A 115,343-nucleotide genomic window follows, 5' to 3' on the forward strand; every position below is an offset into this window, starting at 1 on the left:
GGCGCCCCGGCGGCGAAGCCTTGCGCGTGTCAGTTCGAAGCCCTCGACGGCGGCCGGGCCGAAGTTGGTCCACACCACGTTGGGAAGCTTGCCGAAGATGCCGTCCAGGTTGATGGTGTTGGGCTGGACCAGGCGGTGCGAGAGGAGGTGGAGGCGGAGGTAGGCGTCCGCGGTGTCCGCCGGGGCTTCATCGAGGTTGATCTGGACAAAGACCACCTTCTGCTCGGTGCCGCGGTCCTCGTCAGTGCCGTTCTCGGCGATCTGCACCAGGGTTTCATCCGCGTTGTCCACCGTGCGGAGGTTCTCCGCCGCAACACCCAGTGCCGGAGCGGGGAACCAGACGTCCAGGACGGTGGCGTCGCCGGTGGCAATGGTGGCTACGCCAAAACCGTAGGCGGAACGGTCATCAGCGTTGGAGGTCAGGGTTTCGGGCACGGCAGAGGAAGCGGTCTCAGTCATGTGCTCCAGTCTATCGAGGGCGGGGCATGGGGTTCGAACTAGACTGGCTTCGTGACTGCTGAAACCGCCCCAGACTCTTCCGTGTCCACCCTTGACCTCCGCCAGGACGTGGCGCTGCTGACCGCAGCGCTCATGGACATCAACAGCGTGTCCGGCAATGAAAAGCAGCTCGCGGACGCCGTCGAGTCCGCCTTGCTCGGGATTCCCCAGCTGGCCGTGGTGCGCGACGGCGACGCCATCATCGCCCGGACCGAACTTGGACTCGCTGAGCGTGTGATCCTTGCCGGCCACCTGGACACAGTGCCGCTTCCGCTCACCGAAGGATCCCGGGGCACCGTTCCCTCCAGCTGGGAATCGGGTGTTCCGGGCGAGGGCGTCCTGTATGGCCGCGGGGCCACGGACATGAAGGGCGGGGTGGCAGTCCAGCTCGCACTGGCGGCAGGATTGTTCGACGGCGGCGCGCAGCCCAAGCGGGACGTCACCTTCATCTTCTATGACCACGAGGAAGTGGAGGCCGTGAAGAGCGGACTGGGACGCCTGGTCCGCAACCACGGCGACCTGCTGAAGGGGGACTTCGCCATCCTGCTGGAACCGACGGACGGCACGGTGGAGGGCGGCTGCAACGGCACCAGCCGGTTCGAGGCAAGCACGGTGGGGGAGGCCGCCCACTCGGCCCGCGCCTGGATGGGCAGCAACGCCATCCACGCCGCGGCACCGATCCTTGCCCGCCTGGCGGCCTACGAACCCCGGACCATCAATGTCGACGGGCTCGATTACCGGGAAAGCCTCAACGCGGTGAAGATCAACGGCGGCACGGCCGGGAACGTCATCCCGGACCGCTGCGTCGTCGAGATCAATTACCGGTTCGCCCCGGACAAGACGCCGGACCAGGCCGAAGCCCACGTCCGGGAGCTGCTGGCGGGCTTCGACGTGGTCCGCACCGATGCCGCCGCCGGCGCGCGGCCCGGACTGCAGCACCCGGCTGCCGCCTCGTTCGTGGCCGCCGTGGGAGCCGAGCCCAAGCCCAAATACGGCTGGACCGACGTCGCCCGCTTCAGTGAGCTGGGCATCCCGGCGGTGAACTTCGGCCCGGGGGACGCGCTGCTGGCGCACAAGGACGACGAGCACGTCCACGCCGACGCCATCCGCAAGTGCCTGGCCGCCCTGGAGAGCTGGCTCGCTGCCTGACGGTCCACGAACAGGAAAGGTCCGGAACTCCCCACGGGAGCTCCGGACCTTTCCTGTTGTGGGCTCTTGGAAGCTACGGAGCCGCAGCTTCCAAAACATCGGGTTCGGCCTTCGCCATGCCCCCGGCTGCCTTCTTGGAGCCGCGGCGCTCGATCCACACGGCAAGCCGCGAGACCGAGATGTTGATGGCGATGTAAATGGCCGCCGCCACGAAGAAGATGGGGAACAGGTACTGCGTGCCAAGGAAGTCCGCCATGACCTGCACCGCGCGCAGCAGCTCGCCGTACGCCACGATGTAGCCCAGCGAGGTGTCCTTCAGCAGCACCACCATCTGCGCCACGAGGGACGGCATCATGCGGCGGATCGCCTGCGGCAGCTCGATCAGCATGCGGGACTTGTAGCTGGTGAGGCCGATGGCCAGGCCGGCTTCCCGTTGTCCCTTGGGCAGGGACTGGATGCCGGCGCGGATGATCTCGGCAAAGACCGCAGCGTTGTACAGCACCAGGCCGGCCACGACGGCGATGAACGCCGAGGTGCCGAACCCGAGCAGGATGAAGAGCATCATGAGGACCACGGGCATGCCGCGGAGGAATTCCAGGATGATCCTCATGGGAATCCGGATGAATGCGGCATCCGAAATGCGGAGCAGGCACAGCAGCAGGCCCAGCGGGAACGCGATGACTGCCGCCAGTGCGGCTGCGGAAAGCGTGGACCCCAGCCCTTTACCGAGCAGCTGCCACACGTCGCCGCGGGTGAAGATTTGCCAGCGGCGCGCCTCGAAGATGCCCTGCTGGGCGAGGATCGTAACCACCCAGGCCAGCAGGCCGAGAATCAGCAGGCCGCCGATGATGGAGGCAATGAGGGAAACCCGGCGCGCTTTGGGGCCGGGGACGTCGTAGAGAACCGAGCTCATCGGGCAATCGCCACCTTTCGTTCCACCGTGTTGGCGAGGATTCCCAGCGGAACGGTGAGGAGCAGATAGAAGAACGCCGTGCCCAGCAGGACGGTGATGACGGCGTCGCCGTTGGCGTTGGCCAGCTGGCGGCCGTAGCCGAACAGCTCCAGGACGAAGAAGGCGCCGGCCACCGAAGAATTCTTGACGAGCGCGATCAGGATGTTGATCAGCGGCGGGATCACCGTCCGCAGGGCCTGGGGGAGGATGATGAGCGAGAGCACCTGGCCGAACTTCATGCCGATGCTGCGCGCTGCCTCGGCCTGGCCGACAGGCACGCTGTTGACACCTGAGCGGACAGCTTCGGCGATGAACGCGGCGGTGTAGGTGCTGAGGGCGATGATCGCGGCGATCTCGAACTGTTCGAACTTGACTCCGATACGGGGGAGCACGACTGCTGCAAAGAAGAACGCGATGGTCAGCGGGGTGTTGCGGAGGACTTCCACGTAGACGGTGCTGAAACCGCGGAGTGCCGCAACCGGGGAGACGCGTGCCGCGGCCAGCAAAGTGCCAAGGATCAACGCGAAGATACCGGAGACGACGGAAAGGAAAAGAGTGCGGAGAAAACCCTCCCAGTACAGGGGCAGGTTTTCAAAGATGACGTCCATAAGATCCTTCGGCTGTAAGCGTGGACGGATTGAAGGCTGTGCTGCCGGGGCCGTTGAGGGGCCCCGGCAGCATGGCGGACGCTACTTAGTAACGGTTGATGGCCGGGAGGCTGGGCGCGGTCTTGATAACCGAACCTGCGGTGGCTTCCCACGCCTTCTTGTACGAGCCGTCCTTCCCGAAGGCTTCCAGCTGGTCGTTGATCCAGTTGCGGAACTCGGTATCACCCTTCTTCAGGCCGATGCCGTAAGGCTCCTTGGTGAAGGTTTCCTCTGAGGCGAGCTTGAAGGCATCCGGCTCCTTGTCAACGAAACCGGCGAGGATCACGTTGTCCGTGGTGACGGCTTCAACCTGCTTGTTGCGAAGCGGCTCCAGGCAGGCGGAGTAGGTGGCGGCCGGAACCAGTTCCGCGCCGTACTTGTCCACGATGGTGGCGGCCGGGGTGGAGCCCGTCACGGAGCAGACCTTCTTGCCCTTGACGTCCTCGGGCTTCTTGATGGAGTCGTTGTCCTTGTTCACCATGAGGGCCTGGCCGGCTTCGTAGTACGGGCCGGCGAAGTCGACAACCTGCTTGCGCTTGTCGCTGATGGTGTAGGTGGCAATGACCAGATCCACCTTGCCCTGCTCAATGAAGGGCTCGCGGTTGGCCGAAACGGTCTCGGACCATTCGATCTTGTCCGCGGCGATGCCCAGCTTGGCGGCGATCAGCTTGCCGATTTCAACGTCGAAACCGACGGGCTTGCCGTCCAGGCCAACCTGGCCGAACAGTGGCTGGTCGAACTTGGTGCCGATCTTGATGGTGCCGGCGGAGGACAGCTTTGCCATGGTGGTTCCGGCAGCGAACGACGGCTTCTCAACGGGGCTGGGGTTGCTGGAGCCACCCGAGTCTCCGCCGCCACAGGCGCTGAGGGACAGGGCGAGGGCAGCGGTGGCCGCCACGACGAAGGATTTCCGCCTGGACATAAATGCCTTCATGACATTCCTTTCATTGGTGGCCGTGGGTTTCCGGCCTGGATGCGAACTGACGTGTGATGGTTCGAATAACTCAGTGGGTGAGGAGCTTGGACAGGAAGTCCTTGGCGCGGTCGCTCTTCGGGTTGGTGAAGAATTCCTCCGGGGTGGCGTCCTCGACGATCTGGCCGTCCGCCATGAAGACCACGCGGTCGGCGGCCTTGCGGGCGAAGCCCATCTCGTGCGTGACCACAATCATGGTCATGCCTTCCTTGGCCAACTGGACCATGACGTCCAGGACCTCGTTGATCATTTCGGGGTCCAGTGCGGATGTGGGCTCATCGAACAGCATGACCTTCGGCTTCATTGCCAGGGCGCGGGCAATCGCCACACGCTGCTGCTGGCCGCCGGAGAGCTGGGCCGGCAGCTTGGGCGCCTGGTGGCCCACGCCCACCCGTTCGAGCAGGGCCATGGCGTCCTTTTCCGCGGCCGCCTTGGACACGCCCTTGACCTTGATGGGTCCCAGGGTCACGTTCTCGAGGATCGTCTTGTGGGCGAAGAGGTTGAAGGACTGGAAAACCATTCCGACGTCGGCACGGAGCTGCGCGAGCTCCTTGCCTTCCTCGGGGAGGACTTTCCCGTCGATGCTGATGGTTCCGCCCTCAATGGTTTCCAGGCGGTTGATGGCCCGGCAGAGGGTGGACTTACCGGATCCCGAGGGTCCGATGACCACAACAACCTCGCCCTTGCGGACCTGCAGGTTGATGTCCTTCAAAACGTGCAGCTGGCCGTAATGCTTGTTTACGGCGTTCAGGGAGACGAGGGCATCGCCGGGCACATGAGTAGTCATAGGAACGAATCTAGCGAAGAACCGTGCGTTATGACGCCAATCACCCCAAGTTCCTGCTGATCGTGATTCAAGAGATACCTGGAGTGGGAGGTTAGCCTAGGGGAATGAGTATCAACGCAGATCCGGCCAAGAATTCCCAGCCCCGCCGTAAGGGGCCCCTTGAGCTGCGGCGCAAGCAGGCGGCCGTGGAGATGTCGGACCAGCACCTGCTTGATACCAAGGGTCCGGGCCAGTTTGTCCACACCGATCCGTGGCGGGTCCTGCGGATCCAAAGTGAATTCGTCGAAGGTTTCGGTGCCCTGGCGGACATTGGAAAAGCGGTCAGCGTTTTCGGCTCGGCGCGGACCAAACCGGGCAGCCAGTACTACGAGATGGGTGTGGAGGTGGGCCGCAAGCTCGCCGAAGCCGGAGTCGCGGTAATTACCGGTGGCGGGCCGGGCTCCATGGAGGCGGCCAACCGGGGGACGGTGGAGGGCAACGGCGTATCGGTTGGCCTTGGCATCGAGTTGCCGTTCGAGCAGGGCCTGAACCAGTGGGTGGACCTGGGCATCAACTTCCGGTACTTCTTTGCCCGCAAGACGATGTTCGTCAAATACGCGCAGGGCTTCATTGTGCTCCCCGGCGGGCTGGGCACCCTGGATGAGCTGTTCGAGGCCATGGTCCTGGTCCAGACGCGCAAGGTGACCTCGTTTCCCATCGTGCTCCTCGGCGTCGAATTCTGGGGACCGATGATCGACTGGATCAGGGGCACCCTGGTGGCCGAAGGCATGGTCTCGGAAAAGGACCTGGACCTGATCCAGCTCGTGGACGATCCCGCGGAGGCAGTGGACCGGGTCCTGCATGCAGGCGTGACACCGTCCCTGAACGGGGAACAGCGGCCGGAGTAGCTGCAGGCCAAAGTCCGGGCCGCCGGTCTGGCACGATGGAACCGTGAGCTTCTTCCTCGTTTTCCTGGCCGTCGTGCTGGTGGCGGCCGTCCTTTGGGCCGGCCTGGGCCGGCGCGCCCGCAAGACCGGCGGGGCTGCGCTGCCCGCCCTTTTGGACGGGGGATTCGACGAGCCGCCCGCCAACCTGCCGCCCGTGCTGCTTCCGGAGCGTGCCGCTCCGGAAGACGTTGAGCAGATCCGCTTTTCGCTTGGCCTGCGCGGCTACCGGATGGACCAGGTGGACCAGGTCCTGGACGAGCTGCGGGACCAGTTGACCGCAAGGGACACCGAGCTGGCGGAGCTGCGTATCCGGCTGGCTGCCATGGAGCAGGCGGGGGAGCAGGCTTCCGACGGCGGACCCGCGGCACCCGGCGGGAGGGCACCTGAAGTGCCAGGCAGCGGGAACGCCGGGAGTGGGGAGGCCGACGAGGTTGCCGTGCCGGGACAGGGCGGCCTGTGAGCACGGTGGCCCCCCGCAACGCTCCGCCCTCTGCCGGCACCCTGGCCCGACGCCTGGCCTCAGCCGTCCGCAACTGGCCGTGGTGGCTCCAGGTCACCGGCCTGTATGCCGCCGCACGCCTCGTTTCGGCCTGCATCTTCATGGCCGCGGCGCTCCACCAGGGCGTCAACCCCTGGTTCCCGCCCAAGCCGGATTACTGGAACTTCATCAACATCTGGGACGCCCGCTGGTACGCCCAGGTCATCGCCAACGGCTACCCGTCAATCCTTCCCACGGATGCCGCCGGCAATGTGCAGGAAAATACGTGGGCTTTCTACCCGCTCTATCCTGCACTGGCCGGTGGACTTAGCCGCCTCACCGGCTTGAACCCTGCCGCCTCGCTGACCCTCATCGCCATGCTGGCCGGCTGGGCGGCCGCCCTGGTGGTCTACACGCTCTTCCGGCAGAAGGCCGCACACGTGCCGGCCATGTGGGGGGTAGCGTTCTTTTCGACTTTTCCCGTCTCCGCCGTGCTGCAGGTCCCGTATGCCGAGCCGCTGTCACTCCTGCTGCTGGCCGCGGCCCTGCTGCTGGTAGTACGCCGGCAGTACCTCTGGGCCATCCCCGTGGTGTTCCTGCTGTGCCTGTCCCGGCCGGTGGGCGTCCCCTTCGCCGCCATGGCGGGGCTGCTGCTGGTCTTCCGCGCCGCCGCGCACATCCGGAAGGGGCGGCAGCGCGGCGCGGATGAAGCAGCCCATTCCCTCCGGGACCTGGCGGCACTGACGGGGCTCACCGCCGTCGCAGGCGTTTCCGCGCTGGCCTGGCCCGCCGCCGCCTGGGCAGCGACGGGCGACCCGCAGGCCTATACCAAAACCGAGACGGTGTGGCGGGGCCAGGACCTGGTCCCGTTCCAGCCGTGGTTCGACACCGGCGTCGAACTCTTCGGCCCCGTGCTGGGCCTTCTGGCCCCCGTGGTTTTCGTGGCACTGTTCATTGCCATGCTGTTCCTTCCCCCGGTGGTGCGGCTCGGCGTCGAACTGCGGCTCTGGTGCGCCTGCTACATGGGTTACCTGCTGATGTTCCTCCATCCGCAAACCAGCACCTTCAGGATGCTGCTGCCGCTGTTTCCACTGGCCCTGGGGGCGGCGTTCCTGTCCCGTTCCAGGGCTTACCGGGGCACGGTGGTGGTGATGTTCCTGCTGCTTCAGATGGTCTGGATCGTCTGGCTCTGGGCCTGGGCGCAGCTTCCCGGCGGAGGGGATTATCCGCCCTGACAAATCAGGCTTCCGCGCAGGTCAGCCTGGAAATAACAGTTGCCGGAAAATGTCCATCGATTAGCTACGTACGGGTAATTCCGCGATAATGATAGGTAAGCAAGGACAAAAGCATTCAGAAAACGCGCAGCCTTGGCGGTGGCACCACCACCCCGCCATAGCGGCCTGATCGACATGCGGACACAGCCCGCCCGGGCTGATCAGTCCTGGGACAAAATGGAGGGGAATTCCTCATGGCGGCTATGAAACCACGCACCGGCGACGGCCCAATGGAAGTCACCAAGGAGGGCCGCAGCCTGATCATGCGCGTCCCGCTCGAAGGCGGCGGACGCCTGGTGGTCGAACTGAACGCTGCCGAGGCAGCCAACCTCAAGGAATGCCTGGTAGGCGTTACCGAATAGTCGTACCGGACAGGGTGCGCGGCCCGCGGGCTGCGCACCCTGTCCTTTTTTGGGAGACTTACTTCTTGACTGCCACCAGCAGGCCATCGCCGGTGGGGAGCATTGCCGACGCCAGCCTGTCGTCGTCGCGGATTGCCCTGCCCACCTGCCGCAGGACCACCGTGGTGGCCTCCCGGCCCGCCGGGTTGGCAACCTTGTCCTTGTCCAGCGCGTCATTGATGACCAGCAGCCCCGCGGGCTTCAGCAGCCGGATGGCCTGCTCCACATAGCCCGGAAGGCCCGGCTTGTCCGCGTCGATGAAGACGAGGTCGTAGGCGCCATCGGTCAGCCGTGGCAGGACGTCGCCCGCACGGCCGGAAATGGTGCGGGTGCGGTTGGCGGGACTGCCGGCCTCCGCAAACGCTTCGCGGGCGGCCCTCAGGTGCTCCACATCCACGTCGATGGTGGTCAGGACTGCGTGCGGTCCCAGGCCCCGCAGCAGGCAGACGCCGGAGACGCCGGCGCCGGTGCCGATCTCGACGGCGGTCTGGGCTTTGGAGGCGGCGGCCAGCACCGTCAGGACGGCCCCCACGCCGGGGCTGATGGCGCTTACTCCCAATTCAAATGAACGTTCCCGGGCCCGAAGCATAACCTCATCCTCAGCGGGCAGATCTTCTGCATAGGACCAGCTGCTGGATTTGTCGGCGCTCATGAATTATCGCTTTCTGGGCGTAAGGGGGGAATGTCTCCTCAAGCCTACTGTGTTCGGGCCGGCCGGCCGGGAAAGCGGCCGTTGCGCCGAAGGCTGAAGTTTGCCAATGGTCAGGAAATTCCCAGCCAAGTTTGACATGATTGATATCCGCTCATCCAAAAGGTGACCGGCGCCGAATCAGAGATGTCAACAGTATCCGGGCGTTAGCATTCCACGAGGGGAGTGGACGATGTCATCTTCAGTTGTGGCACCTGTCCCTGCAGTAAACAATCCCGATGATGAGTGGGTCCGTCCCACCTGGGAAGAAGTGGTCACCAACCATTCCGCAAAGGTGTACCGGCTGGCGTACCGCCTGACCGGAAACAAGTACGACGCCGAGGACCTCACCCAGGAGGTGTTTGTCCGCGTCTTCCGGTCGCTGGAGAACTTCAAGCCAGGAACACTCGACGGCTGGCTGCACCGCATCACCACCAACCTGTTCCTTGACCAGGCCCGGCGCAGGACCCGCATCCGTTTCGACGCCCTCGCGGAGGACGCCGAGTCCCGGCTGCCCGGCCGTGAGCCGGGGCCGGAGCAGAGCTTCGAGCTGAACAACCTGGACCTGGACGTACAGGCGGCGCTGGAGGAACTGCCGCCGGACTTCCGTGCCGCCGTGGTCCTGTGCGACCTCGAGGGGCTGTCCTACGACGAAGTCGCCGAGGCCCTGGGCGTGAAGCTGGGCACCGTCCGCTCACGCATCCACCGCGGCAGGACCATGCTCCGTGAAAAGCTGGCCCACCGCGACCCCCGCCCGCAGCAGTCCCGCCGCAAGCTTGCGATGCCACGCATCGCCGGCATCCTCTGAACGGCACATGAAGTCCCAGTTTCCTTTCGGCGGCAGGCATCAGCGCAGCGGCAGCCACCTTGAGGCCTGCCAGGAGTGTGCTGCGGCCGTGCGCCGGGAACGGCAGTACCTGGAGCGTCTGCGCGATGCTCCCATTCCGCCCGCCAGCCAGGACCTGACGGCGCGGCTGCTGACCCGCACCCACGAATTGGCAGCCCAGCCGCCCGCCCCTGCCCATCAGGGCGGGACCTCCCGTGTGGCCGCCCGGGCACTTGCATTCACCGCGGGCGGAACCATGGCAGCGGCCGGAGTGCTGGCCGTAGGGGCCTTCACGGCAGCGGGAGACCCTGCGGCAGGGGAACGGGCGGGGACCGAAGCAGCCTTTTCGCACGTCTCGTCCCAGACCCCTGCGGACGGCCGGACCTTGACCGCCGCGCAGCTGGCCACGTTGCGTTCGGAGGGGTGGGCCTGCCCCGAACTGCAGGCCATGGGATTCCATGTGGAAGCGGCCAGGGCGCTGGTGGTTGACGGGCAACCTGCAGTGGAGCTGCGGCTCACCGACGGTACCCATCACGCCACCGTCACGGAACAGCACCCGGTTGATCATCAACCGGCCGGCAACGCGACACCGGCTCCGGGCGCCCCGGCGGGGGAGGGCTCCGCCGGCCAAGGTGGTCCAATGCAGGTTTCGAGCACCTCTCCCTGGTCCGCCACCTACCGGGCAGCCGGCCTCACCATCACTTACCGCTCCGATCTGCCCCCCGAGCAGGCAGATGATGCCCTGCCCATGCTCAAGCAGTACGCCGATACCGCGGCGGAAGGGGTTGCCGCCGCCGTGCCCGACACCACGGTGACGCCGGCACCGGAGCCCCTGGAGTCGCGGCTGGAGCGCGGGATCAACAAGATAGCTGCCCTGTTCACCCAGTAATGCAGACTGTTTTCCCGTCCGCCGGACGGGAATCGTCACTCGCAGCCCGGAGAGGGTAATCTTCCTAAAGTGTTTGGAATCAACGGCCCGGAGTTCATCCTTCTGCTGATCATCGGCGTGCTGGTGATCGGCCCCCAGCGGCTGCCGGAATATACCCAGAAGCTGGCAAACCTGGTCAAGGAACTCCGCCGCATGGCTTCCGGGGCGCGTGAACAAATCAAGGAAGAAGTGGGCATCGACATTGACGATGTCGACTGGAAGAAGTACGACCCCCGCCAGTACGACCCCCGCCGCATCATCAAGGAAGCACTGCTCGACGACGACACCAAGCCCGTCAGCGCAAATGCTCCGGCCGCCGTGGCAGCAGTTTCCGGCGCCGCGGCCGTGGCGGATGCAGCCCCGCAGCGGCCTGAAAGAGTCGTGCAGAGGCTGGCCCCTGGCGATGCAGCCCCTTTCGACACCGAAGCCACCTAGGGTTTTCGCGCCCCGCCAGTTCCGGCCCGGTCAGCGCGGCTGCAGTCCCAGCTTCATCCCTGCAAGGCCACGGGGTTTTGCGGCCAACTGCCCTGCGATGCCGGCCAGCGCCACAGCGCCCGCCGAAGCAGGTTGGCCCAGCACGATCGGAACCCCCGAGTCCCCGCCTTCGCGCAGCTGGATGTCCAGGGGAATCTGGCCCAGCAACGGTACCTCCGCCCCGACCGTGGCGCTGAGGCGTTCGGTGAGGACCGCCCCGCCGCCGCTTCCAAACAGTTCCATCCGGCCGCCGTCGGGCATCTCCAGGTAGGACATGTTCTCGATGACGCCCGCGATCTTCTGACCCGTCTGGGTGGCGATGGCGCCAGCGCGTTCGGCAACGTCCGCCGCCGCCGCCTGGGGCGTGGTGACCACCAGGATTTCGGCCTTGGGCAGGAGTTGGGCCACGGAAATGGCGATGTCACCCGTACCCGGCGGGAGATCCAGGAACAGGGCGTCCAGGTCGCCGAAGTAGACGTCGGTGAGGAACTGTTCCAGGGCCCGGTGCAGCATGGGTCCCCGCCAGGCAACCGGCTGGTTGCCGGTGACGAACATGCCAATGGAGATCACCTTCACGCCGTACGCAACCGGGGGCAGGATCATGTCGTCCACCTGGGTGGGTTTCTGGGTGATGCCCATCAGCGCAGGGACGGAGAAGCCGTAGACGTCTGCATCCACGATGCCCACACGGAGGCCTTGGGCAGCCAGGGCCGTGGCCAGGTTGACGGTGACCGAGGACTTGCCCACTCCGCCCTTGCCGCTGGCCACGGCGTAGACCCTGGTAAGGGAATCGGGCTCATTGAAGGGGATTTTGCGCTGGCCGCCGGCGCCGCGCAGCTTCTCCTTGAGGGCATCGCGCTGGGCCTGGTCCATCACCTTGAGCTCGACGTCGACGGCGGTGACGCCGGGGACTGCGAAAAGGGCCTTTTGCGCATCGGCGGTGATGGTGTCCCGCAGCGGGCAGCCGGCAATGGTGAGCAGGACCGCCACGCTCACCTTGCCGTCGTCGGAAACCTGGACGGAGTCCACCATGCCCAGTTCGGTGATGGGGCGCCGGAGTTCGGGATCGATCACGGTGGCGAGGGCGCTGTTGACGGCCTGTGCCAGTGCCGGTTGGGTGGAGTCAGCGGGATCGATGGGGGCGCTCATGGGAGGAGCCTCGGCTTTCGTACGGATGCGGCGGCGGGCCTGCCGGTGGGCGGCCTGGCGGTCATTGGGCAGAGTGGCCCGGTTTCACCCGGGGGATCTGCTGGGTGCGCGGGCTGCGTTGCCGGTCCCGCTGTTCGCGCAGCTTGTCCTTGACCTTGTCCCGTGGGGATTCGTGCGAACCGGGGCCCGTGTCATCGTGGGTCCGTAGTTCCTCCTGGGCTTCCAGCAGGTCTTCAAGGAGTGAGCGCAGCTCGGCGCGGACGTAGTCGCGGGTGGCTACCTCGCGCAGGGCGATCCGCAGGGAGGCCAGTTCCCGGGTCAGGTACTCGGTGTCGGACAGGTTACGTTCGGCGCGCTGGCGGTCCTGCTGCACCGAGACGCGGTCGCGGTCATCCTGCCGGTTCTGCGCCAGCAGCAGCAGGGGCGCGGCGTAGGAAGCCTGCAGCGACAGCATCAGGGTCAGCAGGGTGAAGCCAAGGTCCCTTGAATCGAACTGCCACTCGACGGGCGCCCACGTGTTCCAGCCCAGCCAGAAAATACAGAACACCGTCATGTAGACCAGGAACTGCGGGGTGCCCATGAACCGGGCAAAGCCCTCGGTGGCGTGGCCGAATGCGTCCGGATCCGGGGAGAACTTGGGCAGGATCCGCTGCCGGGCGCTCAAGGGAGTATCGAGACTGCCTTTTGATTCCGCGTTGGCCAGGTTCCGCTGGCTGGGGTTCTTCGGGGCGCTGTTATCAGCCAATGCGGCCACCGAGCTTTCTTATCGGGGCTTCGCCATCATGGGCGCGCCAGTCGTCCGGCAACAAGTGATCCAATACGTCATCAACAGTCACCGCCCCCACAAGCCGGCCGGCGTCGTTGACCACCGGGAGGGAGTTGAGGTTGTAGGTGGCCAGGGTCCGTGCCACTTCGCTGATGTGGGCCTGGTCGGACAACGGCTCGAGGTTCTTGTCCACCAGGTTTCCCAGAGCCTCGAACGGCGGGAAGCGCAGCAGCTGCTGGATGTGCACCACACCCAGGAAGCGGCCGGTGGGGGTTTCCAGCGGCGGCCGGGCAATAAAGATCGACGACGCCAGCGCAGGGGAGAGCTCCTCCCGCCGGACGTGGGCCAGGGCTTCGGCAACCGTGGCTTCCGGCGGCAGGATGACCGGTACCGGAGTCATCAGGCCGCCGGCGGTGTCCTCGTCGTATTCAAGCAGGCGGCGGACGTCCTCCGCGCCTTCGGGTTCCATCAGCTGGAGGAGTTCCTCTGCCTGGGCGGAGGGGAGTTCGCCGAGGAGGTCGGCGGCGTCGTCGGGGTCCATCTCCTCGAGGACGTCGGCGGCGCGCTGGACATCCAGCGCGGAGAGGATTTCCACCTGGTCGTCCTCGGGAAGCTCCTGGAGGACGTCGGCCAGCCGTTCGTCCTGCAGTTCGCTGGCCACTTCGAACCGGCGCTTGTCGCTCATCTCCTGCAGTGCCTCGGCGAAGTCAGCGGGCTTGAGGTCCTCGTGGTTGGCCACGAACTGTGTGGCTGCCTGCGGCTCGGTGCGTGGCCCCTGCTGGGCGTCCGCCCAGTCAATGATCAGTGTTTCGTTGCGGCGCAGCCGGCTCAAGGGGGACAGTGAGTGGCCGCGCCGGACAAAGAGCTTGCTGACGAACCAGTCGCGGGACCGGTGCTGGTCGATGGCGATGTCCTCGATGGTGGCGTCCCCGCTGCCGTCACGGAGGGTGACCCTGCGGTCGAACATCTCCGCCACCACCAGCGTTTCGGCTCCGCGCTGTTCAAACCGGCGCAGGTTGACCAGGCCCGTGCAGATGATCTGGGTCTGGTCGATCGAGGTAATGCGCGTCATGGGCACGAAGACGCGCTTCTTTCCCGGTACTTCCACCACGATGCCCACCACGTGGGGGGCTCCCTGGGTTCCGCGGGACAGCACAACAACATCGCGCAGCCGGCCCAGCCGGTCGCCCAGCGGGTCGAAGACATCGAGGCCCAGGAGGCGCGCCACGAAGACGCGAGTAGGTGTTGTGCTCACCACTACAGGCTACCGAGTCTGCTCTCTTTTAGCTGAATTTACAGGCAGCACCCACCTTGATGGGCAAGAATGGGGTTATGTCGAACATTTTTGGTCCTCCCAGGGCCGGCGCCGCGAACGGACCGGACGATGCCCGGGCTGTTCCCACCGGCGACACCGTTGGCTCCTACACTTCCTACCTCGACGCCCAAAAAGCGGTTGACTACCTGGCGGACCAGCAGTTCCCGGTCCAGATGGTCTCCATCGTGGGCAATGAACTGAAGATGGTGGAGCGGGTCACCGGGCGTCTCAGCTACCCCCGGGTGGCGCTGTCGGGGGCGTTGAGCGGCATGTGGTTCGGCCTGTTCGTCGGCGTCATGCTGTCCTTCTTCGCACCCTCGCCCGGCTACTTCTCGATCATGACGTCGGTGCTGATGGGTGCGGCGTTCTTCATGCTCTTCGGCATTGTCACGTACGCCATGCAGCGCGGCAAGCGGGACTTCACGTCCACCAGCCAGGTGGTGGCAACGAGCTATGACGTGATCGTTGCGCCGGAGGCCGCCCACGAGGCGCGGCGCCTGCTGCAGCAGCTGCCCATGACGCGTTCGGACGCGGCAGCGGGCCAGTGGCCGTACACACAGCACGACTACTACAACCAGCCGTACCAGCACCAGCAGCAGCCGGGGCAGCAGCAGGGCCCTGCCCGTCCCGCCGGATGGAACGATCCCTACGGCCAGCGGTCCGCCGGCACAGCCGCCGAGGATGGATCAGCCCAGGACGGAAGTGGCTATGCAGGCGACGCCGGCCAGCAGCACAGTGGTCAGCAGCACAGTGGCCAGCAGCACGGCGGGCAGCAATACGACGGCGGCCAGCACCAGCCGGCGCAGCCGGCAAGCCCGGTCCGGGCCGTCCGCTACCCGGACCTGCCGGATGGCCGCCCGCAGTACGGCGTGCGCCTGCCGCAGGGTCCCGGCGCCGGACAGCCAGGGCCAGGACAGCCAGAGCCAGGACAGCCAGATCCCCGACAGCCTGCGCCAGGACAGAACGCGGAACACCAACCTGACGCCCGGCATGGCCAGGACGGGGACCAGCACCACGGCGACCACCGGGAGTAGGACGGCCGGAGCAGCCAAGGTCCAGGAAGCCTGAAAGCCAAGGAAACCTGAAAGCCAAGGAAACCTGGGAGCGCCAACGCAAAGAGCGGGACCGCCGGAACGAATCCGGCGGCCCCGCTCTTTGCTGTTTCCGGCCGGGGTCAGGCTTCTTCGGTCCGGTAGATGCCGGCCATCCAGTCCTCCACGTCTTCCGGTTTCCGCGGCAGGGCGGCACTGAGGTTCACGGGGCCGTCAGCGGTCATGAGGATGTCGTCCTCGATCCTGATGCCGATGCCGCGGTATTCCTCGGGAATCGCCAGGTCTTCCTTCTTGAAGTACAGGCCCGGTTCGATGGTGAAGACCATGCCTTCGGTGAGGATGCCGTCCAGGTAGAGTTCGCGTTTGGCCTGCGCGCAGTCGTGCACGTCCAGTCCCAGGTGGTGGCTGGTGCCGTGCGGCATCCACCGGCGGTGCTGCTGCCCCTCGGGGCTGATGGCCTCCTCCACGCTGACCGGCAGGATGTCCCATTCGGCCAGGCGTTCTGCCAGCACGGTGGTGGCGGCGGTGTGGATGTCACGGAACTTGGTTCCCGGCCGGGCAGCGGCGAACCCGGCGTCGGCAGCATCAAGGACTGCCTGGTAGACCTTGCGCTGGATGTCGCTGAAGGAGCCGCTGGCCGGAAGCGTCCGGGTGATGTCTGCAGTGTAGAGCGAGTCGGCCTCGACACCGGCGTCCAGGAGCAGGAGCTCGCCGGCGTGGATGCGTCCGGTGTTGCGGGTCCAGTGCAGCACGGTGGCGTTGTTGCCGGATGCTGCGATGGTGTCGTAACCCAGTTCGTTGCCCACTTCGCGGGCGCGGGCGAAGAAGGCTCCCTCCACCACCCGCTCGCCGCGGGCATGCGTCAGTGCCCGCGGAAGTGCCTTGACCACTTCTTCGAAGCCTTCGACGGTGGCCGCCACCGCAATCTTCATTTCCTCGATTTCCCACTCATCCTTGAGCAGGCGCAGTTCGGAAAGCGCCTCACTGAGCTTTTCGTCCAGGGCATCAAGGATGCCAAGGTCCAGGTTCTCAGGGTCCCTGGCCGTGTTGTACCGGGCCGTGTCCACCAGTGCGTCAATGTTCTCGTCCACTTTGCGGACCAGGCGGATGGAGATTCCGCCGATCTCCGGGGCGCCCACATCCTTGGTGATGGCCGTTTCCAGTTGGTCGATGTGCGCGGTGGCCAGTCCCAGGCGGGCCTCGAATTCCTCCAGGGTGGGGCGGGCCCCAATCCAGAACTCGCCGGAGCGGGAATCGGCGTAGAACTGTTCGGTGTCCCTGCCGGCCAGCGGCCGGAAGTACAGCGTCGCGCGGTGGTTCCCGCCGTCGTCGCCCGTTCCTTCTGCCACGGGTTCCAGGATCAGGACGGCATCCGGTTCGTGGTCCAGGCCCAGCCCGGTCAGGTGGGCGAAGCCGGAGTGCGGGCGGAAGCGGTAGTCGCAGTCGTTGGAACGGACTTTCAGGGGCCCCGCGGGGATGATCAGGCGTTCGCCGTTGAACAGGGCGGAGATCGCCTTGCGCCGGGCAGCGGCGTATCCGGCGACGGCGTCCCGCTGCGGAAGCTCCTGGCTGGACGGCGCCCAGTTGCTGGCCATGAAGGCCTTGAAAGCGTTGGAACTGGGCCGCTGCGAGCGGTTGTTGACGCGCTCCTCCAACGGCTGGGAAGCAGAGTTTTGGGTGTTTTCGGCATCGTTCACGGCACCATCGTCTCACCAGCATCCCGGCTAAGCGAACAGGACAGCCGGGTCCCGGGGCCGTGGTCCACTACGCTGGACCAGTGAGGATTGACCTGCATGCCCACTCCAATGTTTCCGACGGTACCGAAACGCCCGCCGATGTCATGGCGTCCGCCGCGCGTGCCGGCCTTGATGTGGTGGCCCTGACCGACCACGACTCCACGGCAGGCTGGGCGGAGGCGGCAGCGGCCGCAGCAACCTGCGGGGTGGCACTGGTACCGGGCATGGAGGTTTCATGCCGGACGGAGGAGGGCATCAGCGTCCACCTGCTGAGCTATCTGCATGATCCCACCCATCCCGGCCTCCTGGAGGAAATCACCAAGGCCAAGGATTCCCGCCTCACCAGGGCCGAACGGATGGTCACCATCCTGGCGGAGGACTACCCGCTGACGTGGGATGACGTGATCCACCACGTGGCACCCGGCGCCACCCTTGGACGGCCGCACATCGCAGACGCCCTCGTCGCGGCGGGCGTGGTGGAGGACCGTTCGGAAGCCTTCGCCTCCATCCTCACCTCCCGGTCCCGGTACTTCATCCCGCACTATGCTCCGGACCCGGCCACCGCCGTCGAACTTGTCCGCGCCGCCGGCGGCGTGCCCGTGTTCGCCCACCCTGTGGCGTCCGCACGGGGACGGATCGTGGGGGAGCGGACCTACCGCGACATGATCGACGCCGGGCTGGCCGGCCTGGAGATCGACCACCGGGACAACCCGGAAGAGGGCCGGGACTTCCTGCGCAGGCTCGCGGCCAAACACGGCCTGCTGATTACCGGTTCCTCCGATTACCACGGCACCGGCAAGCCCAACCTGCTCGGCGAAAACCTCACGGCACCCGACATGCTCGCGCGGATCGAGGCACTCGGCACGGGAGCCGCCGTCGTCCGGCCCTAGCTGGGCTGGAACGAGGCAACGGTGGCGTGCGCGCCCAGCCGCTTGGCCATGATGTCAATGGCGGGCTGATTCTGGTCCACGCACACGAACTTCCGGCCAAGCTTGGCGGCAACGGCCCCCAGCGTTCCGGAGCCGGCGAAGAAGTCCAGGCACCAGTCACCGGGCCGGCTCGAGGCGGCCACCACCCGCCTGACCAGGCCCTCCGGCTTCTGCGTGGGGTAACCGGTCTTCTCCTTGCCGGTGGGTGAGACGATGGTGTGCCACCAGACGTCGGTGGGCAGCTTTCCCAGCTCGCGCTTGGCAGGCGTTACCAATCCAGGCGCCATGTACGGCTCGCGGTCCACCTCGGCGCTGTCGAAGTGGTACTTCGCCGGGTTCTTGACGTACACCAGGATGTTGTCGTGCTTGGTGGGCCACCGGTTTTTGGCCCGCGCGCCGTAGTCGTAGGCCCAGATGATCTCGTTCAGGAAGCATTCGCGGCCAAAGATCGCATCAAGCATCACTTTGGCGTAGTGCACCTCGCGGTAGTCCAGGTGCAGGTAGAGGGTTCCGTCGTCGGCCAGCAGGCGCCATGCCTCCACCAGCCGGGGTTCCAGGAAGGACCAGTAGTCGCTGAACGCGTCATCGTAGCGGTGCAGGGCGCCCTTGATGGTGTCGTAGGAGCGGCCCTTGAAGCCCACGCGGTCCCCGCTGCCGCCGGCGTTAACCACCATCCTGGTTTCCTGGCGCAGCTGCGGCCTGCCCGTGTTGAAGGGCGGGTCCACGTAAATCAGTGTGAAGGCGCCGTCCGGCAGCGTGGGGAGGTACTCCGCGTTGTCAGCGTGTACCACCAGGCTGCCGCCGTCCGGCGCCCAAACAGTGTCAGTCATCGGGGCAGTTAGCCCTCTGACGTGCCAGGCTGCGTGCCCGTGTCGGCGCCTGCCACCACTTCGCCGTTGCGGCGGCGGGTGCGGGTCCGGGGCCTGCGGGTGCGTGAAGGCTGTTCGCCGCCCGTTGCGGGTGCGGCAGCCTCGGCCGCGGGAGCGGCGGCGGAGTCCGGCGTCCGACGGCGGCGCTCGCCGCTGCGCGCGGTGTCGCCGCCGCTGCGGCTTCCTTCGCTGCGGGAACCTTCGCGGCTGCCAGTGCGGCTTTCCCGCCCACGGCCGTCCCGTTCCCGGGACCGGCCGCCGTCGCGGCTGCCGCTGCGGCTGTTCTTCTTGCCGGTTTCGCCCAGGTCCTCAAGCACCTCGGCGTCGACGCCAGCCAGGGTCCGCTTGTCACGCGGCAGCCGGCCCTTGGTCCCCACGGGGATGTCGAGGTCCGCGAAGAGGTGCGGCGAGGAGGAGTAGGTTTCGACAGGTTCGGGCACGTTGAGGCCCAGCGCCTTGTTGATCAGCACCCAGCGGGGAACATCGTCCCAGTCCACGAACGTGACAGCGGTGCCCTTGTTGCCCGCGCGGCCGGTGCGGCCCACCCGGTGCAGGTAGATCTTTTCGTCTTCCACGCACTGGTAGTTGATCACGTGGGTGACGTCCTCGACGTCGATGCCGCGCGCCGCGACATCGGTGGCCACCAGGACGTCCACCTTGTTGTTGCGGAATGCCCGCAGTGCCTGTTCACGGGCGCCCTGCCCCAGGTCACCGTGGATGGCAGCGGCAGCGAAGCCGCGGTCCACCAGTTCCTCGGCCACCTTTGCGGCGGTGCGCTTGGTCTTGGTGAAGATGATGGTCCGTCCGCGGCCGCGGGCCTGCAGGATGCGTGCCACCACTTCGATCTTGTCCATGCTGTGCGCACGGTAGATCAGCTGGCGGATATCGCGCTTGGTAAGGCCCTCGTCCTCAGGGTCCGCGGCGCGGATGTGCGTGGGCTGGGTCATGTAGCGGCGGGCCATGGCGATGACCGGACCGGGCATGGTGGCGGAGAACAAGAGCGTCTGGCGAATTGCGGGAGTTGCCGCGATGAGGGTCTCGACATCCGGCAGGAAGCCAAGGTCCAGCATCTCGTCAGCTTCGTCCAGCACCACGATCTTGACGTTCTTCAGGCTCAGGTGCTTTTGCTTGAAAAGGTCGATCAGCCGGCCGGGGGTACCCACCACAACCTCGACGCCCTGCTTGAGGGCCTCCACCTGGGGCTCGTAGGCGCGGCCGCCGTAAATGGTGGCGATCCTCGCGTTGCGCTTCCGGGAAGCGGTCACCAGGTCACCGGCCACCTGCACCGCCAGTTCGCGGGTGGGGACGATGACCAGGGCCTGCGGGGCTCCCGGGACGGCCAGCTTGGCGTAGCCGGGGTCGTCCTGCCCGATGACCCGCTGCAGTGCGGGGATGCCGAAGCCCAGGGTCTTGCCGGTGCCCGTCTTGGCCTGGCCGATGATGTCGTGGCCGCCCAGCGCCACCGGAAGGGTCATGGCCTGGATGGGGAACGGGTGGGTGATTCCGGCGTCAGCCAGGGATTCCACGATGTCCTCGCGGACGTTGTAGTCGGCAAAGGACTTCTCCGCGATCTCGTGCGGGGTCTCGTCGGAGATGATGGTTTCTTCCGGCTCGATGGTTTCCGTGCCGGTCTCATCGCTCAGGAGCTGGTGGGTATGCAATTCACTCACGGGGGAGTTTCCTTATTCATTTGGGCAATGGCGCTGCCTGCTCAACGGGCCGGCCAGGACTGGCCGTTCCGGAGCACGCTCAGGCGCGCAAGCGATTCCAGTGGAAGCCGATCGCGGGCTATCTAATGCTGGCACTGGTGACCAACGGGCAAATCTCAAGATCGCGTAGGGGCGGGCTTGTTGGTTTCAAATCAAGGAAATCAACGACCGGGCATCCATTTCTACCCTCTCAGTCTAGCTGCAAGGTCGCAGAAACACGTTTCGGCCCGCCTGCCGCGGCCGCCGCCGCTTACGGGATGAGCTCGAAATGGATCTCGCGGGTGGTGATGTCCGAGGAAACCAGCCGGACCCGGACCTTGGTACCCGACTCCAGCTCGCCGGCACACCGGGCAGTGACCGCGGGCTCGGCAATCTGGATAATGCCCGAACTTCCGCTGCCGTTTCCGTTCTTCCCGTTGCCGTTTTTCACCGTCCCGGTCCCGTTTCCATTCCCGTTTCCGTTTTGCGGCCGGGAGCCGGAAATCACGATCGCATCGAACTCCTGCCCGATGTGGTTCAGCAGCAGCGCGGCCTCAACGGTGTCCAGGGCCAGTCGTTCCATCCTGGACGCGAGCTGGTCCGATCCGGCCATGATGCCCGGCAGGAGCGGCAGGGCTTCCCGCGCCCAGTCCGGAACATCCCCGCCATTGCTGAGGGCCTCGCAGATCACCAGCACAAAGCGGTCCACCAGGCGGCGGAGCGGCGCGGTGGTGTGGGCATAGGCCGCGCCGATGGCAGACTGCACGCCGTCCTCGGGGACCGTTCCGTCAAAGGCGGTATAGGAGGCGCCCCGGAACAGCATGCCGGCGGAATGCATGATGGCCAGCTGGCGGGGATCGGTGGGATCCAGGGAACGCAGGTATTCGCCGTAGCTGACTTCACCGTCCCAGGGCCTGCCCAGCACCTCGGTCTGCAGCCGGAAATGCTTCAGCGACCGTTCGTCCGGGGCGGGCATGGTGCGCAGGATTCCCACCTTGCCCTCCAGCATGAGCTGCGCGGCGGCCATCCCGGTCATCAGGGAAATCTGCGCGTTCCAGTCCTCCACGGGAAGCTGCGGTACGGCAGCAATGCGGTAGCCGCCGTCGGGCAGCTGGACAATTTCCTGCTCGGGCATGTTGAGGCTGGCCCCGCCGCGTTCCCGCTCCAGGGCCACCCGCTTCAGGCCCACCTCGCGGAGGAGCCGCAGCACCGGCGAGGCCGTCCCGGCGTCGAGGTCTTCCTGCGCACCCTTGTAGCTGAGCTTGTCGCGGCTGCGGACCCGCGCCCGCCTGACGCCCACCGACACAACCGTTGCGTCGCCGTCGAGCGTGAAGTCCCATACGAAAGCCGAACAATCCTGGCCCGGCAGCAGGCTTCCTGCCCCCTCGCTGATCACTTCCGGGTGCAGCGGAATCCGGCCGTCCGGAGCGTAGAACGTCTGGCCGCGGCGCCGGGTCTCGGCGTCCAGGGGACCTCCCGGCGCAACAAACGCCGGCACATCGGCGATCGCGTACATTACCCGGTAGCCGTTCCCGTCCGGTTCGATGAACACCGCCTGGTCCAGGTCCGTGGAGGAGGCCGGATCGATGGTCACGAACTGGACGGCGGTCAGGTCGTAGGACGGAAGCTTCAGCGCTGCCACAGCGGCCCGGGCATCCGCCACTGCCTCAGCCGGGTACGGTCCCGGCAGTTCAAGTTCGGTGCGCAGCAGGCCCAACGCCTCTTCCAGGGCGTTCCTGTGGTCATGGACGTTTGGAGCCAGCCGATGATGTGACACAAAAGTCAGCGTAGCTCCAAGTCCGCCGATATGGCATCAGGCGGCGGCGTCCAATGCGTCGAGGAGGGAGGCGGCAGCGGCGGCGGGATCGGAGGCCTCGGTGATGGCGCGCACCACCACGATCCTGCGCGCACCGGCTTCCGCCACCTGGTGGACGTTTCCGTGGTCAATGCCGCCAATGGCGAACCAGGGCACGGGGTCCGCCGCCTGCCGTGAGGCCTCGGCGGCATACTTCACCAGGTCAGTGCCCACGGCGGACCTGCCGGGTTTGGTGGGGGTTGCCCAGACCGGACCCACGCAGAAGTAGTCCAGCCCGGCTGGTCCGGCAGTTGCTGCCAGGGCGGCGTCCACCTGCCCGGTGGTGTGGCTGGAGAGCCCGATGGCGGCGTTGCCGTTGACCAGCGTGCGCGCCGCCGCCAGCGGCAGGTCCTTCTGGCCGATGTGGAACACCGGTGCCCCGGAGAGGACGGCGATGTCCGCACGGTCATTGACCGCCCACAGCTTTCCGTGCCGTACCGCGGATTCCTTCAGCACCGCCAGGAGGTCCAGTTCCTCGGCCGCCTCGATGGTCTTGTCGCGCAGCTGGATGATGTCCACGCCACCGGCGAACGCGGCGTCAACGAACTCCGCGAAGTCGCCGCGGTCCCGGCGCGCATCGGTGCAGAGGTACAGGCGGGCTGCCTTCAGGGCGTCGTTGTCCCGTGAATTGACGACTTCGGTGGCTGGAGCGTGGTGGCCGGCGGGAAAGGATGGGGTGGACACATTCATGCGTGCAAGCCTAGTTCCTCTAAACTGGGCTGGTACTGCGGGAGCCCGCGGCGGCTGTCACAAAGCGCCGGGCTGAGAGGGCGTCAGAGCCGACCGCTTGACCTGATCCGGTTAATGCCGGCGTAGGGAAGGAACCCACATGCGTACCCCCTTCACCCATCACCCCGGGTCCGCCCGCAGCTCCATTCCCTCCACCCTCCGGGCCGACGTTGCCGTCATCGGCGGGGGAGTGGTGGGGCACGGCATTGCCTGGGAGGCGCAGCGTTCCGGGCGCTCGGTGGTCCTCATTGATGACGCGCCCGGTACCGGCGCCAGCTGGGCGGCGGCCGGCATGCTGGCTCCCGTCAGCGAACTGCATTACCAGGAGGAAGAGCTCCTGGAACTGATGCTTGACGCATCATCGCGCTGGCCCGGGTTCGCCGCCGGGCTGGGCAGGGCAACGGGCGCGGATTCCGGATACCTGACGACGCCGACCCTCGCCGTGGGTGCCGACGCGGCCGACCGCCGGGCGCTGATGGACCTGCGCACAGTCCAGCAGGCCAACGGGCTGGCGGTGGAACCCCTGACCGTGCGGGAGGCCCGGAAGCGTGAGCCGCTGCTCAGCCCGGCCATTGCGTGCGCACTTGATACCCCGGCGGACCACCAGGTGGATCCCCGGCGCCTGGTGGCCGCCTTGCGGCTGGCCCTGGCCGGCGCGGCGCAGGAGCAGCCCCAGCTGGCGGTTGCCGGGGCAGTGGAAGGTTTTGCCGTGCCGGAGCGGGCAGCCGGGCTGCTGTGGGAGGGCGGAACGGTTTCCGGGGTCCGCCTGGCCGGCGGCGGCACGGTGCTGGCAACGGAGACCGTGGTGGCCAATGGCCTGCAGGCGGGGGCGCTTGACGGCCTGCCGGACGGCCTTGAGCTGCCGCTGCGGCCCGTGCACGGGGATATCCTGCGCCTTGCCGTTCCCCGCCACCTTCAGCCCTTGGTGACGTCAACGGTGCGCGGCCTGGTCCACGGCATCCCCGTGTACATCGTTCCCAGGCAGGACGGGACCGTGGTGATCGGAGCTACGCAGCGGGAGGACGCCCGCTCCGATGCCGTGAGTGCCGGCGGCGTCTACCAGCTGCTGCGGGATGCGCAGGCTCTGGTGCCCGCCGTCGCTGAACTCGAACTCCTGGAATGCACCGCCCGCGCCCGCCCCGGTACCCCTGACAACGCGCCGCTCCTGGGCCGGGTGCCGGCCGCTCCGGGCGCCGGGGGAGGACAGGCCGGGCACGTCCCCGGACTCATCATCGCCACCGGGTTCTTCCGGCACGGAGTCCTGCTCACTCCCGCCGCGGCGGCCATCTGCAGGGAACTGCTGGACGGCAGGGCCGATCCCCGCTGGGGTCCCTTCAGCCCGGACCGGTTTTCCAGGCCGGCAACGGCAGCAACAAGCCCCCACATCAAGGAGACTGCGTGAACATCACCCTTAACGGAAACCCGCACACGGTGGCCGACGGAGCTTCGATCACCACGCTGGTCAGCGAGGTCACCGGACGCCCGCTGGCGGACAACGGACAGGCGACCGACGGCGGGAAACTCGGCGTCGCCGTCGCGCACAATGCCCAGGTGGTGCCGCGCAGCCAATGGTTCGCCACCGCGCTCGCCGACGGCGACGACATCGAACTTGTTACAGCAGTACAGGGAGGCTGACGCCATGACCGAAACCAGCACCATCAACCCTGCAGGAAACGCCGGTGCCGGCGACGCCCTGGTGATCGACGGCGTCGCGCTGGGTTCCAGGCTCATCATGGGCACCGGGGGAGCGCCCAGCCTCGATGGCCTGGGCGCGGCGCTCCTTGCCTCCGGCACCGCACTGACCACCGTGGCCATGCGGCGCTACTCCACGGCTGAAACCGGCTCGCTGTTCCAGCTGCTGGTGGATCATGGAATCCGGGTCCTGCCCAATACGGCCGGCTGCTTCACGGCCAGGGACGCGGTCCTTACCGCGGAACTGGCCCGGGAGGCCCTGGAAACAGACTGGGTGAAACTGGAGGTCATCGCCGATGAACAAACCCTCCTGCCGGACGCCGTGGAACTGGTCGAGGCCACCGAGCAGCTGGTCAACCGCGGCTTCAAGGTCTTCGCCTACACCAACGACGATCCTGTGCTGGCCCTGCGGCTGGAGAACCTTGGAGCCACCGCCGTCATGCCGCTGGGTGCCCCGATCGGCACCGGCCTGGGGATCCTGAACCCGCACAACATTGAGCTCATCGTTTCCCGGGCCTCCGTGCCCGTGGTCCTGGATGCCGGCATCGGCACGGCATCCGACGCCTCCCTTGCCATGGAGCTGGGCTGCGACGCCGTGCTGCTGGCCACGGCCGTGACCCGCGCCCAGAACCCCACGCTCATGGGAGAAGCCTTCAAGCACGCGGTGATCGCGGGCAGGATGGCCCGGGCGGCCGGGCGCATCCCGCGCCGGGAGCATGCCCTCGCCTCATCCGCCATGGAAGGCCGGGCCGAGTTCCTCTAGGCATCGGCCATTCACTTAAAGGGCTGTGGCCACCACCCGCCTGGGTGGTGGCCACAGCCATATGCCTGGGAGCCTGCCAGCGACGGCTCAGCGCCGCAGGATCGCAGTGAGCCGTTCCGCATCATGGCGCGCCCGCGTACGGCCAAAATAGGCGACGGCGGCGATGGCGGCAGCAATGCCCAGAACGATGGGCAGGACCCAGGGAAGCCAGGTCAGCCCGGGCAGGTAGCCGAAACCGGCCGCCATCAGAATGATCCACACCAGCGCCGCAGCACCCGCGGCGACGCCGGCCGGAAGCGCCGCACCGTACTTGGCGTGCCGCTTGTCATTGGCCCAGACGACGAAGCCGCCGGCGACAGTGGCCAGCACCACGATGGACAGCGAAAGCATGGATCTCCTTGGAACCGGGGACTAGAACTGGCCGAAACCTACGCGCCGAACCTCTTCGGCACCGATTTCCACATAGGCCAGAGCGTTGCCCGGAACAATGATCAGGCGTCCTTTTTCATCCTTCAGGCGAAGTTCGTTGCCTCCGGTGATGGCTTCGCCAACAACCTTGGCCACAGTCTCCGCGTCCTGGTCCGATTCCAGCACGATCTCGCGGCCAACGTTTTGAACGCCGATCTTAATTTCCAAGGGGGCCTCCCAGCCTGTGAAGTTCGTCGATGATGTCTTATTTGTAGTCTAGGACTCTTTGGGGAAGCGAGAGATTCCGCGCCAAGCTAAACGGTAGATGAGGTCACTGGCCACGTTGAGGTCCAGGTTACCGTCCGTTTCCAGCCAGTACCGCGCGCTGACCTGCGCCATTCCGGCCAGTCCGCGGCCAAGGAGTTCGGCCTCGAGGTGGGGGAGCTTGGTGTCCTCGGCAATGACCCTGGCGATGGCGTCGGCGAAGGTCCGGTTGAAGGTTTCCAGCCTGGAGCTGACGTCGGGGTCGTTGATCAGGTCGGACTCGAACACCAGGCGGTGGGCCTGGTCGTCGCTGGCGATGAAATGGAAGTAGGCGCGCATGACGGCCTGGACCCGTTCATCGTTGTCCGTGGTGGAATTCAGGGCACCCAGCATCAACTCGGTCAGGGACGCAAGGTGGCTCTCGAGCAGTGCGAGGTAGAGTTCCCGCTTTGACGGAAAGTGCTGGTACAGCACCGGTTTGCTGACATGGGCGGTCTCTGCAATTTCATCCATGGCCGCGCCGTGGTAGCCGTTGGCCACGAACACCTCCTGGGCGGCGGCAAGCAGCTGTGCGCGGCGCTCATCCCGGGGCAGCCGGGCGGACCGATGGCCTGCGGGGCGGGAGGGAGTTTGCGGTTCGGCGGCGGGCGGGCGGTCAGCCCGTGCTTCAGGGACCACAGTTGTCCTTCTTTCCATTGCAGTTACCTTCACTTTACTGCGGGGTAATATGACCCGGCGGTATCCCGGGGCATACATTGAAGTATGGCTTCGTCTTTCACCGCAAATGTTTCAACCCATTCCCTGGATCCGCTGGTGGAACCGGCCGCCGGCCTCACCCCTGCCGAGGTTGAACGGTACTCCCGGCACCTGATCATTCCCGAGATCGGTGCCCTGGGCCAGCGGCGGCTCAAGAACGCCAAGGTGCTGGTGATCGGTGCCGGCGGCCTGGGCGCCCCGGCCCTGCTGTACCTGGCCGCGGCAGGCGTTGGAACCATTGGAATCGTCGACGACGACGTGGTGGACCTGAGCAACCTGCAGCGGCAGGTGATCCACGGCGTCAGCGACGTGGGCCGGCCCAAGATCGAGTCGGCACGCGATGCCATCGCGGAGCTGAATCCGCTGGTGGATGTCCGGCTGCACAACCTGCGCCTTGACGCGTCCAACGCCCTGGAGTTGTTCCGGGGGTACGACCTCATCCTTGACGGGGCCGACAACTTCGCCACCAGGTACCTGGTGAACGACGCCGCGGCCATCCTGGGCAAGCCCTACGTGTGGGGTTCCATCTTCCGGTTCGACGGCCAGGTCAGCGTGTTCTGGGAGAAGCACGGGCCCACCTACCGCGACCTGTATCCGGAGGCTCCCCCCGCGGGGTCCGTGCCGTCCTGCGGCGAGGGCGGTGTGTTCGGCATGCTCTGCGCTGCCGTGGGATCGCTCATGGTGACCGAGGCAGTGAAGCTGATCACCGGCGTCGGGCGTTCCCTGCTGGGCCGCGTGGCCCTCTTTGACGCCTTGGGCGGCAGCTGGCGGGAGATCCGGGTGTCGAAGGACCCCGCGGCGGAACCCATCACCGAACTCACTGACTACGAGGCTTTCTGCGGCATCGCTCCCGCCTCGCAGGCGGACACGGAACATACAGTCACCGCTACCCAGCTGGCCACCATGCTGGCGTCGCGGAAAGCCGGGCTCAAGGATTTCGAGCTGGTAGATGTCCGCGAAGCCGGGGAATACGACATCGTCCGGATCGACGGGGCCAAACTGATCCCGCAGGGACGGATCCTTGCCGGGGAGGCGTGGGACGAACTTCCGCAGGACCGGGACATCGTGTTCCACTGCAAGGCCGGCACCCGGTCCGCGAACGTGCTGGCAGCGGCACGGCAGGCCGGCTACCAGCGGGTCAGCCACCTTGACGGCGGGATCCTGGCCTGGGTGCGTGAGGTGGAACCCCAGAAGCCCGTCTACTGACGGGACGCTCCATCACTTCCCGCGCCCTTTTGGAGTACGCCCCATCACTTTCCAGAAGAAAGTGATGGGGCGTTGCCGTAAATAGTGCAGGTAGTGATGGGGCGTGGTCAGGCGGTTTCGCGGCCCTGGTGGTCCACCGGGCATTCGGCCTCGACGGCGGCAGGGGCGGCGGTGGCGGGCTGTTCGACAGTGATGCCGTACAGGGCCTCCAGCGCAGCAACGTAGTCGTCCTGTTGGCCGTTCGCAGCGAGTTCGCGGGCGCGGACCGTGGGTACGTGCAGCAGCTGCTTGACCATGCGGCGGAGGGCGAACTCGACTTCCTCGGCGGCGGCGGTGCAGCCGTGGCGGGCACGGACCTTTTCCATCTCCGCGTCCAGGACGTTCATGGTGTGGCGCCGCAGGGCAACGATGGCTGAATCGACGGAGCGGGCTTCACGCTCCTGCTCGAAGGCCTTGGCGGCACCCTTCACGATGCCGCTGGCCTGGGCCAGCGATTCCGCCTGTTCCTGCGGCGCGGCCAGGCGGACTGATTCCAGGGTGAGCAGTTCCACGCCGTCCAGCTCGCCGACGGCGGGGTCGAAGTCGTGGGTGAGGGCAAGGTCGATGGCGATCAGGGGCTGCGGCGAATCGGCGCGCACCTGGGCGAGCTCGTCGGCTTCGACCCGGGTGTCCGACCCACTGCACCCGATCATGACGTCCGCAGCCGCCACTGCGGACCGCAGCGAGTCCACGTCCAGGGCGGTCCCGCCGCGCGAGGCGACAAATCCTTCGGCCCGGCCGGACGAGGAGTAAACGGAGATGTCCGTGCAGCCGCGTTCACGCAGCAGTGCCATGGTGGCCCCGGCGTAGGCGCCGGTCCCGAACAGCACAACCTTCTTGGTTGTCCAGTCCGGGTTTTCGGAAAGATCGGTGGCAAGGTCCAGTGCCACCGAGACGATGGACAGGCCGCGGGAACCGAGCGCCGTCTGCGCGCCAACATCCTTGGCTGTCTTGGAGGCGGCCTGGAAAAGCCGGATGAGGCCGGCGCTGGCAGTGCCGTCGTGCTGGGCGGTAATCAGTGCCCGCCGCACCTGGCCGGCGATTTCGCGTTCACCCACGACGGCGGAGTCCAGTCCCGCGCTGACGGCGAACAGGTGCTGGGTCACCTCGGGTCCGGTGCGTGTGCTGAAGGAACGTGAGACGAGGGGTTCGGCCAGTCCGCTGGCCTCGCTGATCCGGGCCACGAGTGCCGCCCGGGCTGCTTCGACGTCGTTGGGGTTGGCAGCTTCGCCGTAGATTTCGTAGCGGTTGCAGGTGGCCAGCACCACTGCCCCTGCCACGGCGGGGGATTCGGTGAGCGCGGATGCGGCAATCCCGGAGGAACCGTTGCTCAACTGAGCAACGGTTTCAAGGTCGATGTCGGCGTGTGTAGCCACCAATGAGAAAAGAACCACAGCAGACCAATCATAGCTTTTTCGTTGCCTGGTAGAACAACCACCGGAAAGGATAACCGCCACATTCCACCGTGATCCGCGCCACCTCCCCCTGGCCCGCGTTGCCAGCGACAGGTTGTCGTTATCTTTTGCAGCTCTTTTTCGGCACAATCAAAAGCATGACTCCTAGCCCTGCCGTCTCCGCTGCCGGCGCCCTTGCCGCAGACCATCCACTGATGGACGGCCGCACAGCGGATTCACCGCTGATCACGGCCTACCGCGGAGGCAAGCCGTCCCGCCGTCCCGTCTGGTTCATGCGGCAGGCGGGCCGGTCGCTGCCGGAATACCTTAAGGTGCGCGAGGGCATCGCCATGCTGGACTCCTGCCTCCGGCCGGAGCTGGCCTCCGAAATCACGCTCCAGCCCGTACGCCGCCACGATGTGGACGCGGGCATCTTCTTCTCGGACATCGTCATCCCGCTGAAGCTCGCCGGCGTGGGCGTGGACATCGTTCCCGGGGTGGGCCCGGTCCTTGACATGCCGGTGCGTACGGCGGCCGACGTTGCCGCCCTGCCCCAGCTCACCTGGGAAGCCCTGGAACCCATCCGCGAAGCCGTCCGCCTGACCGTGGCCGAACTGGGCAAGACGCCGCTGATCGGGTTTGCCGGCGCACCGTTCACCCTGGCCGCCTACATGGTGGAAGGAAAACCCAGCCGTGACCACCTCGGCCCGCGGACCATGATGCATGCGGATCCGGAGACGTGGACCGCCCTGGCCAACTGGGCTGCCGATGCCTCGGGCATGTTCCTCCAGGCCCAGCTGGAGGCAGGCGCGTCCGCCGCCCAGCTCTTTGACTCCTGGGCGGGTTCGCTGGGACTGGCCGATTACACCAAGTACGTTGCACCGGCGTCGGCCCGCGCCCTGGACCATGTCCGCCACCTCGGGGCTCCGCTCATCCACTTCGGCACCGGCACCTCCGAACTTCTCGTTGCCATGCGCGACGTGGGTGTGGATGTGGTGGGCGTCGACTACCGGCTGCCGCTCGATGAGGCCAACCGCCGGCTGGGTGGAACCGTCCCGCTGCAGGGAAACATCGACCCCGCACTGCTGGCGGCTCCTTGGGACATCCTCGAGGCCCATGTCCGCGAGGTCATCGCCGCCGGCTCCGCCGCCCCCGGCCACGTCCTGAACCTGGGACACGGAGTGCCGCCCGAAACCGACCCGGACGTCCTGACCCGGGTGGTGGAGCTCATCCACTCCATCTCGCCGGAGTAGCCACATGGGCAGTTCTGCGGCGAGGCCCGGCACGGCACTGGTGGTGGGCGGCGGAATCTCCGGGCTGCTGTCCGCCCGGGAACTCGCCGCGGCCGGCCACGAGGTGACGGTCCTGGAGGCGGGCCCGGCGTGGGGCGGCTGCGTGGGCAGCCACACGGTAGCGGGCCTCACGCTGGACAGTGGCGCCGAGTCGTTCGCCACGCGGTCCGACGCCGTCGCGCGGCTGTGCGCAGAACTTGGCCTGGGCGCAAGGATCGTTCCGCCCCGCCCCGGAGGTGCGTGGGTGCAGCTTCCGGATGGTGCCCGCGAACTTCCCAGGACCGGCGTCCTGGGCATCCCCGCCAACCCCTGGGATCCTGAAGTCCGGCGCACCCTGGGTACCTTGGGCTCGCTGCGGGCCTCCCTGGACAGGCTGCTGCCCGCTTCCGTGGGCGCCGGTGCGGGCGTCACCAGCGTCTCCGCGCTGGTCAGGGCCCGGATGGGTTCGCGGGTGCTGGAGCGCCTGGTCTCGCCGGTGGTGGGCGGCGTCCACTCCGCAGATCCCGGGCTGCTCGACGTCGACATGGTGGCTCCAGGGCTGCGGGCAGGGTTGCGCCGGCACGGTTCCCTCGCTGCCGCGGTTTCGGCCCAGCGGCGCGGGGCCGGTGAGAATTCCGGGGCAGCCGGCGCCGGCACCCCACTCCAGCCCGGCCAAGCAGGAAAACCTGCCAAGGCCGGTTCCGCCGTCGCGGGCCTCGAAGGCGGCATGCACACCCTGGTGGAGGCACTGGTGGAAGATCTCAGGCGACGGGGCGTCGCCCTGCTGGCGAACACCGCTGCCACCTCTGTATCCCGCACCCCTGAAGGCTGGCTGGTGGAGGCCGACGGTGCAGCCTTCCGCACCGCCCTGCTGGTGGTGGCCGTGGATGGCCCGGCCGCCGTCGGACTGCTGGAACATGCCGTCCCGCTGATCGCAGGGAAGAAGCCTGCGTCCGGACCTGACGTCAAGCTGGTCACCATGGTCCTGGACAAACCGGACCTTGACCGGCGGCCCCGGGGGACAGGAATCCTGGTGGCCCCGCAAACGCCGGGCATCGAGGCAAAGGCGCTGACGCATGCAACGGGCAAATGGGACTGGCTGGCGGCTGCTGCCGGCCAGGGACGCCACGTGGTGCGCCTTTCCTACGGCTGGGTGGACGGCGCTTCGGTGCACCAGCCTGCCGGACCGGAAACCGATGACGAGCTCTTCGCAGCCGCCCTGCGGGACGCTTCCGCTCTCCTGGGCCTCCAGATCGCCGGCGGGGACGTGCGCGGATGGGACGTTGTCCGATGGCGCGGCTCGCTGCCGTTCGCAGCCGTGGGGCACCGCGCCCGGGCAGCAGAGATCCGCCAGGCCTGCACCGCCGCCGGTGGCCTGGCTGTCGTGGGCGGCTGGGTGGCCGGAAACGGCCTCGCCGCCGTCGTTGCCGACGCACGTGAGCAAATCGGCCAATTAACCGCCGCCTAGGCATCGGTGCTGGTCAGCCCGGCGCGTCGGGTTCTTGGCAGTATCCACCCGCACACCCCGCGGCCCTTCCCGGTTTTCAATCGGCCATCCGTTCTGGTTAGGGTCGATGACTATGGTTCAACACAGGTCCGAGCTTTCCATGTCCCGGACCGGTATCCATGGGGGACTCCGACGCGGTACTGCAGCCGCTGCGTTCGGAGCGGTACTGGTTCTTTCCACCGGCGTGCAGGCGTCCTTGGCTGACGACGCGGTTCCCCCTCCTCAAGACTCCCCAGCGCAGGCGTCCCCGGCCGGAACGGCCGCGGACGGTTCAACTGCCACCCCTCGTGGCAAGGTTCCGGCCATCCCTGCCGTGCCGGGAGCATTGCTGCCGGCCGTGAAGGCGTCGCTCGCACCCGGTTCGACGACGGCGACGGCACAGGCCACAGCGCAGGCTTCGATGACGGGACTGCCGCTACCGGACGTCCCGCTGCCCACAGTCTCCGGAACGCCTTTGGTGACCGGCGGCCCGACCACCTCGACTGCGGCGCCGGCCGGCGGAGCATCCTCCACGGCAACCCGACCAGGATCCGGCACCCAACCGGGGCCCACCTCAGCCACCGCGCCAGGGGTTGCCCCCGCGGCCGGTACCTCCCCGGCGGGGGGCGCCCCGGCCCCGACGCCTCCCTCGCCTGGAACAGAAGCGGCAGGCCAGGCGTCCGGTTCACAGGATGCCGTAGCAGCCCCCGGCGGGGCGGCAGGTACCGCCACCGGTGGAGAGGCCGGTGGAGATGCGGCCGGCCCGGCCGCGAGTGGGGGAGCGGTTGCGCCTTCTCCCACCCTGCCCACGTCGCTGCCCACCGCGCTGTCCATCAATGCACGCCAGTCCCAGCCCACCCGGGTTCCGCAGGCTGCCGCTGCACCCGCGGGCCCGGGCCGCGCCGTTTCCTCCACCGGCCCCCTGCCGGACATGCCGGATGCCATGGTGTGGCTGGGCGCCGGACTGGTTGGCGTGGGTGCCGCCGCCGGGTTGGTCTTCCTGCGCATGCGCCGCCCCTGAGGATGCGGCGCCGGAAGCCCTCCACGGCAGGCAAACGTGACTTTGCTCACTTCTACGAGTTGTAGAACTCTTCGGTTTCGCCTTGGGGGCAGCGAAGGGGCAAACTTGTAACCATGAGCCACACTTCTGCCGAATCTGTCACTAAAACCGAAGAATCAGCCGAGCAGTTCTTTACCCTCTGGACGGTATTCAAGCGGTCAGAGTCAGTGGTCCGCAGCGCCGATGCCGCCGCCGACTTCGAAGCGCTGCTGGAGCGGCTCGCCGCGGCCGGCGTCACGCACCGGGGCAGCTACGACGTCTCGGCCATGCGCGCCGACGCCGACGTCATGGTGTGGCTCCACGGCCCCAAGCCCGAGGCGCTGCAGCAGGCCATCCGCGACATCCGCCGCAGCCCCCTCTTCGCGGGCACGGAGATCGTGTGGTCCGCCATGGGCGTCCACCGCGAGGCGGAGTTCGCCAAGAACCACACGCCCGCCTACTCGCGGGGCGTCGCTCCGGCCGAGTGGCTGTGCGTCTACCCGTTCGTGCGCTCCTATGAGTGGTACATCCTGCCGGAGGCCGAGCGTGGCAAGATGCTCCGCGACCACGGCCTGCTGGGCAGGGACTTCCCCCAGGTCATCTCCAACACCGTCTCCTCCTTCGCCCTGGGGGACTGGGAATGGATCCTCGGCCTGGAAGCACCCGAACTGGTGGACCTCGTGGACCTGATGCGCCACCTGCGCGCCACGGAGGCCCGCAACCATGTCCGCGAGGAAGTTCCGTTCTACACCGGACGCCGGATCACCGCCGAAGAAGTAGCAGAGGTGCTCGCATGAACCCGCTCGACCCCACACTTGCCACCGCCGTGAACCCCGTCACCGAGGCCGGGCGCATGGCCCCCAAGAATTACGACGCCGTCCTGCTCGCCTCCTTCGGCGGTCCGGAAGGCCAGGAGGACGTCATCCCGTTCCTCCGCAATGTCACGCGCGGCCGGGGGATCCCGGACGAGCGGCTCGAGGAAGTCTCGCACCATTACCGCGCCAACGGCGGCGTTAGCCCCATCAACCAGCAGAACCGGGAACTCAAGGCAGCGCTGGAAGCCGAACTGGCTGCCCGCGGCATCGACCTGCCCGTGCTGTGGGGCAACCGGAACTGGGCGCCGTACATCCCCCAGACCCTGCAGGAAGCGTACGACGCCGGCCACCGCCGGGTGCTGATGCTCACCACGAGTGCCTACTCCTGCTACTCCAGCTGCCGCCAGTACCGCGAGGACATCGGCATGGCCCTGACGGAGACCGGCCTGGACGGCCGGCTGGAAGTGGACAAGGTCCGCCAGTACTTCGACCACCCCGGTTTCGTGGAGCCGTTCGTCGAGGGAACTGCCGCAGGACTGGCCGATGTCCGCGCCAAGCTTGCCGACGCCGGAAGCCCCGACGCGCCCGTCCATATCCTGTTTGCCACCCACTCCATCCCTACCCGGGATGCTGAGGCCGCGGGGCGGTCCGAGGGTGAGCCGCGTGAGTTCGAGGAAGGGTCCGCCTACGTGGCGCAGCACCTGGCCAACGCCGCGGCCGTCATCGGGCGGGTCCAGGATGAAACCGGCCTGACGGCACCGTGGTCCCTGGTGTACCAGTCCCGTTCGGGCGCCCCGCACGTGCCGTGGCTGGAACCGGACATCAATGACGCCATCGAGGAACTCGCCGGGCAGGGCGTCAAGGGCATCGTCATCGTCCCCCTGGGCTTTGTCAGCGACCACATGGAAGTTGTCTGGGACCTGGACACCGAGGCCATGGAAACGTGCGCAAACCTCGGCCTTGCGGCCACCCGCGTCCCCACCCCCGGTACCCACCGCACGTTCGTTAATGGACTTGTGGACCTCATCTGCGAGCGGACGGTGGCCAACAACATCAGCGACCGTCCCGCCCTGACGGATCTTGGCCCCTGGTACGACGTCTGCCGCCCGGGCTGCTGCGCCAACTTCCGCGGCGAAAAACCCACGATTGCAGGAGCCGACACCACCGTGGGCACGGGGCATGACCCTTATCCCTCGGGGGATGCCGGCGAGACGGCGCAGCCGTGACGGTCCGGATTGGAACCCGCGCCAGCAAACTGGCGCTCACCCAGACCCAGCAGACCGCGGACCAGCTCGCCGCCGTCGGGGGTTTCCCGGTGGAACTGGTGCACATCCGCACTGACGGTGACGTCCTCACCGGGTCGCTGTCCCAGATGGGCGGCACGGGCGTCTTTGTTGCGGCCCTGCGCGACGCGCTGCTGCGCAGTGAGTGCGACGTCGCCGTCCATTCGCTCAAGGACCTGCCCACCGGTGCGGCCGTAGGACTCAGCCTTGCCGCCACGCCGCGCCGGGTGGACGTCCGCGACGTCCTGTGCGCCCGCGATGGGTTCAAGCTGGCCGACCTGCCTGCCGGAGCCCGGGTCGGCACCGGGTCGCCCCGCCGCGCTGCACAGCTGCGGGCGGCCCGCGCCGACCTGGACATTGTCGACATCCGCGGCAACGTGGACACCCGCCTGGGCCGTGTTCCCGGCCTGCCAGGCAACTCCACTGACCAAGTGGTCCCCGGGAAATCCTGCGACCTGGACGCCGTGGTTCTTGCTGCCGCCGGCCTTGAGCGCATTGGCCGGCTGGACGCCGTCACCGAGTACCTCGAAACGGACGTGATGCTGCCCGCGGCCGGACAGGGATCACTGGCCATCGAGTGCCGTACTGCCGACGCGCCGCCCAAACCGGGATCGGATGAAGGATCCCGTGAGGTCCTGGCCCAAGCCCTCGCTGCCCTGGACGACCCCGACACCCGCCTTGCCGTGACGGCAGAGCGCGCCCTGCTGGCCCGGCTCGAAGCAGGCTGTGCAGCCCCGGTAGGCGCCTATGCCTACCGGAAGGGCAGCATGCTGCACCTGGAAGCCGTGGTGTGCGCCGTCGATGGCACCGCAACGGTCCGGGACAAGCGCGCCACGGACGGACTCACGGAAGTCGGGGCCACCCTGCTGGGCATCGAGCTGGCCGAAGCGCTGCTTGCCGCCGGAGCCGCCGACATCGCAGACCTGCAGGCGTCCTGACCCGGCGATGACGCAGCCTTCCCGCAGGTCCGGACCGCAGATTCCACCCAGCCAATCCCTGCTGGGCGGAGCCCGCGTCCTCGTCACGCGCAGCCCGGAGCGGTCCGGTGCCCTGGTGGAGGCCCTGGCCGGAGCCGGCGCGACGCCGGTGCTGCTGCCGCTCATCGACTTCGAACGGGCCCCGGACCAGCACGCGCTCGACGTCGCCTGCGACGCCCTGGCGGCAGGGGCCTTCGACTGGCTGGTGGTCAGCAGTGCCACTACCGTGCATGTCCTGATGGAAAAGGCCGCCGAGCGTGGCCTTGGCCTGGGCCAGTTGGTCCCCTCCGGTACCCGGATCGCCGCGATCGGCCCCGCCACGCGGAGGCTGCTGTCGGCGGGCGGGCTGGAACCCGCCCTCACCCCCGCCGGCGAACAGTCGGCCGCCGGCCTCCTCGCGGTATGGCCCGGCGGCGGCAGGATCCTGCTGCCGCAGGCGGACATCGCAGCCGGCACACTGGCAGAGGGCCTCGCTGCCGCAGGCAGCGCCGTCACCGCCGTAACGGCCTACCGCACCGTCGACTATCCGGCGGCAGCCGACCGCAGGCTCGCCGTGCAGCCGGAAGACGGCGACGCCGGCCAGCACCCGCCGTCGTACTCCCTCCTGACGCCCGAAACGGCCGCCGCGGACATCGCCGAAGGGCGCATAGCGGCCGTGATCGCCGCCTCGCCGAGCGCCGTACGCCGTATTTCCGCCCTTGGTCCCCTGGGCGGCTGCCGGCTGGTGGTGATCGGCCGTTCGACGGCGGACCAGGCTGCTGCCCTGGGCCTGGACGTGGCTGCGGTGGCGGCTGAGCCCACACCGGACGGGCTGGTGGCGGCCGTCGCGAAGGCCCTCAACCCGCCCTGACCGCCCCGCCCCGGTATGCCCCCTCAAGCTTCAAGAACAACGCGAAGGACAGGACCCATGACTTTCCCCAACCAACGCCCCCGCCGCCTGCGCACCACCCCCGCCATGCGCCGGCTGACCGCCGAAACCCGCCTCTCGCCGGCGGAACTCATCCTTCCGGCCTTCATCCGCGAGGGACTGACGGAACCCAACCCCATCACTTCCATGCCGGGGGTGGTCCAGCACACCACCGACACGCTCAAGCGGGCCGCGGCGGAGGCCGTTGAGCTCGGCCTGGGCGGCATCATGCTCTTCGGCATCCCGGAAACCCGTGACGCCGAAGGCTCGGCATCACTCGACCCGGAGGGAGTGCTGAACAAGGCCATCCGGGACGTCCGCGCCGAAGTGGGCGATGACCTGGTGGTCATGAGCGATGTGTGCCTGGACGAATTCACCGACCACGGCCACTGCGGAGTCCTCGACGCCGACGGGTACGTGGACAACGACCGCACCGTGGAGATCTACGCCAGGATGGCCGTTGCACAGGCGGAGGCCGGCGCGCACATGCTGGGCCCCTCCGGCATGATGGACGGCCAGATCGCCGCCATCCGGTCGGCCCTGGATCAAGCCGGATATGCCAACACCTCCGTCATCGCCTACGCCGCCAAGTACGCCTCGGCGTTCTACGGGCCGTTCCGCGAAGCGGTGGACTCACAGCTCAAGGGCGACCGGCGGACCTACCAAATGGATGCCGGCAACCGCACCGAAGCCCTCCGCGAGGTTGAACTGGACCTCGCCGAGGGCGCGGACATCATCATGGTCAAACCGGCCATGAGCTACCTGGACATCGTGGCCGACGTTGCCGCGATGAGTCCCGTCCCGGTGTCCGCCTACCAGATTTCCGGTGAATACGCCATGATCGAGGCCGCCGCCGCCAACGGCTGGATCGACCGCCGCGCAGCCATCACCGAGTCCGTCCTGGGCATCCGGCGGGCCGGGGCCCACATGGTCCTCACGTACTGGGCCGCCGAACTGGCCGGCTGGCTGAAGGAAGCCCGGTGACAGCCGGGCAGGCCGCGGAACCCACCGCGCCGGTGGGGGAGGACCGCATCCTCCTCGGCCTGAACACCTTCGGTGACGTTGGCGAGGCTCCGGACGGCAGCCAGCAGCCGCACGCCCAGGTCCTGCGCCAACTGCTGGAACAGGCGGAACTTGCCGACGCCGTCGGGCTCCATGCCTTTGGCGTGGGTGAGCACCACCGCAAGGACTACGCGGTGTCAGCGCCGGAAGTCTTCCTGGCCGCCGCTGCCGCCCGCACCACCCGCATCCGGCTGGGCCCCGCCGTAACGGTCCTGAGCTCGGATGACCCCATCCGTGTCTTCCAGCGCTTTTCCACTGTGGACGCCATTTCGAACGGCCGCGCCGAAGTGATGCTGGGGCGCGGATCCTTCATCGAATCCTTCCCCCTGTTCGGCCTGGACCTGGCCGACTATGAGGTCCTGTTCGAAGAGAAACTCGAGTTGTTCGACAAGGTCCGCGCGCAAAAGCCCGTGCACTGGGAAGGCCGCACCCGGCCCGCGCTGCACGGCCTGAGCGTCTATCCGCCCCTGGAGCACCACCTGCTGCCCACGTGGATCGGGGTGGGCGGAACACCAGAATCGGTGCTGCGCTGCGCCCAGTACGGCTATCCCATCATCTTTGCCATCATCGGCGGCCAGCCGCGCGGCTTCCGGCCGCTTGCCGACCTCTACCGGGAGGCGATGGCCAAGTACGGGCACCCCATGCAGCAGATGGCCACGCACTCGCCCGGGCACGTGGCCGACACCGATGAGCAGGCCCGGGAAGAACTGTTCCCGCACTGGCTGAAGCTGCGCAACAAGCTCGGCGCCGAACGCGGATGGGGACCGGCCGGCCGGGGAGAGTTCGATGCCCTGTGCTCCGCGGAAGGCGCCCTCTACGTCGGATCGCCGGAAACGGTGGCCCAAAAAATCGTCCGGCTCAAGCGGAACCTGGGTGTGGACCGCTTCGACTTGAAATACAGCAACGGACCGCTGCCGCACGCGGCCATGATGCGTTCAATCGAACTGATGGGCACCGCGGTGGCGCCCCGGGTGGCAGAGCTGCTCGCCGGCTGACTGCGCTTCCGGCTAACTGAGAGAATAGAAACCATGACTTCCAGCAATCCTCGCAACGAGGCACTCTTCGACCGCGCCCGCCAGCTGATGCCGGGCGGAGTCAATTCGCCGGTCCGGGCTTTCGGCTCCGTCGGCGGGACGCCGCGCTTCATGGTCTCCGCCAAGGGGCCCTACCTGACCGACGCCGACGGCAAGGAATACGTGGACCTGGTCTGCTCCTGGGGCCCGGCGCTGCTGGGGCACGCCCACCCGGCCGTGCTGGATGCCGTCCACGCCGCCGTCGACCGCGGCCTCTCCTTCGGCGCTTCCACCCCGGACGAAGCGAACCTGGCCGAAATCGTGAAGGAGCGCGTCCCCGCCGTCGAGCGCCTCCGCATGGTCTCCACCGGCACCGAAGCCACCATGACGGCGGTCCGGCTGGCCCGCGGGTTCACCGGCCGCAACCTCATCATCAAGTTCGCCGGCTGCTACCACGGCCACCTCGATGGACTCCTGGCCGCTGCAGGCTCCGGCGTGGCAACCCTCGCCCTGCCCGGTTCCGCCGGCGTCACGGAAGCCACCGCCGCCGAAACCCTGGTGCTGCCCTACAACGACCTCCAGGCCGTCAAGGAAGCCTTCGCCACGCACGGATCCAATATCGCGGCCGTCATCACCGAAGCGGCGCCCGCCAACATGGGTGTGGTCACCCCCGCCGAAGGGTTCAATGCAGGGCTTTCCCGGATCACCCGCGAGCATGGCGCGCTGCTCATCGTCGACGAGGTCCTGACCGGTTTCCGCACCGGCTACTCCGGCTACTGGGGCCTCACCGGAGGCGCGCCGGATGCCGAGGACCCCTGGACTCCGGACCTGCTCACCTTCGGCAAGGTCATCGGCGGCGGAATGCCGACGGCGGCACTGGGCGGACGTGCCGACGTCATGGACTACCTGGCCCCCACCGGCCCGGTCTACCAGGCCGGAACGCTTTCCGGGAACCCGGTGGCCATGGCGGCAGGGGTGGCAACCCTGACGCACGCCACGCGGGACGTTTATTCCTTCATCGACGTCCGGTCCCTCGAACTGTCCTCCGCGCTGTCCAACGCCCTGGATGCCGCCGGGGTAGACCACTCCATCCAGTTCGCCGGCAACCTGTTCTCGGTGGCCTTCGGAACCTCGGCCCACGGCGTCCACAACTACGCCGACGCCCAGGCCCAGGAGGCGTTCCGCTACGCGCCGTTCTTCCACTCCATGCTGGAGTCCGGCGTGTACCTGCCGCCGTCGGTCTTCGAGGCCTGGTTCCTCTCCGCCGCGCACGACGATGATGCCATGAACCGGATCTACGACGCCCTTCCCGCGGCAGCCAGGGCCGCAGCCGCCGCCCAGGGGTAGGAACAGCGAAAAGGCGCGTCCCGGCGTCGTGAACCTGCCGCCGGGACGAAAAATCCCCGCCTTCCGGACAAATCCCACTGCATGCGAGGGGAAAGTCCGGGAAGCGGGGATTTTCTGTCTGTGCGTGCCTTCGGCCCTAGAGGACGTCCGAGAGGAAGCCCTTGAGCCGGTCCGTCTTCGGGTCGGTGAAGAGCTGCTCCGGCGGACCGGACTCCACAACAACACCGGCGTCCATGAACGTTACGGCGTCGGACACGTTGCGGGAGAAGCCCATTTCGTGGGTTACCACCACCATGGTCATGCCGCCCTTGGCGAGGTCCGCCATCAGCGACAGCACGCCCTTGACCAGCTCCGGGTCCAGGGCAGAGGTTGCCTCGTCGAAGAACATGACCTCCGGCTTCATGGCCAGCGCACGGGCGATGGCCACGCGCTGCTGCTGGCCGCCGGAGAGGTTGGCCGGGCGGGAATCGGCCTTATGCCTCAGGCCCACCAGGTCCAGCTGCTCCAGTGCCTCACTGCGCGCCTCCTCCTTGGAGAGCTTGCGCAGCTTCCGCAGGGCCAGTGAAACGTTTTCCTCCACCGTCTTGTGCGGGAACAGGTTGAACTGCTGGAACACCATGCCGATCCGGCGCCGCAGCTCGTCCGGGTTGTCCTTCAGGACTGACCGCCCGTCCAGCAGGATGTCCCCCTGGTCCGGTTCGATCAGGCGGTTCATGACGCGCAACAGCGTGGACTTGCCCGAACCCGACGGTCCAATGACGGACGCCGTGGTGCCCTGGGGAACGTGCAGGTCGATGCCCCGCAGGACGTGGTTGCTGCCGAAGGAAAGGTGGATGTTCTTGGCGCTCAGTGTTCCCGACGCAAATTCGCTCATGCCTGGGCTCCCTTTCCAACGACCGCTGCGGCCTCGTCCGGTTCTTTCTTTTCGGGCCTGCCGGTGCGCAGCCGGGCATCGATCCAGTTCACGAAGTGGGTCAGCGGGATGGTCAGCGCCAGGTAGAAGACGGCTGCCGCCACGTAGGGCGACAGGTTGCCGGTGGTGGCCGCCGCATCCTTGCCGATCTGGAAGATCTCGCGCTCACTTGCCAGCAGTCCCAGGAGGAAGACAAGGGATGATTCCTTGATCAGCGCAATGAACTGGTTGACCAGGGCCGGAAGCACCCGCCGGATGCCCTGGGGCACCACTACAAGGCGCATGGACGCACCGTAGCCGAACCCCAGGGCGCGGGAAGCCTCGAGTTGTCCCTTGTCGACGCTCTGGATGCCGGAGCGGAAGATCTCGCCGATGTAGGCGCCGGACATCAGCGAAAGCGCCGCGACAGCCATCGGGTAGGGGCTCGTGGAACCCGTGAATTCGCGGACGATCGGCCCGAACCCGAAGCCGATGACCAGGATGGTCAGGACCGGCGGGAGGCCGCGCAGGATGTCCGTGTAGATCCGCGCGACCCAGCGCGCTGCTGCGTTCCGGGAGATCCCCATCAGGGCGAGCAGCATCCCCAGGGCTGTCCCGATGATGCCCGAGATGATGGCCAGCACGAGGGTATTCGGCAGGCCGACGGCGAACATCTTGGGGATGACTTCGCCCATCGCCTTCCAGTCAAGGAAGGTGTCAGCGAGTTGCTTGAGGATATCCATGGAACGCCCTGGTTACTTGGCGGCCGGGATCTGGACGGCCTTGCTGCCCGGCTTCCAGCCCTGCGGGGTCTGTTCAGCGGCGGTGGGGCGGTCCTTGTACCACTCGGACGTCAGCTTGGCCCAGGTACCGTCCGCGATGACCGCGTCCAGGCCGGAGTTCAGGGCGTCGATCAGGGGCTGGTTGTCCTTGTTGACGGCGTAGGCGGTGAAGTTCTGGGTGTTCACAACCTTCTCGGCGATCTTGGTGTTGTCGCCTTCCTTGACCTGACCGGTTGCCTGCTGGGAGGGTGCCACCCAGGCGTCAATCTGGCCGTTCTTCACGTTGCCGTACACGGTGTTGTAGTCCGGGAAACGGACCGGCTCCAGCTTGAGGGTGTTGGTGACGTAGTCGTCCTGGACGGTGCCCTGGACGACGCCGATCCGGACGCCTTCCTTGAGGTCGGCGAAGCCGTTGACCTTGGAGCCGTTCTTGGTCACCACAGCCATGTAGCCGAAGTCGTAGCCGTTGGTGAAGCCAACGGTCTTGCGGCGGGCGTCGGTGGTGGAGATCGAGGAGGATCCGACGTCGAACTGCTTGTTGGCCACCTGGGACAGCAGGGCCGAGAAGTCGGTGGAGGCGAACTCAACCTTGAGGCCCAGCTTGTCGGCAATGGCGCGCAGCAGCTCGTTGTCGTAGCCGGTGAACTTGCCCGAAGGGTCGATGAAGATGTTGGGCGGGGCGTCCGAGAGGGTTCCCACGCGCAGGGTGCCCTCGGTGATGAGGCCCAGCTTGGTCTTGTCGATCTTGTCCACCGGGGTGACGTTGGCGGTGGTGTACTTGTCCAGCGTCTGCTGGTCGCTGCCGGCGAGGGCATCGGTGGGGGTGCCGCTGGGCTGGGAAGACCCGCCGCCGCAGGCTGCGAGGGAAACCGCGAGGGCAAGTGCAACGGGAGCGGTAGTGAGCCACTTCATCGCTTTGATTTTCATCAGGTTGTCACTTTCATATGAGTCATAAGTCGACCGGGCCGCAAGGCAGCGCTGTGGCGCCTGGCACCTGCCCGGTGCTGGTCGAGCCGTCCCGGGCAGGGGTGACCGCAAAACTTTATTGTCTCACTAGCGTGAAGTGAGGGTCCTTGCCGAAGAAGCGCGAGCCCAATCTCGGTTCTGCCAAATGAAATTCTGCCCTTTATGAGGAAGTTGGAGCAGCTTGCGCGCGGTTACCCTCTTCCGGTGAAGGATGCAGGTGCAGAGACTCCCCGGTTTGTGAAGCAGCATGACTGTGACATGCCTCCCAGTTTGGAGTGGCGCGGCTGCGCCTAGAAGCCACCTGCGGTTGCATCCTGCGGCGGCAGCACCGGCCAGTCGCCCTCGATCACGGCGGCCGGCTTTGTCTTTCGGAGGTACCCCTGGAAGTCCGCCGCCTGGCTGACCGCCCAGTCCACCTGCAGTTGGTGCAGCTGGCTTGCCGGCATCACCAGCTTGGGGAACTTGCCCGCCATCGCATCGAGGACCCGCAGGGTGGCAAGCGCATCCGCGGCCGAAGTGTGGGCATTGTCCAGGACCACGCCGTACTCCTCGCACAATGCGGTGAGCGTGCGCTTGCCCTTGCGGAACCGGTCAACCTGCTTGTTCATGATGTAGGGGTCAAGGACCGGGAAGCGGCTGAGCTGGGGAATCCCATAGCGGGCGGATTCAGCGGCAAGGACCGTGAAATCGTAGCTCGCGTTGAACGCGATCACCGGGATGGCGGAATCGAAGAGCTCCTGGAGCACCGCGGCGACTTCACGGGTGACCTCGTGCGCCGGGCGGCCGTCCCGCCTGGCCTGTTCGGTGGTGATGCCGTGGACGTCACTTGCCTCGGTGGGGATTTCCACGCCGGGATCAGCCAGCCACTCGTGTTCCTTGATGATCTGGCCTTGGTGGTCCACCACGGTGATTGATGCGGTGACGATTCTTGCCGCCCGCGAATTGCGGCCGGTGGTTTCCAGGTCGAAGGCTGCGCGGGGAAGGGTGTTCCAGGAACTCATGCTTCAACGCTAAAGGGACCCACTGACAAATCCGTGGAACGCCACTGCGGCTAGATTGGATCAATGCGGAATGAGTACGTCCAAGCGGTCCTTGCCGTCGTAAGGCTGGTACCGCCAGGGTCCGCAGTGTCGTACGGGGATGTGGCCGAGCTCCTGGGTTCGGGCGGACCGCGCCAGATCGGTTCCGTCATGAGCCACCATGGCGGCGGCGTTCCCTGGTGGCGCGTCCTGAAGGCCAGCGGCCACGCGCCCGAGGGGCATGAGGCCGAGGCCCTCCTCCTTTACCTTGAAGAGGGCACCGCGCTCCTTGGCGACTTCAGTTCGTACCTCCGGACCGGGGAGGGCCGGTGGCGGGTTGACCTGGCGGCCGCCCGCTGGGCACCCACGGAGAGTGATTTTGACAGTATCGACGCAATTGCCGGGCAACTTGAGCGCAGCCTCCACAGATTGTCGGTGGCTGATGATGGAATGATTTTGTGACCGTAACAATTCCTTTGACCGGCCCCTGGGACCCGCACCGGCAGGCGCCGGGGGCAGGCCAGCCCCACACGGGGCAGGAGCAGGCTTTTCCCGACGCAGGGACCCCGGACAGCGGCAGTGGCCTGCCTGCTGTCCCTGCCCTCCGGTTGCTGCCCCCGCGACGGGTGCACGTGGAAGCCCTCCGGCTCACGCCGGACCAGCAGGCCGCAGTTGACGTGGCACAGGGTTCCGGGCCCGTCCTGGTCCCGGGCGCACCGGGCACGGGAAAAACCACCGTCCTGGTCGAGGCCGCCGTCCAGCGGGTCTTCCGTGACGGCGTCGACCCCGAGCGCATGCTGATTCTCGCGCCCACCCGCCTCGCTGCCGATTTCCTGCGCGACCGTTTTACCGCCCGGCTGGACAGGAGCCTCAGCACCACCCCCGCCAGGACGTGGGCCTCCTACGCCTTCGACCTGATCCGCCGTGCCAAGGCCGAGGGCGTCATCCCGCTTTCCAGGCCGCCACGGCTGCTGTCCGGCCCGGAACAGGACCTCATCATCAGGGAACTCCTCGAAGGCCACAGGCTTCCCGGCCTTGAACTGCCCTGGCCCGCCGATCTTGAGGGGGCACTGGAAACCCGCGGCTTCCGCCAGGAAGTGCGGCAGCTCTTTGACCGCATCATCGAATCCGGCCGCACGGCCGGGGACCTTGTCCGGTTGGCGGATGAATGCAACCGGCCCGATTGGAAAGCCGCAGCTGCGCTGTATGCCGAGTACCGCGACGTCCTTGACCTGCGGATGCCCGAGGCCTTCGATCCCGCCGGGATCATCACGGCCGCCCGGCAGATCTTCCAGGACGCCCCGGATTTCCTCGCCGCGGAACGTGACCGGCTGCAGGTTGTCCTGGTGGACGATATCCAGGAAGCAAACCCCGCTATCTTTGAGCTGCTGGCAGATATCGCCGCCGGCAAGGACTGCTACGTGACATCGTCCCCGGACACGGTGGTCCAGGGTTTCCGGGGAGCCCGTCCCGACCTGGTGGCGGAGCTGCCCCGGCTGCTGTCAACCCGGACGCCTGTCCTGGAGCGCCCGCTGTGGCACGCCCACGGCCTGGCGCCCAGCCTGGCCGAGGCGTGGCAAAACGTCGCGGGCCGCATTTCGCAGCGCGCAGGCGGCCAGCTGGCACGGCGCCTTGAACCGCCGGTGTGGCCTGGACAGGCCGAAGGCCCCGCGCGCCCCGGACCTGCCGTTCCCGGGAACGTCGAGGCCCATCTGGTCCCCACTCCGGTGCATGAGCTCCGGTATGTTGCACAGCGGATCCTGGACCAGCACATCAACCACAACCGCGGTCTCGCGGATATTGCAGTCATCGTCCGCAACGGCGGCCAGGTCAGCGAGTTGCAGCGTTATCTCTCCGGGCAGGGCATTCCGGTGCGGGTGCCTGTGGCCGAATCGGCGGTCCGGGACGAGGTGGCTGTCCGGCCCCTGCTGGATGCTTTCGCCATTGCGTTGGATCCCAAGCTGCTGACACCCGAGGCCGCAGTGTCACTTCTCACCTCCCGCATCGGTGGTGCCACCTCCATCGAACTGCGCAGGCTCCGGCAATCGCTGCGGCGCGAGGAACTCCTGGGCGGCGGGGGCCGCGCCAGCGATGTGCTGCTGGTCGAGGCACTGCTTGAGCCCGGCGCGCTGGGTGCACTGGGTATCGAGGGCCGCGCCGCCCGCCGGACTGCCCGGATGATCCAGGCCGGGCGGGAAGCCGCCCACCTGCCCGGTGCCAACGCCGAGTCGGTGCTGTGGGCGCTCTGGAACTCCACGGGGCTCTCATCGGTGTGGACGGCCACCGCTTTGTCGGGCGGCCCGCACGGGGCCCGGGCTGACCGCGACCTGGACGCCATGATGGCGCTGTTCCACACAGCGGAGCGCTACGTGGACCAGATGCCCGGCGCGGGCCCCGAACAGTTCCTGGAGTACCTCCTGAACCAGGAGCTTCCCATGGACACCCTCGCCGCCCGCGCCCAGGTGGATGATGCCGTGGAGTTGATGACCCCCGCCAGTGCCGCCGGGCGGGAATGGCCCGTCGTGATCGTTGCGGGGCTGCAGGAGGGGGTGTGGCCCAACACAAGGCTCCGCGGTGAACTGCTCGGCAGCACGCTGTATGCGGATGCCGTGGAACATGGTCCGGAGTATGCCCTCCAGCGGGACCCCTTGAGCCGCCTCCGGGACATCCGCTACGACGAACTCCGGAGTTTCTCCACGGCGGTGTCCAGGGCACGGGAGCTGCTGGTCTGTACGGCAGTCTCGTCGGAGGACTGCCAGCCGTCATCCTTCCTGGACTTCGTTGCGCCCCTGGACCCGGGGGAGGAGGGGCGGGCGTTCACCCAGGTGGAACGGCCCATGACGCTGCGCGCCCTGGTCGCCGAGCTCCGGCAACATGTCCAGTTGGAGGGGACAGCCCAGGCAGCGGAAGCCGCGAGGGTTCTGGCGCATCTCGCTGCGCAGGACCCTGCCGTGGCCGGAGCGCACCCGGACAGCTGGTGGGGACTTGCCCCTTTGACCTCCTCGGAGGCGGTGGTCCCGCCCGGCGGGACGGTGTCCGTTTCCCCCTCAAAGGTGGAGACCGTCCAAAAGTCGCCGTTGGACTGGTTCGTCCAGGCAGCCGGCGGGGAAGCAGCAACGGACTTCGCCCGGAGCCTGGGCACCCTGGTGCACGCGATCGCGCAGGACATGCCGGACGCGTCCGGATCAGAGTACGTTGCTGAACTCGTGCGGCGCTGGCCTGCGCTGGGTATGAAGGACAACTGGGAGGGAAAGCTGGACTTCCAGCGTGCTGAAGCCATGGTGCGCAAGCTTGCGCAGTACGTGCTTTCGATGAGGAGCGGAAACCGCAGCCTGCTGGGCGTGGAAAAGGACTTTGAAGTGGCCCTTGGTCAGGTGGCAGTGGACGATGCTCCGCCGCGTGAAGCGGTGCTCCGCGGCCAGGTGGACCGTTTGGAGATCGACGCCGAAGGGCGGCTGGTGGTGGTGGACCTCAAGACCGGGAAGCGGCAGCCAGGCAAGGACGATCTGTCCCGCCACCCACAGCTCGGCGCATACCAGGCGGCAGTACTGGCGGGCGGTTTCGATGCCGGCGCTGACGGGGACCGCCCCAGGTCCGGCGGGGCCGTGCTGGCACAGCTGGGGACTGGAGCCATCAATCCAGCCATCCAGCAGCAGGAACCACTCGACCCGCAGGAGAACTGGGCATTGGACATGGTGGAGGAGGCGGCCGCCGTGATGGCCGGCAAGGAGTTCGTTGCACGGCATGACCCTGCCAAGGGCAGCCATGGCGGCCATGGCTGCCGGCTCCCTGAGGTGTGCCCCCTGTGCGCGCGCGGAAGGCAGGTGACCGAATGAGTGGGGTGCCGGCAGCCGCGGAAGCCGCTCCGGCGGTGCGCTTCAGCCCCGAAGAACTGTCTGCGCTGCTCGGAGAAAGAAATACCCCAACGCCTGAGCAATCAGCGATCATCTCCTCGCCGCTTGCTCCGCGGCTGGTCATCGCGGGAGCCGGATCGGGAAAAACCGCCACCATGGCGGACCGGGTGGTCTGGCTCGTGGCCAACGGGTGGGTCACCCCTGAGGAGGTCCTGGGCGTGACCTTCACCCGGAAGGCGGCCGGCGAACTTGCCAGCCGGATCCGGTCAAAGCTCCTGGCCCTGCAGCGTCTTGCGGCGAAGGAGGCCGGGAAAGGCGTCTTTCCGGAGGCCCTGGGCAGCAGTGACGCCCTTGAGCCCAAAGTGTCCACCTACCATTCGTTCGCCAGCGGCATCGTCTCCGACTACGGGCTGCGGCTCGGGGTGGAGCGGGACGTGGTTCTGCTGGGCGGCGCGCAGGCCTGGCAGCTGGCCAGTGAGGTGGTTGAGGCCTACGACGGCGAATACGCCCACTTCCGGGCCGCCAAGTCCACATTGGTGAAGGCCGTCATTCAGCTGGCGGGGGAATGCGCGGAACACCTTCAGGAGCCTGAGGACGTCGAAGCGTGGCTCATGGCCCGCCTTTCGGAGTTTGATTCACTGCCCTACGTGGCCGGAAAGAAAAGGAACCCGCCCAAGGCGGCACTGGACCTGGGTGGAATGCTGCGGACCAGGGCAAGCGTCGCTGACATGGTGGGCCGCTACGCCGCAGCCAAACGGGCCCGCGGCGCACTCGATTTCGGCGACCTGGTGGCCCTCGCCGCCAAGGTGGCGCAGGAGGTCCCGCTGGCTGCCCAGATGGAGCGCCAGCGGTACAAAGTGGTCCTGCTCGACGAGTTCCAGGACACCTCATACGCGCAGTTGGTGCTGTTTTCCCGTCTGTTCGGCGGCGGCCACGCCGTGACAGCGGTCGGGGACCCCAACCAGTCAATCTATGGTTTCCGTGGCGCTTCCGCGGGCCAGTTGTTCCACTTCGTCCGCGAATTTCCCGTCCGGACCAGCGCACCGGACGAGGCACCGGGCTGGGCGCCTGCCCCCACCTCATACCTCACAACGGCCTGGCGGAACGGCCGGTCGATCCTGGCCGCAGCAAACGTCATGTCGCAATCCCTCGGCCGGTCAGCGGCCCACAAGGGACCTGCCGGGGACAGGGCAGCAGCTGCGGACGTGCCCCCGCTGCAGCCGAGCCCCCATGCCGTGGACGGAACGGTGGTGCTGGGCCGTTTCGCCAGCGACGTGGAGGAAGCTGCAGCCCTGGCTGACGATGTCCTGAAATACCGGGTGACAGACTTCGAACTGAAACCTGACGGTGTGCCCGAGCCGCCGGCCCTCGCCGTGCTGTGCCGCAGGCGCGCCCAGATGGAAACCGTCCGGCGGCAGTTCGAGGCCCGGGGGATCCCTTACGAAATCGTCGGTCTTGGCGGACTCCTGGACACCCCGGAGATTGTTGACCTGGTGGCCACCCTCCGCGTGCTTGCCGATCCGGGGCGGTCTGATGCCCTGATGCGGCTGCTCGCGGGTGCCCGATGGCGGATAGGTCCTGCCGACCTCATGGCCCTGCGCGATTGGTCGAGCCAGCTGGCAAGGAGGCGGGGGCGGGCTGCGCAGGAGTTCGACGCCGACACCCGGGACGGTGACAGCGATGAAGCAGGCGTCCCCGTCCTCGAGGGTGACCTTACCGACGGCGCCAGCCTGGTGGAGGCCCTGGACTTCCTGCCGCGTGACGGGTGGACGTCGCAGAATGGCCGCATCCTCAGCGCTGCGGCCCGCAGCAGGCTGGCCCGGCTGTCTGCCGAGTTGCGGCAACTGCGCGGATACCTCGGCGATGACCTCACCACGCTCCTGGGCGAGATGGAGAGGGCCATGCTGCTGGACATCGAAGTGGCAGCGCGCCCGGGGATCAGCATCCACCAGGCCCGCCGCAACCTCGATGCGTTCCAGGATGCCGCCGCCGGGTTCCTGCGCACCTCCCAGAGAGTGGATATCCTCGCTTTCCTGTCCTGGCTGGAGGCTGCTTCAGCGGAAGAAAACGGGTTGGAAGCGCCTGCCAGTGACGTGAACCGGGAGGCCGTGCAGCTGTTGACGGTCCACGCTTCCAAGGGCCTGGAATGGGATGTTGTGTTTGTCCCCGGGATGAATGCCGGCGCCTTCCCCAGCGACAGGGACTCCCGCTGGAGCAGCGGTTCCGCCGCGCTGCCCTGGCCGCTGCGCGGGGACCGGGCCGACCTTCCGCAGTGGGACCTCGACCAACCGGACCAGAAAGGCTGGCTGGACGCGGAGAAGGACTACAAGGCCGGGGTGCAGGCCCACGGCGAATCGGAGGAACGGCGGCTGGCGTACGTCGCCTACACCAGGGCCAAGCATGTCCTGTGGGTGTCCAGTGCCGCCTGGGTGGGCTCACGGGCGGGGCGGGCGGAGATGTCTCCATTCCTTGCGGAGCTGGAAGTCCTGGCGCAACCGGCTGACGGCGCGGGAAGTCGGGAGGCTGTGGTCCACCCGCTGTCGCTGGAGGAGGCAGCGCTGCCCCTGCAGAGTCCGTTGACACTGGAAACAGAAGAAGCAACCTGGCCGTACGACCCCCTTGAAGGGCCCGTGGACCCACGCAGCGGTGAGCGCCTTCGGTTGGCCCGCGGGCGAAGGACGGCCATGGAGTCGGCGGCCCAACGGGTGCTCGGGATCCTGTCCACCGGCGGGGGAGCGCTGGTGCCCGCGGAGCGGTCCGGGCCGCAGCCCGGCCTGACGGGAGCAGCGGCCGGCTGGGCACGCGAAGCCGCGTTGCTGCTGGAGCGCAGGGCCAGAAGATCCAGTGGGCAGGATGTGCACCTGCCTACCCACATCTCTGCTTCCACCCTGGTTGACCTCGGGGATGACCCTGAGGCGGTGCTGGGGCGCCTGCGCCGGCCGGTGCCCCGGGAACCGGGCATGTCGGCCCGGAAGGGCACCGCTTTCCATGCTTGGGTGGAGGAATATTTTGGCAGGGCCGGAATGCTGGACCTCGGCGAAGCGCCCGGTTCGGACGACCATATCGATGCTGCCTACGATTTGGATGAGATGGTGGCTACGTTCAAGGCTTCCCCTTGGGCTGAGCGGAACCCGGCCTTCGTCGAGGTCCCGGTGGAAACCAGGGTTGGGGAGGTTGTGGTGCGGGGCCGGGTGGACGCCGTATTCCGTGACGCCGATGGCCGCTGGGACCTGGTGGACTGGAAAACCGGCCGCCGGCCGTCCGCGGAGCAGCTGAAGACCCGTTCGATCCAGTTGGCGGTGTACCGGCTGGCGTGGGCACGCCTGAAGGATGTTCCCCTGGAGGACGTGCGGGCTGCATTCTTCTACGTGGCTGACAACGCTGTGGTGCGGCCGCACGATTTGGGATCGGCCGACGAGCTGGAAGGAATCGTTGCCGCTGCGCTTAGCCGGCCTTGAGTGGGACTGCCACGTGGCCAGGCCTGGCCAGGCTCAGCCCTGTTTGACGTTAATGACCGAGATGGCGGCGGTGGATGTATCGTCCGGACCCTTGGTTCCGGGGGTTTCGGCGCCCGTGGCCTCCGCGGAACCGGCTGCAGTGGGCTGCTCCGCCGGGATGGGGGCAACGTGCACTGCAGGTTGGATGGAGACTGCCGGCTCCGCTGGCGTAGTGGACCCGGCGGGGACCGGAACCACCGTAACGGCGGGAGTGACGGCGGAACTGCCGCTCCCGGAAGCCGCGCCTGTTCCGGATCCGGTGGCGGCTGCGGGAACGGATGCGCCTGCAGCGTCCGGGCTGTCCTTGACCGGAAGCGGCTCCACGCTGATCGGCTGGCCGCCGTACTCGGCGATGTCGCTGGCCAGGCTCTCCAGCATGTCTTCCGCCTCGGTGACCATGTCCTGGTCACCGGTGGCGAGGCCCTTGACCAGGTACTGAGCCAGGGCGAATTCGGCGGACAGGGCGGCCCGGCGCAGGAGGTGCTGGTCCGGCACGTCGCGTCGGCTGGATGTGTACGCCTTCAGCACGGCGTCAATGAAGTCCTGTTCATTGGAAGCCACCAGCCAGGCGAAGTCATCGGCCGGGTCCCCGATGCGCAGGTCGGTCCAACCTGTTACTGCGGTCACCCTGCCCGCCTCCACCAGCAGGTTGTCCTCATGCAGGTCGCCGTGGACCACACAGGGGTTGAACCGCCACAGGGACACATCCTCCATGGCGTGTTCCCAGCGGCGCAGCAGTGCGGCCGGGATCTTGCCGGTGGTGGCCGCCTGGTCCAGTTCGTTCAGCCGCCGCTGGCGGAACTCATTGGGGGTGTAGCTGGGCAGGTCGGCGTTGCTGACCAGTGAGCGGGGCAGGTCGTGGACCGCGGCCAAGGCGGAGCCGATCTCCCGGGCCAGGCCGGCAGGCCCCGACGTCAGCTCCTCGACGCTGCGTGTGGTGCCGGACAGGTGCGAGTAAACGAAGGTGGTCAGCGTTCCCAGCCGGACGCTGCCGGCCACCGTCGGCATCAGGAACGGCAGTTCGGCGCGCACGGCGGGAGCAAAAGCCCGGAGTACCAGGAATTCCGTTTCCAGCCGCGCGCTGGCTTCCGCGTGGCGCGGCGACCGGACCCGCCAGCGCTTTCCTTCGGAATCGAGGAGCAGGGCCGAATCGAAGTCCGCGGGGTCATCCGGCGCGGAGCTAACGGCCGTCGGGGTCAGTCCGGGGACTGCCGCGGTTGCTATTGCCGCCAGTTCAATCGGTTTTCTTCTCACCGTTCCACGGTAGATTGCCCGCCCTCCCAGACAGCGGTCCGGCCGCGGCGAGTCTTGAGATAGCTGCAAATAGGGGGCTTCCCTGCGGCGGGGCGGTACCTCCCGAAATGTGAAATGTCGGAAGCAGTCAGTACGGTGGAACCATGAGCCATGCGGAGTCTGTCATACCCGTCCACCAGGCGGCGCCGGAACGGCTGCCGGCGAACCATCTGGTGGATACCCTGCTCCCCGTAAGGCCGGCCTTGGTGGACCGCGGATCGGCCGCGCGCGCCAGGCCCGGCATGATCGATGATCTTCTGTCCGGCCCGGATGCGCTGGCCGCGGTCCTGTCGAGGCGCCAGGGGCTGGTGCAGGGCGGCGACATGATGCTGACCGGGGCCAGGGAACTCCTGGCACAGCTGAAAGCAGCAGGAGCCGCGCCGGAACTCGTGGTGTACCTGGGCTCGGCGCTGCCTGCCTCACACCTTCCGGCCGGGACCGAGCTGCTGCTGTTCGTCCTTCCTGAGCCCCCGGAACCCGGGACCGCCGGTATCCCCGCGGATGCTGAGTGGGCTGGATTCCGCGACGTCGCCGCAGGCTTGACGGCCACCTCCACAGCCTTGTTCGTGGAAGCCAGCGCCATCGCAAACTGGCACGCTGCCCACACGCATTGCCCGCGCTGCGGCACCCCCACGGAAGTGGTGGCCGGCGGCTGGGTGCGCCGGTGCCCGGCGGACAGTTCAGAACACTTCCCCCGCACGGACCCCGCCATCATCGTCACTGTCGTCGGCCCGGACGGCCGGCTGCTCCTGGGCGGCGGCGGCCCCGTGGACGCCCGGAACTACTCCACCCTCGCCGGGTTCGTTGAGCCTGGCGAATCCCTTGAAGAGGCCGTGGTGCGCGAGATCCAGGAGGAGGTGGGCGTGCGGGTCACCGCCTGCCAGTACCTCGGCTCCCAGTCGTGGCCGTTCCCCGCCTCCCTTATGCTTGGATTCACCGCCGTCACCGAGGACGCCCAGGCAACGCCCGACGGCGTGGAGGTCACCAGGGCCCGCTGGTTCAGCCGGGAGGAACTCCAGGAAGCGGTGCTCAGCGGGGAGATCACCATCTCCACCAGGCTCTCCATTGCCCGCTCGCTTATTGAGCACTGGTACGGCGGCCGGATCCAGGACCTCACTGGCTCCTAAGTTATTCCATCCACCAGACTCCAGCACGCGGTAGTCGAGAAACAAAGCAGCAGAAGTGACTACAGAGAATTTTGACGGAGCAGCCTCGCTGGAGGACCGGATCCTCGGCGGACTGGACGCCGAACAGCGTGAGGTGGCCAGCACCTTGAATGGCCCGTTGTGCGTCCTGGCCGGCGCGGGCACCGGAAAGACCCGTGCCATCACCCACCGCATCGCCTACGGCGTGCACTCGGGGGTTTACACTCCGCAGCGCCTGCTCGCCGTAACGTTCACGGCCCGGGCTGCGGCAGAGATGCGCAGCCGCCTGCGGGACCTTGGCGCCGGCAACGTGCAGGCCCGTACCTTCCACGCCGCTGCCCTGCGCCAGCTGCAGTTCTTCTGGCCCCAGGCGGTGGGTGGAACACTGCCCAACCTGCTGGACCACAAGGCCCAGATGCTGGCAGAGGCCGCCCGGCGGCTCAGGCTCAGCACGGACCGGGCCTCCATCCGCGACCTTGCCTCGGAAATCGAATGGGCCAAAGTGTCCATGCTGACACCGGCCAATTACCTGGAGAACGCCCAGGGGAGGGGCGCGCCCGGCGGGTTTGACCTCACCACGGTCGCCCGGGTCTTCCAGTCCTACGAGGACGTCAAGACGGACCGCAACGTGATCGACTTTGAGGACGTCCTGCTGATCACGGTGGGCATCCTGCAGGAGGACGAGAAGGTGGCCGCCACGGTCCGGGAACAGTACCGGCACTTTGTGGTGGACGAATATCAGGACGTCTCCCCGCTGCAGCAGCGGCTCCTGGACCTGTGGCTCGGCGGCCGTGACGAACTCTGCGTGGTGGGTGACGCAAGCCAGACCATCTATTCCTTTACCGGCGCATCGCCCCGGCACCTCCTGGACTTCAAGACCCGATACCCCCAGGCCAACGTGGTCAAGCTCATCAGGGACTACCGCTCCACCCCGCAGGTGGTGAAACTGGCCAATGACCTGCTGGCCGCCCGCCGCAGCGGCGGGCCCACCGCCGACGCCGCGTGGGCATCGCCCCTCCAGCTCGTGGCGCAGCGCCCCGCCGGGCCCGCGCCCCAGTTCACCGAGTGCACGGACGACGAAGCTGAAGCCGCCACGGTGGCGCAGAAGATCAAGGCACTGCTCGACGCCGGCACTCCAGCCAGCGAAGTGGCCATCCTTTTCCGTACCAACGGCCAGTCCGAGGCTTACGAGCAGGCGCTGGCCGCGGCAGGCATCGGCTACCAGCTGCGTGGCGGCGAGCGCTTCTTCGCCCGCAAGGAGGTAAGGGACGCGATCCTCCAGCTGCGTGCCGCCACCCGGGCGGTTTCCGAATCGGACACACCGGAACCCCTGGGTCAACTGGTCCGGGACATCGTCTCCTCCCTCGGCTACACCGACTCGGCACCGCACAGCGGGGGTGCCCTGCGCGAACGCTGGGAGTCCCTCGCGGCACTGGTGGCGCTCGCCGACGAACTGGTGCAGTCCCGCGGCCCCCAGTTTGGCCTGGCTGATTTCGTCAACGAACTCCAGGAGCGTTCCCTCGCCCAGCACGCGCCCACCGTGCAGGGCGTTACGCTCGCCTCGCTCCACGCGGCCAAGGGCCTGGAATGGGATGCCGTCTTCCTGGTGGGGCTCAGCGAAGGCCTGATGCCCATTTCCTTCGCCGATTCACCGGAATCGGTGGATGAGGAGCGCCGCCTCCTCTATGTCGGCATCACCCGCGCCCGTGAACACCTTTCCCTCTCGTGGAGCACCGCGAGGACCCCCGGGGGCCGCGCCAACCGGAAGCCGTCCCGGTTCCTCGACGGCCTGCGGCCGGACTCGGTGGCAAGCTCAAGCACCCGGGGGAAGGGCGCGCTTCCGCGCCGCAAGGCTGCCGCCCCCGCCGTGTGCCGGGTCTGCGGGAGCATGCTTGCTACCGGGGCGGAACGCAAGGTTGGCCGCTGCAACGCGTGTCCCCCCAGCTACGAGGAGCAGACCTTTGATGCGCTCCGCAACTGGCGCCGCGAGGTGGCCCAATCCGCGGACGTCCCGGCCTTCGTCGTCTTTACCGACGCCACCCTCACTGCCATCGCGGAGGCGAGGCCGGCGTCGCTGGAGGAACTTGCCGGCCTGGCCGGCGTTGGCCCATCCAAGCTGGAAAAGTACGGGGAGGACGTCCTCCGGGTCCTCGTCGAAAGCTCGGTCCTGTGAAACGCGGAGCCAGCGGCGGTGCCCGGCAGGCGTCAGTGCTGACCACCTCGAACGGTTCTCCGGTGGAGGTGCGGCGCTCTGCCCGGCGCACCCGCACGGTGGCGGCGTTCTGGGAAGACGGGACGGCGGTGGTTGCCATTCCGGCCCGCTTCACTGCGGCGCAGGAGCGCGAGTGGGTCCACAAAATGCTGGCCAAACTGCACAAGCAGGGGCAGCGGCAGGCGGCAGCCGGGCGGCGGCGTCCTGCCACAGATGAGGCCCTCGCAGCCCATGCGGCCACACTGTCCACGCAATACCTCGGTGGCCGGTCAGTGCCCACATCCGTCCGTTGGGTCAGCAACCAGAATTCCCGGTGGGGTTCGGCCACGCCGGCCGAGGGGACCATCCGCCTGTCTGACAAGCTGCGGCCCATGCCCCAGTGGGTCATCGACTACGTGCTGCTCCACGAGCTGGCCCACCTTCTGGTGGCCTCACACAACGCTGCCTTCTGGCAGCTGCTGGAGGCCTACCCCGAAACCCAGCGGGCCAAGGCCTTCCTCGAGGGTGTTTCCTTCGCCACGTCGCGGGGAATGGACAAAGATGCCGACCAGCCTGACGTCGGCCCGCTTGACGCTGACGTAGTCCAATAGCGGGCAAATCCGGCGAAAAGAAGTCTGGCGGGCCAGGAGGCCCTGGCCCGCCAGCAATGTCTCAGCCCTTGGGCTGGTCCGTTCCGCCGTCGTCGTCCTTGCTGCCGGTGTCCCCGGCGCCGCCCTGATCACCGGAGGTGTCGTCGAAACCGCCGTCCAGCAGTTTCTGCAGCGCGTCATCCACCTCGCTGTCGCTTGCCTCGGCAAGCTTGCGGCGGGAGCTGAAACCCTTCGGATCATCCAGGTCCTCGGCCGTGGGCAGCAGGTCGGGGTGGTGCCAGATGGCGTCACGGCCCTCGATCCCGCGTTCCTCCTTCAACGTGGCCCACAGGGTGGCCGCGTCCCGCAGCCTGCGCGGACGCAGCTCGAGTCCCACCAGTGAAGCGAAGGCGTGTTCGGCGGGACCGCCCGTTGCCCGCCGGCGCCGCACTGTTTCGCGCAGTGCCCCGGCGGACGGCAGGACCTTCTCCGTGGCGGCCGCGGTCAGTTCATCCACCCAGCCCTCCACAAGGGCCAGCGCGGTCTCGAGCTTTTCCAGTGCCTGTTCCTGGGCGGGAGTCCGCTGTGGCATGAACACGCCCTGCGACAGGGCCTCCTGGATGCCTTCCGGGTTGCTGGGGTCAAGGTCGCGGGCGAGTTCCTCGATGCGTGAGGTGTCGATATGGATGCCGCGGGCGTATGCCTCGATGGCGCCCAGCAGGTGTCCGCGCAGCCAGGGAACCTGTACGAACAGCCGGGCGTGCGCGGCTTCCCGCACGGCCAGGAACAGCCGGATGTCGTTCTCGGGCAGGGACAGGCCCTCGCCAAACGCGGCGACATTGGCCGGCAGGAGTGCCATCTCAAGGTCGGCCAGCGGGACGCCGATGTCGGTGGAGCTCACCACGTCCTTGGACAGGGCGCCGATGGCCTGCCCCAGCTGCATACCGAAGATGGCGCCGCCCATGTTCTGCAGCATCGAGGAGGCGCCGCCCATCATGGACTTCATTTCCTCGGGCATCTGCTCCGTCATGGCGGAGGAGAGCGCATTGGCGATGCTGTTGGCCACGGGTTCTGTCAGCCGCTTCCAGGTGCCCAGGGTGGCCTCCACCCATTCCGCGCGGGACCATGCCTTGCCGATCAGACCGGTGGCGGGCAGGTCGGTGACGGGGTCCAGCCACATCTCGGCGAGGCGGAGGGCTTCATCCACCTCCCGGGACTGCTGGGCAGTGACGGACGGGTCCGCGCTGCCGGCCGCAACCCGCCGGGCATTGTCATGGGCCAGTGTCCAGTTGACGGGCCCTTCGGACGGTGCGCTCATCATCGCCTGAACCTGGGAGAACATCTGGGCCAGCAGGTTGGGGTCGTCCGGCAGGCCGGCCGCCTTGGCCAGCTCGGCGGGATCGAAGTTTTCCATCCCCTTGCCGCCCATTAGGTTCTGCAGCATTTCGGTCAACGGATCCTTGGGGGTGTCGTCGCCGTTGGACGGATTGAGTGGGTTGGAGGTCATGGTCCCGCCGATCGATGGTGTGACTGTTGATCAACCTTCACGGTACCCCGGTGGGGGTCGGCTGTCTGCCGCCCGCCGCCGTCGTTCGCTCTAGGCAAAGCGCCCGGTCGCACCACCACCGCGTACTGTTGGTGGGGTGACTACAACCCGTGGCGGCCACCCTTCAGAGGACCACGTTCCCGATCTTCCCCCTTTCTCCAATCCCGGTCCGTTTGGTGCCGGCAGCCCGCCCGAAGGCTCCGGGGCCGGTGGCGGCCAGGCAGTTGAAGGCAGCGGCCCCGGCGCGTCCGACGGCGGCGGCACGGGCAGGCGGCTTTCCACCATGATGGTTGCCGGGCTGGCGGCGTTGGGGCTGGGAATTGCCGTGGGGACGCTTCCGGTGCCGTATGTCATTGAATCGCCCGGGCCCACCTACAACACGCTGGGGGAGAGCCAGGGACATCCGGTCATCAACGTCAGCGGCCGCGAAACGTATCCGGCTGCCGGGAGCCTCGACCTGACCACCGTGTACGTTGACGGTGGCCCCAACGGCCCGGTCAGCATCCTCAACGCATTCTCGGCATGGCTGGACAACTCCAAAGCCGTGTACCCGGTGGAGCTGATCTATCCCACGGGCACAACGAAGGAAGAGGCCCAGGAACAGAGTGCGGTGGCCATGGCCACGTCCCAGGAGAACGCGGTGGCCTCCGCCCTGAATGAACTCGGGATTCCCTTCAGCCAACAGCTCCAGGCCGCGGACCTGTCCAAGGATTCCGCGTCCGCCGGCAGGATCCAGCAAGGGGACATCCTCAAATCCATTAACGGCAGGGACATCACCGCCCTCAGTGTGATCCAGGATGAGCTGGCCTCGGGCAAGGGTGCCCCGGTATCGGTAACGGTGGAACGCGCCGGCCAGCCCGTCACCGTCCAGGTCACGCCCAAGGACAACGGCCAGGGCCGTTTCATCCTCGGTGTCATGTTGAAGTACCTCTTCAGCTTCCCCTTCCAGGTCCAGATCTCCCTGGACAAGGTGGGCGGGCCCAGTGCCGGGCTCATGTTCTCGCTGGGCATCATCGATACGGTTACGCCGGGGGACCTCACCGGCGGAAAACATATCGCGGGTACCGGGACCATCTCGCCTGACGGCAAGGTGGGACCCATCGGCGGCATCGGGCAAAAGATGCGGGGTGCGCGTTCGTCCGGTGCCACCCTTTTCCTGGCGCCCGCCGGCAACTGCAACGAAGTGGCCGGCCACGTTCCCGACGGCCTCCAGGTGGTCCGCGTAGAAAACCTCTCGGAAGCCCGGCATGCCGTGGAACTGGCCGGAAGCGGCCAGGACACATCCGCGCTCCCGGCCTGCGCCAGCAAATAGACTGGGCGCAACTAGACTCACAGGAACTAAGCTTTACCGCCACTCGTGGCACAGTTGACGGACGAAACCAGCCGTTTGACCGGTACCGTACGTCGCTCGCACGCTTCGAATATTTCGACGACCAGCTATGAGGTACCCAGTTTGTCCCGTCCCGCCAGCACCATGTCCACCGGCAGGCCCCCTTCACGACGCGGCGTGCTGACGCCCACCCTGATTATTGTCGCCCTGGTGGTAGTGGGCTTCATTTTCTTCGCCAACGTCTGGACCGACGTCCTCTGGTACCGGCAACTGGGCTTCATCGAAGTCTTCGTCACCGAGAACCTCGCCAAGATCGCCACCTTCGTGGCCGGCTTCGCCATCATGTTCGCGGCTGTATTCTTTTCGATCCGCATTGCCTACAACGCCCGGCCGGTCTACGCGCCGGACTCTGAAATCAGGGACAACCTCAACCGGTACCAGGCGCAGCTGGAGCCGGTCCGGCGCATCGTCATGGTGGGCCTGCCGGTCCTCTTCGGCCTGTTTGCGGGCAGCGCTGCGGCGAGCCAGTGGCAGAAGGTCCTGCTGTTCTTCAACCAGGTTGGCTTCGGCGAGGCCGATCCGCAGTTCAACATGGACATCAGCTTCTACCTGATGACCCTGCCGTTCCTCGGTTTTGTGACCGGGTTCCTGATCAGCGTGGTGGTGATTGCGGGCATCGCCGGCATCCTCACCCACTACCTGTACGGCAGCATCCGGCTGATGGAGCGCGGCGTGTTCACCAGCCGCGCGGCACAGATCCACATCGCCGTGACCGGCGCCGCCTTCCTGGTGCTCCTCGGCGTCAACTTCTGGCTGGACCGCTACTCTTCCGTCCAGAGCAACGGCGGCCGCTGGGCCGGCGCCCTCTACACGGATGTCAACGCCGTCATCCCCACCAAGGCCATCCTCGCCGTGGCTGCCGTGCTGGTGGCCATCCTGTTCATCGTGGCCGCCGTGATTGGCCGCTGGCGCCTTCCGGTGATCGGTACCGCCATGCTGATCATCACCTCCATCCTGGCCGGGGGCGTGTATCCCTGGGTGATCCAGCAGTTCCAGGTCCGCCCGTCCGAGCAGACGCTGGAAAGCAAATACATCCAGCGCAACATCGAGAACACGCGCAAGGCCTACGGCCTGGACGGCATCCAGGAAACCCGGTACGACGCCACCAACACGGCCAGTACCGGCGCGTTGGCGCCGGACGCCCAGACCACTGCCAACATCCGCCTTCTGGACCCGAACCTGATTTCGGACGCGTTTGCTCAGCTGGAGCAGTACCGCCCGTACTACCAGTTCCCCAAGGCCCTCAATGTGGACCGCTACGAGGTGGACGGCAAGATCCAGGACACCGTGATCGCCGTGCGGGAACTGAATCCCACGAACGTGGCAACCAACCAGCAGGGCTGGCTGAACCAGCATGTGGTGTACACCCACGGCTATGGGGTTGTGGCGGCCAAGGGCAACAAGTTCACGGTTGACGGCAAGCCTGAATTCCTCCAGTCCGGCATTCCGTCCACCGGCGTGTTGGGCAACGATACAACCTACGAGCCGCGGATCTACTTCGGCGAGTCCTCGCCCGAATACTCGATCGTCGGCGCACCCGACGGCGCCACTCCGCGCGAGCAGGACCGCCCTTCCGGCAAGGAAGGGGAGGGCGAAACCCAGTACACGTTCAAGGGGAACGGCGGGCCCAATGTTGGATCCTTCTTCAACAAGATCCTTTACGCCATCAAGTTCCAGTCCTCGGACCTGCTGCTTTCGGACGGCGTGAACCCGGCGTCGCAGATCCTGTATGACCGCAGCCCCCGCGAGCGTGTCCAGAAGGTGGCACCCTACCTGACCGTTGACGGCGGCGCTTACCCGGCCGTGGTGGACGGCCGGGTCAAATGGATCGTGGACGGCTACACCACCAGCCAGTACTACCCGTACTCGCAGCAGAAGCAGCTCTCGGATGCCACCACTGATTCGCAGACCAGCTCCGGCCGCGCCGTGGCCCTGCCCAACAGCACGGTGAACTACATCCGCAACTCGGTCAAGGCCACTGTGGATGCCTACGACGGCTCGGTCACCCTCTATGCCTGGGATGACACGGACCCGGTCCTCAAGGCCTGGCAGAAGGTCTTCCCCTCATCCCTGAAGCCGTACTCGGAGATGTCCGGCGCGGTGATGAGCCACGTCCGCTACCCGGAGGACCTCTTCAAGGTCCAGCGTGAGCTGCTGGGGCAGTACCACGTGACGGATCCCACCAGCTTCTACAAGAACAACGACGCATGGAGCGTACCTGCCGATCCCACGGTGGATACGGACGTGAAGCAGCCGCCGTTCTACATGTCGCTGCAGATGCCGGACCAGCAGAAGCCTGCGTTCCAGCTGACGTCCTCGTTCATCCCGCAGATCGTCAACGGCAATGCCCGCAACGTCCTGTACGGGTTCCTCGCCGCTGACTCGGATGCCGGGAACCAGGCCGGTGTGAAGGCCGACGGCTACGGCAAGCTCCGGCTGCTGCAGATCCCGCCGGAAACGCAGGTGCCCGGTCCGGGCCAGGCGCAGAACAAGTTCAACTCCGATCCCACTGTTTCGCAGGCACTGAACCTGCTGCGGCAGGGTGCGTCGGACGTGCTGAACGGCAACCTGCTCACCCTGCCCGTCGGCGGCGGCATCCTTTACGTCCAGCCTGTCTACCTCAAGTCCACCGGTGAGACGTCCTATCCCACCCTGCAACGCGTGCTGGTGGCCTTCGGGGACAAGGTGGGCTTCGCGCCAACGCTTGACGCGGCCCTCAAGCAGCTCTTCGGTGGTGACTCCGGTGCAGCAGCGGGTGACTCCGCCAACAACGGCCAGGTGCCGGCCGGCCCGGCAGCGCCTGCGACACCGGCCGCTGCGGACGCGAAGGCCCAGCTGAAGGCGGCCCTGGACGAGGCGAATGCGGCCATCCAGTCCGGCCAGTCGGCACTGGCGGCAGGCGACTTCGCTGCCTATGGCGAGGCGCAGAAGAAGGTGGCGGCCGCGCTGAAGAAGGCGATGGACGCCGAGGCCAAGATCCCGGTCACCGCTCCGGAGGCAAGCCCGGCCCCCGCTGCTTCCAGCTCACCCTCGGCAACGCCGTCCCCGTCAGCGGGCCGGTAGCAGGACGGGCACGGCAGCACGACGGCGGCGGCCCGGCATCCGAGCCCCATGGGGGCCGGTGCCGGGCCGGCGTAACGGACGTCACGCCGCTTCGATTTGGCCTGCGGTTCACCTCCCGGTAAAGTAGTTCTTGCGACGCGGGGTGGAGCAGTTCGGTAGCTCGCTGGGCTCATAACCCAGAGGTCACAGGTTCAAATCCTGTCCCCGCAACTGAGGAAAGGCCCGGACATTGGAAACAATGTCCGGGTCTTTTGCTTTCTCCGCTGGGGCCGCCGGGACCGTCGTCGAACCCCAAGGGGGCCTGGTGGATGTGTGGTCAGGCCGGCCGTGAAAGTAGGGTAGTGTTGATCAAGCGACGCGGGGTGGAGCAGTTCGGTAGCTCGCTGGGCTCATAACCCAGAGGTCACAGGTTCAAATCCTGTCCCCGCAACTTATGAAGGCCCCGACCGGGAGTTACGCCGGCCGGGGTCTTTCTTTTCCTTGGATGCGCACAGTTCCTAGTATTCTCTTTCGAAGGGTCCCGCGATCTGCGGGCTGCCCCAGTCATTCTTGAGAGGTATGTTGTTCGATGGCCACACCCACGAAGAAACCCGGCGCCGCGACGGGTAAGCGGTCCCGGCTCTACTGGGCGGTTCCTGCTGTCCTCGTGGCGCTGGTCCTGGTGGTTCTGGCGGCCAGGCTGGTCGTGGGACTGCCCGCCGTCGCGTCCTTTGTCACCGACTACCCGGGCCAGTCGGCACTGCCGGCCGGCGCCCCGGTGGGATTCCCCGCGTGGCTCGCCTGGCAGCACTTCCTCAACGCCTTCTTCCTGCTCCTGATCATCCGCACCGGATGGCAGGTGCGGACCACCACACGGCCCAGCGGGCACTGGACCCGGAACAACAAGGGCCTGATCCGCACCAGGAACGCGCCCACCAAGATCAGCCTTGAACTGTGGTTCCACCTGACGCTGGACGCCCTGTGGATCCTGAACGGGCTCGTCTTTGCCGTGCTGCTGTTCGCCACCGGGCAATGGATGCGCATCGTCCCCACCAGCTGGGACGTCATCCCCAACGCCCTGTCGGCCGCGCTGCAATACGCCTCGCTGGACTGGCCCACGGAAGACGGCTGGATCAACTACAACGCGCTGCAGCTCCTGGCTTACTTCGTGACGGTCTTCCTCGCCGCTCCGCTGGCGTTCATCACGGGCCTGCGGATGTCCTCCGCCTGGCCAAAGAAGGCTGCCGGCCTGGACAAGGCCTACCCGATCGAATGGGCCCGCGCCGTGCACTTCCCGGTGATGATCTACTTCGTGGCCTTCATCGTGGTCCACGTCTTCCTGGTGCTCACCACGGGTGCACTGCGGAACCTGAACCACATGTACGGGGTCCGGGACGACGACGGCTGGTTCGGCTTCTGGGTGTTCCTGGCCTCCGTGGCCGTCATGGCGGCCGCGTGGTTCCTGGCCCGCCCGGTCTTCCTGCGGCCCATCGCCTCCCTCATGGGCAAGGTCAGCCGCTAAGGCCACCCGGCACCCCACAGCCGGGGCGGCTCAGCCGTCCTTGAGCTGCTGGTAGGCAGCCAGCGCCCGTTCCCGGGACTGAGGAAGCTCCACAAGGGGTTCCGGGTAGTCCGGGACCCCGGTCTTCCAGGGCTCGTGGATGGACTTGTTGTCCAGGTCAGCGAGCTCCGGAACGAACTCGCGCAGGTACCGGCCGCCGGCGTCGAATTTCCTGCTTTGGGTGACGGGATTGAAGATCCGGTAGTACGGCGACGCGTCCGCGCCGGAACCGGCCACCCACTGCCAGTTGGCCGGATTGCTGGCGGCGTCGGCGTCCACCAGCGTGTCCCAGAACCATTGCTCTCCAATCCGCCAGTCGGCCAGCAGATTCTTCACTAGGAACGAGGCCGCGGCCATCCGCACCCGGTTGTGCATCCAGCCGGTCTGCCAGAGCTGCCGCATCCCGGCGTCCACCAGGGGGTAACCCGTGCGTCCCTGCTGCCAGGCCGCGAGCTCACTCCTGCCCGGCTGCTGCCAGGCGAACCGGTCGAATTCGGCCCGGTAGTTGCGGGTGGCCAGGTCCGGGTTGTTGTACAGCAGCTGCCAGCAGAATTCCCGCCAGCCAAGCTCCGAGCGGAAAATTCCGACGTCGGCCGGCACCTTATGCGGGAAACGTTGGCGGATCTCACGCCACACCCGGAACGGGCTGACTTCGCCGAAACGCAGGTGGGGTGACAGACGGCTGGTTCCCTCGATGCCGGGCAGGTTCCGTCCGGTTCCATATTCCTCGGCAGGGCCGTCCAGGAAGTCCGCCAGCCGGTGGCGCGCGCCTTCCTCGCCGGGAGTCCAGGTGGCGGAGAGGCCGCCGCTCCAGTCGGGGGAGGAGGGGAGCAGCCGCCAGCTGTCGAGGTCGTCGCCGGCCTGGAGACGGCCGCCTTGAGGGGGTCCCGGGATCCGGGCCGGAGGCTCCTGGGGGTCCCGGACCTCCTGGCCGGCAAGGCATGCCCGCCAGAAAGGAGTGAACACCTTGTAGGGGCCGCCGGAGCCGGTCTTGACCGTCCAGGGCTCGAACAGGAGGTTTGCCTGGAAGCTTGACGCCTCCAGGCCGTTCTCCCCGGCCCACTCCTTGACCGCGGCGTCGATGCTGCGCTCGGGTTGACCGTACCGCCGGTTCCAGAACAAGTGCGTTGCCCCGGCGTGCACAGCCACTTCCTTAATCACCCGCCCGGCCGGCCCCCGGCGAAGGAGCAGCCGCGAGCCGCGGGCCTCGAGGGAGGAAGCCAATCGTGCCAGTGAGTGGTGCAGCCACCACCGGGTTGCACCGCCCAGCGGCCGGATGCCCGCAGATTCTTCATCCAGGACGTACACCACTGTCACCGGCAGGCCCAGCGCGGCGGCGGAGTTGAGGGCGGGGTTGTCATCCAGGCGAAGGTCATCGCGCAGCCAGACCAGGGCGGTCTCTTCAGAGGAGGTCATGGCACCACGCTACACACTGCGGACATGGCGGTGGCCGGGACCACGGGGTCCCGGCCACCGCCTGGTTTCGACTGTGTGGTGCTGGCTGGCCTTAGAGCTTGTCGAAGTCCGCTTCCTCCACGGTTGCCTCGGACTCCGCGGCGTTGGCGGCGCCGAGGGCAGGTTTGGCGCCGCCGGCCTTCAAAGCGGCCAGCCGGGCCTCGATCTCCGTCTGCTCGCCAAGGTCCTCCAGCTGGTTGAACTGGGCATCCAGGCTGGACGCTGCCAGTTCCTCCTGGCCGCGGACCCTGGCCTCTTCGCGGCGGATCTTTTCTTCGAAGCGTCCCACTTCGCTGGTGGGGTCCATGATGTCGATGCTCTTGATGGCGTCGTGCACCTGGGACTGCGCCTCTGCCGTCTTGGACCTGGCCACCAGTTCGTTGCGCTTGCTGGTCAGCTGGTTGAGCTTGTTCTTCATCTGGTCCAGGCCGGTCTTCAGCTTGTCCACCACCTCGCGCTGGGAGGCGATGCTCGGCTCTGCGCCCTTGGCTTCGTTCTCGGCCGCCATCTGCCGCTGCAGGGCGACCTTTGCCAGGTTGTCGAACTTCTCGGCGTCGGCGACGTCGCCGGCGGCGCGGAACTCGTCAGCCTTGCGGGAGGCGGCCAGTGCCTTGTTCCCCCAGTCGCGGGCGTTCTTGACGTCTTCGTTGTAGTCGTCTTCCAGCATGCGGAGGTTGCCGATGGTTTGCGCCACGGCGGACTCGGCTTCGGCGATGTTGTTGGTGTAGTCGCGGACCATCTGGTCCAGCATCCGCTGCGGATCCTCGGCGTTGTCCAGCAAGGAGTTGATATTGGCCTTTGCCAGCTGCGCGATCCGGCCGAAAATGGACTGCTTAACCATGGTGTTTGCCTTTCGTCCTGCTCTGTGTTGACCACTGACGTCCGTGAACAGTGGTGTCGTGCTTCTGTCCGCCCGCCGGGTTCTCCAGCGTGTTCCGACGGAAGTGTTTAGAAACTGCCGGAGTCTCCGCCGCCGAAATCACCGCCGCCAAAGCCGCCGTCCCCGCCGAAGCCGCCGCCTCCACCGCCATCACCCCAGCCGCCGCCGCCGCCCCAGCCGCCGTGGCCACCGTTGAGGATTGAGTTGATCAGGATGCCGCCCAGGATGGCGCCGCCCAGTCCGCCGCCGCCTCCGCCGCCGAACATGCCGCCACGGCCGAAGCCCTGGTTGGCATAGCCGTCAAAATGCTCGACGTCGGCCTGGGCCAGCTGTGCGGCCTGTGCTGCCAGGGCGTGGGCCTGCTGCGCGTAGGTAAGCGCGGTGACGGGGTCGGTGCGGGCAATGGAGAGTGCGTAGTCGAGGTTCCGCTGCGACTCCGCAAGCCTGGTGCGTGCCTCGGTGCCCACCCCGCCGCGGCGCGCGGTGATGTAATCGGAGGTGGCACTGATCTGGGCCTGGGCGGACATGATGGTCTGCTGCAGCGACGCCTGTGCGCGGCGGGCCTGCTCCTGCTGGTCCCGGATCCCGGTCAGGGCCTGGTCCAGGGACTGGTGCGCGGTTTCCACCCTCTGCAGGGTGGCGATGGGGTCAATCTTTCCGCCCTGGATTTCGGTCTTCACCTGGGCAAGGGCGGCCTCCACCGCTGCCACTGGACCGGCCAGTTCGGCGTGGGTGCCGGACTGGATCATGGCCTTTGCCTGGGCCAGGTCCTGGGACGTATCCACCACCGCCGCTTCGAGGCCGTTGCGGGCCTGGTCGAGATTGGCGGCGACCTTGGCGATGGCATCCAGCAGGACGTTGGTCTGGTGCAGGCTTTCTTCGGCTGCGCGAACGGCCACTGCCGCCAGGCTGCTCTCGCCCTCGCCGAGCTTCTGCTGCGCGGTTTCGGAGGCGTTCTGGACGAACGCCAGCCGTTCCTTGGCCTGCACGATGTTGTCCGAGACCTGGGTCAGCGCACTGTCGGCGTACTTTGACCGCATGGCGGCAAGGGACTGCTCCGCGCTGGCGATCTTGGCGTCCGCTTCGCGGGCTCCGTTGTTGACCGCCGCAAGGGCCTGCGGTGCGTTCTTCTCCAGCTCACGCAGGGAGTCAAAGTCGGCCTTCTGCTCCTGCAGGGAGGCCAGGGCGGCTTCCGAGCGCCGGATGATCTCGCCCAGCCAGGTCCGCTGCTGCTCCTCGGTGTCCGGAATGTGGTCGTCCAGCTGCTGCTGAAGCTTGAAGGACTCCGTCATGTGGGCCTTCGCTTCCGCCAAAGCTTTGGTGAAGTTTCCGACGGCGGCATCACCGTACTGTGCCTGGGCAAAGCCGAGTTCCTGCTCGCTGGACTTGATGGCGTCATCCGCTTCGATGAGCAGGGATCCGCTCTTCCGGCGGAGTTCCTCCACGCTCAGTGACGCCAGCGGGTCCAGTTCTGCGCCCTGGGGGCCGTAGCTTCCACTGGACGCGTCCTTGCCGGCGGCCTTCTTTCGCCGGTTCCGGTAATACAGGTACGCGCCGCCGCCGGCCACCACCACGCCGGCACCCACCAGGATGCCCGCGCCGGCCCCGTCACCGGATGGCACATTGCCGCTGCCGCCGCCGGCAGCATCGCCGATGGCTGAGGCGGTATCTATGGCAGCCTGCGCGAAGTCGCGCTTGCCCGCCCCGAGGTTGGCGGCGACAGCGTTCTGGGTGATGTTGCTGCGCTTGGAGTAAATGGAACTGGCGGAATTGGGCGAGAAGTAGTACTTGCCCTGCTCGGTGGCGATGGCAAGAATGGCGTCTGCTTTGCCCATTCCCTTGGCCTGCGCCACCGCATTGCTCCAGGCTGCGGGATCAGTGGGGTTCTCGAACGACTTAACCGTGACCACGTACAGGTTGTACTTGTGGTCCTTCAGCAGCTTCTGGATGGCGTCCTGGACCTCGCCCTTCCGGCTGCCCAGGACGTTCGCGTCATCAACAATGTTGGTGCCGGAGGGGATGGTGACCGGGTTTTCGGCCCAGGCGGCGCCGGCGGGTACCGCCAGCAGCCCGGCAAGGCCGATCACGGCGAGGAAACGTTTGAACTTTGACCGCATGTGCAACCCTTCAGCACGCCTGACACCGATTCGGGACGAATCAGTCGTCGAATCCAACAGCGCCCCCACGCTTGGTGTGAAGCCGCAGGTCGCTGTGGCAATTCATCTTTGATTCTATGGTGCACCCCACAGCCAGTCCATGACGGCGAATATGCCCCCAGCGAAACGCCCCGCCCTCCAGAAGGACATGACCGGAACGTTCAGGAAGCTCTCAGCAAACATCCGAGCTTGTTCCAGCGGGACGGTCCATAGTTAATGGCAGACGAGGATGAAAGGAAGTCCCATGACTGAGAATCAAACCCCAGGACCGGTCCCGGAGGACAGCCACGCGGGCAACCGGAACCCGTGGCAGCGGCAGGGCCAGCAGCAGGACGCGCAGCAGCCCGGTGACCGGCAGGTGGCCACTCAGTATGGGAACGGGACCGCGGACCAGGAGCCCGGCGGCTACAGCGGTGCGGAGCAGCGCGACCACACCCAGGAGTTGCCCGGAGCTCCACGTCCGGTGTATCCGCAGCGCCAGCCGTTTTACGGCCAGTCCGGATACTACGGCCAGCAGCAGCACCACGATGGCCAGCCCGTTCACGGCGGGGGCCCCGGCACGCCGAACGGCAGCGCCGGCTACACCCCCAATCCCAAGGACGCGCCGCGCCGGAAGGCAACCTTTGGCGTCGGTACCCTCGTGGCCAGCATCCTCGCAGCAGGCCTTGTGGGAGGCGGCGTGGCTACGGTGGGTGCCGGCGAACTGTTTGGGAACACCGGGTCCAGCACTTCAACCGTCGGCAGCAACAGCCAGCCCGGTACGGTCATCGTCAACAACAAGGACGACGTCAACGCCATTACCGCGGCTGCCGTGAAGGCCTCGCCCAGCGTCGTCACCATCAGTGCCACCAGCGGCAGCTCAGGGGGCACGGGTTCGGGCATCGTCCTTGACGACCAAGGCCACATCCTGACCAACACCCACGTGGTGACCCTCGATGGCCAGACCGCCAATGCCACCCTCGAAATCCGGACCAGTGACGGAAAGGTCCTGCCGGCAAAGCTGGTGGGCACCGACCCCCTGTCCGACCTCGCCGTCATCAAGGTGGACGACACGTCAAGCCTGACCCCTGCCACCCTCGGTGATTCCTCCAAGCTGAACGTGGGTGATACGGCCATCGCCATCGGTTCCCCGCTGGGGCTGACCGGAACGGTCACGGACGGCATCGTGTCCACGCTCAACCGGACCATCAGCGTTGCATCGTCCGCAGCCCCGAAGGGCGGCGACAACAGCCAGGGCGGCGACCAGGGCTTCCAGTTCGCCCCTCCGGGCGGCGGCCAGAGCCAGCAAAGCGCGGGCGAGGGATCCATCGCCATCAACGTCATCCAGACTGATGCTGCCATCAACCCTGGCAACTCCGGCGGCGCCCTGGTGAACAGCAAGGGCGAGATCATCGGCGTCAACGTCGCCATTGCTTCCGCTGGCTCCGGGACGTCCACTTCCCAGAGCGGCAACATCGGCGTGGGGTTCAGCATCCCGATCAACAACGCCAAGCGCGTCGCCCAGGAAATCATCGACACCGGCAAGGCCTCGCACGGCCAGCTGGGTGTCAGCGTCAAGGCCAAGACGTCGGGTGCCTCCTCCGAATTCTCGGTGGGGGCCGACGTGGCAACCGTTGACCCCAACTCTGCCGCAGGAAAAGCCGGTATCAAGGTCGGTGACGTCATCACCAAGTTCAACGACCTCACCATCGGCGAACCGAACCAGCTGACCGCGGCCGTCCGCGAACAGCCGGCGGGCTCCACCGTGAAGATCACGGTCCAGCGCAGCGGCAAGGAACAGACATTCGACGTCACGCTGGGTGCCGCAGCCAGCTGAGGCCAGGCAGCAACATCGTGCAGCAATGACGACGGCGGCGTTCCCACCCAAGGGGGCGCCGCCGTCGTCATGCTGAGCCACGGTGAGGGCCTGACACAGGCGTTAACGGAAGAGGGCGCAGGGGCGCGCCGATATGGTTAGCTAGGAGCTACCCGCCTGCCGGGCATTCCGCGGCCATGACCCACCCGGCTGGCTGTCCACAAGCATGGAAGGCTGCTGTAAACACAGTGGAAGAGACATTGAAGATCGTAGTCCTGGTCAAACATGTACCGGACGCCCAGTTCGACCGTCATCTCAACGGTGAGGGCAACACGGTGGACCGCGACGAAAGCATTCTGTCCGAGCTTGACGAGTACGCCCTCGAGGCAGCGCTGCAGCTGGCCGAGGCGAGGGGCGGGAGCAAAGCGGGCAACCAGGTCATCGCCCTGAGCATGGGACCCTCCGGAGCCGTCAACGCCGTCAAGAAGTCGCTGCAGATGGGCGCCACCGAGGGCGTTCACCTGACGGACGACGCCCTGGCCGGCTCGGACGCCGCGGCCACGTCGCTTGCGCTCGCAGCGGCCGTCCGCCACCTGGGCGACGTGGACCTGGTCATCACCGGCATGGCCTCCACCGACGGTGAAACCTCGCTTGTCCCGGCGCAGCTGGCGGAGCGGCTCGGGCTGCCCCAGGTGACCTTTGCCTCCACGCTGGAGGTCGACGGCGGCCGGCTGACGGCCCGCCGCGACGCCGACACCTCCTCGGAGACCGTAGAGGCGCCGCTGCCCGCCGTCGTATCCGTGACGGACCAGATCAACGAGCCCCGGTACCCCAACTTCAAGGGAATCATCGCAGCCAAGCGCAAGAGCATCACCACACTGTCCCTGGCCGACATCGGTGTGGACCCCGCCCAGGTCGGCTTCGCCGGTTCCTGGACCAGCGTGGCCAGCGCGGAACAGCGGCCGCCCCGGACTGCAGGGACCATCATCACCGACGAGGGCGACGCCGGCATCAAGCTGGTTGACTTCCTGGCCGCCCAGAAGCTGCTCTAAGAGGGACATCGACATGGCAAAAGTACTCGTATTCATCGACAACCCCGGCGAATCGCTCAAGAAGAGCAGCCTTGAGCTGCTGACCCTGGCCCGTTCCCTGGGCGGGGGCGCCGTGGCGCTCAACGGAGACCTTTCCGACGGCGCCGCAGCCACCTTCGCCGAATACGGCGTGGAAAGCATCCTGCGCCCGTCTGCCCAGGACCTGGATGACTTCCTGGTGGCACCCAAGGCCGCCTACGTGGCCGCCGCGGCTGAAGCCAGCGGCGCCGGCATCGTGCTGCTGGACAACTCGCCCGAAGGCAAGGAGATCGCGGCGCGGGCGGCTATCCGGTTGAACGCCGGGGTCATTACTGACGTGGTGGCCGTGGACCCGGACGGCACTGCCCACAAGTCCGTCCTGGCCGGCTCGTACAACACGGACTGCAAAGCCACCACCCCGGTTTCCGTGCTGACCCTGAAGGCCAACAACGTCACCCCGGAACCTGCCCCTGCACCCACAACGCCCGAAACCGCGACGGTTGAGGTCCCCGCGGTGGCTGCAGCCGCCCGGATCACGGCCCGTGAGCAGAAGGTGGCCAGCGGCCGGCCCGACCTCACGGACGCACGGATCGTGGTTGCCGGCGGACGCGGCATGGACGGCGACTTCGGCCCGGTGGAAGAGCTGGCCGATGCCCTCGGTGCCGCCGTGGGCGCCTCCCGTGCCGCCACCGACGCGGGCTGGATCAGCCACGATGCCCAGGTGGGGCAGACCGGCAAGACAGTTTCCCCGCAGCTGTACATCTCCGCAGGCATCTCCGGCGCCATCCAGCAAAAAGCCGGAATGCAGACGTCCAAGGTCATCGTTGCCGTGAACAAGGATGCCGAGTCCCCGGTCTTCGAGATTGCGGATTTCGGCATCATCGGCGATGTGTTCGAAGTCCTCCCGCAGGCCACCGCCGAGATCAAGAAGCGAAAAGGCTGAATCGTTGACTGCCTCCCACGGGCAGGCAGGGAGCCCGTTCAACCCGGACATACACCGGGTTGGGCGGGTGCTCTGTTTTGCGGCCCACCCTGACGACATCGATTTTGGCGCAGCCGGCACCGTTGCCGCCTGGACGGCGGCCGGCGTGGAGGTCAGCTACTGCATCATGACCGACGGCGACGCCGGCGGCTTCGACCCGGCGCACCGCGCGGACATCATCGCCATGCGCGACGCCGAGCAGCGCCGTGCCGCGGAACTGGTGGGCGTCACCGACATCCACTACCTTCACCAGCGGGACGGGTACCTCGAGCCGTCGCACGAGGTGATGAAAGGGGTGGTGCGGCTGATCCGGGAACTCCGTCCCGACGTCGTCCTCGCCATGCATCCGGAACGGAACTGGCAGCGGATCCAAAAGAGCCATCCCGACCACCTCGCCGTGGGGGAAGCGGTAACACGTGCCGTGTATCCCGCGCTCGAGAACCCGTTCGCCTACCCGGAACTGGCCGAAGCCGGCCTGGCAGCCTACAAGCTGCCGTGGCTGTGGCTTTACGCCGGACCCGAGGAACGGGAGAACCACTTCGTGGACGTCACCGCCCAGGTGGACGCCAAGCTGGCCGCCATCCATGTCCACGTCAGCCAGCATCCTGACGTGGCTGCCATGGAAGCCGCCGTCCGGCAGGGTATGCGGCTCAATGCCGCACGGGCCGGGCTGCCGGAGGGGCACAGCGCGGAAGCCTTCCACGTGGTGGCAATCAACGGGCCCGGGACCATCGCAGGCTTTTGAGTTGGAAAGCGCCCCCGGTTCCTTCCTCAGGAAGGAACCGGGGGCGCTTTACTGTTTGACGGCTGATGCCGGGGCCGGGTCAGGCTCCCAGCGGGGCTGCCGCCACCGTGGGCAGGGTGGGGGCCTTGGACCCGCCCGCCGGCTCAACTGTGATTCCCAGTGAAGCGGCCGAGTGGATGCCCTGGACCACCGCAGGCTTGGACAGGGCCTGTTCGTCCATGAGGCCCTGCGACACCGGTGCGGAGCCGTCCTTGGGGATCAGCCACATCTGGTAGACCTTGCCCGCCGGGGGAGCGGGCACGCCGCTCATCTTCACTACGGCCGCGTCCTCCGACGCTGAAATCAGGAGGGTGGCCTTGCCGCCGCCCACCACGTTCACGGAAGCTTCGCGCAGGTCCCCGGCCCTGGCCACCTGGTTGACCGGATCGTTTTGGTCGGCAATGTAGGCGCCAACGCCCACGCCGCCCAGGGCAATGGCTGCTGCAGCTGCCACGCCGACCAGCCAGCGCCGGGCGCCGGAAGCGCCGCGCCGGTCCTCCCGGCGCTTGCGGGCCTGCGCCAGCTCATCGCGAGCTTCCGGCCCTGCAGGCTTGCCTTCAAATGGGGTTGGCGGGGTGCCTGCGGCCGGTACGGCTCCACCGGGCAGCCCCTCCTGCCCGGGGAATTGGGCAGGAAGCTGCGCAATGATCCGCTCGAAGAGGTCCGACGGGGGTTCTTCCTCCACCCGGAAAGTGCGCGCCAGCGCCTCGCGGGACTGCCGGACGCGGTCCAGGAAGGCCAGGCGCTCCGCTGCCGGGGCCGAGGAGATGTACTGGTCAATGGTGTCGCGTTCCTGCTCCGTGACCGCATCCAGGGCGTAGAGCTCGGCCAGGTCAACGGCGCGGCCTGACGCAAGGTCCATGGCGACAGCGTCGCCGAAGGAACCCGAACGTCCACTGCGCCCTTCGTCCATACCGCTCATCTCAACTCACCCCCAAACAGGTCTTCAATCGGATCAGTCCATCGCGGATGCGCGACTTGATGGTGGGCACGGCTGCGTTCAGCCGTTCGGCGACCTCCCGGTAGGTGAGGCCGCCGTAGTAGGCAAGGCGCACGGATTCCTGCTGTGTTTCGGTCAGCGTCCCCAGGCAGCGGACCACCGCCTCAGCCTCAAGCCGGCTGCCCACTTCGTCGGAAACACTGTCGTGGTCGATGTCCTGCGTGCTGGCCCCGTACCTGGCTTCCCTGTCGGTGGAAGACTGCGACGAGCGCACCTTGTCCACGGCCCGCCGGTGCGAGATGGTCATCAGCCAGGAAAGCGGGCTCCCTGCCTGCGGATCGAACTTCGCCGCGTTCTGCCAGACCTGCAGGAAGACTTCCTGGGTGGTGTCCTCGCTGAGTTCGGGATCGATCAGGACGCGCCGTGCCATGCCGAAGACCCTGCGGGACGTCAACTGGTAGAACTCGGCGAACGCCGCCTGGTCTCCGCGGGCGATGCCCGCGAGCAGGATTGACAGGCGTTGGCTGAGGTCTGCCGGCGGGTCAGTCACCGCGGCGGAGCCCTCGGAATTTGGCGCGTTGGGAGTTTCCATTAAGTCCAAGCATAAGTCTCCGGGCGGCGAATCCTGAGCACTGCCGTGCCGGTTGCGGCTTGCCTGCCTCGATCCTGACTCCAGTAGTGTCACCTGCCGCTCCTTGCTCCGCTCGAATGTCGTCAAGAGTCATTCGAGGCCGGAGGCGGGGCGGATGGGACGGGGGCTGAAGAATTTGCATGGCTCCTGGGAGGGGACGCCGGTCCGGAGGACTGCTACAGCCTGGCCCCCGCAAAACCTTGCTGGCGCCAGGCCTCATATACGGCAATCGAGGCGGCGTTTGCGAGGTTCAGGGAACGCAGGGCCGGCAGCATGGGCAGGCGCACGGTGGCCGTTACATGGGGATCGGTCTTCAGTTCCGCCGGCAGTCCCACGGATTCCCGGCCGAACATCAGTACATCACCGGGACGGTAGGTGATGTCCGTGTAGCTGGTGGTGCCGTCAGAGGTGAAGGCGTAAACGTTCCCGGGCTGAAGGTGCTCCCAGGCGGCTTCAATCGACTTGTGCACAGTGACGACGGCGAGGTCGTGGTAGTCGAGGCCCGCCCGGCGGAGTTTTGCGTCAGAGAAGTCGAACCCCAGGGGTTCCACAAGGTGCAGCTCTGCGCCGGTGATTGCGGCAAGGCGGATGGCGTTGCCGGTATTGCCGGGGATTTCTGGGGCATGGAAAAGGATGCGGAACACCTCCCCATCCTAGCGATCCGTTCTTAGTGCATCCCCCGCAGCAGCCTTGCGAGGACCGGAACGTTGACGGTGTTCGGGGCAGGGCCCGATGCCAGGAACTCCTTCAGGCCGCGCACCATGCCGGCGGCATTGACGATCTGGACGGTCTCCAGGGCGCCCGCGGGGCGCCGGTGGTGGTCGATCACGGGTTCGTGGAGGTTGCCGTCCGGGCTGTGCACCACGGTCCATCCGGTGACGTTGAGCTCGGGAAAGATGTCCTGCATGGCCCACACCACGCGGGCGAGCTGCGGTGGTGCCACCGCGCGGCCGCCGTGGTTGAGGGTCCGGCCGTCCCATGCATAGGCGCCCTTGGGCAGCAGCATGGAGTTGACCAGGGCCAGCCGGTAGCCGGACAGGACCGCGTGGTCGATGTGGCTGTTGTCCGCGGGCGACTGCAGGCCGTTGATGAGCCGCGCGGCCGGGATGGCCGGAAGCACCTGCCGGGTCAGCAGCTGAACGGTGCGCATCTCTCGCTGGATGCGGGCCTCGGCACCGAAGATACCCCGTTTCCGCGGCATCCCGTGTTCTTGTTGGCTGGCCTGGGCAAGGGGAATGAGCGGGACCGCGGAGCCGGCTGCCTCGTACGGCGGAACGTAGACCGGCGGGTCGCCTGCGGTGTTCCTGCCGTTGTCCGGCCTGCGGACGGTGGCAGAGGCCCGGCTTCCGGCGGCGGGCGCATCAAAGTGGGCGCCGCCGTCGGACGTGTCACGGACCGCACCCGCGCCATAGGTGCGGTCGTAGGCTTTCCGGCGCTGCGGATCGATGAGGGTCTCGTACGCGGCGGTCACCCGGCGGAAGGTTGCGGCGTCACCCCCGTGGTCCGGGTGTGCCGCCCTGGCAGCGCGCCGGTACGCCACCTTGATTTCCTTTTCGGTGGCGGTGACGGCCACGCGAAGGACCTGGTAGTGGGAGCTGCTGCTCTCGGTCAAGATCTTCCTTTTCTTGATGCGCGGCGTCTTAATTCTCCGCAGGGAAAGCAAAGTGCCCGCCCAGTCTAGCCAGCACGGTTGATGGGCCTGCCGTAACAACGAATGTCCGGGGCTTCCAGGTTCCCGGCGGACGGCGTCTAGACTCTTGCCTGCGCGGCCGGACACCGGCCGAAGGGGATGCGACGGACTGGAGACGGATATGCCGACGACGGCGGGACGGGCCGGCAGGGCATGGAACCGGGGAGTGCAGCCCGCCATTGCAGGCCTGGTTGCGGTGCTTCTTGGCGGCTGCAGCGTGGACGTCCGGGATCCTTCCGTGCCTGCTGCCCCTGCCAGCACGCCCGTTCTGTCCACGCCAACCATCACCCCGGGCCACGACGCCGCTGCAGTGGCGGGACGGGACCTGCCCTTTGCCGCCGGTGGCACCTTGGCGCCCGGGGTGCCGGTGGGAATTTCTGACGGGCTGAAGGACGTGCCCGGCTGGAAGGTCACCAAGGACAACGTGTCGGGCGCCAGCGAATACGTTAAGGCGGATGGGTGCGTTGTCGCCGCACGGGTCAGTACGGGCCAGGGGCCGCTGGTCCGCGGCGATGACCGTGAATCGTCTGTCGCCCTTTTCCAGTACCTGGACGCCACCATCCAGCCCTCGTACCTGAAGACCGGGACTTTGCGGTGGGGTGGTACCCCCGAGGCTCCCGGCAAGAATGTGGAAGTGCTGGCACTGGAGCAGACGGCTCCCGGCGGAAGGTCCACCGCCGTGCTGGCGAGGGTCTTCGGCACCGCAGGCTCCTCGGCCTATATATCCGTGTCCTGCCCGGATCCGGCCACCTTGGCCACGGCGCGCGACGAGGTGGTCCGCTACCTGCCGTTGCTGCCTCCGTCTGCTTGAGCCCGGACAGCGTGCATGCACGGGCCCTGTTGCAGGGCTGGGGCGCGGGGTCCGGCTCGTAAAACCGCCGGCGGCTGGAGGGCTCAGCTGCCGACGGCTTTGGGTGTGCACAACGCTCCGCGCCGTGAGTAATGCTGTGCGCTGTCTGTAGTGCTTGCGCCTGGCCGGCGCCAGCGGCGTCAGGCAGCAGTTCGGCTGGTCCCCATCGACAGCCGGTTAAGGGCCAGCGCGCCGACCAGCAGCCCGAAGTCCCGGAGGGCCACGTCGTAGAAACTTCCCAGCAGGAGCAGGTTGACGATGATCCCTGCCAGCCACGCCGCCACGAGCAGCGAACCATACTTCGGCCGGACAGCCACGACGATGCCCGCGATGATCTCCACTGCGCCGACGATGTACATGAAGGTCTGGGGCGGCAGCGGCACCACCGCTGTTGCGTGGGGCGCCAGGTAGATGGTCCAGTCAGTCAGGATGTTCGTGAACTTGTCCAGGCCGAAAAGGACCGGAGCAACGGTGAAGACGGTACGCAGCAGCACGAACGCCTGCCGGGCCGCCGGCATGGTGGTTGATGCGTGCTGGGCCCGCACTGCCGACGCTGATTTCATGGTGTTCTCCTTCTAAAAGTAGGTATGCCCATTTTAGAAAGCGCACGTTCTATAATCAATAGATCTTGACTTTGGATTGGTGGGCATTATGTACCGACTTCCCTGGGCTGACAGGATTGCTGCCGTTGCCTCGCTGACGGACGCCAAGAGGCTGCATCTTTTCGAGCTCGTGGCATCATCACCACGGCCGCTGGGGCGCGACGATGTTGCCGAGGCCGCAGGCATGGCCCGCAGCACAGTGTCATTCCACCTGGACAGGCTGGTCCAGGACGGTTTGCTGGCCGTGGAGTTCCACAAGCCCGCAGGAAGGACGGGACCGGGCTCCGGCCGCCCCGCCAAGATGTACCGGACAGTGGGGAGTGAAATCGGCGCGTCGGTGCCGGACCGGAACTATGACCTCGCCGGGGAACTCATGGCGACCGCCATCGAAGCCTCCCAGGCCGACGGCGCGCCTGTGGCTGAGTCGCTCCGCGCGGCCGCCTTCCTGAAGGGCCGGGAACTGGCGGAAGCGGCGGGGGACCTGGAAGAGTTCCTGACCGAATCGGGCTACCAGCCAGAGCACGACGGCGAGGGCGGTTACCTGCTTCCCAACTGCCCGTTCCACCGCCTGTCGCGGGCACATGCGGCAGTGGTGTGCGATATGAACGGCGCCTTCCTGCGCGGGGCCGCGGTGGGGTGTGGCAGTCCGGAAGAGCGCGTTGCCCCAGCTGCCGGCGCCGGCCATTGCTGCGCGAGGATTACCGGCGGGGACTGACCGGCTCCCCGGGGATGCGGCGGCAGGCCACGATAGAATTGGGGGATGCCCGCCTATCTCGACCATGCCGCCACCACTCCGCTGTCCGCAGCGGCGCTCGCCGCCCTGACGCGTGAACTGGCCCGGACCGGGAACCCGTCGTCGCTTCATGGATCGGGACGCCGGGCGCGCCGTGCCGTTGAGGATGCGCGCGAGGTGATCGCAGCGGCCGCGGGAGCCCACCCCTCCGAGGTAATTTTCACCTCCGGAGGCACCGAATCGGACAACCTCGCAGTGAAGGGCATGTACTGGTCCCGCGTGGCAGAGGACCCACACCGGCGCCGCATCCTTTGCTCCGCCGTCGAACATCATGCGGTGCTGGACACCGTCGAATGGCTCGAACGCCACGAGGGTGCCGACGTGACCTGGCTGCCGGTGGACGGCAAGGGTGTCCTGGACCTCGACGTCCTCGAAGCCGAGCTCGCGCGCGACCCCGCCGCCGTGGCCCTGGTGACCGTGATGTGGGCGAACAACGAGGTGGGCACCATCCAGCCCATCCACCGGGTGGTTGAGCTGGCCCATGCCGCCGGCGTCCCCGTGCACTCGGACGCCGTCCAGGCATTCGGCTCCGTCCCGGTGCACTTCAAGGAATCGGGCCTGGACGCGATGTCCATCTCCGGACACAAGATCGGCGGCCCGGTGGGCGTGGGCGCACTCCTGCTGGGCCGCGCTGTAAAACTGACGCCGGTACAGCACGGCGGCGGCCAGGAACGTGATGTCCGCTCCGGCACGCTGGACACCGCCTCCATCGCTGCCTTCGCTGCCGCCGCGGAGGCCGTCACCGCCGGGCTGCCGGCGGAAGCGGCGCGGATTGCCGCACTGCGTGACCGCCTGATCGAGGGCGTCCGGGAAAGCGTTCCGGAGGCCGTCCTCCGCGGGGCACCCCACGGCGGCCGGCTGCCAGGCAATGCCCATTTCACGTTCCCCGGCTGCGAAGGTGACTCGCTGCTGTTCCTTCTTGACCTGGCCGGCGTCGAATCATCCACCGGCTCGGCGTGCACCGCCGGCGTGCCGCGGCCATCCCACGTGCTGCTCGCCATGGGCCTGGACGAGGAAACGGCACGCGGAGCCCAGCGTTTCAGCCTGGGGCACGCGTCCACCGAGGCCGACGTTGATGCTTTGCTGAAGGCGCTTCCGGAGGCTTATGCGCGGGCCCGCCAGGCCGGCATGGCCGGGCACGAGTCCTCCATCCAGACGGCAGGAACCGTGGCGCGGCAGGCGCTGCGCGGCGTGTGAACGCGCCACCCGACGTTCTTCGTGCCCATACCGGCCTGGATCGTGCCGGCCGATTTGCCTGCCACCGTAGAATAGATAGGCGAAGATCGTTTCCGCTGCCGGTGGGTCCCAGCCCGGCCCGGAAGAACATATCCCCCAACAGAAGGCCAGCATGCGAGTACTAGCAGCCATGAGCGGCGGAGTGGACTCCGCTGTTGCCGCCGCCCGCGCGGTGGAGGCCGGGCACGACGTCGTCGGCGTCCACCTGGCCCTCTCGCGCATGCCCGGCACCCTGCGCACGGGCAGCCGCGGCTGCTGCACCATTGAGGACTCCCGGGATGCCTGGCGCGCCTGCGACGTTTTGGGCATTCCCTATTACGTGTGGGATTTCTCGGAGCGCTTCAAGGAAGACGTCGTCCAGGACTTCATCGATGAATACGCGGCCGGCAGGACGCCAAACCCCTGCATGCGCTGCAACGAACGCATCAAGTTCGCGGCCCTGCTGGAAAAGGCCATCGCCCTGGGCTTTGATGCCGTGTGCACCGGCCACTACGCCAAGGTGATCGAAGACGCCCACGGCAACCGGGAACTGCACCGCGCCGCGGACTGGGCCAAGGACCAGAGCTACGTCCTTGGCGTCCTCACCCACGAACAGCTCAAGCACTCCATGTTCCCGCTGGCCGACACCCCGTCCAAGGCCGAGGTGCGTGCCGAAGCGGAGCGGCGGGGCCTGTCTGTCGCCAACAAGCCGGACAGCCATGACATTTGCTTCATTCCCGACGGCGACACGGCGGGTTGGCTTGCGGAAAAAATCGACATGACCACCGGCGACATTGTCGACGAGACCGGCGCGAAGGTGGGGGAGCACCCGGGAGCCAACGCGTTCACGGTCGGCCAGCGGCGCGGACTAAAACTCGGAACTCCCGCTGCCGACGGCAAGCCCCGCTTCGTCCTGGAAATCCGGCCCAAGGAAAACAAGGTGGTGGTGGGTCCCGAGGCGCTGCTGGCGATCGACGAGATCCGCGGCATCAAGGTGTCCTGGGCGGGACTTCCGATCGCCGAGGTGGAAACGGGAGCTGAGTTCGACTGCTACGCCCAGGTCCGGGCGCACGGGGACCCGGTGCCGGCCACTGCCAGGATGGAGCCTGCCACGGACGGAGCCGGAGGCCAGCTGGTGGTCCGGCTGGTGACGCCCCTGAGGGGGGTGGCCCCCGGCCAGACAGTGGTGCTCTACCAGGGCAGCCGGGTACTGGGCCAGGCCACCATCGACACCGCCCGGTCGCTGCAGCGCGCCGCGCTCTAGCCACACCATCCCAAAGCACCGTCCCGGTTGTCGCCGGGGCGGTGCTTTGGCGTTTCCGGCCGATTCCTGTCCCTCAGGCGCCTGCATCCGCAGTCCGACCAGTGGGCAGGGGTACCAATGAGATAAATTTTGTGTTTCAACTCACAAATTGGCCGTCCCGAGGGCTGACTCTCTGATTGAATCTAGGGATCAGCCCTGTGCTCCGGGGCAGGGGCACCCACGCCCATGTGCCCGGAGCGCACGTTCTCATCGGACAGAAAGCTCACAGATGACGAAGAGCAACAAAGCCCTGCATGGCGCGATCGCGCTGGCAGGCATTTCCGCGCTGGCAATGACGGCCTGCACAGGCCCGTCCGGAGGCGGAAGCAGCACAGCATCGGGAAGTGCAGGCAGCATCATTGCTTACGGCACCACCGACAAAGTCACTGCCCTGGACCCGGCGGGGTCGTACGACAACGGTTCGTTCATGGTGATGAACCAGATCTACTCCTTCCTGATGAACTCCAAGCCCGGCGGCGCCGAACCTGCACCGGACCTGGCCGAATCGGGTTCCTTTACTAAACCCACGGAATTCACGGTCAAGATGAAGAGCGGCCTTAAATGGGCCAATGGGCACGTACTGGACTCCAAAGACGTGAAGTTTTCGTTCGACCGCCAGGTCAAGATCGCTGATCCCAACGGGCCTGCATCCCTGCTGACCAACATCCAGTCCATTGCCACCCCGGATGCCACCACAGTGGTGTTCACCCTCAAGCAGGCCAACGATCAGACCTTCACCCAGATCCTGCAAAGTCCAGCGGCCCCCATTGTCGACGATGAAGTCTTCCCGGCGGACAAACTCCTCAGTGACGAGGAGATCGTCAAGGCCAAGGCCTTCCACGGCCAGTACGTTATCGACTCCTACAACAAGAACACGCTGGTGAGCCTCACGGCTTGGCCCGATTACAACGGTGTCCTCGGCAAACCGGCCAATTCCGGCGCCACCATTAAGTACTACACCGACCAGACCAACATGAAGCTGGAAGTCAAGGGTGGGCAGATCGACGTTGCCAACCGCAGCCTCAGCGCCACGGACATTGACGACCTCAAAAAGGACTCCAACGTCAAGGTCAACGTCGGGCCCGGCGGCGAGATGCGGTACATCGTCTTCAACTTCGACACCATGCCCTTCGGCGCCAAGACTCCCGAAGCAGATCCTAAGAAGGCGCTGGCCGTGCGGCAGGCCATGGCCAACCTCGTTGACCGCCAGGCCATTTCCGACCAGGTCTACAAGGGCACCTATCTGCCCATGTGGTCCAATGTTCCGTCCGGTTTCCTCGGCGCCAACGAATCCTTCAAGCAGGCGTACGGCGACGGAAGCGGCAAGCCGAGCCTGGACAAGGCGAAGAAGGTCCTCAGCGACGCCGGCATCAGCGGTCCGGTCAATCTCAAACTGCAGTACAACCCGGACCACTATGGCAAGTCCTCGGGTGACGAATATGCCATGGTCAAGGACCAATTGGAGAAGAGCGGCCTCTTTACCGTAGATCTGCAGTCCACCGAGTGGGTCACCTACAACTCGGCATCGAAGAAGGACAGCTACCCCGTCTTCCAGCTTGGCTGGTTCCCGGACTTCAGTGATGCGGACAACTACCTGACCCCCTTCTTCCCTAAGGGCGGCTTCTTCAACAACCACTACTCCAACACCGACGTCGAAGCGCTGATTGCCAAGCAGTTGGTCACTGCCGACAAATCGGAGCGTGTTAAGACTATCCAGGACATTCAAAACCAACTGGCCAAGGACATTTCCACCCTGCCGCTGCTGCAGGGAGCCCAGGTGGCCGTTTCAGGGAAAAACGTGAAGGGCGTGGATTCCACATTGGACGCATCCTTCAAGTTCAGGCTCGGGACCGTTTCCAAGTAATCACCAATCCGCCAGCTTAGGAGGTGGGGCCTGCGCGGCTCCGCCTCCTAACTGTTGGCCCCACATCTTTCGTTTTCTTACCAAGCAGGGACAGCATGGCCACAATGATCGATGCGCCGCCGCCAACGGTAGCGCCGCCCAAATCCAAATCCGCGGGAGGTGGCCTCGGGAGATACATCCTGATCCGCTTCCTGCTTATCTTTCCGACGATCTTCATCCTCGTCACCCTGGTCTTCTTCCTGATGCGGATCACTGGCGATCCCATCACCGCATCCCAAGGCGGACGCCTGCCGCAGGAGCAGATTGATGCGTTGATCCACCAGGCTGGTTATGACCGGAGCCTGTTCATTCAGTACGTCGAGTACCTTGGCAACATCGCCACAGGCAACTTCGGAAGGACCATCTCAGACGGGCGGCCCGTCATCGAGATGCTGACCACTTTCGGGGCCGCCACGCTGGAACTGAGCATCAATGCCTTGATCGTGGCGCTGCTGGTGGGGATTCCGCTGGGGATGTTTGCCGCCCACAAACGCGATAAGGTTCCGGACGCCCTCCTGCGGTTGTTTGCCATTCTTTGCTACGCCACTCCTGTCTTCTTCGCAGGTCTGCTGCTGAAGCTGGTCTTTTCCGTAGGCTTGGGCTGGTTCCCCGTCGCGGGCCGTGCATCCACCACAACGGAACTGGCGATGGGCAGGCTGGCAGCGCCCAGCCGGATCTACTGGCTGGACGCCCTGCGCAGCGGTGACCTGGCAGCTTTTGGCGACATCGTCCACCACGCGGTTCTGCCTGCCGTCGCCCTCGGCCTGCTTACAGCCGGTGTTTTCCTGCGCCTGGTCCGCACCAACGTCATTGGCACCCTGGGCAAGGATTATGTTGAGGCCGGCCGCTCCCGTGGAGTCAGCGAATTCCGGCTTGTGACAAAGCATGCCTACAAGCCGGCCCTGATCCCCATCATCACCGTTATGGGCCTGCAGATCGCCTTGATGCTCGGCGGCGCAGTGCTGACGGAAACCACTTTTGAGTGGAAGGGCCTTGGGTATCAGCTGGCGCAGTACCTGACGGCGCGTGACTTTGTTGCGGTTCAGGGGATAGTCATGCTTCTGGCCGTCATCGTTGCGGTCACCAATTTCGTGGTGGACATTGCGGCCGCCCTGATTGATCCGCGGGTGAGGTACTGATGAATAACGAAGCCCTGCCCCATCCCAAAAAGCCGCTGCTCGACCGCCTGCCGGTGGCCTCCCACATCCGCCAAAGCGTTGGCCTGCAGCGCACGATGCTGCTGATCGGCGTCGTGCTTTGTGTTGTTTTTGTGGTGGCTGCTGTTTTCGCGCCGCTGCTGGCGCCCTATGGTTTCTCCCAGATTTCCGATGAAGCAGGCTCGTTTCCGGCCCAGGCGGAACCCGGTGGCAAGCACCCATGGGGGACGACTGTTGGAGGCTACGACGTCCTGTCACGCGTGATCTGGGGATCACAGACAGCCGCAGCGGTGCTTGTGGCCGCTGTCGTGATGTCAATCTTCCTCGGGGTATTTCTGGGGCTCGTCAGTGGCTACATTGGTGGCTGGCTGGACCGGGTTCTTGTGGTGGTTGCTGATGCCATCTATGCCTTTCCGACCCTCCTCGTAGCGATCGTTATGTCCATCGCGATCAATAAGGGGCAGTCCGGATTCTGGGGTGGAATCCTCGCCTGCGGGCTGGCGATCACCGCAGTGTTTGTCCCGCAGTACTTCCGGGTGATACGTGCCGAAACCATACGGCTGAAAGCCGAACCGTTCGTGGAATCCGCCCAGGTGGTAGGTGCCTCCAGCGCCAGGATCATCGGCCGGCACATTTTCGCCAACGCCACCAGGACCCTGCCATTGATCTTCACCCTCAACGCATCGGAAGCCATCCTGACTTTGGCAGGGCTGGGCTTCCTGGGCTTTGGCATTGAGCCGAGCTCCGCTGCGGAATGGGGATTTGACCTGAACAAGGCACTTTCCGATGCCTCCTCGGGCATCTGGTGGACCGGTGTGTTCCCTGGCTTGGCCATAGTCCTGACGGTCGTCGGACTCACCTTGGTCGGGGAGAGCATTAATGACCTGAACGACCCGCGCCTGCGCGGACGCAAGCGTGCCGGCGGCACGGCGCCGGCCCCGGTGGCCAATGAGGCCATCGCTGCAGAAGTGAGGAATTCATGACAGGCAACATCGACCCGTCGCCGGTACACCAGCCCGACGCCGGCCAGCACGTGCTCGACATCGACCACCTGCAGGTCACGTTCGCCACGGACGCAGGCGACGTCCACGCAGTCAAGGACGTGAGCCTCAACGTCAGGAAGGGTGAGGTCCTTGCCATCGTGGGGGAGTCCGGCTCCGGCAAGACCGTCACGGCCAAAACCATCCTGGGCCTGCTCCCGGAAACCGCCACGAGTTCCGGCGCGGTCCTGATCAACGGCACCAACATCATCAGCCTCAGTCCGCACCGGCTGCGGCAGATCCGCGGCCGGGATGTGGCCATGGTGTTCCAGGAGCCGTCCACGGCCCTGAACCCCGTATTCACAGTGGGCTGGCAGATCGCCGAGGGGATTCGCGCCCACGCCGCCGTGGATGGCGGAGGCCGCGTCTCGGCAAAGGAGGCCAAAGCACGGGCAATCGAGGCGCTCCGCAAGGTGGGCATCCCTGACCCGGAACACCGCGTCAACTATTACCCGCACCAGTTCTCCGGAGGGCAGAAGCAGCGCGTGGTGATCGCCGCCGCGCTGGCGCTGAACCCCGGACTGATTGTCGCCGACGAGCCCACCACCGCCCTCGACGTCACCGTCCAGGCCGAGATCCTGGAGCTGCTGCGAGACCTTCGCGACAAGTACGGCACGTCCATAGTGCTGATCACGCACAACATGGGCGTGGTGGCTGACCTGGCGGACCGCGTGGTGGTGATGTACCAGGGCGACGTTGTGGAGGAAGCCCCGGCGAAGACGTTGTTCGCTGAACCCCGCCAGGACTACACCCGCAAGCTCCTGGCTGCAGTCCCGCACCTGGGCCGGAATTCCGCGTCCGCAGGCCTTACCGAACGGCGCCACCAGGATGAGGAAGTCCTTGTGGCTGCTGACAACCTGGTCATCGAGTATCCGGGGCGGCTCGGCACCCCCGCTTTCAAGGCCGTGGACGGCGTCAGCTTCACCCTGTCCAGGGGTGAGGTTTTCGGCCTGGTGGGCGAATCGGGGTCCGGCAAGACCACCATCGGGCGGGCCATCGCCGGGCTCAACCGGACCACCGGCGGCAGCCTGAAGGTGCTGGGCTATGAGATGCTCAACCTTCGCGAACGCACTTTCAAGCCGCTCCGCAAGGACATCGGCTTCGTGTTCCAGGACCCCGCCGCCTCCTTCAACCCGCAGCTGACCATCGGGGAATGCATCGCCGAACCTATGGTCATCCACACAAATCCAAGCCCGGCCCAGGCGCGGAAACGCGTCGGTGAGCTGCTCGAATCAGTCCAGCTGCCGGCGTCGTACGCGGCCCGTTACCCGCACGAACTGTCCGGCGGCCAGCGGCAGCGGGCATCACTGGCGCGGGCGCTGAGCCTGAACCCGCGGCTGCTGATAGCGGATGAGCCGACGTCGGCCCTGGACGTTTCGGTGCAGGCAAAGGTCCTGGAGCTGTTCAGGGACATCCAGGAGGAGTTCGGCTTCGGCTGCCTGTTCATCAGCCATGACCTGGCTGTAGTGGACATCCTGTCCTCGTGGGTGGGCGTGCTGTACAAGGGCAAGCTGGTGGAGCAGGGGATCGGAAGCCAGGTCATGGGGAACCCCCAGCATGACTACACGCGCCGGCTGATCGCCTCCCTGCCCGTGCCGGACCCGGCCGAACAGGCCAAACGCCGGGAGGAGCACCGGGCACTCCTGGGCATCTGACCCTCCAGGCCCGCAGTGTGGGGCGCCGGTGCCGGCGGACGGCCGCACCGGCGCTTCACACCCGCGTCGATTCCGTCGGCTCCCATAGACTGGAGCCATGACGCAGCACAACCCCAGCACTCCTGGCTCCGACGATTTTGATCCCTCCGCCAGCTCACTGGCTGGCCACGTGGACGATTCGGTGATGGCTGAACTGCTGTCCATCCGCTCCAGCATCGACAACATTGATGCCACCCTGGTGTACCTCCTGGCCGAGCGATTCAAGGCCACACAAAAAGTGGGCTTCCTGAAGGCAACACACCGCCTTCCGGCCGGCGACCCAGGACGTGAAGCAGCCCAGATCGCGAGGCTGCGACGCCTCGCCGAGGACGCCCACCTTGACCCGGCATTCGCGGAGAAGTTCCTCAACTTCATCATCGGCGAGGTGATCCGCCATCACGAGGCCATCGCCGAGGACCACCAGGCCTCGTCGGGCCAGCAGCCGCAGACTTCCGCACTGGCGTGAGCCGGGAACAGCACCAAAGGGGCCCAGCCCCGCGTCCGGCCGCGGCTCCCTTCCAGGAGGTCACAGCCAGGGAAGTGACGGCCACCGGACTGGGACCGTGGCCGGGCGAGGACCCGCTGGAAGCCGCCCGGATCATCCGCGGCGAGCTCGGCAGCCCGCACCTGCCATTCCTCGCCGAACTGCCCGACCGCGGTGTCGGCTCAGACGCCCTGGGCCGTACGGCCTCGTTCCTGGAAGAGCTGGCGGTGGACGTCCAGCCCTACGGATGGCGGCTTGTTGACCGCCCCGGCAAGGACATGCAGCGTGCCGTGTCGGCGCTGTCCACCGACCTGAATGTCCTCGCCGACGTGGCCGGGGGCGAGGACGTGTCGGCGGGTGAACTCAAGGTGCAGCTGGTGGGGCCGCTCAGCCTTGCCGCCGGCCTGCACTTGCATAACGGGGAGCGCGCCCTCCTGGACTACGGAGCCCGCCGGGACGTGGCCGCGTCCCTTGCCGCGGGCGTCGGCGGTTACCTTCGCCGGGTTGCGGCGGCCGTACCGGGTGCACGCCTGGTGGTGCAGGTGGACGAGCCCGCCATCGCCGCCGTGCTGGCCGGAACCATACCCACGGCGAGCGGTTACCGCACCCTCCGCGCAGTGCCGGCATCGGAAGCGCGCGAATCCTGGCGCCTGGTCCTGGACGCCCTCCGCTCGGCCGGTGCCGCTGAGGTTGTTGTCTCATGTCCTGAAATCGAAGCGCCGATCGAGCTGGTCCTGGCGGCCGGTGCGGACGGCGTCGCCCTGCCGCTCAAGGCACTGACCAACCGCCAGTGGGAACAGCTTGCCGCAGCACTGGAGTCAGGGAAACAGTTCTGGGCCGGTGCGCTGGACGTCCCCGCCGGCGCCCCGCTGCCCAGGGTCGCCGACTGCGTGGAGTCAGTATGGCGTCCGTGGCGCCAGCTGGGTCTTCCGCCGTCGCTGCTTGGCGCCATCCGGGTGACGCCTTCAGCAGGACTGGCAGGCCACACACCTGCGCAGGCCACCGCCGTCCTGGGCCGGCTGATCCAGGTGGCCGACGACCTGAACCAGCAGGCGCTGGGATAGGGCTACACCCTGTTCTCCCAGCGGTCCGGCTGGGCGTAGCGGGGCAGGAAGCTTTGGGCGGAACTGCCGCCAGTGTAGGGCCGCAGCCGGTAATCGAAGGCGCCCGCGTACACCAGCACCAGGCCGATCTGCGGCTGGATGACCTTCACCTGGATGCGGTGCCGCCCGTTGCTTCCTTCCGCGGGATCCCACCACTGTTCGGCGTACGCCTTGGCGTCCAGGCCTGCCGGAAGCGGGACCCGGAGCGGGCCCAGGAAGAGCCGCGACGCCTCTGAGACACCGCGCAGCCTTCCGGCAGCGGTGACGCTCAGGTTCAGGTCGGTCACCAGGCGCCGGTATCTGCCCACGTAGTCCACCAGCTGGGTGGTGCCACCCCGGTTGGTGACGCTGGTGGTGTCCTGGAAAAGCCGGGTGCGCGCCGGGAACCGGATCTCGCGCCGGGCGGTAAGGCTGGAACGGCCGAACGGATCCTGGTGGGCGTGGTTCTCGATCCGGAACGGAACGTTCTCCCCGTACTCGGGGAAGAAGGCCTCTTCGCCCCCGGTGACCCGCAGCAAAGGGCGCAGCCACCGCTGGCGGCACCCCACGACGTCGAACGTTCCTTCCCCTACGCCGTACTGGCCGGATCCCGGGACCAGCGAGAAGTACTCCTGGAGCTCGGGCTGCAGCCGGGAGAATTCCCGGCCCAGGGCCTGCTGGTAGATCGGGACGTTCATGAAGTGGACCTCCTGTTGCCGGGGGAGACGATAGCCTCCGGATTCACAATCTACCGGCAGCCTTGAGCCGGATGTACATGTCCGCCAGCCGGGGCGGCAACTCGTGGGGCTCGGCGTCCACCACTTCCACCCCGTAGCGGCGCAGCTCGGCTGACACCGCCGCCCGCTGCAGGAGGGCGCGCTCGGCCGCGGCCGCGCGGAACACCGCCGTGGCATCGTTCCGTTCCCGGAGCATGGCGCCCAGCTGCGGGTCGCGGACAGCCGCCACCACCACGACATGCTGGCTCGCCAGCCGCTCCGCCACGGGAAGCAGGCCCTCCTCCGGCGCCCCGCTGTCCAGCGACGTCAACAGCACCACCAGCGACCGGTGCGCCGAAACAGCACGGACCTGGGCCGGGACCGCAGGCCAATCCATCTCAATCAGCTCGGCCTCAAGCGGAGCCATGGCCTGGACCAGCCGGCCCAGGATATTGCCCTGCCCGGCAGAGCCCGCCCGCGCCCGGACCCTGCGGTCGAAGGCTACCAAGTCCACCCGGTCGCCACCCCGTTCGGCCAGGACACTCAGAAGGAGCGCAGCCTCTATCCCGGTGTCCAGGCGCGATTCGTCCACGATCCTTGCTGCGGCGGTACGGGACGTATCCAGGACCATCACCACGCGCCGGTCCCGTTCCGGGCGCCAGGTCCGGACCACCACGGAGGAGCGCCGGGCAGTGGCGCGCCAGTCGATGGAGCGTACGTCGTCACCGCGGACATAGTCCCGCAGGGAATCGAACTCGGTGCCCGCGCCCCGGACCTGGACTGCCGCCTTCCCATCAAGTTCACGCAGCTTCCGCAGCTTTGACGGCAGGTGGCGTCGGGAATGGAAGGGCGGCAGCACCCGCACCGAGCCCGGACAGTCAATGGTCCGCTGGCGGGCTGCCAGGTGCAGCGGACCAAAGGACCGAAGCGTCACATGCGGCGCTGAGAGGTCACCCCGCCGGACCGGCCGGAGCCGAACCGCGAACCGCCTGCCTTCCCCGGCCGGGACATCAATATCCTGGACGGGGTTCCGGGCACCGGCGGAAGGTTGCCACCCGTCCCGGAACGATCCCCGAAGCCGCCTGCTGCCGCCGTTACGGATGGTGAGCGCCGCCTCCACCGTATTGTTCAGGGTTACGTTCTCCGGTTTGGCACGCACCAGATTGACCTGCCGGAGTGGCGCCGCCACCAGCAGGTCGGCCCCCAGCAGTCCCACAAGCACCGCGATCGTGGCCAGGACCGTCAGCCATTCCGGGAACAGCAGTACCGGTACAAGTCCCAGCAGCGCCACTGCCACGAAGCGCCCGGAGATGGCCATCAGCGCGGAACGGGGACGGCGGCCAGGATGCTGCCCAGGACGTCGTCCACCCGGACCCCGTCCATCTGCGCTTCGGGCTGCAGCGCCACCCGGTGCCGCAAACAGGGCAAAGCCAGCGCCTTGACGTCGTCCGGGGTCACGAAAGGACGGCCGGAGAGCCACGCCCACGACCTTGACGTGTTCAGCAGGGCGGTGGCGCCACGCGGTGAGACGCCAAGCTGGAATGAAGGCGCTGACCGGGTGGCGCGCACCAGGTCAACGATGTAGCCGATAATTTCCGGTTCCACCGCCACCCGGCCCACTGCCTCCCGCGCCTGTTCCAGGTCCTCCGCGCCGGCCACGGCCCGGACGCCGGCCGCAGCCAGGTCCCGCGGATCGAACCCGGCGGCGTGGCGGCGGATGACTTCTATCTCATCCCTGCGTTCAGGCAGCGGCATGGTGAGCTTCAGGAGGAACCGGTCCAGCTGTGCCTCAGGCAGGGGATAGGTCCCCTCGTACTCCACGGGGTTCTGGGTGGCCGCCACCAGGAATGGCGAGGGCAGCCGCCGGGAGACGCCGTCCACAGACACCTGCCGCTCTTCCATGGCTTCGAGGAGTGAAGCCTGGGTCTTTGGAGGAGTCCGGTTGATCTCGTCCGCCAGCAGGAGGTTGGTGAAGACCGGTCCTTCCCGGAAGCTGAACTCGGAGGTGTGCGAGTCGTAGACCAGGGAACCGGTGACGTCACCCGGCATGAGGTCGGGGGTGAACTGCACCCGCTTGGTGTCCAGGCTCAGCGCGGAGGACAACGCCCGGACCAGCAGGGTCTTTGCAACTCCGGGGACGCCCTCCAGCAGCACATGCCCCTGGGAAAGCAGTGCAATCAGGAGGCCGGTGACGGTGGCATCCTGCCCCACCACCGCCTTGGCCACCTCCCGGCGGACCGCAAGCAGCGCCTGCCGAGCGCCGTCGTCGTCAACCGTATTAAGGACCCGCTGGCCACTGCTCTGTTCGCTCATCGGATCTTGACCTCTTTCTCGAGTTTGTCCAAGGCCTGCGACCAGGCAACCAGCCGGGCCTCGGTTGCGGGGCGTTCGTTGATCAGCGTGCGGACTTCAGTGGCGTCCCGGTTCAGGAGCCGGGCTGCTGCCGAAATCGTGTCCTCGGCGGTGGCGCCTGGTCCCATCCGCAGCTTCCCGGACAACCGGACCAGCAGGCCGGCCCGGAGGTTGTCCCGTGCCTGGTCGATGGCGCGCGCGTCCTGGTAGAGCCGGGCACGTCCCTCGGCCGTCTCAACAGCCTTGACCACCACCGGCAACGGCTCGAATACGAGCGGCCCGTGCCGCCGGCCCCGCCACACGACGGCCGTCACCGCCACCAGGAGCAGCCAGGGGCCCAGGAAGCGGGCCCAGGCCGGAGCAATGTCATCGAGGGTTTTCCCGGATCCGTTGGATGCTGCGTCCTCAATCGAGGGCAGGTACCAGACCAGGTCAGGCGACGCGCCGAGCAACCTGGTGGCAAGCGCGGCGTTTCCCAGTTCGTCCAGCCTCCCGTTGCCCAGGACGGCCGTGCTGCCCAGCACGGCCAGGCGGCCATCGCCGCTGATGGCAAGCATTCCGGCGGTTCCTGCTGTCCGGAAACAGGACGTGCCGCCGTCGTACACAAATCCTCCCTGTCCCGTGATCTGTCCCGCAGCTTCCGCGTCAGGGTGGGAACACCCGGCATCAAGGATCGGGAAGGCATCGGGAACAACGCCGGCCTGGTGGATGCCGCTGTCAAGGGCGGTGAGCGTCTCCAGCCGTGGGGAGAGCACCACCACCCGGTCTGCCTCCGCTCTCAGGTCGGCCAGCTGCTGGGCACCCAGGATGCCGTTCCTGTCGTAGAGCAGGAGGGTGGGGGAGGAGCCGGAGCGCAGGTCCGCCAGCGCTGCATCGAACCGGCCGGGTGTGTGAACGGAAACCCCGTGCCGGCCCAGGATCTGCGCCAGCGCCCTGGCCCCTTCCGGCGCGGCATTGCGGACCGAGAGGGGAACGGCGTCACCCTTCGGAGCGAGTTGCGTGCCCACGACAAGTGCCAGCCCCGCAGCCACCACCATTGCCGCCGCGGTCAGGCCGCGGTGCCGCCGCAGCCAACCCCGAATCCTCCGGTTGTCAGCCACGGATCCGGTGGCCGGTTGCTTGCCACCGTCCGGTTCCCTGCCCGCGTCCCGGGGTTTCTCGCCGATGGCGGGAAGGCCGGTCACGGCGTCACCGCCGCAGTGCCGGCGGTGGCGGGCTTCATGGCGTCCAAGGCGGTATCAATCTCCACCATCTGCCGGTAGTTCCCGCTGTCGGCCGCCCTGTTTCCGTAGCGGACCCCGTCGAAAGTGGCCGCTGCCCGGGCAAGGCGCCCGGACTGGCTGCTGAACGGAACGGACAAGGCCCGGGCCGCTTCGTCGGCAGTGCGGCCGGGCTGCGGGTCCAGGATGGCCCGGTCCTCCGCACTCCGGACCACCGCGCGGAAGCGGTCGACGACGGCGTCCCCCCACTTTCCGGCGGCGGCCGCCGCTTCCGCACGGGCCCGGTAGTCGGTGGCACCAAGGGTGGGATCCCGTTCGAAGACGTCCCTGGCCTGCCGGGACCGGGCGTGCAGGCGGGGGCGGGCCAGGATGATGGCAGCCGCGATGATGGCGGCAATAACGAGGGCGATGACGGGGCTTGGCACCGGGGCAGCGTCTCCCTGGGAGCCATCCAGGGACTGCAGCCAGTCCAAGAAGTTCCGCCACAGGGTGCCGAGCCATGAGGGGGCGGCATCACGGTACTCCCGTTTGGCCAATTCCTCCTCCGCCCAGCGCCGTGCCTCCCCGGCACCCGGACGCACGGGTGGCTCAGCCGCCATAAGGCCAGGCTCCAGGCGAGGCTCCATATCCGGGATACGGGCGGTGGTTGCCGGGGTGCGCGCCCCGGCCCGGGATGCCGTCAGGATCAGCGCCGTTCTCCAATTGGTGCAGCAGCGCAATGTCCAGGCCGTCCCGGCGCATCCGCAGGTCCATGTAGAGCAACGCCATGACTGACGTCTGGAAGGCGTAACCGACCGCGCCCACCAGGGCACCGACCACCGCGGTGAAGATGCCGACGGCCACGGCGAGCGTTGCTTCCTGCCCGCTGCCGCCGTGCGGCGAGACCACCCCGGAGAGGACCGTTGGCAGGATGCTGGCCGGGATCAGGACCACCTGGGTGATGACGGCCACCAGGATCCCCACCACCAGGGTGATGCCAAAGATCCGCCACCAGTTGCCCCTGGTCAGTTTCCAGGACCGGCGAAGGCCGGCAAACGCCCCGAGTTCTTCGATAACGACGGCGGCGGGCGCCACCATGAGCTTGACCGCCACCCAGAGAAACCCGGCGCCGAAGGCCAGCATCAGGGGGATGACCAGCAGGGCTCCCGCGCCACGGACGTTGGAGAACAGGAGCACGACGACGGCGACGAAAACGATCGCCGTGGCCAGCACGGCTGCAACCAGCAGCGCCGCCAACCTGATCAGTGACCCAAACCTTGGGCGCGCCAACGACAGCATGCGCCGGAAGCCGGTGGGCTGGTTAAGGACGGACCGGGCTACCGGGACCACCATGGCACCTTGGAGGACAACGGTGATGAAGACGGACAGGATGGACAACAGGACGAAGGTGGCCATCAGCCCGAATCCCAGGGAAGCTATATCGGTGTTGCTCGCCGTCCGGGCCCAGGCTTCGATGGACCCCGACGACGTCGCGAAAACTCCCGTTAGCACCGCCGCGAGGATGGCTGACAGGGACTGCGCCAGGAGGCCGGCGCCGAGCATCGCCTTGGCGTTGCGCCTGATGGCCTGGAAGGAACCGTCCAGGACCTCCCCGAACAACAGCGGCCGCAACGGAATGATCCCGGGTTTGGGCGGGGCTGCATACCTGGGCTGCGCTGAGGGCCAGGCGCCGTAGGAACCGCCGGAATACGGCGACCGGATATCTGGGGGTCCGCCGTAAGGCTGGCCGCTGTATCCCGGGGTCCCGTAGGCCGGGCCGCCGGATGGGAAGGCTCCGGGGGACGGGGCGCCAGGGTAGGGGGCGTCAGGGTACGGGGCATTTCGGGGCGGGTGCTGTCCGGGCTGCTGTTGCCACTGCGGTTGCTGCCATAGGGGAGATTGCTGCCGCGGCTCGGTTCCCGGCCAGGGGCCTGCGTGCTGGCCCGCGGGCGGCGTCCAGGGCAGGTCCCACTGCTGTTCCCGGGCGGGCGGCACCGGCCCGGGCCCGCCTGCGGAAGCCGGCCCGACGTCGTCGTGTCCAACGCCTGGCTGCTCCTGCGCCGGCTCCCCGGGCCCCGACTCCTGTGGTGACACTGATTCCTCCCCCAATACCAGTCCGCCTGCTCCTGCGCCGGAAATGCACCCGGCAAAAGGGCGCACCGGCCACGCGGGGCATGACCCCAAGACTATAGTTCCGGCGCCGGACGGCCTAGTGCCCCGCCATGCCGGAAGCCGCTCAACAGGACAAACCCATCCCGATAAGGGAATATATAGCTATGAAGGCACGCATTCTGGTGGTAGATGATGACGAAGCGCTGGCCGAGATGATTGGAATTGTCCTCCGTAATGACGGCTTCGAGCCGGTCTTTTGCGCCGACGGCGCCCAGGCCCTGGACGTATTCCGGTCATCGCGGCCGGACCTGGTCCTGCTCGATCTCATGCTTCCCGGTATGGATGGCATAGAGGTCTGCCGCCAGATCCGCGGCGAGTCGGACGTGCCCATCGTCATGCTGACCGCCAAGTCCGATACCTCAGACGTCGTCCGCGGGCTGGAATCCGGGGCTGACGACTACGTGCCTAAGCCGTTCAAGCCTGCCGAGCTGGTGGCACGCGTGCGTGCCCGCCTTCGCCCGGGGGACCAGAAAGCCCCCGAAACGCTGCGCATCGCGGACATCACCATCGACGTCGCCGGGCACACGGTCAGCCGGGGCAATGAGCGGATCTCCTTGACGCCGCTGGAGTTCGACCTCCTGGTGGCGCTGGCCCGCAAGCCTTGGCAGGTCTTTACCCGGGAACTGCTGCTGGAGCAGGTCTGGGGCTATCGCCACGCCGCTGACACCCGGCTTGTCAACGTCCATGTCCAGCGCCTGCGGTCCAAGATCGAGCAGGACCCGGAAGCTCCGGAAGTCGTATTGACGGTGCGTGGTGTCGGCTATAAAGCAGGGGTCTGACCCCGCCGCGCAGGACGGGGAACCGGACCAGCGCCCAACCCCGGACTCCGCGGATGCCGTGAAACAGGACGGCGCCGTCCAGGACGCGCCGGAAGCCGGCGACGCCGCCACTCCCGGGCTGCGGCACATGGCGTTCCGGGCAAGGATCTGGCAGCGGCGTGCCCTGATTGTGGCGCTCCGCGTCGCCCGGCTCGTCCGGACGGGAGTCCGGCGCTTCCTTCCCGGTCTGCGGTACCTTGGGCGGGCCTTGCAGCGGCGCTGGCGCCGGTCCATTCAATTCCGCACCGTTCTCACCACCCTGATGCTCGCGGTGACCTCGTTCGCCGTGGTCGGTGCCTATCTGTCCAACCAGATTGCCAACAACCTGTTCCAGGAGCGGCTGACGCAGGCGGAGTCCGAGACCCGCTATAACGTCAAGCAGGTCCAGGAAACGTTCGACGGCGCCCAGGTCACCGACCAGTCCAGCGTCATCACCCTGGTCTACGACACCCTGAACGCGGTGGAGGGCCGGGGTTCAGTGATCCAGCGCCGGTACGTCTTCGAGGCGATGCCGGAGCAGACCAAGCCCCGCAACCGGTGGGTTGAGTCGCGGGCATCCGACCAACTGACGGTCAGCGTCATTCCCCCTGAGCTGCGCAAGGCCGTCCAGCAGTCGGGGAAGGACCAGTACTGGGCTTCCACCGTCATCCCCGTGGGCACCGAGGACCGGCCGGGGATCGCGGTCGGCAACAAGGTGACCTTCAACGGCACTGTCTACGAGCTTTACCTGATCTACGACCTGAACACAGCGCAGCAGACGCTTAACGAGATCCAAAGCGTCCTGTGGGCCGGCGGTGCGGTGCTGGTCCTCCTGATCGGCGCTGTCGCCTGGTACGTCACCCGCAACGTGGTGAGCCCGGTCAGCCATGCCGCGATGGTCTCGGAGAAGCTCGCCGCCGGGCAGCTGCAGGAGCGCATGGTGGTCAAGGGGGAGGACGAGGTGGCCCGCCTTGGCGCTTCCTTCAACCACATGGCCGCCAGCCTGCAGGAGCAGATCACCCAGCTGGCGACGCTCTCCCAGATGCAGCAGCGCTTCGTGTCCGATGTGTCGCACGAGCTCCGGACGCCGCTCACAACCGTGCGCATGGCGGCAGAGGTCCTGTACGACGCCCGCGATGACTTCGACCCCATCAACAAGCGGTCCGCAGAGCTCCTGTACAACCAGGTGGAGCGGTTCCAGTCCCTCCTCTCCGACCTCCTCGAAATCAGCCGCTTCGACGCCGGCGTGGCCGTGCTGGATGCTGAACCCGAGGACCTTCTCCAAGTGATCTCCCACGTCATTGAAGGCGCCGCGCCGGTGGCGGCTGAATACGGTTCGGAGATTGTCCTGACCGCTCCCGAGGGCGCCGTGGTGGTGGAGATGGACGCCCGGCGCATCGACAGGATCCTGCGGAACCTGATTCTGAACGCGGTGGAGCACGGTGAGGGCAAGCCGGTGGCCGTCACGGTCGCGGTCAATGAAACTGCCGTGGGCGTTGCTGTCCGCGACCACGGGATCGGGATGGACCAGGCACAGGCCGCCAGGGTTTTCGACAGGTTCTGGCGAGCCGACCCTGCCCGCGCACGCACCACGGGCGGCAGCGGGCTGGGATTGTCCATCGCCATGGAGGATACGAAGCTGCACCACGGCTGGCTCCAGGCCTGGGGCAGGAAAGGCGACGGCGCCAACTTCCGTTTGACCCTTCCCTTGCGCCAGGACGGTGGCATCACTGAGTCGCCCGTCCAGCTGGAGCCAAAGGACGTCACCAATCCCGGAGCACCGGGGAGCGTTCCCGCGGAACAGGACTACAAAAACATGCTGGTGCTGCAGGCGGGAGCGGGCCGGCCTGCTCCGGTGCGCGCGCCCGAGGAGACACCATGAGGGCCACCGTGCGCCTGGCGAAGTACCCGGCGGCACTGCTTGCCCTGCTGATCGTCCTCTTGTCCGGCTGCGCACGGATCCCCACGTCCGGTCCGGTGGGAAAAAGCAGCGAAAGCAGCGCCGGCAACGTCAGCGCCCCCGTGTTCCTCCCGGCAGCGCCGCAGCCCGGGGCATCACCCGAGACCATCATCGACTACTTCTACCGGGCAGGCAGTGGCTACGAAGACGACTATGCGGTGGCCCGCCAGTACCTGACCCAGGCCTCGGCTGTGTCCTGGAAACCGGACAAACGCGCGTTGGTATACCGGGAGGCGCGCGTTGTGCCCACGGGCACGGAAAACGTCTTCAACTACGAGCTCGATGTGTCCTACACGGTGGACGCCGACGGCATAGCCACCCAGTCGCCGCCGGGAACCGTGGAGCGCATCCCGGTGACGGTGACCCAGGTGGATGGAGAGTGGCGGATTTCGGCGATTCCCGACGGGACCGCCATTGCCGAGGAAACGTTCAAGGTGATCTACGGTGCCTACCCCATCTACTTTTACGACCCCACCTTCACCTATGCCATCCCGGACGTCCGCTGGTTCCTGAAGAACAAGACGGTCAAAGCAATGACCAGTGCCCTGCTGGCCGGGCCCGCCCCGTACCTGCGCGGCGCCGTCGCCAGTGCCTTCCCTTCCGGGATCAAGCTCGCCCGGGAATCCGTGCCGGTGGTGTCCGGGGCCGCACAGGTGGACCTGACAGCCAAGGAGCTGACGGAAACATCGGCGGAGGACCGGCTCCGCATGCAGATGCAGCTGACCCTGACATTCCGCAGCCAGCCTGACGTGGTCAATGTTGAACTCCGTGCCAACCAGGACCTGGTCCGGGTGGAGGACAACGGGTCCGTTCTTCCTCCGGTGCTGGACAGGACCGTGCCCTCACGCCAGATCGCCATCAGCGGCAACGAACTGGTGCGCTATGAAAACAACCGCGTCTCGCCGTTGCCTGACATGCAGCCGGTGTCTGCGCTCAACCCCCGCTATCCGGCGGAATCCCCGGTGTCACAGACGGCTGCCTTCCTCAATGAAGGCCGCACCACGCTGTACAGCATCAATCCCGGCCAGCCTGCGCGCGCCTTGACTACCCGGAGCACCCTCACCCGCCCGTCCTTCAGTGTCTCCGACTGGGTATGGACGGCCGGACCCGGTGCCACCGGAGCCACGGAAGTAGTGGCTTTCCATCCCACCGGAGTGGCAGAGGGCGCCGCCGTTCCGTCCGTGACGCTGGCACCCTCCTGGCTTGCCGGCCGCACGGTCAAGGAATTCCGCGTCTCACGCGACGGTGTGCGCGCCCTGGTCATATCCGAACAGAACGGGAAGTCCAAGGTGCAGGTGACAGGCATGATCCGCGCCGCCGACGGCACGCCGCGCGAACTGACCGCGCCCGTCACCCTGGTATCCGGCACCGACCCTGATCAAGGGGTGTGGGTGAATGGCATTACCGTTGCCGTGATGAAGGGGGCTTCGGGTTCCAACGTCACACCGGAGCTGTTGTCCCTCACCTCCGGACAGCCGCAGCAGCTTGCCCCGTGGCCGGGCCTGGTAGCCATCAGTGCCGGGAATGGCGCCGACGACATTTATGTCCAGTCCGGGGAAGGGATCTTCCAGCGCCTCGGCAATGGCTGGTCCCCGCAGATCAAGGGCCCTATCGACCCCGCGTTTCCCGGCTGACACCCTGTTGGCGGTATCGCCAGGTTCTGCCTCCGCCGTCCCGATGGGGCCTGCCTTATGCACATAGCCCGGGCTGGCCCTCCAACTGTGACTGGGCTTCAGGCGACAGTGGAACCATGAAACGGCTCATCCGCAGGAACGGCGCGGCCGGTTCCGGCCACCGGGGGACCCGGAGGGTGGATCCGGACCTTCAACCGCCCCCGCCCTGGGCGGCGCTGCACCGGGGTGAACACGCGGCCGCCCTCCTTCGCCTTGCCGACTGGCTGGCCGGCGCCGTGGCGGATCTGCTCGCCCTGGCCGTCCCTGTGGACTGTGTCTGCTGCGGGGCCGAAGACAGCACCCTGTGCCCATCCTGTGCCAGCCGCATCCGCCAGCTGACCAGGCAGCCATTCCGGGCCGAAAGCGGAGCTCCGGCCCTTATGGATGTCGCCGGCTCCGTCGTGCTTCCCGTCGTGGCAGCGGGGGTGTACCGGGACGAGCTGGCGCAGGGACTGCTGTCGTTCAAACGGCACGGCCAGCCTCAGCTTGGCAGAAGCCTTGGCCGGGCGCTCGCATGTGCAGTCAGGGCCGCCGTCCCTGGCCCCGGCCGATGCCTCCTGGTCCCCGTGCCCACCAGCACGCCGGCCTACGTCAGCCGGGGCTTCAGCCCGGTCCACCTGCTCCTGAAGTCGGCGGCACGGCAGCATCCAGGGCTCGACGTCGCGGATGTGCTGGGCAAGACTCCAAGGCCTGGCCCCGTCCTCCCCGGCACCCGCGGATCCGGCAGCGGAAGAGGCGTGGCCGGCCAAAAAGGCCTGGGGAGGGGAGCCCGTTCCCAGCGCGTCCGGGGGTCCATGCGGGTCAAGCCCGGGGCCCGGGCAAAGGTGGCAGGGCGCCCCTGCATCATCGTTGATGACGTCCTCACAACCGGTGCCACGGTGGGCGAAGCAGCCCGCGCACTGCACCTGGCCGGCGCTGTGGTGAGGGGCGCCGTCGTGCTTGCCGCGACACGCCCGCCCGATACCCAGCAGCCGGGCTGCCGGGCCGCCGCCCTGCGTGAAAGCCCGCATGACTTAGAAAAAAATAAACCGGGAAAGGATGAATAACGGGTGGCTATGAACTAACGTCTGAGGTGGGTACCAAGAACAGAATGTACCTTTCGATGGCGGCTCGGAGAGGGGCTCGACTGTCACACAGCCCGGCCCAGGGAAGCGCCGCCGTCGTGTCACCGAAGTCATTTGGAGGGCACCATGGAGTTTATGATCAGCGGACGAAATCTGACAGTTTCAGACCGGTTCCGCGAGTATGCCGGGGAAAAGATCGCGAAAATTGAATCGCTGGGCGACAAAGTCCAGCGGGTCGACGCGAAAGTCTCCAAGGAGACCAATGCCCGGCAGACCGGCGACCAGCTGACCGTCGAGGTGACAGTCCTGGGCCGCGGACCCGTAATCCGTGCCGAAGCAAGCGCCGCAGACAAGTTTGCCGCCTTTGACCTCGCCTACAACAAACTGCTTGAGCGGCTCCGGCGGGCCAAGGACCGCAAGAAGGTCCACCACGGCCGCCACACTCCCAAGGCTGTCCGTGAGGCCACCGCCTCACTCGAGCCCGCCAGTGCCCATGAACCGCTGTATCTTGAGGCCAACCACCGGAATGAAGCGGTGGCAGCCCCCGAAGACAAATCGCCGTACGATGTTGACAACGACATCCCGGCCGGAAACTCACCGGTGCTGATCCGGCGCAAGGTCTTTCCCGCCGCATCCCTCTCCCTCGACGACGCCGTAGACAATATGGAGCTTGTGGGCCACGACTTCTATCTCTTCGTGGACAAAGCGACCAACACGCCCTCCGTCGTGTACCGCCGCCGTGGCTGGACCTATGGGGTCATTACGCTGGACCATGAATGCGAGCCGGGAGACACCGTGGTGGAGGAAAAGATTCTTGCCTACCGCTCCGACGACGCCGCCGCCAACGCTTAGGGTGGACCAAACCACCAGCAGAGAGGACTGAATTGTCAGCAACGCTGAGCCTTCACCAGGCACGGCGGATCGCATTGGCAGCGCAGGGACTCCATAAAGTACGGCCCACCGGCCCCGTGACAGCACGGGCGGTGGGCCGTACTTTTGCCCGCCTCCAACTCGTCCAGATCGACTCCGTGAACGTCCTGGTCCGCAGCCATTTCCTGCCCTTCTATTCCCGCCTTGGCAACTATGACCGGGACATCCTGCAGCGCATGTCTGCCAGCCACCCCCGCCGGATGCTGGAGTACTGGGCACACGAAGCGAGCTACATCCGGCCGGAGCATTACCAGGATCTGCTGCTGTGGCAAAAGCGCTCCTGGGTGGGCGCCTCCCGGCTGGATCCCGGGCTCCGCAACGACGTCGCAGACCGGATCCTGGCGGTCCTGGCCAGGTCCCGGCCCATGACGGCCTCCGAACTGACCGCCCGGATTGGCCACGTTGAGGAAAAACAGACAACCGACTGGGGGTGGAACTGGAACGCGGTGAAACGGGTCCTTGAACACCTCTTCGAAGAAGGGTTGGTATCGGCGGCCTCGAGGACCGGGCAATTCGAGCGCAGGTACACGCTGACAGCCAAAGTCCTCCCACGCCCTGCCGAAGCAGGAGGGGAAGTCGACCCAACAGCTGCGCTCCGCCGGCTGACCGAAGCGGCGGCCCGGGCGCATGGGATCGGAAGCATCCGCTGCTTCGCCGACTACTTCCGGACGCCCGTCAAGGCAACGGCGCTCGCCGTTGCGCACTTGGTGCAGCAGGGCAGGCTGGAACCGGTCAACGTGCCGGGGTGGGGGAGGGACGTGTTCCGGCATGTCGAGGCTGTACTGCCGCGGCGTGCCACCGGCCGGGCCCTGTTGAGCCCGTTTGATTCCATGGTCTTTGAACGCCGGCGCCTGCTGGAACTGTTCGGCTTCCATTACCGGATCGAGATCTACACCCCGGAGCCCAAACGGCGCTACGGCTATTACGTCCTGCCGTTCCTGCTGCGCGACAGGATGGTGGCCAGGGTTGACTTGAAGGCGGACCGGACGGGTGGCCGTCTGCTGGTGAGAGCCGCCTTTGCCGAGCCGGACGCACCCGCGGACACCGCCGTCGAACTCGCTGCCGAGCTGAGGCTGATGAGGCAGTGGCTTGGCCTGCCGGATGTGGAAGTGGGGCCGGCAGGAGACCTCGCTGCAAAGCTTGCCCATGAGCTGGCACGGCTGTAAGGAGTATCCGCTCTCAGGGAAAAGGGGGCACCGGCCGCGTGTCTCTCCCGTAGACTGAACACGCCAGAATTCGGCGGCATCAGACTGGGAGCATCTTCACGTGGCATCACTTATCGAAAAAATTCTCCGCACGGGTGACAAGAAAACACTCCGGCAGCTGCGGAACTATGCCGATTCCATCAACGCCCTCGAAGACTCATTCAAGACCTTTACCGACGCAGAGTTGCGTGAGGAGACTGACCGTCTCCGCGAACGCCACCAGGACGGTGAAAAGCTCGAAGACCTGCTTCCGGAGGCTTTTGCCGCCGTGCGCGAAGCGTCCTCGCGGACCCTGGGGATGCGCCACTTCGATGTCCAGCTGATGGGCGGCGCTGCCCTGCATTTGGGGAACATCGCTGAAATGAAAACCGGTGAAGGCAAGACCCTGGTGGCGACCGCTCCCGCCTACCTGAACGCCCTCACCGGCAAGGGTGTCCACGTGGTCACCGTCAACGATTACCTGGCCGAATACCAGTCCGAACTCATGGGCCGTGTCTACCGCTTCCTCGGCCTCACCAGCGGCGTCATCCTCGCCAACCAGGATCCTGCCGTGCGCCGCCAGCAGTACGCCGCGGACATCACCTATGGAACCAACAACGAGTTCGGGTTCGATTACCTGCGCGACAACATGGCCTGGGACCGGAACGAACTGGTCCAGCGCGGCCACAACTTCGCCATCGTCGACGAAGTCGACTCCATCCTTATCGATGAAGCGCGTACGCCGCTCATCATCTCCGGCCCTGCCCAGGGGGACACCAACCGCTGGTACAGCGAGTTCGCCAAAGTGGTGCTCCGGCTGCAGCCGGACAAAGACTACGAAGTCGATGAAAAGAAGCGCACCGTCGGCGTCCTGGAGAGCGGAATCGAAAAGGTCGAGGACTACCTTGGCATCTCCAACCTGTACGAATCCGCGAACACGCCGCTGATCGGGTTCCTGAATAACGCCATCAAGGCCAAGGAACTGTTCAAGCGGGACAAGGACTACGTCATCCTGGACGGTGAAGTCCTGATCGTTGACGAGCACACCGGCCGCATCCTGGCCGGGCGACGCTACAACGAAGGCATGCACCAGGCGATCGAGGCCAAGGAAGGCGTCGAGATCAAGGCGGAAAACCAGACCCTGGCCACAGTTACCCTGCAGAACTACTTCCGCATGTATGACAAGCTTTCCGGCATGACCGGCACCGCCGAGACTGAGGCGGCCGAGTTCATGAGCACCTACAAGCTCGGCGTGGTGGCCATCCCCACCAACCGGGACATGCAGCGGATAGACCAGCCGGACCTCGTGTTCAAGAATGAGGTTGTCAAGTTCGACGCCGTGGTGCGGGACATCGCCGAACGCCACGAAAAAGGCCAGCCTGTCCTCGTGGGCACCACCAGCGTGGAGAAGAGCGAGTACCTGTCCAAGCTGCTCGCCAAGGAAGGCATCCGGCACGAAGTCCTGAACGCCAAGAACCACGCCCGCGAAGCCGCCATTGTCGCCCAGGCGGGCCGGAAGGGCGCAGTCACCGTGGCCACCAACATGGCCGGCCGCGGCACCGACATCATGCTCGGGGGCAACGCGGAGTTCACCGCCGTGACCGAGCTTGCCAAGCGCGGGCTGGACCCCGAGGAGAACTCGGAAGAATACGAGGCAGCCTGGCCTGCGGCACTTGAAGCTGCCAAGCAGTCCGTGAAGGACGAACACGAGGAAGTCCTGGACCTCGGGGGCCTCTATGTCCTGGGCACCGAGCGCCATGAGTCACGCCGCATCGACAACCAGCTCCGCGGCCGTTCCGGCCGCCAGGGCGATCCCGGGGAATCCCGGTTCTACCTCTCGCTGACAGACGACCTTATGCGGCTCTTCAACTCGGGAGCCGCGGAACGGCTGATGAACAGCTCGGTCCCGGACGACGTCGCGCTCGAATCCAAGCTTGTCTCGCGTGCCATCGCGTCCGCGCAGGGCCAGGTGGAAGGCCGGAACGCCGAGCAGCGCAAGAACGTGCTGAAGTACGACGACGTCCTGAACCGTCAGCGTGAAGCGATTTACAGCGACCGCCGGCGCATCCTTGAGGGCGATGACCTGCACGAGAAGGTGCAGTTCTTCATCGAAGACACCATTACGGCGCTGATCGACGCCGCAACGGCGGAGGGGAACGGTGACGACTGGGACTTCCACCAGCTGTGGACCAACCTCAAGACGCTCTACCCGGTCAGCGTTTCGGCGGAAGACATCATCGAGGAAGCCGGGGGCAAGTCCAGGGTCACCGTGGAGCTGCTGAAGGAGGAAATCCTCTCTGACGCCCGCCTGGTGTACCAGGCCCGCGAGGAGGTCATCGGCTCCGAAAGCATGCGCGAGCTCGAGCGCAGGGTGGTCCTGTCCGTCATCGGCCGCAAATGGCAGGAACACCTCTACGAGATGGACTACCTGAAGGAAGGGATTGGCCTGCGCGCCATGGCACAGCGCGATCCGCTGGTGGAGTACCAGCGCGAGGGCTTCGCCATGTTCCAAAGCATGATGGAAGCCATCCGCGAGGAAAGCGTTGGATTCCTCTACAACCTTGAGGTGGAAGTAACCCCCGCCCAGGATGTAGTAGTACAGGATGCCGCCGGCGGGCATACCGAGCACGTTGACCCCCAGGTTCACGCCGCCGGCCTCGAAGCCCCCGAGAAGCCTGCGCAGCTGCAGTACACGGCTCCCTCGGAAAGTGGAGGAACCCAGACACGCGTGGAAACGCGCGGCGGAAGCGGTCGCTCCGGCAATCCTGCCAAGGCAGCTGCCCAGGATGCAGCCAAACGCCCCGCGAAAAAGAAGAAGCGCTAGCAGGACAGCTGCAGGTACCCGCCGGCGGCGGCAAACAGGGCAGGGACGGACGCGTCCCTGCCCTGTTTGCCGCCGCCTGTTCCGTACCACCGCACGCCCCAGGTATTTCGACGGGTCAGCCGATGACAAGCTCAACAACCCGCCACACCTGCTTGCTGCGCTCAAGCCGGACAGCTACGGCACGGGCCCGCACATCATCCACCACTACAGCACTGGCCTCATAGATTCCGTCGGCCACTTCACAGACCCGCACGGAGCGGACTGTTGAATTCCGGTGGAGCCGGGCCAATGCAGGATTGCCGGTCCTGGTGAGCTCGCGCCTGATCAGCGCTGCCCGGTGCTGCAGCGATGCCAGGCAGCGCGGATCCAGGCGCCGCGCCAACTGCTGGATGGGGCGGGTACCGGCCAGGACCTCCATGGAAGCCTGAACTGTCCCGCGGGTAATGGCCCTGACCTCCGCAGCCTCGCTAACTGGCCGCAGCGATGGAGGGGTTGCCCCGGTGGATTGGCCGGAGCGGGTTGGCGTCGACACAGGCAGCGGCTTTGCGGAACCGGCACCTCCCTGCCTGGACTCGGCGGCCGGACCTTCAACGGCCCGGATAGGTGTCACTGCGGTCATGGCGTTCCCCTTGGTTGGTGTGACTGGTGATTAGGCTTGCTTCTGGTTCGACGTGATGTTGGTGCTTTGACCGGTTATTGGTGCGACCGGGTCACTGGCAGCGGCTACGACGCTGCCGGCGCCTGGAGTATCTGGCCTGGAAGCAGGACATCCGGGCTTCCACCGATCAGTGCACGGTTCGCGGCGTACCAGCGCGGCCATTCAAGGGCGATGTCCACATCCGATGCCTCCGGGCCCAAATGGGTGGCTACGATGTCCCACAGCGTGTCGCCCGCGAGGACCGTCACTGCCTTTACAGGGCCACCCCTGCCATTGGCACCAGGGCCACTGCCGTCCCACTCCGCGGCGGTCCTGGTTTCCGGTGCGGCCAGCAGGCCGGGCTCCACCACAGGGGGAGCGGGCTGCCAACCGGGGTCGATCGGAGTGACGGTTGGCGGCGCAATGGAATTCGTTGCCGGCGACGGCCCTTCCTGGCCGGCTGGCGCTGCTGCAACCGGGAGAGGCGGGTTTTTGACGCGCACACCGCCCGGGCTGTCGCTGACCCTGGGCAGCGGACCATCTTGGGGAGCCGCCGGGTCTGACGGAGCCGACGACGCCACGTGTGCCTGTGTAGGCGTCCACTCGGGCCCGGGAGCGCTTAGGACCGCCGCATGTGCGGCGACACCTGACGCAAGTTGTATTGAGAGTGCCGCGACAACTGCCCTCCGCATGAAAGCGGGCGAGAGCCTCCGCGCGGCCGCTGCGGCCCGCCGTCGTCCCAGGCGTTCCAGCAGAACGGATGCCCCGGCGGTCAGGATCGAGACACCCCACCAGAGGAGAAGGCCAATGCCGGTGGCCGCTGTGGTCCCACCCAGGAGGAGGTCCACGGATTCGCCCTGGTGCCGGGCCATGGATTCCTGCCACTGGGACAACAGGCCCGTTCCGAGGAAGCAGAGCAGAATGCCGAGTACCAACAGGGCCAGGACCATGCAGGCATCCGACCATTGGATTTTGTCTCCCCGGCCCATTAGTACTCCTTTGATAGCGTTTAATGCTGTTTATTGATGTTTGAATCAGTTTGGACCGCGATCAAAGTATTTGTCCATACGTTGGAATGAAAAAGACGGCGCATTGACGGGCCGGACAGGGGGACCCTACGCTGGCGGAATGCGCTGGGATGCACTCTTCAATGACATGGAAAGCCAGCTTGCGGAGGCTGAGCGGCTGGCGCTGGACAGTGAGGTCAACGAGCGCGCGCGGGCAGAAATGGTGAGCCTGCCCCTTGAAGGCAGGTTGCGCGCCGCTGTTGGGTACCGGATCGGTGTTCAGCTCATCTGCGGCGAAACGGTGCACGGGGAACTGACGCATGCTGGAGCGGATGCACTGGTCCTGGATGAAGGCCAGCACCAGGTGCTCATCCCCTATGCGGCGGCGGCACGCTACGTTGGCCTGGGCAGGCACGTATTGGCGGAGACTTCACCGGTCCGCCGGTCGATCGGATTGGCGCATGCCCTGCGTGGCCTGGCGCGCGACCGGGCGGAGCTCTCGGTAACGATTGGTGGTGGAGCCGGGACCAGCAGGCTGGCAGGCGTGATCGACCGTGTTGGCAGGGACTACATCGACCTGGCCATGGTCAATACCGGGGAGCCCCGGAGGGGTCACAGTGTAGGCCAGGTTTCAGCAATACCTTTCACGGCCCTGGCCATGATCAGGTCATACAAACCCGGGGGGAGCTAGCGGCGTCAGACGGACTTCGAGCGCGATTCCTGGATCATGCGGCTGGCCTCGGCGTAGCGTTCCTCGATGTACTGCTCCAGCATCTTCTCTTCGACCCGCCATTGCCCGCGGCCACCCACCTGGATAGCCTTCAGCTCACCGCTGCGGACCAGGGCGTAGGCGGCAGGGGAATTGATCTGGAGCTGCTCCGCGACGTCGGCGAGTGTGAGGAACCTGGGCATGTATCCATTTTGCCATCAAGTGGCTCATTTTGTGGCTGTTATCCACAGATTGGCGCCATTTAGACAAATGACTTTTGTTCACCGGGCCATGCGGTAACAATGAGGAGTCCGGCCAGAGCGGACAGGTTCGGTATACCTGGGGGGGAGAACGGTATGGTTCCTGATTCAAGTGCAACTGCAGCGCGGCTTAAGCGTCCATCGTGGAAGGACCCCCGGCTGCTGGTTGGCGTTCTCCTGGTCCTGGTGTCCGTCGCCGGAGTCGTCTTCCTTGTCGGAAGTGCAGACCGCACCACCGAGGTCTACGCCGCACGGGACGGCATAGCCGTTGGTGAGCGCCTGACGCCCGACAATGTAGTCCGCGCCAAGGTCCGGCTGGGCGATGCCGAACAGCACTACATCACTGTCGAGGCCGGCCTGCCCCAGGACGTGGTCGCGTTGCAAAGAATCGCAAAAGACCAACTGGTTCCCAGGGCAAGCCTCGGTACGGTGGATCGGCTGGACCGGAAGCCCGTCGCCCTCAGCGTTGAGCCGACCTTGCCGTCACAGGCAGTTGCCGGTGCCCGCGTGGACGTCTGGGTGGCACAGCCGGATGCGAAGAATGGATTCAGCGAGCCCAGGCTGATCCTTCCCGGAGCGGAAATTGCAGAGGTCTCCACGGGATCCACCGCTCTTGGATCGTCAAAGACCACTGTGCTGATGGTCCTGGTGGAGGACAAGCAGATGCCTGCGTTGCTGGGGGCCCAGGCAAACGAGGCCAAGATCTCCGTGGTGTGGAATCCGGGCGGCGCCCGATGAACATTCCCGTTGTCACCGTCGGCCAGAGCCGCGAGGACCTGGTGGGCGGGCTCGAAAGACTCCACGGCCCGGTCACGGTGGTTCGCAGGTGCGCTGAACTTCCCGAACTGCTTGCTGCCTGCCAGAGCGGGCTGGCGAGGGCGGCAGTCGTGGCAGAGGGTTCAGAGGGGCTGACCGCGTCCCTGGTTGACCGTCTTGGAGCTGTTGGCGTGGCGATCGTCGCGCTGACCGATAACGCGGAGGAGGCAGCCAGACTCCGCACGATAGGTGTCGCTTCGGCGCTGTCCGGCGTTGAGTCCGCGGAGCTTTCGGACAGGATCGCGGACGCCGTCGCCCAGCTGACCGGCGCGCTTCGTCCGGCGAACCTCAGCGCGCCCGCCGATACCGCTGCTGCACTGGCAACGGATCCCGTTGTGCCGGCGGTGGACGAGGAGGGGCGCGGGGCCGGGCAGCTGATCGTTGTTTGGGGTCCCGCCGGATCTCCGGGACGTACAACGGTTGCTGTGAACATCGCCGGTGAGATGGCAGCCGACGGCCGGTCAGTCCTGCTGGTCGACGCCGACACGTACGGCGCCAGCGTGGCGGCAGTGCTGGGACTCCTGGATGAGTCAGCCGGGCTTGCCCAGGCGTGCAGGCTTGCAGACCAGGGCCTGCTGGACGCCGAGGCACTGCGGAAGGTGGCCGCCACGGTCGCCACCACTGCCGGGACGTTCCGGGTGCTGACCGGCATAACCCGGGCCGATCGGTGGACGGAACTCCGCGCCCCTGCCCTGGGACTGGTCCTTGAGCGGGCCCGGCAGATTGCCGATGTTGTGGTGGTGGACACCGGGTTTTGCCTTGAGGCGGATGAGGAACTGAGCTTTGACACCACGGCGCCTCGACGGAACGCGGCGACACTGCGTCCGCTGGAACTGGCGGACACTGTGTATGCCGTCGGCGCTGCTGATCCCGTGGGTGTTCCACGGCTGGTCCGTGCACTTGCCGAGCTGGAGGGCGCAGTCCCGCAGGCATCGCCCACAGTCGTAATGAACAAGGTGCGTTCGTCGTCCGTGGGAAGGACCCCCGAGCGCCAACTGCGGGATGCGTGGGAACGGTACGGCCCCGCGTCCAGCCTCAAGGCATTCCTGCCTTACGACCCTGTCGCCGCCGACGCCGCACTCCTGGCCGGATCACTGCTGCTCGAAGCGTCGCCCGAATCGACCCTCCGGCGCGCTATCCGGGACCTGGTTTGTGCACCCGACCAGCGAAAGTCCAAATCATCTGTATTTTCTTCCACACCGCGGCGAAGGGCAAAGGACTAGGCTCGCCATAAGAGCTGCAAAGGTGCGGCGAGAATCTCTGATGGAGGCGTTGTCGATGTCGTCTGGATCCAGTGTGGAGGACCAGCCCCTCTCCATTGAAAGCCTTGAAGGCTTCATGGGGGACTACTACCAGCACCTGGCTGAGGAGGATGCCCGAAGCTACCCCCGCGACGTACTGGAGTCCCGGGCCGAGGAACACCGCCGGACAGCATCAGTACGGCAGCCCGGGCAGGCGAAGATCTCGATCATCGACGAAGAGGACAGCAGCGTCATCTTTGTCGTCACCGACGACATGCCGTTTCTTGTCGACTCCGTGAACTCAGAACTGGTCAGGCAGCACGCCGCCATCAAGCTTGTGGTCCACCCGCTTTTCGTGGCCACCAGGAACCGGGAAACGGGCGAACTGGTCAAGGTGAACAGGGTCCCCGCGCACTTGGGCATATCAAGTGGGGATACCGCGGCAATGCCAAACCTCTCCCACCTCATCGCGCAGGGTGAGAACGCGTCGCACATGGAGTCGTGGATCGCCGTCGAAATCCAACGCGTCTCCGACGACGTGAAGGCGTCCCTGCTCGCCGGCCTGACCCGCGTGCTGAAAGATGTGCGCGCCGCCGTCGAAGACTGGCCCAAAATGCGCCAAAAGGCCCTGGAAATCGCCGAAAGCCTGGACCGGGTGGCCAATCCCGCCCAGATTGCCGAACTGCGGCAGGCCAAGGACTTGCTGCGGTGGCTTGACGAAGGGAACTTCACGTTCCTCGGCTACCGTGAGTACGACCTTCTCAACGTGGACGGCGAAGACGTCCTCGAACTGCGCGAGGACAGCGGCCTCGGGCTGCTGCGCGCGGCCGCCGACTCCCCGCACATCCAGCACCTCACTGATACCGGCCGTAAGAAGGCCCGCGAAAAGCGTGCACTGGTCATCACGAAGGCCAATTCACGGTCCACCGTCCACCGCTCGGCCTACCTGGACTACATCGGCATCAAAAGCTTCGACGCCGCGGGCAACGTCAACGGGGAGCGCCGTTTCATCGGTCTTTTCGCCACCAGCGCCTACGCCGGCTCCGTCCGCGATATTCCCATTGTCCGGGAGAAAGTGGATGCCGTGCTGCAGAGCGCGGGTTTCCCGCCGGACTCGCACTCGGGCAAGGACCTCCTGGGAATCCTCGAAACCTACCCCCGGGATGAACTTTTCCAGATCGAAATTCCCGACCTTGCCGCCACCGCGCTGGGAATCCAGAAGCTGCAGGAACGGCGGCGTACCCGCCTGTTCCTGAGGCCGGACATCTACGGCCGGTTCATGTCCGCCGTCGTTTACCTGCCGCGCGACCGTTACACCACCAACGTCCGGCTTCGCATAGAACAGGAACTGCGGGAAACGTTCCAGGCGGTCTCGATTGATTACGAAGCCCGTATGACGGAGTCCGCCCTCGCCAGGCTGTTCTTCCGTATTCGGCTGCCCAAGGATGCCGACGTCAGCCACGTCAACAGCGATGAGCTGGAAAAGCGGCTGGTCCGGGCCGCAAGGTCATGGAGTGAAGGCATCGCGGAAGTCCTGCGTGAAGGGCGGGATGCGACCGAAGCCAAGGAACTCGCCGCTGTCTGGGCCGAAGCGTTCCCGGCCAGCTACCGCGTGGACTACGAAGTAGAGGACGCGCTTGAGGACATTGCGCGTTTCGAAAAGTACGGGGCCGCCGCGGAGCGGAGCACCGGCGCGCGGCAGGAACGGCCGGGCGTCCACGTGTACCTTCCAGAAGGGGCCGGCGCCACCCTGGAAGAGGATGCAAGGGTCAAGCTCTACATGTTGGAGCCCAAGAGCCTGAGCCAGATTTTGCCGTACTTCCATAATCTCGGACTCGAGGTCCTGGATGAACGGCCGTTTGAAATCGAAACAGCAGACCACCGCGACTTCTTCCTGTACGACCTGGGTTTGAAATACCCGGCCGGCGTGGACCCGATGTCAACCGGAGAGCTTCTCGCGGAATCCTTCGGGGCGGCTGTCACCGGCGCTGCGGAATCGGACAGCTTTGACCGGCTGGTGCTGAGGGAGGGCCTGCACTGGCGGCAGATCACCGTACTGCGCGCCTATGCCCGTTACATGCGCCAGATGGGCAACAGCAGCTCCTTCGGCTTCATGGCGGACACGCTCCTCGCGAACCCCAACGTGACAAGGGGCCTCACGGCGCTCTTTGCCGCCCGCTTTGACCCGGCCTTGACTGACGGAGACCGGTCCGAGGCACAGGCCTCCGTGGGACGGGACCTGGCAGCATCCATCGAAAAGGTGGCAACGCTGGACGCCGACCGCGTGCTGCGCACCTTCGTCAACCTCATTGAGGCCACGCTTCGCACCAACTTCTACCAGGACAAGCCGCACCTGAGCTTCAAGCTGGATCCCGCGCGGATCGAAGGACTGCCCTTCCCGCGGCCCATGTTTGAAATTTGGGTTTACTCCCCACGAGTTGAGGGTGTGCACCTTCGGTTCGGCAAGGTGGCGCGTGGCGGACTGCGCTGGTCTGACCGGCGGGAGGATTTCCGGACGGAGGTCCTGGGCCTGGTGAAGGCGCAGACGGTCAAGAACGCCGTCATCGTGCCAACCGGTGCCAAGGGCGGCTTCTTCGCCAAGCAGCTTCCCGATCCCGCCACGGACCGCGCCGCCTGGATGGCCGAGGGCGTCGAAAGCTACAAGACGTTCATCCGTGGGCTGCTGGATCTAACTGACAACCTTCTCACGGAAGGCGGCGGCGAACGGCTCGTGCCGCCGTCGAACGTTGTCAGGCATGACGACGACGACTCCTACCTGGTGGTCGCGGCGGACAAGGGAACGGCTACTTTCTCAGACATTGCCAACAGCCTTTCCGCGGAGTACGGCTTCTGGCTTGGCGACGCCTTCGCCTCCGGCGGCTCCGTGGGGTACGACCACAAGGCCATGGGCATCACGGCCCGCGGCGCCTGGGAATCGGTCAAGCGGCACTTCAGCGAGCTGGACCTGGATACCCAGACCGAGCCGTTCACGGTGGTGGGTGTGGGGGACATGTCCGGTGACGTGTTTGGCAATGGGATGCTCCTGTCCCGGCACATCCGCCTGCTGGCTGCCTTCGACCACCGGCACATCTTCCTGGACCCGGAGCCGGACGAGGAGTCCTCGTTTGCGGAGCGGCAGAGACTTTTCGAGCTGCCCCGGTCCTCGTGGGACGACTACGACAAGTCGCTGATCAGTGAAGGCGGCGGGGTCTTCGCCCGGCAGGCCAAGTCCATTCCCGTGTCCACGCAGGTTCGGACCGCGCTGGGGCTCCCGGCGGACACCACTGAACTCAGCCCTCCCGAGCTGCTGCGTGCCATCCTGCTGGCGCCTGCCGACCTTCTTTACAACGGCGGTATCGGTACCTACGTCAAGGCGAGTTCCGAATCCAACGCATCCGTGGGGGACAAAGCCAACGATGCCATCCGCGTCAACGGCCGGGACCTGCGCGTCAAGGTGGTGGGTGAAGGCGGAAACCTGGGCATGACCCAGCGCGGACGTATCGAGGCAGCGTTGCAGGGCGTCATTCTCAACACGGACGCGATCGACAACTCCGCCGGCGTGGACTGCTCGGACCACGAAGTGAACATCAAGATCTTCGTTGACCGGATGGTTGCGGCTGGCAAACTGCCGGCCGGTGAGCGGGCCGACTTCCTCGCCTCCATGACCGATGAGGTGGGCCGGCTGGTCCTCGAAGACAATATCGACCAGAACATCCTGCTGCTGAACGACAGGACCCGCGTCGCGGAGTGGAGCCCGAGCTACGAGCGGCTCATGGACTGGCTGGAGAAGAGCGCCGACTTGAATCGCGACCTGGAAGCGCTGCCCAGCACGGCAATGCTCCGGGACCGGCTGCAGCAAGGCCAGGGCCTGACTTCTCCCGAGCTTTCGGTGCTGGCCGCCTACGCCAAGATCGAGCTTGCATCGGCGCTGCGGGACAGCGACCTTGCCGATGACCCGTGGTTCCGGCAGACGTTGCGTTCCTACTTCCCGCACCAGGTGCGGGAACGCTTCGATGCGGAACTGGACACCCACCCCCTGCGCCGCGAGATTATCGCCACCGTGGTGGCGAACGACATGATCAACCTGGGCGGCATCACCTTCGCCTTCCGCGTCATGGAGGAAACCTCGGCCAGTGAAGTGGCCGTGGCCAAGGCATTCGTGGCGCTGCGCGAGGTGTACGAACTGGATGCGATGGTGGGCGAGCTGAACAGCCTGCCTGCCTCGTTCCCCACGGAGCACTGGAGCACCGTCCACCTGGACATCCGCCGGCTTCTGGACCGTGCGGTCCGGTGGCTGCTGAGCCAGGAGAGCGTTTCACGCCCCATCGCAGACGTGGTGGCCGAGTTCAAGCCGCTCATGGATCCCATGCGGGCCCGGCTGCTGGACTACCTGCGCGGCGACGACCGCGAGCGGGTGGCGGAATGGCTGGCGAAGGGCCGCGAGTGGCAACTGCCCGAAGGCCTTGCCCTGCGCTGGGCAGAACTGTTCGAGAGCTTCGTGCTGCTGGACATCGCAAAGATCGCCCGGACCCGGAAAGACCCGGTGGAGCAGATCGCCGCCGTCTACTACACGGTGTTCAACCGGTTCCATGCCGACTCGCTGCTGGAGCGGATCAGCAGCCTGCCCCGACAGGACCGGTGGCAGGCGCTGGCAAGGGCTGCCCTGCGCGACGATCTGTACTCAACGGTGTCGGACATGACGACGGCGGTGCTGGAC

At 66.6% G+C, this 115,343-nt stretch carries 99 protein-coding genes, 2 tRNA genes and 1 riboswitch (2 of these 102 cut by a window edge); of the genes, 60 read left to right on the forward strand and 41 right to left on the reverse strand.

The features are described 5' to 3' along the window. A protein-coding gene (gene dapD / locus AC6JAM_RS15480) for a 2,3,4,5-tetrahydropyridine-2,6-dicarboxylate N-succinyltransferase (RefSeq protein ID WP_018768600.1) crosses the window boundary here: on the reverse strand, positions 1-459 show its beginning. The gene continues 564 nt to the left of window position 1, outside the view; the window shows 459 of its 1,023 coding nt (coding positions 1-459); its start codon is at positions 457-459; its stop codon lies beyond the left edge, outside the window. Between the two features lie 51 nt (positions 460-510). Here dapD and dapE point away from each other — a divergent pair, with 51 nt between their 5' ends. Further along, on the forward strand, positions 511-1,647 hold the full coding sequence (dapE, locus tag AC6JAM_RS15485) for a succinyl-diaminopimelate desuccinylase (protein ID WP_497935217.1): 1,137 nt from the start codon (positions 511-513) through the stop codon (positions 1,645-1,647). Positions 1,648-1,720: 73 nt separating this feature from the next. Here the strand turns inward: dapE and AC6JAM_RS15490 are convergent, their stop codons facing one another. From AC6JAM_RS15490 to AC6JAM_RS15505, 4 genes are all read right to left on the reverse strand, one after another. After that, positions 1,721-2,560, reverse strand: a complete 840-nt coding sequence (locus tag AC6JAM_RS15490) for an amino acid ABC transporter permease (protein ID WP_018768598.1) — start codon at positions 2,558-2,560, stop codon at positions 1,721-1,723. Next, positions 2,557-3,207: an amino acid ABC transporter permease gene (locus AC6JAM_RS15495; RefSeq protein ID WP_018768597.1), complete on the reverse strand. Its 651-nt coding sequence runs from the start codon at positions 3,205-3,207 to the stop codon at positions 2,557-2,559. Before AC6JAM_RS15495 ends, AC6JAM_RS15490 begins: the two co-directional genes overlap by 4 nt. Before the next feature lie 85 nt (positions 3,208-3,292). Beyond that, positions 3,293-4,180, reverse strand: coding sequence for a glutamate ABC transporter substrate-binding protein (locus AC6JAM_RS15500; RefSeq protein WP_144599990.1), 888 nt, complete (start codon positions 4,178-4,180; stop codon positions 3,293-3,295). A gap of 70 nt (positions 4,181-4,250) precedes the next feature. Next, complete coding sequence (locus AC6JAM_RS15505) at positions 4,251-5,006, reverse strand: amino acid ABC transporter ATP-binding protein (protein WP_026265670.1); 756 nt, start codon at positions 5,004-5,006, stop codon at positions 4,251-4,253. A 104-nt stretch (positions 5,007-5,110) separates the two neighbouring features. Here AC6JAM_RS15505 and AC6JAM_RS15510 point away from each other — a divergent pair, with 104 nt between their 5' ends. From AC6JAM_RS15510 to AC6JAM_RS15525, 4 genes are all read left to right on the forward strand, one after another. After that, entirely contained in the window at positions 5,111-5,893 is a 783-nt protein-coding gene (locus AC6JAM_RS15510) for an LOG family protein (RefSeq protein WP_018768594.1), read from the forward strand. Positions 5,894-5,936: 43 nt separating this feature from the next. Continuing rightward, the gene (locus AC6JAM_RS15515; RefSeq protein WP_056394094.1) at positions 5,937-6,392 is read left to right on the forward strand and encodes a DivIVA domain-containing protein; all 456 of its coding nucleotides are present in this window, start codon (positions 5,937-5,939) and stop codon (positions 6,390-6,392) included. Continuing rightward, entirely contained in the window at positions 6,389-7,645 is a 1,257-nt protein-coding gene (locus tag AC6JAM_RS15520; protein ID WP_018768592.1) for a putative hexosyltransferase, read from the forward strand. Before AC6JAM_RS15515 ends, AC6JAM_RS15520 begins: the two co-directional genes overlap by 4 nt. A 233-nt stretch (positions 7,646-7,878) precedes the next feature. Next, the gene (locus AC6JAM_RS15525) at positions 7,879-8,046 is read left to right on the forward strand and encodes a DUF3117 domain-containing protein (protein ID WP_009357720.1); all 168 of its coding nucleotides are present in this window, start codon (positions 7,879-7,881) and stop codon (positions 8,044-8,046) included. Positions 8,047-8,104: 58 nt separating this feature from the next. Here the strand turns inward: AC6JAM_RS15525 and AC6JAM_RS15530 are convergent, their stop codons facing one another. Beyond that, on the reverse strand, positions 8,105-8,737 hold the full coding sequence (locus AC6JAM_RS15530) for an O-methyltransferase (RefSeq protein ID WP_018768591.1): 633 nt from the start codon (positions 8,735-8,737) through the stop codon (positions 8,105-8,107). Positions 8,738-8,966: 229 nt separating this feature from the next. On the opposite strand from AC6JAM_RS15530, the gene sigE reads away from it, so the two are divergent. From sigE to AC6JAM_RS15545, 3 genes are all read left to right on the forward strand, one after another. Then, complete coding sequence (gene sigE, locus AC6JAM_RS15535; protein WP_026265669.1) at positions 8,967-9,581, forward strand: RNA polymerase sigma factor SigE; 615 nt, start codon at positions 8,967-8,969, stop codon at positions 9,579-9,581. A gap of 7 nt (positions 9,582-9,588) precedes the next feature. After that, positions 9,589-10,488 carry a hypothetical protein gene (locus AC6JAM_RS15540; protein WP_018768589.1) on the forward strand — a complete coding sequence of 300 codons (900 nt, stop codon included), beginning with the start codon at positions 9,589-9,591 and terminating at the stop codon, positions 10,486-10,488. 69 nt (positions 10,489-10,557) lie between these two features. Then, on the forward strand, positions 10,558-10,962 hold the full coding sequence (locus AC6JAM_RS15545; protein ID WP_018768588.1) for a twin-arginine translocase TatA/TatE family subunit: 405 nt from the start codon (positions 10,558-10,560) through the stop codon (positions 10,960-10,962). A 30-nt stretch (positions 10,963-10,992) separates the two neighbouring features. On the opposite strand, the gene AC6JAM_RS15550 is transcribed toward AC6JAM_RS15545, so the two are convergent. From AC6JAM_RS15550 to AC6JAM_RS15560, 3 genes are all read right to left on the reverse strand, one after another. Continuing rightward, positions 10,993-12,150 (reverse strand): Mrp/NBP35 family ATP-binding protein, encoded by a 1,158-nt coding sequence (locus AC6JAM_RS15550; RefSeq protein WP_223992155.1) that lies wholly within the window; start codon positions 12,148-12,150, stop codon positions 10,993-10,995. A gap of 61 nt (positions 12,151-12,211) precedes the next feature. Next, positions 12,212-12,904, reverse strand: a complete 693-nt coding sequence (locus AC6JAM_RS15555; protein WP_018768586.1) for a DUF1003 domain-containing protein — start codon at positions 12,902-12,904, stop codon at positions 12,212-12,214. Beyond that, positions 12,888-14,171: a magnesium transporter MgtE N-terminal domain-containing protein gene (locus tag AC6JAM_RS15560; protein ID WP_026265667.1), complete on the reverse strand. Its 1,284-nt coding sequence runs from the start codon at positions 14,169-14,171 to the stop codon at positions 12,888-12,890. Before AC6JAM_RS15560 ends, AC6JAM_RS15555 begins: the two co-directional genes overlap by 17 nt. A gap of 77 nt (positions 14,172-14,248) precedes the next feature. Here AC6JAM_RS15560 and AC6JAM_RS15565 point away from each other — a divergent pair, with 77 nt between their 5' ends. Then, entirely contained in the window at positions 14,249-15,265 is a 1,017-nt protein-coding gene (locus AC6JAM_RS15565) for a YflT domain-containing protein (RefSeq protein WP_497935218.1), read from the forward strand. 140 nt (positions 15,266-15,405) lie between these two features. Here AC6JAM_RS15565 and AC6JAM_RS15570 read toward each other — a convergent pair whose 3' ends face one another. Further along, entirely contained in the window at positions 15,406-16,980 is a 1,575-nt protein-coding gene (locus AC6JAM_RS15570) for an aminopeptidase P family protein (RefSeq protein ID WP_497935219.1), read from the reverse strand. An 80-nt stretch (positions 16,981-17,060) separates the two neighbouring features. On the opposite strand from AC6JAM_RS15570, the gene AC6JAM_RS15575 reads away from it, so the two are divergent. Further along, positions 17,061-17,909, forward strand: a complete 849-nt coding sequence (locus AC6JAM_RS15575; RefSeq protein ID WP_018768582.1) for a PHP domain-containing protein — start codon at positions 17,061-17,063, stop codon at positions 17,907-17,909. On the opposite strand, the gene AC6JAM_RS15580 is transcribed toward AC6JAM_RS15575, so the two are convergent. The 4 genes from AC6JAM_RS15580 to thiE all read right to left on the reverse strand — a co-directional run bounded on the left by AC6JAM_RS15580 (position 17,906) and on the right by thiE (position 23,050). Continuing rightward, positions 17,906-18,778, reverse strand: coding sequence for a DNA-methyltransferase (locus AC6JAM_RS15580; RefSeq protein ID WP_056394077.1), 873 nt, complete (start codon positions 18,776-18,778; stop codon positions 17,906-17,908). The genes AC6JAM_RS15575 and AC6JAM_RS15580 overlap by 4 nt on opposite strands. Before the next feature lie 8 nt (positions 18,779-18,786). Next, positions 18,787-20,487 (reverse strand): DEAD/DEAH box helicase, encoded by a 1,701-nt coding sequence (locus AC6JAM_RS15585; protein ID WP_478223155.1) that lies wholly within the window; start codon positions 20,485-20,487, stop codon positions 18,787-18,789. 289 nt (positions 20,488-20,776) lie between these two features. Further along, positions 20,777-22,282: an RNB domain-containing ribonuclease gene (locus AC6JAM_RS15590; RefSeq protein ID WP_144599985.1), complete on the reverse strand. Its 1,506-nt coding sequence runs from the start codon at positions 22,280-22,282 to the stop codon at positions 20,777-20,779. A 36-nt stretch (positions 22,283-22,318) separates the two neighbouring features. Continuing rightward, entirely contained in the window at positions 22,319-23,050 is a 732-nt protein-coding gene (gene thiE, locus AC6JAM_RS15595) for a thiamine phosphate synthase (RefSeq protein WP_134163764.1), read from the reverse strand. A 27-nt stretch (positions 23,051-23,077) separates the two neighbouring features. Next, a riboswitch (TPP riboswitch) is annotated at positions 23,078-23,196 on the forward strand. On the opposite strand from thiE, the gene thiO reads away from it, so the two are divergent. From thiO to AC6JAM_RS15610, 3 genes are all read left to right on the forward strand, one after another. Continuing rightward, a complete protein-coding gene (thiO, locus tag AC6JAM_RS15600; RefSeq protein ID WP_224084007.1) occupies positions 23,190-24,491 on the forward strand; it encodes a glycine oxidase ThiO in 1,302 nt (433 codons plus the stop codon). (Overlaps the previous riboswitch by 7 nt.) After that, positions 24,488-24,724: a sulfur carrier protein ThiS gene (thiS, locus tag AC6JAM_RS15605; protein ID WP_056394066.1), complete on the forward strand. Its 237-nt coding sequence runs from the start codon at positions 24,488-24,490 to the stop codon at positions 24,722-24,724. The genes thiO and thiS overlap by 4 nt, the downstream gene beginning before the upstream one ends. 4 nt (positions 24,725-24,728) lie before the next feature. Then, positions 24,729-25,544: a thiazole synthase gene (locus tag AC6JAM_RS15610; protein WP_056394063.1), complete on the forward strand. Its 816-nt coding sequence runs from the start codon at positions 24,729-24,731 to the stop codon at positions 25,542-25,544. 87 nt (positions 25,545-25,631) lie between these two features. Here the strand turns inward: AC6JAM_RS15610 and AC6JAM_RS15615 are convergent, their stop codons facing one another. From AC6JAM_RS15615 to AC6JAM_RS15625, 3 genes are read right to left on the reverse strand one after another with little or no spacing between them, the layout of a single operon-like run. Continuing rightward, positions 25,632-25,934, reverse strand: coding sequence for a hypothetical protein (locus AC6JAM_RS15615; protein WP_018768574.1), 303 nt, complete (start codon positions 25,932-25,934; stop codon positions 25,632-25,634). Between the two features lie 21 nt (positions 25,935-25,955). Next, entirely contained in the window at positions 25,956-26,180 is a 225-nt protein-coding gene (locus tag AC6JAM_RS15620) for a DUF3107 domain-containing protein (protein ID WP_018768573.1), read from the reverse strand. A 48-nt stretch (positions 26,181-26,228) separates the two neighbouring features. Then, complete coding sequence (locus tag AC6JAM_RS15625; RefSeq protein ID WP_018768572.1) at positions 26,229-26,894, reverse strand: TetR/AcrR family transcriptional regulator; 666 nt, start codon at positions 26,892-26,894, stop codon at positions 26,229-26,231. A gap of 84 nt (positions 26,895-26,978) precedes the next feature. Here AC6JAM_RS15625 and moeB point away from each other — a divergent pair, with 84 nt between their 5' ends. Next, complete coding sequence (gene moeB / locus AC6JAM_RS15630) at positions 26,979-28,178, forward strand: molybdopterin-synthase adenylyltransferase MoeB (protein ID WP_056394059.1); 1,200 nt, start codon at positions 26,979-26,981, stop codon at positions 28,176-28,178. Between the two features lie 107 nt (positions 28,179-28,285). Here the strand turns inward: moeB and AC6JAM_RS15635 are convergent, their stop codons facing one another. After that, a complete protein-coding gene (locus AC6JAM_RS15635; protein ID WP_144599983.1) occupies positions 28,286-29,611 on the reverse strand; it encodes a glutamyl-tRNA reductase in 1,326 nt (441 codons plus the stop codon). A 158-nt stretch (positions 29,612-29,769) separates the two neighbouring features. Between AC6JAM_RS15635 and hemE the strand changes: the two genes are divergently transcribed. From hemE to hemL, 10 genes are all read left to right on the forward strand, one after another. Continuing rightward, positions 29,770-30,864 carry a uroporphyrinogen decarboxylase gene (hemE, locus tag AC6JAM_RS15640; RefSeq protein ID WP_043424792.1) on the forward strand — a complete coding sequence of 365 codons (1,095 nt, stop codon included), beginning with the start codon at positions 29,770-29,772 and terminating at the stop codon, positions 30,862-30,864. A gap of 4 nt (positions 30,865-30,868) precedes the next feature. Then, complete coding sequence (gene hemG / locus AC6JAM_RS15645; RefSeq protein ID WP_497935220.1) at positions 30,869-32,350, forward strand: protoporphyrinogen oxidase; 1,482 nt, start codon at positions 30,869-30,871, stop codon at positions 32,348-32,350. A 112-nt stretch (positions 32,351-32,462) separates the two neighbouring features. Beyond that, positions 32,463-33,389 (forward strand): hypothetical protein, encoded by a 927-nt coding sequence (locus tag AC6JAM_RS15650; RefSeq protein ID WP_497935221.1) that lies wholly within the window; start codon positions 32,463-32,465, stop codon positions 33,387-33,389. A 113-nt stretch (positions 33,390-33,502) separates the two neighbouring features. Further along, on the forward strand, positions 33,503-34,204 hold the full coding sequence (gene hemQ, locus AC6JAM_RS15655; protein WP_018768566.1) for a hydrogen peroxide-dependent heme synthase: 702 nt from the start codon (positions 33,503-33,505) through the stop codon (positions 34,202-34,204). Next, entirely contained in the window at positions 34,201-35,448 is a 1,248-nt protein-coding gene (locus AC6JAM_RS15660; protein ID WP_134163770.1) for a ferrochelatase, read from the forward strand. The genes hemQ and AC6JAM_RS15660 overlap by 4 nt, the downstream gene beginning before the upstream one ends. Then, on the forward strand, positions 35,445-36,443 hold the full coding sequence (gene hemC, locus AC6JAM_RS15665; protein ID WP_018768564.1) for a hydroxymethylbilane synthase: 999 nt from the start codon (positions 35,445-35,447) through the stop codon (positions 36,441-36,443). The genes AC6JAM_RS15660 and hemC overlap by 4 nt, the downstream gene beginning before the upstream one ends. Before the next feature lie 7 nt (positions 36,444-36,450). Then, complete coding sequence (locus AC6JAM_RS15670) at positions 36,451-37,332, forward strand: uroporphyrinogen-III synthase (protein WP_497935222.1); 882 nt, start codon at positions 36,451-36,453, stop codon at positions 37,330-37,332. Positions 37,333-37,389: 57 nt separating this feature from the next. Further along, complete coding sequence (gene hemB, locus AC6JAM_RS15675) at positions 37,390-38,373, forward strand: porphobilinogen synthase (RefSeq protein ID WP_018768562.1); 984 nt, start codon at positions 37,390-37,392, stop codon at positions 38,371-38,373. After that, positions 38,370-39,446 carry an LLM class flavin-dependent oxidoreductase gene (locus AC6JAM_RS15680; RefSeq protein WP_497935223.1) on the forward strand — a complete coding sequence of 359 codons (1,077 nt, stop codon included), beginning with the start codon at positions 38,370-38,372 and terminating at the stop codon, positions 39,444-39,446. Before hemB ends, AC6JAM_RS15680 begins: the two co-directional genes overlap by 4 nt. Before the next feature lie 33 nt (positions 39,447-39,479). Continuing rightward, positions 39,480-40,811 (forward strand): glutamate-1-semialdehyde 2,1-aminomutase, encoded by a 1,332-nt coding sequence (hemL, locus tag AC6JAM_RS15685; protein WP_018768560.1) that lies wholly within the window; start codon positions 39,480-39,482, stop codon positions 40,809-40,811. A 136-nt stretch (positions 40,812-40,947) separates the two neighbouring features. Here hemL and AC6JAM_RS15690 read toward each other — a convergent pair whose 3' ends face one another. From AC6JAM_RS15690 to AC6JAM_RS15705, 4 genes are all read right to left on the reverse strand, one after another. Next, positions 40,948-41,685: an amino acid ABC transporter ATP-binding protein gene (locus AC6JAM_RS15690; protein WP_018768559.1), complete on the reverse strand. Its 738-nt coding sequence runs from the start codon at positions 41,683-41,685 to the stop codon at positions 40,948-40,950. Next, positions 41,682-42,446, reverse strand: a complete 765-nt coding sequence (locus AC6JAM_RS15695) for an amino acid ABC transporter permease (RefSeq protein WP_018768558.1) — start codon at positions 42,444-42,446, stop codon at positions 41,682-41,684. The genes AC6JAM_RS15690 and AC6JAM_RS15695 overlap by 4 nt, the downstream gene beginning before the upstream one ends. A gap of 12 nt (positions 42,447-42,458) precedes the next feature. Continuing rightward, positions 42,459-43,412: an ABC transporter substrate-binding protein gene (locus AC6JAM_RS15700; protein ID WP_018768557.1), complete on the reverse strand. Its 954-nt coding sequence runs from the start codon at positions 43,410-43,412 to the stop codon at positions 42,459-42,461. A gap of 329 nt (positions 43,413-43,741) precedes the next feature. Beyond that, the gene (locus AC6JAM_RS15705) at positions 43,742-44,452 is read right to left on the reverse strand and encodes a 3'-5' exonuclease (protein ID WP_134163776.1); all 711 of its coding nucleotides are present in this window, start codon (positions 44,450-44,452) and stop codon (positions 43,742-43,744) included. A 63-nt stretch (positions 44,453-44,515) separates the two neighbouring features. On the opposite strand from AC6JAM_RS15705, the gene AC6JAM_RS15710 reads away from it, so the two are divergent. From AC6JAM_RS15710 to AC6JAM_RS15720, 3 genes are all read left to right on the forward strand, one after another. After that, complete coding sequence (locus AC6JAM_RS15710; RefSeq protein ID WP_018768555.1) at positions 44,516-44,932, forward strand: MGMT family protein; 417 nt, start codon at positions 44,516-44,518, stop codon at positions 44,930-44,932. Between the two features lie 122 nt (positions 44,933-45,054). Then, the gene (locus AC6JAM_RS15715; RefSeq protein WP_497935969.1) at positions 45,055-48,306 is read left to right on the forward strand and encodes an ATP-dependent helicase; all 3,252 of its coding nucleotides are present in this window, start codon (positions 45,055-45,057) and stop codon (positions 48,304-48,306) included. Beyond that, positions 48,303-51,782 carry an ATP-dependent helicase gene (locus AC6JAM_RS15720; RefSeq protein ID WP_497935224.1) on the forward strand — a complete coding sequence of 1,160 codons (3,480 nt, stop codon included), beginning with the start codon at positions 48,303-48,305 and terminating at the stop codon, positions 51,780-51,782. Before AC6JAM_RS15715 ends, AC6JAM_RS15720 begins: the two co-directional genes overlap by 4 nt. Before the next feature lie 33 nt (positions 51,783-51,815). Here the strand turns inward: AC6JAM_RS15720 and AC6JAM_RS15725 are convergent, their stop codons facing one another. Next, positions 51,816-53,075, reverse strand: a complete 1,260-nt coding sequence (locus tag AC6JAM_RS15725; protein ID WP_018768552.1) for a macrolide 2'-phosphotransferase — start codon at positions 53,073-53,075, stop codon at positions 51,816-51,818. A 143-nt stretch (positions 53,076-53,218) separates the two neighbouring features. On the opposite strand from AC6JAM_RS15725, the gene nudC reads away from it, so the two are divergent. Genes nudC through AC6JAM_RS15740 form a run of 3 tightly spaced genes read left to right on the forward strand, consistent with a single transcriptional unit; the run spans position 53,219 to position 57,061 of the window. Further along, positions 53,219-54,241 (forward strand): NAD(+) diphosphatase, encoded by a 1,023-nt coding sequence (gene nudC, locus AC6JAM_RS15730; RefSeq protein WP_497935225.1) that lies wholly within the window; start codon positions 53,219-53,221, stop codon positions 54,239-54,241. A 55-nt stretch (positions 54,242-54,296) separates the two neighbouring features. Continuing rightward, positions 54,297-56,432, forward strand: a complete 2,136-nt coding sequence (locus AC6JAM_RS15735; RefSeq protein ID WP_018768550.1) for an ATP-dependent helicase — start codon at positions 54,297-54,299, stop codon at positions 56,430-56,432. After that, positions 56,429-57,061, forward strand: coding sequence for a M48 family metallopeptidase (locus tag AC6JAM_RS15740; protein WP_056394033.1), 633 nt, complete (start codon positions 56,429-56,431; stop codon positions 57,059-57,061). Before AC6JAM_RS15735 ends, AC6JAM_RS15740 begins: the two co-directional genes overlap by 4 nt. A gap of 61 nt (positions 57,062-57,122) precedes the next feature. On the opposite strand, the gene AC6JAM_RS15745 is transcribed toward AC6JAM_RS15740, so the two are convergent. Beyond that, positions 57,123-58,547: a zinc-dependent metalloprotease gene (locus AC6JAM_RS15745; protein WP_223992143.1), complete on the reverse strand. Its 1,425-nt coding sequence runs from the start codon at positions 58,545-58,547 to the stop codon at positions 57,123-57,125. 136 nt (positions 58,548-58,683) lie between these two features. Between AC6JAM_RS15745 and AC6JAM_RS15750 the strand changes: the two genes are divergently transcribed. From AC6JAM_RS15750 to AC6JAM_RS15770, 5 genes are all read left to right on the forward strand, one after another. After that, a complete protein-coding gene (locus tag AC6JAM_RS15750; RefSeq protein WP_478223165.1) occupies positions 58,684-59,898 on the forward strand; it encodes a YlbL family protein in 1,215 nt (404 codons plus the stop codon). 162 nt (positions 59,899-60,060) lie between these two features. Further along, on the forward strand, positions 60,061-63,039 hold the full coding sequence (locus tag AC6JAM_RS15755; RefSeq protein WP_186447752.1) for a UPF0182 family membrane protein: 2,979 nt from the start codon (positions 60,061-60,063) through the stop codon (positions 63,037-63,039). Positions 63,040-63,175: 136 nt separating this feature from the next. Next, positions 63,176-63,249: transfer RNA gene (locus AC6JAM_RS15760), tRNA-Met, on the forward strand. A gap of 146 nt (positions 63,250-63,395) precedes the next feature. After that, positions 63,396-63,469, forward strand: a tRNA-Met gene (locus AC6JAM_RS15765). Positions 63,470-63,607: 138 nt separating this feature from the next. Beyond that, entirely contained in the window at positions 63,608-64,540 is a 933-nt protein-coding gene (locus tag AC6JAM_RS15770) for a cytochrome b/b6 domain-containing protein (RefSeq protein WP_497935226.1), read from the forward strand. A 30-nt stretch (positions 64,541-64,570) separates the two neighbouring features. Here AC6JAM_RS15770 and AC6JAM_RS15775 read toward each other — a convergent pair whose 3' ends face one another. The 3 genes from AC6JAM_RS15775 to AC6JAM_RS15785 all read right to left on the reverse strand — a co-directional run bounded on the left by AC6JAM_RS15775 (position 64,571) and on the right by AC6JAM_RS15785 (position 69,031). After that, the gene (locus tag AC6JAM_RS15775; protein ID WP_268003327.1) at positions 64,571-65,995 is read right to left on the reverse strand and encodes a cryptochrome/photolyase family protein; all 1,425 of its coding nucleotides are present in this window, start codon (positions 65,993-65,995) and stop codon (positions 64,571-64,573) included. 91 nt (positions 65,996-66,086) lie between these two features. Next, positions 66,087-66,875, reverse strand: a complete 789-nt coding sequence (locus AC6JAM_RS15780) for a PspA/IM30 family protein (RefSeq protein WP_018768543.1) — start codon at positions 66,873-66,875, stop codon at positions 66,087-66,089. A gap of 107 nt (positions 66,876-66,982) precedes the next feature. Next, positions 66,983-69,031, reverse strand: a complete 2,049-nt coding sequence (locus AC6JAM_RS15785; RefSeq protein ID WP_497935227.1) for a TPM domain-containing protein — start codon at positions 69,029-69,031, stop codon at positions 66,983-66,985. A 283-nt stretch (positions 69,032-69,314) separates the two neighbouring features. Here AC6JAM_RS15785 and AC6JAM_RS15790 point away from each other — a divergent pair, with 283 nt between their 5' ends. The 4 genes from AC6JAM_RS15790 (at position 69,315) to AC6JAM_RS15805 (ending at position 73,662) form a co-directional block, all read left to right on the forward strand. Further along, complete coding sequence (locus tag AC6JAM_RS15790; protein WP_497935228.1) at positions 69,315-70,886, forward strand: S1C family serine protease; 1,572 nt, start codon at positions 69,315-69,317, stop codon at positions 70,884-70,886. Positions 70,887-71,125: 239 nt separating this feature from the next. After that, positions 71,126-71,917 (forward strand): electron transfer flavoprotein subunit beta/FixA family protein, encoded by a 792-nt coding sequence (locus AC6JAM_RS15795; protein ID WP_018768539.1) that lies wholly within the window; start codon positions 71,126-71,128, stop codon positions 71,915-71,917. Positions 71,918-71,930: 13 nt separating this feature from the next. Then, positions 71,931-72,878: an electron transfer flavoprotein subunit alpha/FixB family protein gene (locus AC6JAM_RS15800; protein ID WP_018768538.1), complete on the forward strand. Its 948-nt coding sequence runs from the start codon at positions 71,931-71,933 to the stop codon at positions 72,876-72,878. A 4-nt stretch (positions 72,879-72,882) separates the two neighbouring features. Beyond that, positions 72,883-73,662, forward strand: coding sequence for a PIG-L deacetylase family protein (locus AC6JAM_RS15805; RefSeq protein ID WP_056388127.1), 780 nt, complete (start codon positions 72,883-72,885; stop codon positions 73,660-73,662). A 79-nt stretch (positions 73,663-73,741) separates the two neighbouring features. On the opposite strand, the gene AC6JAM_RS15810 is transcribed toward AC6JAM_RS15805, so the two are convergent. The 4 genes from AC6JAM_RS15810 to AC6JAM_RS15825 all read right to left on the reverse strand — a co-directional run bounded on the left by AC6JAM_RS15810 (position 73,742) and on the right by AC6JAM_RS15825 (position 76,884). Then, positions 73,742-74,614: an anti-sigma factor gene (locus AC6JAM_RS15810; protein ID WP_018768536.1), complete on the reverse strand. Its 873-nt coding sequence runs from the start codon at positions 74,612-74,614 to the stop codon at positions 73,742-73,744. Positions 74,615-74,624: 10 nt separating this feature from the next. Continuing rightward, positions 74,625-75,233, reverse strand: a complete 609-nt coding sequence (locus AC6JAM_RS15815; RefSeq protein WP_018768535.1) for a sigma-70 family RNA polymerase sigma factor — start codon at positions 75,231-75,233, stop codon at positions 74,625-74,627. A 215-nt stretch (positions 75,234-75,448) separates the two neighbouring features. Next, positions 75,449-75,916: a tRNA (cytidine(34)-2'-O)-methyltransferase gene (locus AC6JAM_RS15820; protein WP_134163788.1), complete on the reverse strand. Its 468-nt coding sequence runs from the start codon at positions 75,914-75,916 to the stop codon at positions 75,449-75,451. Positions 75,917-75,939: 23 nt separating this feature from the next. After that, positions 75,940-76,884 carry a J domain-containing protein gene (locus AC6JAM_RS15825; RefSeq protein WP_497935229.1) on the reverse strand — a complete coding sequence of 315 codons (945 nt, stop codon included), beginning with the start codon at positions 76,882-76,884 and terminating at the stop codon, positions 75,940-75,942. A gap of 199 nt (positions 76,885-77,083) precedes the next feature. Here AC6JAM_RS15825 and AC6JAM_RS15830 point away from each other — a divergent pair, with 199 nt between their 5' ends. Next, on the forward strand, positions 77,084-77,773 hold the full coding sequence (locus AC6JAM_RS15830; RefSeq protein WP_497935230.1) for a hypothetical protein: 690 nt from the start codon (positions 77,084-77,086) through the stop codon (positions 77,771-77,773). 179 nt (positions 77,774-77,952) lie between these two features. On the opposite strand, the gene AC6JAM_RS15835 is transcribed toward AC6JAM_RS15830, so the two are convergent. Next, positions 77,953-78,375, reverse strand: coding sequence for a hypothetical protein (locus AC6JAM_RS15835; RefSeq protein WP_497935231.1), 423 nt, complete (start codon positions 78,373-78,375; stop codon positions 77,953-77,955). Between the two features lie 88 nt (positions 78,376-78,463). Between AC6JAM_RS15835 and AC6JAM_RS15840 the strand changes: the two genes are divergently transcribed. The 9 genes from AC6JAM_RS15840 (at position 78,464) to AC6JAM_RS15880 (ending at position 89,067) form a co-directional block, all read left to right on the forward strand. Continuing rightward, complete coding sequence (locus AC6JAM_RS15840; RefSeq protein ID WP_268003323.1) at positions 78,464-79,129, forward strand: helix-turn-helix transcriptional regulator; 666 nt, start codon at positions 78,464-78,466, stop codon at positions 79,127-79,129. A gap of 45 nt (positions 79,130-79,174) precedes the next feature. After that, complete coding sequence (locus AC6JAM_RS15845) at positions 79,175-80,404, forward strand: cysteine desulfurase family protein (RefSeq protein WP_497935232.1); 1,230 nt, start codon at positions 79,175-79,177, stop codon at positions 80,402-80,404. A 151-nt stretch (positions 80,405-80,555) separates the two neighbouring features. Further along, on the forward strand, positions 80,556-81,686 hold the full coding sequence (gene mnmA, locus AC6JAM_RS15850; RefSeq protein ID WP_056388115.1) for a tRNA 2-thiouridine(34) synthase MnmA: 1,131 nt from the start codon (positions 80,556-80,558) through the stop codon (positions 81,684-81,686). 268 nt (positions 81,687-81,954) lie between these two features. Beyond that, positions 81,955-83,589 carry an ABC transporter substrate-binding protein gene (locus AC6JAM_RS15855; protein ID WP_056388114.1) on the forward strand — a complete coding sequence of 545 codons (1,635 nt, stop codon included), beginning with the start codon at positions 81,955-81,957 and terminating at the stop codon, positions 83,587-83,589. Positions 83,590-83,684: 95 nt separating this feature from the next. Then, positions 83,685-84,767, forward strand: a complete 1,083-nt coding sequence (locus AC6JAM_RS15860) for an ABC transporter permease (protein WP_018768526.1) — start codon at positions 83,685-83,687, stop codon at positions 84,765-84,767. Next, entirely contained in the window at positions 84,767-85,768 is a 1,002-nt protein-coding gene (locus AC6JAM_RS15865) for an ABC transporter permease (RefSeq protein WP_018768525.1), read from the forward strand. The genes AC6JAM_RS15860 and AC6JAM_RS15865 overlap by 1 nt, the downstream gene beginning before the upstream one ends. Then, positions 85,765-87,480, forward strand: coding sequence for an ABC transporter ATP-binding protein (locus AC6JAM_RS15870; protein WP_056388110.1), 1,716 nt, complete (start codon positions 85,765-85,767; stop codon positions 87,478-87,480). The genes AC6JAM_RS15865 and AC6JAM_RS15870 overlap by 4 nt, the downstream gene beginning before the upstream one ends. Before the next feature lie 97 nt (positions 87,481-87,577). After that, positions 87,578-87,985, forward strand: coding sequence for a chorismate mutase (locus tag AC6JAM_RS15875; protein WP_056388109.1), 408 nt, complete (start codon positions 87,578-87,580; stop codon positions 87,983-87,985). 74 nt (positions 87,986-88,059) lie between these two features. Then, the gene (locus tag AC6JAM_RS15880; protein WP_497935233.1) at positions 88,060-89,067 is read left to right on the forward strand and encodes a uroporphyrinogen decarboxylase/cobalamine-independent methonine synthase family protein; all 1,008 of its coding nucleotides are present in this window, start codon (positions 88,060-88,062) and stop codon (positions 89,065-89,067) included. Between the two features lie 2 nt (positions 89,068-89,069). Here the strand turns inward: AC6JAM_RS15880 and AC6JAM_RS15885 are convergent, their stop codons facing one another. From AC6JAM_RS15885 to AC6JAM_RS15910, 6 genes are read right to left on the reverse strand one after another with little or no spacing between them, the layout of a single operon-like run. Then, a complete protein-coding gene (locus tag AC6JAM_RS15885) occupies positions 89,070-89,783 on the reverse strand; it encodes a DUF4166 domain-containing protein (protein WP_056388107.1) in 714 nt (237 codons plus the stop codon). Between the two features lie 43 nt (positions 89,784-89,826). Continuing rightward, on the reverse strand, positions 89,827-91,119 hold the full coding sequence (locus AC6JAM_RS15890) for a DUF58 domain-containing protein (RefSeq protein WP_497935234.1): 1,293 nt from the start codon (positions 91,117-91,119) through the stop codon (positions 89,827-89,829). Beyond that, positions 91,119-92,114 (reverse strand): AAA family ATPase, encoded by a 996-nt coding sequence (locus tag AC6JAM_RS15895; protein WP_497935235.1) that lies wholly within the window; start codon positions 92,112-92,114, stop codon positions 91,119-91,121. Before AC6JAM_RS15895 ends, AC6JAM_RS15890 begins: the two co-directional genes overlap by 1 nt. Beyond that, on the reverse strand, positions 92,111-93,337 hold the full coding sequence (locus tag AC6JAM_RS15900; protein ID WP_497935236.1) for a DUF4350 domain-containing protein: 1,227 nt from the start codon (positions 93,335-93,337) through the stop codon (positions 92,111-92,113). The genes AC6JAM_RS15895 and AC6JAM_RS15900 overlap by 4 nt, the downstream gene beginning before the upstream one ends. Next, positions 93,334-93,972, reverse strand: a complete 639-nt coding sequence (locus AC6JAM_RS15905; protein ID WP_497935237.1) for a DUF4129 domain-containing protein — start codon at positions 93,970-93,972, stop codon at positions 93,334-93,336. The genes AC6JAM_RS15900 and AC6JAM_RS15905 overlap by 4 nt, the downstream gene beginning before the upstream one ends. Continuing rightward, positions 93,962-95,446: a DUF7847 domain-containing protein gene (locus AC6JAM_RS15910; protein WP_497935238.1), complete on the reverse strand. Its 1,485-nt coding sequence runs from the start codon at positions 95,444-95,446 to the stop codon at positions 93,962-93,964. The genes AC6JAM_RS15905 and AC6JAM_RS15910 overlap by 11 nt, the downstream gene beginning before the upstream one ends. 182 nt (positions 95,447-95,628) lie before the next feature. Between AC6JAM_RS15910 and mtrA the strand changes: the two genes are divergently transcribed. The 7 genes from mtrA to secA all read left to right on the forward strand — a co-directional run bounded on the left by mtrA (position 95,629) and on the right by secA (position 105,956). Next, complete coding sequence (mtrA, locus tag AC6JAM_RS15915; protein ID WP_018768515.1) at positions 95,629-96,303, forward strand: MtrAB system response regulator MtrA; 675 nt, start codon at positions 95,629-95,631, stop codon at positions 96,301-96,303. A 127-nt stretch (positions 96,304-96,430) separates the two neighbouring features. Beyond that, on the forward strand, positions 96,431-98,203 hold the full coding sequence (gene mtrB, locus AC6JAM_RS15920; protein ID WP_497935970.1) for an MtrAB system histidine kinase MtrB: 1,773 nt from the start codon (positions 96,431-96,433) through the stop codon (positions 98,201-98,203). Beyond that, entirely contained in the window at positions 98,200-99,915 is a 1,716-nt protein-coding gene (locus AC6JAM_RS15925; protein WP_056388097.1) for an LpqB family beta-propeller domain-containing protein, read from the forward strand. Before mtrB ends, AC6JAM_RS15925 begins: the two co-directional genes overlap by 4 nt. Positions 99,916-100,031: 116 nt before the next feature. Then, positions 100,032-101,000: a ComF family protein gene (locus AC6JAM_RS15930; RefSeq protein WP_223992113.1), complete on the forward strand. Its 969-nt coding sequence runs from the start codon at positions 100,032-100,034 to the stop codon at positions 100,998-101,000. A gap of 144 nt (positions 101,001-101,144) precedes the next feature. Then, on the forward strand, positions 101,145-101,870 hold the full coding sequence (gene hpf, locus AC6JAM_RS15935; protein ID WP_026265659.1) for a ribosome hibernation-promoting factor, HPF/YfiA family: 726 nt from the start codon (positions 101,145-101,147) through the stop codon (positions 101,868-101,870). 32 nt (positions 101,871-101,902) lie between these two features. Continuing rightward, positions 101,903-103,114 carry a winged helix-turn-helix domain-containing protein gene (locus tag AC6JAM_RS15940; protein WP_223992112.1) on the forward strand — a complete coding sequence of 404 codons (1,212 nt, stop codon included), beginning with the start codon at positions 101,903-101,905 and terminating at the stop codon, positions 103,112-103,114. Between the two features lie 100 nt (positions 103,115-103,214). Beyond that, complete coding sequence (gene secA / locus AC6JAM_RS15945) at positions 103,215-105,956, forward strand: preprotein translocase subunit SecA (RefSeq protein ID WP_223992111.1); 2,742 nt, start codon at positions 103,215-103,217, stop codon at positions 105,954-105,956. Positions 105,957-106,071: 115 nt separating this feature from the next. On the opposite strand, the gene AC6JAM_RS15950 is transcribed toward secA, so the two are convergent. Both AC6JAM_RS15950 and AC6JAM_RS15955 read right to left on the reverse strand, forming a co-directional pair. Continuing rightward, entirely contained in the window at positions 106,072-106,575 is a 504-nt protein-coding gene (locus AC6JAM_RS15950) for an Rv3235 family protein (protein WP_056388089.1), read from the reverse strand. 104 nt (positions 106,576-106,679) lie between these two features. Continuing rightward, on the reverse strand, positions 106,680-107,582 hold the full coding sequence (locus AC6JAM_RS15955) for a LysM peptidoglycan-binding domain-containing protein (protein ID WP_223992110.1): 903 nt from the start codon (positions 107,580-107,582) through the stop codon (positions 106,680-106,682). A 139-nt stretch (positions 107,583-107,721) separates the two neighbouring features. Between AC6JAM_RS15955 and AC6JAM_RS15960 the strand changes: the two genes are divergently transcribed. Then, complete coding sequence (locus tag AC6JAM_RS15960; protein ID WP_223992109.1) at positions 107,722-108,291, forward strand: hypothetical protein; 570 nt, start codon at positions 107,722-107,724, stop codon at positions 108,289-108,291. A 5-nt stretch (positions 108,292-108,296) separates the two neighbouring features. Here the strand turns inward: AC6JAM_RS15960 and AC6JAM_RS15965 are convergent, their stop codons facing one another. Then, positions 108,297-108,512, reverse strand: coding sequence for a helix-turn-helix domain-containing protein (locus AC6JAM_RS15965; protein WP_018768505.1), 216 nt, complete (start codon positions 108,510-108,512; stop codon positions 108,297-108,299). Between the two features lie 153 nt (positions 108,513-108,665). Between AC6JAM_RS15965 and AC6JAM_RS15970 the strand changes: the two genes are divergently transcribed. The 3 genes in view from AC6JAM_RS15970 to AC6JAM_RS15980 are tightly spaced (at most 55 nt apart) and all read left to right on the forward strand, a layout consistent with a single transcriptional unit that may run on beyond the window. Further along, entirely contained in the window at positions 108,666-109,307 is a 642-nt protein-coding gene (locus AC6JAM_RS15970) for a hypothetical protein (RefSeq protein ID WP_223992108.1), read from the forward strand. Next, entirely contained in the window at positions 109,304-110,608 is a 1,305-nt protein-coding gene (locus AC6JAM_RS15975; protein WP_497935239.1) for a CpaE/TadZ family protein, read from the forward strand. The genes AC6JAM_RS15970 and AC6JAM_RS15975 overlap by 4 nt, the downstream gene beginning before the upstream one ends. A 55-nt stretch (positions 110,609-110,663) precedes the next feature. Continuing rightward, positions 110,664-115,343 carry the 5' portion of an NAD-glutamate dehydrogenase gene (locus tag AC6JAM_RS15980; RefSeq protein ID WP_056388080.1) on the forward strand. Its footprint extends 174 nt past the window's final position, so only the first 4,680 of its 4,854 coding nucleotides appear in the window; its start codon is at positions 110,664-110,666; the stop codon falls past the right edge of the window.

The sequence above is a fragment of the Arthrobacter sp. GmRoot5-12 genome (assembly GCF_059739365.1).

Bases quoted from the DNA above. Each gene is read 5' to 3' on its own strand.
- AC6JAM_RS15500 (WP_144599990.1), bottom strand. From the start codon at position 4,180: ATGAAGGCATTTATGTCCAGGCGGAAATCCTTCGTCGTGGCGGCCACC.
- AC6JAM_RS15835 (WP_497935231.1), bottom strand. From the start codon at position 78,375: ATGAAATCAGCGTCGGCAGTGCGGGCCCAGCACGCATCAACCACCATG.
- AC6JAM_RS15580 (WP_056394077.1), bottom strand. From the start codon at position 18,778: ATGACTGACACTGTTTGGGCGCCGGACGGCGGCAGCCTGGTGGTACAC.
- AC6JAM_RS15925 (WP_056388097.1), top strand. From the start codon at position 98,200: ATGAGGGCCACCGTGCGCCTGGCGAAGTACCCGGCGGCACTGCTTGCC.
- AC6JAM_RS15610 (WP_056394063.1), top strand. From the start codon at position 24,729: ATGACCGAAACCAGCACCATCAACCCTGCAGGAAACGCCGGTGCCGGC.
- AC6JAM_RS15525 (WP_009357720.1), top strand. From the start codon at position 7,879: ATGGCGGCTATGAAACCACGCACCGGCGACGGCCCAATGGAAGTCACC.
- AC6JAM_RS15495 (WP_018768597.1), bottom strand. From the start codon at position 3,207: ATGGACGTCATCTTTGAAAACCTGCCCCTGTACTGGGAGGGTTTTCTC.
- AC6JAM_RS15700 (WP_018768557.1), bottom strand. From the start codon at position 43,412: ATGAAAATCAAAGCGATGAAGTGGCTCACTACCGCTCCCGTTGCACTT.
- moeB (WP_056394059.1), top strand. From the start codon at position 26,979: ATGGCTTCGTCTTTCACCGCAAATGTTTCAACCCATTCCCTGGATCCG.
- hpf (WP_026265659.1), top strand. From the start codon at position 101,145: ATGGAGTTTATGATCAGCGGACGAAATCTGACAGTTTCAGACCGGTTC.
- AC6JAM_RS15930 (WP_223992113.1), top strand. From the start codon at position 100,032: ATGAAACGGCTCATCCGCAGGAACGGCGCGGCCGGTTCCGGCCACCGG.
- AC6JAM_RS15815 (WP_018768535.1), bottom strand. From the start codon at position 75,233: ATGGAAACTCCCAACGCGCCAAATTCCGAGGGCTCCGCCGCGGTGACT.
- AC6JAM_RS15865 (WP_018768525.1), top strand. From the start codon at position 84,767: ATGAATAACGAAGCCCTGCCCCATCCCAAAAAGCCGCTGCTCGACCGC.
- AC6JAM_RS15970 (WP_223992108.1), top strand. From the start codon at position 108,666: ATGGTTCCTGATTCAAGTGCAACTGCAGCGCGGCTTAAGCGTCCATCG.
- AC6JAM_RS15845 (WP_497935232.1), top strand. From the start codon at position 79,175: ATGCCCGCCTATCTCGACCATGCCGCCACCACTCCGCTGTCCGCAGCG.
- AC6JAM_RS15790 (WP_497935228.1), top strand. From the start codon at position 69,315: ATGACTGAGAATCAAACCCCAGGACCGGTCCCGGAGGACAGCCACGCG.
- AC6JAM_RS15800 (WP_018768538.1), top strand. From the start codon at position 71,931: ATGGCAAAAGTACTCGTATTCATCGACAACCCCGGCGAATCGCTCAAG.
- AC6JAM_RS15530 (WP_018768591.1), bottom strand. From the start codon at position 8,737: ATGAGCGCCGACAAATCCAGCAGCTGGTCCTATGCAGAAGATCTGCCC.
- mtrB (WP_497935970.1), top strand. From the start codon at position 96,431: ATGGCGTTCCGGGCAAGGATCTGGCAGCGGCGTGCCCTGATTGTGGCG.
- AC6JAM_RS15785 (WP_497935227.1), bottom strand. From the start codon at position 69,031: ATGCGGTCAAAGTTCAAACGTTTCCTCGCCGTGATCGGCCTTGCCGGG.
- AC6JAM_RS15965 (WP_018768505.1), bottom strand. From the start codon at position 108,512: ATGCCCAGGTTCCTCACACTCGCCGACGTCGCGGAGCAGCTCCAGATC.
- AC6JAM_RS15565 (WP_497935218.1), top strand. From the start codon at position 14,249: ATGTCGAACATTTTTGGTCCTCCCAGGGCCGGCGCCGCGAACGGACCG.
- AC6JAM_RS15550 (WP_223992155.1), bottom strand. From the start codon at position 12,150: ATGAGCGCCCCCATCGATCCCGCTGACTCCACCCAACCGGCACTGGCA.
- AC6JAM_RS15510 (WP_018768594.1), top strand. From the start codon at position 5,111: ATGAGTATCAACGCAGATCCGGCCAAGAATTCCCAGCCCCGCCGTAAG.
- AC6JAM_RS15745 (WP_223992143.1), bottom strand. From the start codon at position 58,547: ATGACCTCCAACCCACTCAATCCGTCCAACGGCGACGACACCCCCAAG.
- AC6JAM_RS15650 (WP_497935221.1), top strand. From the start codon at position 32,463: ATGGTTCAACACAGGTCCGAGCTTTCCATGTCCCGGACCGGTATCCAT.
- AC6JAM_RS15955 (WP_223992110.1), bottom strand. From the start codon at position 107,582: ATGGGCCGGGGAGACAAAATCCAATGGTCGGATGCCTGCATGGTCCTG.
- AC6JAM_RS15840 (WP_268003323.1), top strand. From the start codon at position 78,464: ATGTACCGACTTCCCTGGGCTGACAGGATTGCTGCCGTTGCCTCGCTG.
- AC6JAM_RS15615 (WP_018768574.1), bottom strand. From the start codon at position 25,934: ATGCTTTCGCTGTCCATCGTGGTGCTGGCCACTGTCGCCGGCGGCTTC.
- AC6JAM_RS15690 (WP_018768559.1), bottom strand. From the start codon at position 41,685: ATGAGCGAATTTGCGTCGGGAACACTGAGCGCCAAGAACATCCACCTT.
- hemL (WP_018768560.1), top strand. From the start codon at position 39,480: ATGACTTCCAGCAATCCTCGCAACGAGGCACTCTTCGACCGCGCCCGC.
- AC6JAM_RS15905 (WP_497935237.1), bottom strand. From the start codon at position 93,972: ATGGCGGCTGAGCCACCCGTGCGTCCGGGTGCCGGGGAGGCACGGCGC.
- AC6JAM_RS15770 (WP_497935226.1), top strand. From the start codon at position 63,608: ATGGCCACACCCACGAAGAAACCCGGCGCCGCGACGGGTAAGCGGTCC.
- thiE (WP_134163764.1), bottom strand. From the start codon at position 23,050: ATGAATGTGTCCACCCCATCCTTTCCCGCCGGCCACCACGCTCCAGCC.
- AC6JAM_RS15810 (WP_018768536.1), bottom strand. From the start codon at position 74,614: ATGGACGAAGGGCGCAGTGGACGTTCGGGTTCCTTCGGCGACGCTGTC.
- AC6JAM_RS15830 (WP_497935230.1), top strand. From the start codon at position 77,084: ATGCCGACGACGGCGGGACGGGCCGGCAGGGCATGGAACCGGGGAGTG.
- AC6JAM_RS15870 (WP_056388110.1), top strand. From the start codon at position 85,765: ATGACAGGCAACATCGACCCGTCGCCGGTACACCAGCCCGACGCCGGC.
- sigE (WP_026265669.1), top strand. From the start codon at position 8,967: ATGTCATCTTCAGTTGTGGCACCTGTCCCTGCAGTAAACAATCCCGAT.
- hemQ (WP_018768566.1), top strand. From the start codon at position 33,503: ATGAGCCACACTTCTGCCGAATCTGTCACTAAAACCGAAGAATCAGCC.
- AC6JAM_RS15710 (WP_018768555.1), top strand. From the start codon at position 44,516: ATGCGGAATGAGTACGTCCAAGCGGTCCTTGCCGTCGTAAGGCTGGTA.
- AC6JAM_RS15895 (WP_497935235.1), bottom strand. From the start codon at position 92,114: ATGAGCGAACAGAGCAGTGGCCAGCGGGTCCTTAATACGGTTGACGAC.
- AC6JAM_RS15950 (WP_056388089.1), bottom strand. From the start codon at position 106,575: ATGACCGCAGTGACACCTATCCGGGCCGTTGAAGGTCCGGCCGCCGAG.
- AC6JAM_RS15490 (WP_018768598.1), bottom strand. From the start codon at position 2,560: ATGAGCTCGGTTCTCTACGACGTCCCCGGCCCCAAAGCGCGCCGGGTT.
- thiO (WP_224084007.1), top strand. From the start codon at position 23,190: ATGCGTACCCCCTTCACCCATCACCCCGGGTCCGCCCGCAGCTCCATT.
- AC6JAM_RS15975 (WP_497935239.1), top strand. From the start codon at position 109,304: ATGAACATTCCCGTTGTCACCGTCGGCCAGAGCCGCGAGGACCTGGTG.
- AC6JAM_RS15540 (WP_018768589.1), top strand. From the start codon at position 9,589: ATGAAGTCCCAGTTTCCTTTCGGCGGCAGGCATCAGCGCAGCGGCAGC.
- AC6JAM_RS15780 (WP_018768543.1), bottom strand. From the start codon at position 66,875: ATGGTTAAGCAGTCCATTTTCGGCCGGATCGCGCAGCTGGCAAAGGCC.
- AC6JAM_RS15755 (WP_186447752.1), top strand. From the start codon at position 60,061: ATGTCCACCGGCAGGCCCCCTTCACGACGCGGCGTGCTGACGCCCACC.
- AC6JAM_RS15885 (WP_056388107.1), bottom strand. From the start codon at position 89,783: ATGAACGTCCCGATCTACCAGCAGGCCCTGGGCCGGGAATTCTCCCGG.
- AC6JAM_RS15670 (WP_497935222.1), top strand. From the start codon at position 36,451: ATGACGCAGCCTTCCCGCAGGTCCGGACCGCAGATTCCACCCAGCCAA.
- hemE (WP_043424792.1), top strand. From the start codon at position 29,770: ATGACTCCTAGCCCTGCCGTCTCCGCTGCCGGCGCCCTTGCCGCAGAC.
- AC6JAM_RS15855 (WP_056388114.1), top strand. From the start codon at position 81,955: ATGACGAAGAGCAACAAAGCCCTGCATGGCGCGATCGCGCTGGCAGGC.
- AC6JAM_RS15775 (WP_268003327.1), bottom strand. From the start codon at position 65,995: ATGACCTCCTCTGAAGAGACCGCCCTGGTCTGGCTGCGCGATGACCTT.
- AC6JAM_RS15660 (WP_134163770.1), top strand. From the start codon at position 34,201: ATGAACCCGCTCGACCCCACACTTGCCACCGCCGTGAACCCCGTCACC.
- AC6JAM_RS15695 (WP_018768558.1), bottom strand. From the start codon at position 42,446: ATGGATATCCTCAAGCAACTCGCTGACACCTTCCTTGACTGGAAGGCG.
- AC6JAM_RS15860 (WP_018768526.1), top strand. From the start codon at position 83,685: ATGGCCACAATGATCGATGCGCCGCCGCCAACGGTAGCGCCGCCCAAA.
- nudC (WP_497935225.1), top strand. From the start codon at position 53,219: ATGAGCCATGCGGAGTCTGTCATACCCGTCCACCAGGCGGCGCCGGAA.
- hemG (WP_497935220.1), top strand. From the start codon at position 30,869: ATGGGCAGTTCTGCGGCGAGGCCCGGCACGGCACTGGTGGTGGGCGGC.
- AC6JAM_RS15960 (WP_223992109.1), top strand. From the start codon at position 107,722: ATGCGCTGGGATGCACTCTTCAATGACATGGAAAGCCAGCTTGCGGAG.
- AC6JAM_RS15505 (WP_026265670.1), bottom strand. From the start codon at position 5,006: ATGACTACTCATGTGCCCGGCGATGCCCTCGTCTCCCTGAACGCCGTA.
- hemB (WP_018768562.1), top strand. From the start codon at position 37,390: ATGACTTTCCCCAACCAACGCCCCCGCCGCCTGCGCACCACCCCCGCC.
- mtrA (WP_018768515.1), top strand. From the start codon at position 95,629: ATGAAGGCACGCATTCTGGTGGTAGATGATGACGAAGCGCTGGCCGAG.
- AC6JAM_RS15890 (WP_497935234.1), bottom strand. From the start codon at position 91,119: ATGGCCATCTCCGGGCGCTTCGTGGCAGTGGCGCTGCTGGGACTTGTA.
- AC6JAM_RS15705 (WP_134163776.1), bottom strand. From the start codon at position 44,452: ATGAGTTCCTGGAACACCCTTCCCCGCGCAGCCTTCGACCTGGAAACC.
- AC6JAM_RS15720 (WP_497935224.1), top strand. From the start codon at position 48,303: ATGAGTGGGGTGCCGGCAGCCGCGGAAGCCGCTCCGGCGGTGCGCTTC.
- mnmA (WP_056388115.1), top strand. From the start codon at position 80,556: ATGCGAGTACTAGCAGCCATGAGCGGCGGAGTGGACTCCGCTGTTGCC.
- AC6JAM_RS15875 (WP_056388109.1), top strand. From the start codon at position 87,578: ATGACGCAGCACAACCCCAGCACTCCTGGCTCCGACGATTTTGATCCC.